93 protein-coding genes and 4 pseudogenes (1 of these 97 running past the window's edge) are annotated in these 115,343 nt (G+C 70.6%); 41 read left to right on the plus strand and 56 right to left on the minus strand.

Going from position 1 to position 115,343, the window contains the following annotated elements:
- From ACIBU0_RS13115 to ACIBU0_RS13135, 5 genes are all read left to right on the plus strand, one after another.
- A protein-coding gene (locus ACIBU0_RS13115) for a putative T7SS-secreted protein (RefSeq protein ID WP_398816170.1) crosses the window boundary here: on the plus strand, positions 1-675 show its 3' portion. The gene continues 525 nt to the left of window position 1, outside the view; only the last 675 of its 1,200 coding nucleotides appear in the window; its start codon lies off the left edge, out of view; it ends in the stop codon at positions 673-675.
- A gap of 98 nt (positions 676-773) precedes the next feature.
- Positions 774-1,298, plus strand: coding sequence for a hypothetical protein (locus ACIBU0_RS13120; RefSeq protein ID WP_398816172.1), 525 nt, complete (start codon positions 774-776; stop codon positions 1,296-1,298).
- A gap of 218 nt (positions 1,299-1,516) precedes the next feature.
- Positions 1,517-2,797, plus strand: a complete 1,281-nt coding sequence (locus ACIBU0_RS13125) for an HRDC domain-containing protein (protein ID WP_398816176.1) — start codon at positions 1,517-1,519, stop codon at positions 2,795-2,797.
- A gap of 246 nt (positions 2,798-3,043) precedes the next feature.
- Positions 3,044-4,261: a thiolase family protein gene (locus ACIBU0_RS13130; RefSeq protein WP_398816179.1), complete on the plus strand. Its 1,218-nt coding sequence runs from the start codon at positions 3,044-3,046 to the stop codon at positions 4,259-4,261.
- On the plus strand, positions 4,258-6,387 hold the full coding sequence (locus ACIBU0_RS13135) for a 3-hydroxyacyl-CoA dehydrogenase NAD-binding domain-containing protein (protein WP_398816182.1): 2,130 nt from the start codon (positions 4,258-4,260) through the stop codon (positions 6,385-6,387). Before ACIBU0_RS13130 ends, ACIBU0_RS13135 begins: the two co-directional genes overlap by 4 nt.
- A gap of 63 nt (positions 6,388-6,450) precedes the next feature.
- Here ACIBU0_RS13135 and ACIBU0_RS13140 read toward each other — a convergent pair whose 3' ends face one another.
- The 3 genes from ACIBU0_RS13140 to ACIBU0_RS13150 form a co-directional block, all read right to left on the minus strand.
- Positions 6,451-6,579: a hypothetical protein gene (locus tag ACIBU0_RS13140; protein WP_398816185.1), complete on the minus strand. Its 129-nt coding sequence runs from the start codon at positions 6,577-6,579 to the stop codon at positions 6,451-6,453.
- Between the two features lie 42 nt (positions 6,580-6,621).
- Entirely contained in the window at positions 6,622-7,638 is a 1,017-nt protein-coding gene (locus ACIBU0_RS13145; protein WP_398816188.1) for a hypothetical protein, read from the minus strand.
- 76 nt (positions 7,639-7,714) lie between these two features.
- Complete coding sequence (locus ACIBU0_RS13150) at positions 7,715-8,173, minus strand: hypothetical protein (RefSeq protein ID WP_398816191.1); 459 nt, start codon at positions 8,171-8,173, stop codon at positions 7,715-7,717.
- Positions 8,174-8,257: 84 nt separating this feature from the next.
- Here ACIBU0_RS13150 and ACIBU0_RS13155 point away from each other — a divergent pair, with 84 nt between their 5' ends.
- Together ACIBU0_RS13155 and ACIBU0_RS13160 are read left to right on the plus strand one after the other, a co-directional pair.
- The gene (locus ACIBU0_RS13155) at positions 8,258-9,154 is read left to right on the plus strand and encodes an NAD(P)-dependent oxidoreductase (protein WP_398816194.1); all 897 of its coding nucleotides are present in this window, start codon (positions 8,258-8,260) and stop codon (positions 9,152-9,154) included.
- A gap of 50 nt (positions 9,155-9,204) precedes the next feature.
- Complete coding sequence (locus ACIBU0_RS13160) at positions 9,205-9,576, plus strand: NTP pyrophosphohydrolase (RefSeq protein WP_398816197.1); 372 nt, start codon at positions 9,205-9,207, stop codon at positions 9,574-9,576.
- Between the two features lie 36 nt (positions 9,577-9,612).
- Here ACIBU0_RS13160 and ACIBU0_RS13165 read toward each other — a convergent pair whose 3' ends face one another.
- The 9 genes from ACIBU0_RS13165 to ngcE all read right to left on the minus strand — a co-directional run bounded on the left by ACIBU0_RS13165 (position 9,613) and on the right by ngcE (position 21,835).
- Positions 9,613-11,136, minus strand: a complete 1,524-nt coding sequence (locus ACIBU0_RS13165; RefSeq protein ID WP_398816200.1) for an amino acid permease — start codon at positions 11,134-11,136, stop codon at positions 9,613-9,615.
- A 166-nt stretch (positions 11,137-11,302) separates the two neighbouring features.
- On the minus strand, positions 11,303-13,231 hold the full coding sequence (gene dxs / locus ACIBU0_RS13170; protein WP_398816203.1) for a 1-deoxy-D-xylulose-5-phosphate synthase: 1,929 nt from the start codon (positions 13,229-13,231) through the stop codon (positions 11,303-11,305).
- A gap of 239 nt (positions 13,232-13,470) precedes the next feature.
- Entirely contained in the window at positions 13,471-14,793 is a 1,323-nt protein-coding gene (locus tag ACIBU0_RS13175; protein ID WP_398816206.1) for a sugar ABC transporter permease, read from the minus strand.
- Positions 14,790-15,581, minus strand: a complete 792-nt coding sequence (locus ACIBU0_RS13180; protein ID WP_398816906.1) for an ATP-binding cassette domain-containing protein — start codon at positions 15,579-15,581, stop codon at positions 14,790-14,792. The genes ACIBU0_RS13175 and ACIBU0_RS13180 overlap by 4 nt, the downstream gene beginning before the upstream one ends.
- A 228-nt stretch (positions 15,582-15,809) precedes the next feature.
- On the minus strand, positions 15,810-16,898 hold the full coding sequence (locus tag ACIBU0_RS13185; RefSeq protein WP_398816909.1) for a sugar ABC transporter substrate-binding protein: 1,089 nt from the start codon (positions 16,896-16,898) through the stop codon (positions 15,810-15,812).
- Positions 16,899-17,031: 133 nt separating this feature from the next.
- On the minus strand, positions 17,032-18,243 hold the full coding sequence (locus ACIBU0_RS13190; protein ID WP_398816912.1) for an ROK family transcriptional regulator: 1,212 nt from the start codon (positions 18,241-18,243) through the stop codon (positions 17,032-17,034).
- Between the two features lie 209 nt (positions 18,244-18,452).
- Positions 18,453-19,376 carry a carbohydrate ABC transporter permease gene (locus ACIBU0_RS13195; protein WP_398816209.1) on the minus strand — a complete coding sequence of 308 codons (924 nt, stop codon included), beginning with the start codon at positions 19,374-19,376 and terminating at the stop codon, positions 18,453-18,455.
- 3 nt (positions 19,377-19,379) lie between these two features.
- The gene (locus ACIBU0_RS13200) at positions 19,380-20,306 is read right to left on the minus strand and encodes a carbohydrate ABC transporter permease (RefSeq protein WP_398816212.1); all 927 of its coding nucleotides are present in this window, start codon (positions 20,304-20,306) and stop codon (positions 19,380-19,382) included.
- 59 nt (positions 20,307-20,365) lie between these two features.
- Positions 20,366-21,835, minus strand: a complete 1,470-nt coding sequence (gene ngcE, locus ACIBU0_RS13205; protein ID WP_398816214.1) for an N-acetylglucosamine/diacetylchitobiose ABC transporter substrate-binding protein — start codon at positions 21,833-21,835, stop codon at positions 20,366-20,368.
- 252 nt (positions 21,836-22,087) lie between these two features.
- Here ngcE and ACIBU0_RS13210 point away from each other — a divergent pair, with 252 nt between their 5' ends.
- From ACIBU0_RS13210 to ACIBU0_RS13230, 5 genes and pseudogenes are all read left to right on the plus strand, one after another.
- A complete protein-coding gene (locus ACIBU0_RS13210) occupies positions 22,088-22,255 on the plus strand; it encodes a hypothetical protein (RefSeq protein ID WP_398816217.1) in 168 nt (55 codons plus the stop codon).
- A pseudogene (locus ACIBU0_RS13215) lies at positions 22,207-22,377 on the plus strand (RNA-guided endonuclease TnpB family protein); the annotation flags it as partial. The gene ACIBU0_RS13210 and the pseudogene ACIBU0_RS13215, both read left to right, overlap by 49 nt.
- A 147-nt stretch (positions 22,378-22,524) precedes the next feature.
- A complete protein-coding gene (locus ACIBU0_RS13220) occupies positions 22,525-23,343 on the plus strand; it encodes a zinc ribbon domain-containing protein (protein ID WP_398816915.1) in 819 nt (272 codons plus the stop codon).
- A 292-nt stretch (positions 23,344-23,635) separates the two neighbouring features.
- The gene (locus ACIBU0_RS13225) at positions 23,636-27,400 is read left to right on the plus strand and encodes a GH92 family glycosyl hydrolase (RefSeq protein ID WP_398816219.1); all 3,765 of its coding nucleotides are present in this window, start codon (positions 23,636-23,638) and stop codon (positions 27,398-27,400) included.
- Positions 27,401-27,433: 33 nt separating this feature from the next.
- Positions 27,434-29,404, plus strand: a complete 1,971-nt coding sequence (locus ACIBU0_RS13230; RefSeq protein WP_398816222.1) for an alpha-glucuronidase — start codon at positions 27,434-27,436, stop codon at positions 29,402-29,404.
- Here the strand turns inward: ACIBU0_RS13230 and ACIBU0_RS13235 are convergent.
- From ACIBU0_RS13235 to ACIBU0_RS13255, 5 genes are read right to left on the minus strand one after another with little or no spacing between them, the layout of a single operon-like run.
- A complete protein-coding gene (locus ACIBU0_RS13235; protein WP_398816225.1) occupies positions 29,398-31,410 on the minus strand; it encodes a beta-galactosidase in 2,013 nt (670 codons plus the stop codon). The two genes, ACIBU0_RS13230 and ACIBU0_RS13235, sit on opposite strands and share 7 nt — an antisense overlap.
- Positions 31,407-32,090, minus strand: a complete 684-nt coding sequence (locus ACIBU0_RS13240; protein ID WP_398816228.1) for a hypothetical protein — start codon at positions 32,088-32,090, stop codon at positions 31,407-31,409. Before ACIBU0_RS13240 ends, ACIBU0_RS13235 begins: the two co-directional genes overlap by 4 nt.
- A gap of 40 nt (positions 32,091-32,130) precedes the next feature.
- Complete coding sequence (locus tag ACIBU0_RS13245) at positions 32,131-33,786, minus strand: extracellular solute-binding protein (RefSeq protein WP_398816231.1); 1,656 nt, start codon at positions 33,784-33,786, stop codon at positions 32,131-32,133.
- Between the two features lie 23 nt (positions 33,787-33,809).
- A complete protein-coding gene (locus tag ACIBU0_RS13250; protein ID WP_398816234.1) occupies positions 33,810-34,682 on the minus strand; it encodes a carbohydrate ABC transporter permease in 873 nt (290 codons plus the stop codon).
- The gene (locus tag ACIBU0_RS13255; RefSeq protein WP_398816237.1) at positions 34,676-35,668 is read right to left on the minus strand and encodes an ABC transporter permease; all 993 of its coding nucleotides are present in this window, start codon (positions 35,666-35,668) and stop codon (positions 34,676-34,678) included. Before ACIBU0_RS13255 ends, ACIBU0_RS13250 begins: the two co-directional genes overlap by 7 nt.
- 185 nt (positions 35,669-35,853) lie before the next feature.
- On the opposite strand from ACIBU0_RS13255, the gene ACIBU0_RS13260 reads away from it, so the two are divergent.
- Entirely contained in the window at positions 35,854-36,846 is a 993-nt protein-coding gene (locus tag ACIBU0_RS13260) for an acetylxylan esterase (RefSeq protein WP_398816240.1), read from the plus strand.
- Positions 36,847-36,857: 11 nt separating this feature from the next.
- Here ACIBU0_RS13260 and ACIBU0_RS13265 read toward each other — a convergent pair whose 3' ends face one another.
- From ACIBU0_RS13265 to acnA, 4 genes are all read right to left on the minus strand, one after another.
- Entirely contained in the window at positions 36,858-37,733 is an 876-nt protein-coding gene (locus tag ACIBU0_RS13265) for a transferase (protein WP_398816243.1), read from the minus strand.
- A complete protein-coding gene (locus tag ACIBU0_RS13270; RefSeq protein WP_398816246.1) occupies positions 37,730-38,995 on the minus strand; it encodes a glycosyltransferase family 4 protein in 1,266 nt (421 codons plus the stop codon). The genes ACIBU0_RS13265 and ACIBU0_RS13270 overlap by 4 nt, the downstream gene beginning before the upstream one ends.
- A 150-nt stretch (positions 38,996-39,145) precedes the next feature.
- On the minus strand, positions 39,146-40,234 hold the full coding sequence (locus ACIBU0_RS13275) for a lytic polysaccharide monooxygenase (protein ID WP_398816249.1): 1,089 nt from the start codon (positions 40,232-40,234) through the stop codon (positions 39,146-39,148).
- Between the two features lie 261 nt (positions 40,235-40,495).
- Positions 40,496-43,213 (minus strand): aconitate hydratase AcnA, encoded by a 2,718-nt coding sequence (gene acnA / locus ACIBU0_RS13280; RefSeq protein ID WP_398816252.1) that lies wholly within the window; start codon positions 43,211-43,213, stop codon positions 40,496-40,498.
- A gap of 402 nt (positions 43,214-43,615) precedes the next feature.
- On the opposite strand from acnA, the gene ACIBU0_RS13285 reads away from it, so the two are divergent.
- Both ACIBU0_RS13285 and ACIBU0_RS13290 read left to right on the plus strand, forming a co-directional pair.
- Positions 43,616-43,849 (plus strand): hypothetical protein, encoded by a 234-nt coding sequence (locus tag ACIBU0_RS13285; RefSeq protein WP_398816255.1) that lies wholly within the window; start codon positions 43,616-43,618, stop codon positions 43,847-43,849.
- Positions 43,850-44,151: 302 nt separating this feature from the next.
- On the plus strand, positions 44,152-44,463 hold the full coding sequence (locus tag ACIBU0_RS13290) for a hypothetical protein (RefSeq protein WP_398816918.1): 312 nt from the start codon (positions 44,152-44,154) through the stop codon (positions 44,461-44,463).
- On the opposite strand, the gene ACIBU0_RS13295 is transcribed toward ACIBU0_RS13290, so the two are convergent.
- The 3 genes from ACIBU0_RS13295 to ACIBU0_RS13305 are packed head-to-tail and all read right to left on the minus strand — an operon-like array spanning position 44,362 to position 46,478.
- Positions 44,362-45,027, minus strand: coding sequence for an NAD(P)-dependent oxidoreductase (locus tag ACIBU0_RS13295; protein ID WP_398816258.1), 666 nt, complete (start codon positions 45,025-45,027; stop codon positions 44,362-44,364). The genes ACIBU0_RS13290 and ACIBU0_RS13295 overlap by 102 nt on opposite strands.
- Before the next feature lie 36 nt (positions 45,028-45,063).
- Positions 45,064-45,708 (minus strand): FMN-dependent NADH-azoreductase, encoded by a 645-nt coding sequence (locus tag ACIBU0_RS13300; protein WP_398816261.1) that lies wholly within the window; start codon positions 45,706-45,708, stop codon positions 45,064-45,066.
- A gap of 56 nt (positions 45,709-45,764) precedes the next feature.
- Complete coding sequence (locus ACIBU0_RS13305) at positions 45,765-46,478, minus strand: DsbA family protein (RefSeq protein ID WP_398816264.1); 714 nt, start codon at positions 46,476-46,478, stop codon at positions 45,765-45,767.
- 120 nt (positions 46,479-46,598) lie between these two features.
- Here ACIBU0_RS13305 and ACIBU0_RS13310 point away from each other — a divergent pair, with 120 nt between their 5' ends.
- Positions 46,599-47,009: a helix-turn-helix domain-containing protein gene (locus ACIBU0_RS13310; RefSeq protein ID WP_359152436.1), complete on the plus strand. Its 411-nt coding sequence runs from the start codon at positions 46,599-46,601 to the stop codon at positions 47,007-47,009.
- A 54-nt stretch (positions 47,010-47,063) separates the two neighbouring features.
- Positions 47,064-47,207, plus strand: a pseudogene (locus ACIBU0_RS13315) (bifunctional 5,10-methylene-tetrahydrofolate dehydrogenase/5,10-methylene-tetrahydrofolate cyclohydrolase); the annotation flags it as partial.
- Between the two features lie 6 nt (positions 47,208-47,213).
- Here ACIBU0_RS13315 and ACIBU0_RS13320 read toward each other — a convergent pair.
- The gene (locus tag ACIBU0_RS13320; RefSeq protein WP_398816267.1) at positions 47,214-47,651 is read right to left on the minus strand and encodes a MarR family winged helix-turn-helix transcriptional regulator; all 438 of its coding nucleotides are present in this window, start codon (positions 47,649-47,651) and stop codon (positions 47,214-47,216) included.
- A gap of 125 nt (positions 47,652-47,776) precedes the next feature.
- Between ACIBU0_RS13320 and ACIBU0_RS13325 the strand changes: the two genes are divergently transcribed.
- The 9 genes from ACIBU0_RS13325 to ACIBU0_RS13365 all read left to right on the plus strand — a co-directional run bounded on the left by ACIBU0_RS13325 (position 47,777) and on the right by ACIBU0_RS13365 (position 56,416).
- Positions 47,777-48,694: a hypothetical protein gene (locus ACIBU0_RS13325; RefSeq protein WP_398816270.1), complete on the plus strand. Its 918-nt coding sequence runs from the start codon at positions 47,777-47,779 to the stop codon at positions 48,692-48,694.
- Positions 48,691-49,497, plus strand: coding sequence for an MBL fold metallo-hydrolase (locus ACIBU0_RS13330; RefSeq protein WP_398816273.1), 807 nt, complete (start codon positions 48,691-48,693; stop codon positions 49,495-49,497). The genes ACIBU0_RS13325 and ACIBU0_RS13330 overlap by 4 nt, the downstream gene beginning before the upstream one ends.
- 2 nt (positions 49,498-49,499) lie before the next feature.
- Positions 49,500-49,910, plus strand: coding sequence for a nuclear transport factor 2 family protein (locus ACIBU0_RS13335; protein WP_355402554.1), 411 nt, complete (start codon positions 49,500-49,502; stop codon positions 49,908-49,910).
- Between the two features lie 39 nt (positions 49,911-49,949).
- Positions 49,950-50,330 carry a nuclear transport factor 2 family protein gene (locus tag ACIBU0_RS13340; protein ID WP_398816277.1) on the plus strand — a complete coding sequence of 127 codons (381 nt, stop codon included), beginning with the start codon at positions 49,950-49,952 and terminating at the stop codon, positions 50,328-50,330.
- A 225-nt stretch (positions 50,331-50,555) separates the two neighbouring features.
- Positions 50,556-51,704, plus strand: coding sequence for an ABC transporter substrate-binding protein (locus tag ACIBU0_RS13345; protein ID WP_398816279.1), 1,149 nt, complete (start codon positions 50,556-50,558; stop codon positions 51,702-51,704).
- 823 nt (positions 51,705-52,527) lie between these two features.
- Positions 52,528-53,982 carry an argininosuccinate synthase gene (gene argG, locus ACIBU0_RS13350; protein ID WP_398816920.1) on the plus strand — a complete coding sequence of 485 codons (1,455 nt, stop codon included), beginning with the start codon at positions 52,528-52,530 and terminating at the stop codon, positions 53,980-53,982.
- A gap of 344 nt (positions 53,983-54,326) precedes the next feature.
- The gene (locus tag ACIBU0_RS13355) at positions 54,327-54,554 is read left to right on the plus strand and encodes a hypothetical protein (RefSeq protein WP_398816282.1); all 228 of its coding nucleotides are present in this window, start codon (positions 54,327-54,329) and stop codon (positions 54,552-54,554) included.
- A gap of 70 nt (positions 54,555-54,624) precedes the next feature.
- Positions 54,625-54,822, plus strand: a complete 198-nt coding sequence (locus tag ACIBU0_RS13360) for a DUF4236 domain-containing protein (protein ID WP_398816285.1) — start codon at positions 54,625-54,627, stop codon at positions 54,820-54,822.
- Positions 54,823-54,886: 64 nt separating this feature from the next.
- A complete protein-coding gene (locus ACIBU0_RS13365; RefSeq protein WP_398816288.1) occupies positions 54,887-56,416 on the plus strand; it encodes a helix-turn-helix domain-containing protein in 1,530 nt (509 codons plus the stop codon).
- Positions 56,417-56,631: 215 nt separating this feature from the next.
- Here ACIBU0_RS13365 and ACIBU0_RS13370 read toward each other — a convergent pair whose 3' ends face one another.
- The 3 genes from ACIBU0_RS13370 to ACIBU0_RS13380 all read right to left on the minus strand — a co-directional run bounded on the left by ACIBU0_RS13370 (position 56,632) and on the right by ACIBU0_RS13380 (position 59,683).
- On the minus strand, positions 56,632-57,201 hold the full coding sequence (locus tag ACIBU0_RS13370; RefSeq protein ID WP_398816290.1) for a TetR/AcrR family transcriptional regulator: 570 nt from the start codon (positions 57,199-57,201) through the stop codon (positions 56,632-56,634).
- A 68-nt stretch (positions 57,202-57,269) separates the two neighbouring features.
- Positions 57,270-58,556, minus strand: coding sequence for an SNG1 family protein (locus tag ACIBU0_RS13375; RefSeq protein WP_398816293.1), 1,287 nt, complete (start codon positions 58,554-58,556; stop codon positions 57,270-57,272).
- Entirely contained in the window at positions 58,553-59,683 is a 1,131-nt protein-coding gene (locus ACIBU0_RS13380; protein WP_398816296.1) for a 4Fe-4S binding protein, read from the minus strand. Before ACIBU0_RS13380 ends, ACIBU0_RS13375 begins: the two co-directional genes overlap by 4 nt.
- Positions 59,684-59,972: 289 nt before the next feature.
- Here ACIBU0_RS13380 and ACIBU0_RS13385 point away from each other — a divergent pair, with 289 nt between their 5' ends.
- Both ACIBU0_RS13385 and ACIBU0_RS13390 read left to right on the plus strand, forming a co-directional pair.
- Complete coding sequence (locus ACIBU0_RS13385; protein WP_398816298.1) at positions 59,973-60,674, plus strand: SDR family oxidoreductase; 702 nt, start codon at positions 59,973-59,975, stop codon at positions 60,672-60,674.
- Between the two features lie 31 nt (positions 60,675-60,705).
- Complete coding sequence (locus ACIBU0_RS13390; RefSeq protein ID WP_398816301.1) at positions 60,706-61,584, plus strand: alpha/beta fold hydrolase; 879 nt, start codon at positions 60,706-60,708, stop codon at positions 61,582-61,584.
- A gap of 138 nt (positions 61,585-61,722) precedes the next feature.
- On the opposite strand, the gene ACIBU0_RS13395 is transcribed toward ACIBU0_RS13390, so the two are convergent.
- From ACIBU0_RS13395 to ACIBU0_RS13470, 16 genes and pseudogenes are all read right to left on the minus strand, one after another.
- Entirely contained in the window at positions 61,723-62,937 is a 1,215-nt protein-coding gene (locus ACIBU0_RS13395; RefSeq protein ID WP_398816304.1) for a hypothetical protein, read from the minus strand.
- Complete coding sequence (locus tag ACIBU0_RS13400; RefSeq protein ID WP_398816307.1) at positions 62,930-63,187, minus strand: acyl carrier protein; 258 nt, start codon at positions 63,185-63,187, stop codon at positions 62,930-62,932. Before ACIBU0_RS13400 ends, ACIBU0_RS13395 begins: the two co-directional genes overlap by 8 nt.
- Before the next feature lie 31 nt (positions 63,188-63,218).
- Positions 63,219-64,076: a 3-hydroxyacyl-CoA dehydrogenase family protein gene (locus tag ACIBU0_RS13405; RefSeq protein WP_398816310.1), complete on the minus strand. Its 858-nt coding sequence runs from the start codon at positions 64,074-64,076 to the stop codon at positions 63,219-63,221.
- Positions 64,077-64,140: 64 nt separating this feature from the next.
- Positions 64,141-65,277, minus strand: a complete 1,137-nt coding sequence (locus ACIBU0_RS13410; RefSeq protein ID WP_398816312.1) for an acyl-CoA dehydrogenase family protein — start codon at positions 65,275-65,277, stop codon at positions 64,141-64,143.
- 73 nt (positions 65,278-65,350) lie between these two features.
- Positions 65,351-69,853: an amino acid adenylation domain-containing protein gene (locus tag ACIBU0_RS13415; RefSeq protein ID WP_398816315.1), complete on the minus strand. Its 4,503-nt coding sequence runs from the start codon at positions 69,851-69,853 to the stop codon at positions 65,351-65,353.
- A 36-nt stretch (positions 69,854-69,889) separates the two neighbouring features.
- A complete protein-coding gene (locus ACIBU0_RS13420; RefSeq protein WP_398816318.1) occupies positions 69,890-71,245 on the minus strand; it encodes a cytochrome P450 in 1,356 nt (451 codons plus the stop codon).
- Positions 71,242-71,475 carry an MbtH family protein gene (locus tag ACIBU0_RS13425; RefSeq protein WP_398816322.1) on the minus strand — a complete coding sequence of 78 codons (234 nt, stop codon included), beginning with the start codon at positions 71,473-71,475 and terminating at the stop codon, positions 71,242-71,244. The genes ACIBU0_RS13420 and ACIBU0_RS13425 overlap by 4 nt, the downstream gene beginning before the upstream one ends.
- Before the next feature lie 16 nt (positions 71,476-71,491).
- Positions 71,492-72,100 (minus strand): annotated as a pseudogene (locus tag ACIBU0_RS13430) (thioesterase II family protein); the annotation flags it as partial.
- Positions 72,101-72,112: 12 nt separating this feature from the next.
- The gene (locus ACIBU0_RS13435; RefSeq protein WP_398816325.1) at positions 72,113-72,268 is read right to left on the minus strand and encodes a hypothetical protein; all 156 of its coding nucleotides are present in this window, start codon (positions 72,266-72,268) and stop codon (positions 72,113-72,115) included.
- Positions 72,269-72,272: 4 nt separating this feature from the next.
- Positions 72,273-73,628 (minus strand): MFS transporter, encoded by a 1,356-nt coding sequence (locus tag ACIBU0_RS13440; protein ID WP_398816328.1) that lies wholly within the window; start codon positions 73,626-73,628, stop codon positions 72,273-72,275.
- A gap of 52 nt (positions 73,629-73,680) precedes the next feature.
- Entirely contained in the window at positions 73,681-74,646 is a 966-nt protein-coding gene (locus ACIBU0_RS13445) for a 3-oxoacyl-ACP synthase (RefSeq protein ID WP_398816331.1), read from the minus strand.
- Positions 74,646-78,206, minus strand: a complete 3,561-nt coding sequence (locus ACIBU0_RS13450; RefSeq protein WP_398816333.1) for a beta-ketoacyl synthase N-terminal-like domain-containing protein — start codon at positions 78,204-78,206, stop codon at positions 74,646-74,648. Before ACIBU0_RS13450 ends, ACIBU0_RS13445 begins: the two co-directional genes overlap by 1 nt.
- Complete coding sequence (locus tag ACIBU0_RS13455; protein WP_398816336.1) at positions 78,203-83,359, minus strand: amino acid adenylation domain-containing protein; 5,157 nt, start codon at positions 83,357-83,359, stop codon at positions 78,203-78,205. Before ACIBU0_RS13455 ends, ACIBU0_RS13450 begins: the two co-directional genes overlap by 4 nt.
- On the minus strand, positions 83,356-84,267 hold the full coding sequence (locus tag ACIBU0_RS13460; RefSeq protein WP_398816339.1) for a sugar phosphate isomerase/epimerase family protein: 912 nt from the start codon (positions 84,265-84,267) through the stop codon (positions 83,356-83,358). Before ACIBU0_RS13460 ends, ACIBU0_RS13455 begins: the two co-directional genes overlap by 4 nt.
- Positions 84,264-85,718 carry a condensation domain-containing protein gene (locus tag ACIBU0_RS13465; RefSeq protein ID WP_398816342.1) on the minus strand — a complete coding sequence of 485 codons (1,455 nt, stop codon included), beginning with the start codon at positions 85,716-85,718 and terminating at the stop codon, positions 84,264-84,266. The genes ACIBU0_RS13460 and ACIBU0_RS13465 overlap by 4 nt, the downstream gene beginning before the upstream one ends.
- Positions 85,715-87,463: a non-ribosomal peptide synthetase gene (locus tag ACIBU0_RS13470; RefSeq protein WP_398816345.1), complete on the minus strand. Its 1,749-nt coding sequence runs from the start codon at positions 87,461-87,463 to the stop codon at positions 85,715-85,717. Before ACIBU0_RS13470 ends, ACIBU0_RS13465 begins: the two co-directional genes overlap by 4 nt.
- A gap of 255 nt (positions 87,464-87,718) precedes the next feature.
- Here ACIBU0_RS13470 and ACIBU0_RS13475 point away from each other — a divergent pair, with 255 nt between their 5' ends.
- The 3 genes from ACIBU0_RS13475 to ACIBU0_RS13485 all read left to right on the plus strand — a co-directional run bounded on the left by ACIBU0_RS13475 (position 87,719) and on the right by ACIBU0_RS13485 (position 91,346).
- The gene (locus ACIBU0_RS13475) at positions 87,719-88,387 is read left to right on the plus strand and encodes a cobalamin B12-binding domain-containing protein (RefSeq protein ID WP_398816348.1); all 669 of its coding nucleotides are present in this window, start codon (positions 87,719-87,721) and stop codon (positions 88,385-88,387) included.
- Complete coding sequence (locus ACIBU0_RS13480; protein ID WP_398816351.1) at positions 88,387-89,727, plus strand: methylaspartate mutase; 1,341 nt, start codon at positions 88,387-88,389, stop codon at positions 89,725-89,727. The genes ACIBU0_RS13475 and ACIBU0_RS13480 overlap by 1 nt, the downstream gene beginning before the upstream one ends.
- Before the next feature lie 368 nt (positions 89,728-90,095).
- A complete protein-coding gene (locus ACIBU0_RS13485; RefSeq protein WP_398816353.1) occupies positions 90,096-91,346 on the plus strand; it encodes an ATP-binding protein in 1,251 nt (416 codons plus the stop codon).
- A gap of 25 nt (positions 91,347-91,371) precedes the next feature.
- On the opposite strand, the gene ACIBU0_RS13490 is transcribed toward ACIBU0_RS13485, so the two are convergent.
- Positions 91,372-91,902 carry a hypothetical protein gene (locus tag ACIBU0_RS13490; protein ID WP_398816355.1) on the minus strand — a complete coding sequence of 177 codons (531 nt, stop codon included), beginning with the start codon at positions 91,900-91,902 and terminating at the stop codon, positions 91,372-91,374.
- Positions 91,895-92,587, minus strand: a complete 693-nt coding sequence (locus ACIBU0_RS13495) for a M24 family metallopeptidase (protein ID WP_398816358.1) — start codon at positions 92,585-92,587, stop codon at positions 91,895-91,897. Before ACIBU0_RS13495 ends, ACIBU0_RS13490 begins: the two co-directional genes overlap by 8 nt.
- Before the next feature lie 178 nt (positions 92,588-92,765).
- Here ACIBU0_RS13495 and modA point away from each other — a divergent pair, with 178 nt between their 5' ends.
- Genes modA through ACIBU0_RS13510 form a run of 3 tightly spaced genes read left to right on the plus strand, consistent with a single transcriptional unit; the run spans position 92,766 to position 95,676 of the window.
- A complete protein-coding gene (gene modA / locus ACIBU0_RS13500) occupies positions 92,766-93,614 on the plus strand; it encodes a molybdate ABC transporter substrate-binding protein (protein WP_398816361.1) in 849 nt (282 codons plus the stop codon).
- Positions 93,611-94,504, plus strand: coding sequence for an ABC transporter permease (locus tag ACIBU0_RS13505; RefSeq protein ID WP_398816364.1), 894 nt, complete (start codon positions 93,611-93,613; stop codon positions 94,502-94,504). The genes modA and ACIBU0_RS13505 overlap by 4 nt, the downstream gene beginning before the upstream one ends.
- Positions 94,501-95,676 carry an ABC transporter ATP-binding protein gene (locus ACIBU0_RS13510; RefSeq protein ID WP_398816367.1) on the plus strand — a complete coding sequence of 392 codons (1,176 nt, stop codon included), beginning with the start codon at positions 94,501-94,503 and terminating at the stop codon, positions 95,674-95,676. The genes ACIBU0_RS13505 and ACIBU0_RS13510 overlap by 4 nt, the downstream gene beginning before the upstream one ends.
- Before the next feature lie 35 nt (positions 95,677-95,711).
- On the opposite strand, the gene ACIBU0_RS13515 is transcribed toward ACIBU0_RS13510, so the two are convergent.
- Positions 95,712-96,308: a TetR/AcrR family transcriptional regulator gene (locus ACIBU0_RS13515; protein ID WP_398816370.1), complete on the minus strand. Its 597-nt coding sequence runs from the start codon at positions 96,306-96,308 to the stop codon at positions 95,712-95,714.
- Positions 96,309-96,447: 139 nt separating this feature from the next.
- On the opposite strand from ACIBU0_RS13515, the gene ACIBU0_RS13520 reads away from it, so the two are divergent.
- On the plus strand, positions 96,448-97,362 hold the full coding sequence (locus ACIBU0_RS13520; RefSeq protein ID WP_398816373.1) for an NAD(P)-dependent oxidoreductase: 915 nt from the start codon (positions 96,448-96,450) through the stop codon (positions 97,360-97,362).
- 80 nt (positions 97,363-97,442) lie between these two features.
- On the opposite strand, the gene ACIBU0_RS13525 is transcribed toward ACIBU0_RS13520, so the two are convergent.
- Positions 97,443-97,886 (minus strand): DUF6299 family protein, encoded by a 444-nt coding sequence (locus ACIBU0_RS13525; protein ID WP_398816376.1) that lies wholly within the window; start codon positions 97,884-97,886, stop codon positions 97,443-97,445.
- A gap of 262 nt (positions 97,887-98,148) precedes the next feature.
- On the opposite strand from ACIBU0_RS13525, the pseudogene ACIBU0_RS13530 reads away from it, so the two are divergent.
- A pseudogene (locus ACIBU0_RS13530) lies at positions 98,149-98,344 on the plus strand (DUF5999 family protein).
- Between the two features lie 24 nt (positions 98,345-98,368).
- Here the strand turns inward: ACIBU0_RS13530 and ACIBU0_RS13535 are convergent.
- Entirely contained in the window at positions 98,369-98,767 is a 399-nt protein-coding gene (locus tag ACIBU0_RS13535; protein ID WP_398816379.1) for a RidA family protein, read from the minus strand.
- Positions 98,764-100,065 (minus strand): acyl-CoA dehydrogenase family protein, encoded by a 1,302-nt coding sequence (locus ACIBU0_RS13540; protein WP_398816382.1) that lies wholly within the window; start codon positions 100,063-100,065, stop codon positions 98,764-98,766. The genes ACIBU0_RS13535 and ACIBU0_RS13540 overlap by 4 nt, the downstream gene beginning before the upstream one ends.
- 199 nt (positions 100,066-100,264) lie before the next feature.
- Here ACIBU0_RS13540 and ACIBU0_RS13545 point away from each other — a divergent pair, with 199 nt between their 5' ends.
- Both ACIBU0_RS13545 and ACIBU0_RS13550 read left to right on the plus strand, forming a co-directional pair.
- Complete coding sequence (locus ACIBU0_RS13545) at positions 100,265-101,878, plus strand: AMP-binding protein (RefSeq protein ID WP_398816385.1); 1,614 nt, start codon at positions 100,265-100,267, stop codon at positions 101,876-101,878.
- Between the two features lie 15 nt (positions 101,879-101,893).
- A complete protein-coding gene (locus ACIBU0_RS13550; protein ID WP_398816388.1) occupies positions 101,894-102,706 on the plus strand; it encodes a PaaX family transcriptional regulator C-terminal domain-containing protein in 813 nt (270 codons plus the stop codon).
- Positions 102,707-102,737: 31 nt separating this feature from the next.
- Here the strand turns inward: ACIBU0_RS13550 and ACIBU0_RS13555 are convergent, their stop codons facing one another.
- Both ACIBU0_RS13555 and ACIBU0_RS13560 read right to left on the minus strand, forming a co-directional pair.
- Positions 102,738-105,110 carry a bifunctional salicylyl-CoA 5-hydroxylase/oxidoreductase gene (locus tag ACIBU0_RS13555; protein WP_398816391.1) on the minus strand — a complete coding sequence of 791 codons (2,373 nt, stop codon included), beginning with the start codon at positions 105,108-105,110 and terminating at the stop codon, positions 102,738-102,740.
- A complete protein-coding gene (locus tag ACIBU0_RS13560) occupies positions 105,110-105,937 on the minus strand; it encodes an enoyl-CoA hydratase family protein (RefSeq protein WP_398816394.1) in 828 nt (275 codons plus the stop codon). Before ACIBU0_RS13560 ends, ACIBU0_RS13555 begins: the two co-directional genes overlap by 1 nt.
- A 325-nt stretch (positions 105,938-106,262) precedes the next feature.
- On the opposite strand from ACIBU0_RS13560, the gene ACIBU0_RS13565 reads away from it, so the two are divergent.
- Positions 106,263-106,715, plus strand: a complete 453-nt coding sequence (locus ACIBU0_RS13565; protein WP_398816397.1) for an ATP-binding protein — start codon at positions 106,263-106,265, stop codon at positions 106,713-106,715.
- Between the two features lie 116 nt (positions 106,716-106,831).
- On the opposite strand, the gene argF is transcribed toward ACIBU0_RS13565, so the two are convergent.
- Positions 106,832-107,839 (minus strand): ornithine carbamoyltransferase, encoded by a 1,008-nt coding sequence (gene argF / locus ACIBU0_RS13570; RefSeq protein WP_398816400.1) that lies wholly within the window; start codon positions 107,837-107,839, stop codon positions 106,832-106,834.
- Between the two features lie 132 nt (positions 107,840-107,971).
- Positions 107,972-109,195: an arginine deiminase gene (locus tag ACIBU0_RS13575; RefSeq protein ID WP_398816403.1), complete on the minus strand. Its 1,224-nt coding sequence runs from the start codon at positions 109,193-109,195 to the stop codon at positions 107,972-107,974.
- Positions 109,196-109,316: 121 nt separating this feature from the next.
- Between ACIBU0_RS13575 and ACIBU0_RS13580 the strand changes: the two genes are divergently transcribed.
- Together ACIBU0_RS13580 and ACIBU0_RS13585 are read left to right on the plus strand one after the other, a co-directional pair.
- On the plus strand, positions 109,317-110,354 hold the full coding sequence (locus ACIBU0_RS13580; RefSeq protein ID WP_398816406.1) for an SPFH domain-containing protein: 1,038 nt from the start codon (positions 109,317-109,319) through the stop codon (positions 110,352-110,354).
- The gene (locus ACIBU0_RS13585) at positions 110,351-111,250 is read left to right on the plus strand and encodes a hypothetical protein (RefSeq protein ID WP_398816409.1); all 900 of its coding nucleotides are present in this window, start codon (positions 110,351-110,353) and stop codon (positions 111,248-111,250) included. The genes ACIBU0_RS13580 and ACIBU0_RS13585 overlap by 4 nt, the downstream gene beginning before the upstream one ends.
- Before the next feature lie 15 nt (positions 111,251-111,265).
- Here ACIBU0_RS13585 and ACIBU0_RS13590 read toward each other — a convergent pair whose 3' ends face one another.
- Together ACIBU0_RS13590 and ACIBU0_RS13595 are read right to left on the minus strand one after the other, a co-directional pair.
- Positions 111,266-113,815: a polynucleotide kinase-phosphatase gene (locus ACIBU0_RS13590; protein ID WP_398816412.1), complete on the minus strand. Its 2,550-nt coding sequence runs from the start codon at positions 113,813-113,815 to the stop codon at positions 111,266-111,268.
- Entirely contained in the window at positions 113,812-115,299 is a 1,488-nt protein-coding gene (locus tag ACIBU0_RS13595; RefSeq protein ID WP_398816416.1) for a 3' terminal RNA ribose 2'-O-methyltransferase Hen1, read from the minus strand. Before ACIBU0_RS13595 ends, ACIBU0_RS13590 begins: the two co-directional genes overlap by 4 nt.
- Positions 115,300-115,343 lie beyond the last annotated feature (44 nt).

Here is a 115,343-nt window from a genome sequence, read left to right on the forward strand (position 1 = left end):
CCACGGACCGTCAGGACGTGGGGCGACCACAAGAACATGACGCTGCAGGAAAGGGAAGCGCTGCGCGAGGGCAAGGGACCGGGCGTCACCGTGGCCGGCCCTTCCGTCTCGGCCGACGCCAAGGTGTGGGGCGCCGAGGCCAAGGGGCGCGGTGAGTTCGCGGGCGGCGAGGTCTCCGGCAAGGCCGGCGTCAACCTCCTCGGCGTCGATGCCTCCGCCGGGGTGGGACTCGTGGACGGGAACGCCACCGCACAGGCGTCCGGCAAGGCCTACCTCGCCCAGGCCACGGCCGAGGGCAAGTACGAGGCCGGTTATTTCGAGACCTCCGGCAAGGCAGAGGCGTACGCGGGCGCGGAGGCCGGCGTCAAGGGCTCGATCGGCACGGACGGCGCCCACGTCGGCGGTGAGGCCTTCGCCGGTGCCAAGGCCAGCGCGGAGGGGCATGCCTCCGTCGCGGGTGTCGGCGTCGGCGGCACGGCGGAGGCGTGGGCCGGTGCCGGCGCCGAGGCCCACTTCGACGCCGGCATGAAGGACGGCAAGTTCGTCATCGGCGGCGACCTGGGCGTCGCCGTCGGCGTCGGCGGCAAGCTCGGCGGTCAGATCGAGATCGACCCGGGCAAGGTCACCGACGCGGCCGGCGACGCGGTCGACGCGATCGGGGACTGGTTCGACTGACCAGCCGCCGGGCGGCCCCACCCGGGGCGGCCTGCCGTCGCCCCTTCCCTCTCGCTTCCCGTACCGTCGGAACCCGTACCGCAAGGAGTTGATCCACCATGCCGGGCACACTTCCGGTGCCGCTCGACGTCGAGCTCCCGCAGGGCTGGCAGTCGGCACCCCCGGACGAGGTCGGCGCCCCGCACGCCGCCTTCGTCGCCCTGCACATGGCCTCCCGGGGTCAGGGCTTCATGCCGAACATCACCGTCACCGGCCACACCCTGGAGGGCTCGTCGAGCCTGCACGGCCTCGCCGAGGAGTCGGTGCGGCGGCTGCGCGAGAACGTCGGCCCCGTCGACGTCGTCAAGCGCACCGAGGTGGGCACATCCCCGGCGCCGGGCCTCATCGACGCTCCGGGGATCGTGCAGAACCTGCGCATCCAGGCCACCGTCAACGGGCAGCCCATGGAGCTCGCGCAGAGCCAGTTCATCCTGGTGCTGGAGAACGAGCAGCGGCGCAGTGAGCGCGCCGAGATCGAGATCGCGCTGACGGCGAAGACGAGCCAGCTCAAGGACGTCCTGGAGGACTTCCAGGCCTTTGTTTCCACCCTCCGCCCGGCCACCACCTCCAGCCCGGAGGGTTAGAGCCCGTCCGACGGATCGGGGCGGCGCAAGGCGCCCCACCGGGCCTCCCGCCCTTGGCGACGTCGCCAGGGGCGGGATCCGCGGAGTCCGTCAAGGGCACACCTGGCCGAGAAGCACCGGTTTGCCGTCAGCAACGGCGAGAGGTGTTTCCGCAGGTCAGCGCCAACGTGTCCAGAACATGCAGGTCAGGCGCTCGCCCATGCAGATACCCTTGACATGTGACCGACGCCCAAGAAACCGCAGCAGACACTTCACTGCGAACCACCGGAGGCGCCCCTCCGGACGACGGCGGATCTTCTGTTACGGAGGCGCCGATCCCCTTGCTGGAGCCCCGCGAGGGCATTCCGGCCGTGATCGCCGACGAGGCCGCCCTCGCCGAGGTGATCGCCGCCTTCGCCGCGGGCTCGGGCCCCGTCGCCGTCGACGCCGAACGGGCGTCCGGCTACCGCTACGGCCAGCGCGCCTACCTGGTGCAGCTGCGCCGCGAGGGCGCGGGCTCCGCCCTGATCGACCCCGTGGCCTGCCCCGACCTGTCGGGACTCGGCGAGGCGCTGTCCGGTGTGGAGTGGGTGCTGCACGCCGCCACCCAGGACCTGCCCTGCCTCCGCGAGATAGGCATGGTGCCGACCCGGCTGTTCGACACCGAGCTGGCCGGGCGGCTCGCCGGGTTCCCCCGGGTCGGCCTCGGTGCGATGGTCGAGAGCGTGCTCGGGTTCGTCCTGGAGAAGGGGCACTCCGCCGTCGACTGGTCGACCCGGCCGCTGCCCGAGCCCTGGCTGCGGTATGCGGCGCTGGACGTCGAGCTCCTCATCGATCTGCGCGACGCGCTGGAGAAGGAGCTGGACCGGCAGGGGAAGCTGGAGTGGGCGCAGCAGGAGTTCGCCGCGATCGCGGCCGCGCCGCCGGCCGAACCGCGCAAGGATCCCTGGCGTCGGACGTCGGGGATGCACAAGGTGCGGCGGCGTCGACAGCTGGCCGTGGTGCGGGAGCTGTGGCAGACGCGGGACCGTATCGCCCAGAAGCGGGATGTGTCGCCGGGCAAGGTGCTGTCCGACGCGGCCATCGTGGAGGCCGCGCTCGCCGTGCCCGGGACCGTGCACGCCCTTGCCGCGCTGAATGGTTTCGGTCATCGGATGGGGCGGCGGCAGCTGGAGCAGTGGCAGGCCGCGGTGGATCGTGCGAAGGCTTTGGCCGAATCCCAGTTGCCGGCGCCCGGGCAGCCGGTGACGGGCCCTCCGCCGCCGCGTGCGTGGGCCGACAAGGATCCTGTGGCCGCGGCGCGGTTGTCTGCGGCTCGGGCCGCGGTTTCCGCGCTGGCCGAGCAGCTCAACATGCCTCAGGAGAATCTGATCACGCCGGATACGGTGCGGCGGGTCTGCTGGGAGCCGCCGAAGGCGGTGACTGCCGAGTCGGTTGCCGAGGCGCTGGCTGGTTACGGTGCCCGGGCTTGGCAGGTTGAGCAGGTCACGCCGGTTTTGGTTGCCGCGTTGTCCGCCTAGTCGCCGTAGGAGGTTCCTCTCGTACGGCGACTGCGGGTGCCTTCTGGCTGGTCGCGCAGTCGCCCGCGCCGCCGGACCGACGCGATCTCCGGTCAGAGGCCCGACGGCTCCCCGAAGGTGTGACCTTCGCCGCTCCCCTCGTCAGGACTGTGCAGCTACGTTACCCACAAGTAGCATGGGCCTGAGCGCGCGCTCAGCGCATGCGTGCCGCAGCAGTGCCATCCCGCACCCTGGAGGAGAGCCATCGTGCCTCGTACCGTCAGGGACGTCGTCTTCGTCGACGGCGTCCGCACCCCGTTCGGCAAGGCGGGCCCGAAGGGCATCTACCACGAGACCCGCGCCGACGACCTCGTCGTGAAGGCGATCCGGGAGCTGCTGCGCCGCAACCCCGGTCTCGACCCCAAGAAGATCGACGAGGTCGCCATCGCCGCGACCACGCAGATCGGCGACCAGGGCCTGACCCTCGGCCGCACGGCGGGCATCCTCGCCGGTCTGCCCCAGTCGGTCCCCGGCTACTCCATCGACCGCATGTGCGCCGGCGCCCTGACCGCCGTCACCACGGTCGCCGGTTCCATCGCCTTCGGTGCCTACGACGCCGTCATCGCCGGTGGTGTCGAGCACATGGGCCGCCACCCGATGGGCGAGGGCGTGGACCCGAACCCGCGGTTCGTCAGCGAGAAGCTGGTCGACGAGTCCGCCCTGTTCATGGGCATGACGGCGGAGAACCTGCACGACCGCTACCCGCACATCACCAAGCAGCGCGCCGACGAGTACGCCGTGCGCTCGCAGGAGAAGGCCGCCAAGGCGTACGCCAACGGCAAGATCCAGCAGGACCTGGTACCGATCTCGGTGCGCCGCACCAACCCCGAGGCGGGCGAGACGGGCTGGGGCCTGGTCACCGCCGACGAGCCGATGCGCCCGGGCACCACCCTGGAGAGCCTCGCCGGTCTCAAGACCCCGTTCCGCGTCCACGGCCGGGTCACCGCCGGTAACGCGGCCGGTCTGAACGACGGCGCCACCGCCTCGATCATCGCCTCCGAGGACTTCGCCCGCGAGAACAACCTCCCGGTGAAGATGCGCCTCGTCTCCTACGCCTTCGCGGGCGTGGAGCCGGAGGTCATGGGCTACGGCCCGATCCCGGCGACCGAGAAGGCCCTCGCCAAGGCCGGTCTGTCGATCGAGGACATCAACCTCTTCGAGATCAACGAGGCCTTCGCCGTCCAGGTCCTGGCCTTCCTGGACCACTACGGCATCGCCGACGACGACGAGCGCGTCAACCAGTACGGCGGCGCGATCGCCTTCGGCCACCCGCTGGCCTCCTCCGGCGTCCGTCTGATGACGCAGCTGGCCCGCCAGTTCGAGGAGCAGCCGAACGTCCGCTACGGCCTGACCACCATGTGCGTCGGCTTCGGCATGGGCGCGACGGTCATCTGGGAGAACCCGCACTTCGAGGGGGACAAGTGAGCACCACCGCCGAGCTTCTGAAGCAGGCCTCCGAACTGTTCCCGGACGAGGTCGTCACGAGTGCGCACGTACGCCACCTCGACCTGCCGTTCGGCGCCGGGCGCTTCGCCCTGATCACGCTGGACAACGGCTTCGACCACACCAAGCCGACCACCTTCGGCCCGGCCTCGCTGGCGAACCTGAACACCGCCATCGACCAGGTCGAGGCGGAGGCCGCGGCCGGCGACATCGTCGGCGTCGGCATCACCGGCAAGCCGTTCATCTTCGCGGTCGGCGCCGACCTCAAGGGCGTGGAGATCCTCAAGGAGTACGACCACGCGCTCGCCATCGGCAAGGGCGGCCACGAGGTCTTCAAGCGACTCGGCGGCCTCGCGGTCCCGACGTTCGCGTACTACAACGGTGCCGCGATGGGCGGTGGCGTCGAGGTCGGTCTGCACTGCAAGTACCGGACCGTCAGCAAGGCGCTCCCGGCGTTCTCGCTTCCCGAGGTGTTCCTCGGCCTGGTGCCCGGCTGGGGCGGCTGCACGATCCTGCCGAACCTGATCGGCGCCGACAAGGCCGTCCAGGTGATCATCGAGAACAGCCTCAACCAGAACAAGCAGCTCAAGGGCCGGCAGGTCTTCGACCTCGGTATCGCGGACGCGATCTTCGAGGGCGCGGACTTCCTGGAGCAGTCCCTGATCTGGACGGCTCAGGTCCTCAAGGGCGACGTCGAGGTCGAGCGCCCGGTGATCGACCGCGGTGAGGCCTGGGACCAGGCCGTCGCCAAGGGCCGCTTCATCGCCGACGGCAAGGTGCACGGCGCCGCTCCGGCCGCCTACCGTGCGCTGGACATCATCGCCGCCGCCAAGAACGGCGACCTGCAGCAGGGTTACGACGCCGAGGACAAGGCGCTCGCCGACCTGATCATGGGTGGCGAACTGCGTGCCGGCATCTACGCCTTCAACCTGGTGCAGAAGCGCGGCAAGCGTCCGGCGGGCGCCCCGGACAAGAACCTGGCGCGTCCCGTCACCAAGGTGGGCGTGGTCGGCGCGGGCCTGATGGCCTCGCAGCTCGCCCTGCTCTTCCTGCGCCGCCTGGAGGTGCCGGTCGTGCTGACCGACATCGACCAGGAGCGCGTCGACAAGGGTGTGGGCTACGTCCACGCCGAGATCGACAAGCTGCTCGGCAAGGGCCGTATCAACCAGGACAAGGCCAACCGCCTGAAGGCGCTGGTCAGCGGTGTCCTGGACAAGGCCGAGGGCTTCGCGGACGCGGACTTCGTCATCGAGGCCGTGTTCGAGGAGATCGGCGTCAAGCAGCAGGTGTTCGCGGAGGTGGAGGCGGTCGCCCCGGCGCACGCGATCTTCGCCACCAACACCTCCTCGCTGTCGGTCTCGGAGATGGCGTCGAAGCTCCAGCACCCCGAGCGGGTCGTCGGCTTCCACTTCTTCAACCCGGTGGCGGTCCTGCCGCTGCTGGAGATCGTCCGCGGCGAGAAGACGGACGACGCCTCGCTGGCCACGGCGTTCGCCGTCGCCAAGAAGCTGAAGAAGACCGCGGTGCTGACGAAGGACGCCCCGGCGTTCGTCGTGAACCGCATCCTGACCCGCTTCATGGGCGAGATCCAGAACGTCATCGACGAGGGCACGCCGGTCGAGGTCGCCGAGAAGGCCGTAGAGCCGCTCGGTCTGCCGATGTCCCCGCTGGTCCTGCTGGAGCTGGTCGGCCCCGCGATCGGCCTGCACGTCTCGGAGACCCTCAACCGGGCCTTCCCGGACCGCTTCACGGTCTCCCCGAACCTCGCGGCCGTCGTCAAGGCCGGCAAGCGCGGCTTCTACGTCTACGACTCCGGGAAGCCGGAGCTGGACCCCGAGGTCGCCGCGCTCCTGAAGCAGGGCGATGTCGTCCTGACCGAGGAGCAGGTCCGCGACCGCGTCCTGGACGCCGTGGCGCAGGAGATCGGCCTGATGCTGGACGAGGGCGTCGTCGCCGAGGCCCAGGACATCGACCTCTGCCTGATCACGGGCGCCGGCTGGCCCTTCCACCTGGGCGGCATCACGCCGTACCTGGACCGCGAGGGTGTCTCCGAGCGCGTGAACGGCAAGAAGTTCCTGGCGCCGGGCGTGGCGAGCGTCCCCGCGTAAGCGCTCCACTGTGAACGCCGGTGCCCTGCACGCCGACTGGTGTGCAGGGCACCGGCGTTTGTCTCATCCGGCGGTCGGGCGTACGTCCTCGACGTGGACGACGCGCAGGTCCGTGCCGTCCTGGTGGCGCTCGGCGCGGCCGTGGATGCCGACAGCCGGGTGCGACGGGTCGGCGGTGTCCACGACGGTCATCCTGGCGCACCGACCCCCGAAGGTCTTGCGCATCAGGCCCGCTCAGAGCTCCCGCCATGCCTCCAGCGCCAGCCCCGGCTCGTCCTTGCGCCGGGTGATCAGCAGCTGCCCCGTCGACGGCGACAACGTGGCCGCCACCACCCGCTCGTCCGCGTCCACCGCCAGCGCCACCACCGCGTCCGCCGCGAGCTGCGGGCCCGACTCGGTCCACCACGCGCCCGCCGACTCCTGCTCCGTCGGATATGCCGCGAAGGCGACACGGCCGCTCGCCGAGCGCTGGGCGAGCAACGTGCAGTCGTGTCCGTCGAGTTCGCAGCGGATCGCGGACACCGGGCCCGGGCCGGCGGACGGCACGAGGGTGACGGGCTTGGTGCCGGGGCGCCAGGCGCACAGGTCGCCCGAGTCGTCCGTGTAGAACAGGGTCGTGTGGTCCGCTGACGTGGCCAGGGCGCGGAGGGTGCCCGGGCGGACCGGGGTCTCCATCACCTCCTCCAGGACCGGGACACTGCCCGGTTTCTCCTGCCGCCAGTGCAGGATGGCGCCCGGTACGGCCGCGTACAGCCCGACGAGCCCGGACTCCCCCGTCACGGCGGCCAGTCGGTCGTCGACCTCACTGCCCTTGAGGTCGCGCCACGGGCCCCAGCCGCCCAGCTCCTTCTGCCCGCGCATGCTCACTCCGCCGCCCTTGTTGCGGACGAAGACATGCGCCCGCCCCTGCGCGTCGACCGTGACGGCGGGCGTGCCGGTGCGGTCGCCGGTCCTGTTCGGGTGGCCGATGGAGATCCAGTCCAGCGCGGCCAGGTGCGGCCGGAAGTGCGTGGAGTGCACCAGGCCCGCCTCGCCCGGCACGGTGGGGCGCCAGGCGGCCAGATGGGCGTAGGCGTCGGCCCCCTGGCCGACTGCGGGGCCGGGGCGCAGCTTCTGGTCGCCGCCGACCCGGCGCGGGGGTCCCCAGGGGCCGCCGGGTCCGAGTTCCGCCCGGCACAGGACGGCGTCGTCGGTCGGCAGATAGACGCTGAGGCGGCCGTCGCGGCCGCGGATGAGCCAGTCGCCGTTCACCGGATCACCATATGCGGGGCGGGTGCGCGGCCATCTCCCGGCCCCCTGTGCGGCTGTCCGGCGTCCGGCAGCCGGGTCAGACAGTGTCCGGCGGGAATCCGTGGTGGGCTCCCCCGCGGACGAGCACCCGCCAGGCTTCGATCTGCCCGGAGCAGTCGGGGAACGTCATGAGCCGGAAGCCGGGCTCCCAGCTCACAGTGAGCTCCCCCGCCTCGCCGACGGTCACACCGTCGACGCAGGGGCCAAGCTCACCGAGAATCGTGTTCAGCCTGGTCGCACGGGCGTCGTAGATCATGCGGAACGCATCGAAGGCCTGGGGTCCCGCCCCCTTCTGCGCATACCGCATGTCCGCGGAGCCCAGGAGGATCTTCCCGTGCCGCACGATCCGGAACGGGCACTGCATGTGGACCATGACCGTCTCGCCCTGGGGGCCGCCGAACTCGACGACGCCCATGTCCACCGCTCTGCCGACGGAGCGGACGACCGTACCGGTGAGGATCCGGGTGATCTCGTCCACATGGATCTCAGCAGCCACCGAACAGCCCCCCGCCTTCCTCAACGATGCGATGGTAGCCGTACCCCCTCAGCAAGGTACGTACGAGAACAGGAAGTCGACGTCATGACCGACAAGCTCACCGTGAGCGTCCTGGGCACCGGCATCATGGGCGCGGCGATGGCCCGCAACCTGGTCAGGGCCGGACACACCGTCCGCGCCTGGAACCGCACCCGCGCCAAGGCCGAGCCCCTGGCCGCCGACGGAGCGTTCGTGGCCGGCTCCCCCGCCGAGGCGGTGCAGGGCGCCGGCGTCGTCCTGACCATGCTGTACGACGGTCCGGCGGCGCTGGATGTCATGCGGAGGGCGGCGCCCGCGCTGCGCTCCGGTGCGGTGTGGGTGCAGTCGACGACCGCCGGCCTCGAGGGCATCGCCGACCTGGCCGTCTTCGCCCGCGAGCACGGCCTCGTCTTCTACGACGCCCCGGTCCTCGGCACCCGGCAGCCCGCCGAGGCCGGTCAGCTCACCGTGCTGGCGGCGGGGCCGATCGAGGGGCGGGCGACGGTGGCGCCGGTGTTCGACGCCGTCGGCGCCCGTACGGTGTGGACCGGCGAGGACGGCGCGGCGGGCACCGCGACCCGCCTGAAGCTGGTCGCCAACAGCTGGGTGCTCGCCGTGACGAACGCGGCCGGTGAGGTGCTGGCGCTGTCCAAGGCACTCGACGTGGATCCGCAGCGGTTCTTCGAGGTGATCGACGGCGGCCCGCTCGACATGGGGTATCTGCGGGCCAAGTCCGGGCTGGTGCTGAAGGACGGGTTGTCCCCGGCCCAGTTCGCGGTGGCCACGGCGGCGAAGGACGCACGGCTCATCGTGGAGGCGGGCGAGCGGTACGGCGTACGCCTGGATGTGGCCGAGGCGAGTGCGCAGCGCTTCGAGCGGGCGGCCGCTCAGGGGCACGCGGCGGAGGACATGGCGGCGGCGTACTTCGCGAGCTTCGACGAGAAGGGGACGGCCGAGGAGTGAGCCGTCCGGCCGGCTCGGCCTGCCACAGGACGCCGTGCGACCCTGGGCGCATGAACGAGGACGCCCCCCTGCTCGTGATCGTCGACGCCGCGAACGTGGTCGGGTCGGTGCCCGACGGGTGGTGGCGGGATCGGCGGGGGGCCGCGGAGCGGTTGCGGGACCGGCTGGCGGTGGACGGGGTGCCGGGGCGGGCGGGGCCCGTGGAGATCGTGCTCGTGGTGGAGGGGGCGGCTCGGGGCGTGGCGTCCGTGCCGGGCGTGCGGGTGGAGTCCGCTGCCGGGAGCGGGGACGACCACATGGTCGAGCTGGTGGAGCAGGCGGCCGGGCGGCCCAGTCTGGTGGTGACCGCGGATCGGGAACTGCGGCGCAGGGTGACGGAGTTGGGGGCGGACGTGGCGGGGCCGCGTACGGTTCGGCCGTAGTCGGCTGCCGTACGCGGCCCTGAGCGTCCTGGTCGGTTACGCGGTGTTCCCGGGCTCCCCCTTCTCCACGTCGGTCACGGTCGTCTCCTCGCGCTGTCCGAGACGGCTGTGGGAGCGGCCGTAGAGGAAGTACACGAAGAACCCCACGACCATCCAGATGCCGAACCGCACCCAGGTCTCGGCGGGCAGGTTGATCATCAGCCACAGCGAGGCGAGCACCGACAGGATCGGGATCACCGGCACCCACGGGGTGCGGAAGGCCCGGTGCAGGTCGGGGCGGGTCCTGCGGAGGATGATCACGCCGATGGCGACGACCACGAAGGCGAACAGGGTGCCGATGTTCACCAGCGCGGCGAGTTCGGTGAGGGGGGTGAAGCCGGCGAGGATCGCGATGATCACGCCGAGCAGGATGGTCGGGCGGTGCGGGGTCTTGAACCGCGGGTGGACGTGGGAGAAGAAGCGGGGCAGCAGCCCGTCGCGGCTCATCGCGAAGAACACACGGGTCTGGCCGAGGAGCAGGATCATGCAGACCGTCGTGAGGCCGACCGCGGCGCCGAAGCTGATGAAGCCCGCGTACCAGGGGTGCCCGGTGGCCTTGAAGGCGTCGGCGAGCGGGGCGTCCACGGACAGCCGGCTGTAGTGCTGCATACCGGTGACGACGATCGACACGGCGACGTACAGCGTGGTGCAGATGAGGAGGGAGCCGAGGATGCCGCGCGGCATGTCACGCTGCGGGTTCTTGGTCTCCTCGGCGGCCGTGGCCACCACGTCGAAGCCGATGAAGGCGAAGAACACGACCGAGGCGGCGGTGAAGATGCCCATCACGCCGAAGTTGGAGGGCGCCCAGCCGAACATCAACTGGATCAGTGGCGCCTGGAGACTGGATCCGGCGTCCACCTCCTGCGCCTTGGGGATGAACGGGTCGTAGTTGTCGCCGTCGATGAAGAAGGCGCCCGCGATGATCACGGTCAGGACGACGGTGACCTTGATGGCGACGACCAGGGAGGTGATCCGCGCGGACAGCTTCATGCCGAGCACGAGGATGCCGGTGAGAACGAGGACGAGCGCGGCGGCGAGGATGTCGAAGCCGAAGACGTCGGCGCCCTCTCTGCTGCCCAGCGAGGCGGGCATCTCCCAGCCCGCGTTGTCCATGAGCGACTGGATGTAGCCGGACCAGCCGACGGCCACCACCGCCGTACCGAGCGCGAACTCCAGGACCAGGTCCCAGCCGATGATCCAGGCGGGCAGTTCACCGAGGGAGGCGTACGAGAACGTGTACGCGGACCCGGCGACCGGGACCGTGGACGCGAACTCGGCGTAACAGAGCGCGGCCAGTGCACAGGCGACGCCGGCCGTGACGAACGCCAGGGCGACCGCGGGCCCGGCGTTGTTCTTCGCGACGGTGCCGGTGAGAACGAAGATGCCGGTGCCGATGATGACGCCGACACCGAAGACGGTCAGATCCAGCGCGGACAAGGACTTCTTGAGCGCGTGCTCTGGCTCCTCGGTGTCGAGGATGGACTGCTCGACTCTCTTCGTCCGGAAGAGGGTGCTGCTCACGGGCGTACCTCCCACGCTTGTCGTCCTCGACATGATCGAGAGGGGGCGTGGTACGCATGCCCCGGCGCGGGCGGATTCACACAGATGGGCCGGTTTCGCCACCAGCATGAGTGGCGCACCGGCCCATCCGGCCGTACAGCGGTGGTCAGTCCCGGCTGTCCTGCGGTCAGTCCCGGGCGGGCTCCACCGAGTCGACCTCGGCGGCCGCGCGGTCGAAGCGGCCGTCCAGCCTGGAGACCAGCCCGGTGACCTGGCGGGCGATGTCGGGGGCGGTGAGGCCGATCTCGGTCATGACCTCGGCGCGGGAGGCGTGGTCGAGGAAGCGCGGCGGGATGCCGAAGTCACGCAGCGGGACGTCGACGCCCGCGTCCCGCAGGGCCTGTGCGATCGCCGAGCCGACGCCGCCGACGCGGCTGTTGTCCTCGACGGTGACGACCACGCGGTGCCGCTCGGCGAGCGGGGCCATGGCCTCGTCGACGGGCTTGACCCAGCGCGGGTCGACGACGGTGGTGGAGATGCCCTGGTTGTCGAGGAGTTTCGCGATCTCCAGGCACATCGGCGCGAGGGCGCCCACGGAGACGAGGAGCACGTCCGGGGTGTCCGTGCCGGGCTCGCGCAGGACGTCCATGCCGCCCACCCGCCCCACGGCGGGTACGGCGGGGCCGACGGCGCCCTTGGAGAAGCGGACGACGGTCGGCGCGTCCGTGACCTCGACGGCCTCGCGCAGCTGCGCCCGCACCTGGTCGGCGTCGCGCGGGGCGGCCAGCCGCAGCCCGGGGACGACCTGGAGGATCGACATGTCCCACATGCCGTTGTGGGAGGCGCCGTCGGTGCCGGTGACGCCGGCGCGGTCGAGCACGAAGGTGACCCCGCACTTGTGCAGGGCCACGTCCATGAGGACCTGGTCGAAGGCGCGGTTGAGGAAGGTGGCGTAGACGGCGAAGACGGGGTGCACCCCGCCCGTCGCCAGGCCCGCCGCGGACACGGCGCCGTGCTGCTCGGCGATGCCGACGTCGTAGACCCGCTCGGGGAAGCGTTTGGCGAACTTGTCGAGGCCGACGGGCTGGAGCATCGCGGCCGTGATGGCGACGATGTCGTCCCGCTCCTCCCCCAGCTTGACCATCTCCTCGCCGAAGACGGAGGTCCAGTCGGCGCCGCTGGTGGCGATCGGCAGCCCGGTGTCGGGGTGGATCTTGCCGACGGCGTGGAAGCGGTCGGCCTCGTCCTGGAGGGCGGGCTGGTAGCCCCGGCCCTTCTCGGTGAGGCAGTGCACGATGACCGGCCCGCCGAACCGCTTGGCCCGCGCGAGCGCCGACTCCAGCGCATCGATGTCGTGCCCGTCGATCGGCCCGACGTACTTCAGCCCGAGGTCCTCGAACATGCCCTGCGGCGCGATGAAGTCCTTGAGGCCCTTCTTGGCGCCGTGGAGGGTCTCGTAGAGGGGCTTGCCGACGACGGGCGTGCGGTCGAGGATCTCCTTGGTGCGGGCGAGGAAGCGCTCGTAGCCGTCGGTCGTCCGCAGGGTCGCCAGGTGGTTGGCGAGACCGCCGATGGTGGGCGCGTACGACCTCTCGTTGTCGTTGACGACGATGACGAGCGGGCGGTCCTTGGCCTCGGCGATGTTGTTCAGCGCCTCCCAGGCCATGCCGCCGGTCAGCGCGCCGTCACCGATGACGGCGACGACATGGCTGTCGCGTTTGCGCAGCTGGTTGGCCTTGGCGAGGCCGTCGGCCCAGCCGAGAACCGTCGACGCATGGCTGTTCTCGATGACGTCGTGCTCGGACTCGGCCTGCGAGGGGTAGCCGGACAGGCCGCCCTTCATCTTCAGCCGCGAGAAGTCCTGACGCCCGGTGAGCAGCTTGTGCACGTAGGACTGGTGGCCCGTGTCCCACAGCACCTTGTCCCTGGGCGAGTCGAAGACCCGGTGCAGAGCGATGGTCAGCTCGACCACGCCGAGGTTGGGGCCGAGGTGGCCGCCGGTCTTGGAAACCGCGTCGACGAGGAAGGTCCGGATCTCCTCGGCCAGCTGGTCCAGCTCCTCAGGGCTGAGCCGGTCCAGATCGCGCGGTCCCGTGATGCGGGTCAGCAGCGGCACCCGTGCCTCCTTGCAGTAGAGCTGTTCGAGCTGTTGCCGGGCTCGTCGAGTCTAATGTTCCGCTCAGCCGGAAGGTTCCCGGCCCGGGGTTGGCACATCACACGATCGGCCCTACCCGATGACACCGGGTAGTACAACGCCGCGAAGGGGCGCGGGGAACTGCGCGACCGGCCACAACGGACCGGCACCCGCCAGCTCACCCACGCCCCGACGGCGCTCGGCGCTATCCGCGCTGCGCGCTACCCGCGCCCCGCGGCCTTCTGCGACTTACGGGACACGGAGTCGATGACCACCGCACCCAGCAGAACGCCACCAGTGATCATGTACTGGATCGACGTGTTCATGTTCAGCAGGTCGAGACCGGTCTGAATCGACTGGATCACCAGCATGCCCAGCAGCGCCGACCACACCGACCCACGCCCACCGAACAGCGACGTACCACCGATGACCGCGGCGGCGATCGCGAGCATCAGCGTGTTGCCGCCGCCGGCGCTGAGCGTGGCGCTCGCGGTCTGGCCGGCGAAGAACATGCCGCCGACCGCCGCGAACCCACCGGAGATCGCGAACACCGTGATCCGGATCAGCGGCACGTTGATACCCGCACGGCGGGCCGCCTCGATGCCGCCACCGACCGCGAAGATCTTGCGGCCGTAGGTCGTGCGACGCAGCACGAAGTCCACGATCACCAGCGCGGCGAGGAAGATCACCAGCGCGTTGGAGACACCGGCCGCGTCGTTCAGCACGGCCGCGGCGACGAAGGACGCCACCGCGAGCGCACCGACGCGCAGCAGGATCTCGCTGGTCGGCCGGAACGGCACGCCGGCGGCCTTGCGGCGCCGCTGGTCGTTGAGGTTGCCGACGAGGGTCAGTACGACCCCGAGGCCGGCCAGCAGGTACGCGCCGATGATGGCCTGGTCCATGAAGAACGAGCTCTGGCCGAGCAGGTGCACCGGACCCGATTCGGACGGGATGTTGATGGTGCCGCTGTCGCCCAGCAGCCACAGCATCAGACCGTTCCAGCCGAGGAAGCCGGCCAGGGTGACGACGAACGCCGGTACGCCGATCCTGGCGAAGAACCAGCCTTGCAGCGCGCCGACACCGATGCCGGTGAGGACCGCGAGGACCAGCGACAACCAGGCGTTCATGCCGTGGCTCACCACGAACACGGCGAACAGGGTGGAGGCCAGACCGCTGACGGAACCGACCGACAGGTCGATCTCGCCGAGCAGCAGCACGAACACCAGGCCGATGGCGAGCATGCCGGTGGCCGAGAGGAAGTAGCTGATGTTCGAGAGGTTGTCGGCGCTCAGGAAGCGGTCGTTCTGGAGCTGGAAGATCGTCCAGATGACGATCAGGCCGATCACCACCGGCAGCGAGCCCAGCTCACCGCCCTTGACCTTGCGCTTGAACTCGGTCCAGTAGCCCTTGAAGCCCTCTTCGCGGACCAGCAGCCGGGGGTCGACGACGGCGACCGGCGCAGCGGTGGGGTCGTCGGCGGGCGCGACGGTGGTCTGCGCCTCCGTCTCGGTGTCCGGCTTGGAAACCTTGGATGTGTCGCTCACTTTGCCGCCTCCGCGCCGCGACGCTCCGCACGACGGGTCACGGCGTTGTCCGTGGCACCCGTGATCGCGGAGATGATCTCTTCCTGACTGGTGTCCTTCACGGAGAAGAAACCGTTGTTCCTGCCCAGGCGCAGCACGGCGACGTTGTCGGCGACCGCCTTCACGTCTGCCATGTTGTGGCTGATGAGGATGACGGCGAGGTTGCGCTCGCGCAGCCGCTCGACCAGGTCGAGGACCTGGGCGGTCTGCTCGACACCGAGGGCGGCGGTGGGCTCGTCGAGGATGACGAGCTTGGGCTCGCCGATCAGGGCGCGCGCGATGGCGACGACCTGACGCTGACCGCCGGAGAGGCTCGCGATCGGGATGCGCACGCTCGGGATGCGGATGGAGAGCGTGCTCAGCAGCTCGCGGGCCTTCTGCTCCATCGAGACCTCGTCGATGACGCCGCGGTGCAGCAGTTCGCGTCCGAGGTAGAGGTTGCCGACCACGTCGAGGTTGTCGCACAGGGCGAGGTCCTGGTAGACCGTCGCGACGCCGAGTCCCTGGGCGTCGTGCGGCTTGTTGATGCTGACCTGGCTGCCGCCCCACTCGATGACGCCCTCATCGATGGGATGCACACCGGCGATCGTCTTGACCAGCGTGGACTTTCCGGCGCCGTTGTCGCCCACCAGGGCGACCACTTCTCCGGCGTGGACCTCCAGATCGACGTCGGTGAGGGCCTGCACCGCACCGAATCGCTTGGAGACTCCGCGCAACGCCAGCACGGGCGTAGCGGACACGTGAATCATCTCCTTCGCCGCCTGACCGGCGGGAATGCCGCGCTCGGGGTGGGGCGCGGCGGGTTGTGCTCGAAGCACGGATTTACAGGATGAACATGCGCGCGGCCGGTGCGTCCTGACAACGGCTGCGTCGGTCATGGTTGCGTCCGGCGCCCGTCCCGCAGCGGGGTTGGAAGGTGGGACGGGCGCCGGACAGGTTCGCTCGCCGCTGAAGCGGCGGGTCGCTGCGGACCGGACTTACTGCAGACCGGCCTTCTTGCACGCGGCGGCGTAGTCCGAGGTGCAGATCTGGGCGACGGTGTAGAGACCGTCCTTGACTACCGTGTCCTTGATGTTCTTCACGGTCACCGAGACCGGGGTCAGGAGCTTGGCCTGGACCTTGTCGCCGGAGCCGCTGGTCACCGAGGTGTCGGCCAGGGACTTGATGTCCTTGCCCTGCAGCAGGTTGACCGCGAGCTCGGCGGCGGTCTCGGCCTCGGGCTTGTAGGCCTTGTAGACCGTGGCGGACTGGGTACCGGCGACGATCCGCTGGATGGCCGCGAGCTCCGCGTCCTGGCCCGTCAGCGGGATGGTGCTGATGCCCGCACCCTTGAGGGTGTTGGCGATACCACCGGCCATGCCGTCGTTGGCGGCGTACACGCCCGCGATGTTCTTGGCGCCCAGCTGGGTGATGGCGGCGGACATCTTCTGCGCGGCGACGGTGTCCTTCCACAGACCCGACTGCTCGTAGGCGATGTCGACCTTGCCGTCGAGGACCTTGTGCGCGCCTTCCTTGAACTGCGCGGCGTTCGGGTCGGCGTCGTCACCGTTGATCATGACGACCTTCGACTTGGCGGTCGCCTTGGAGCCGAGGGCGTCGAGCAGGGCCTGACCCTGGAGCTCGCCGACCTTGACGTTGTCGAAGGAGACGTACGCGGAGACCGGGCCCTGGGCCAGCCGGTCGTACGCGACGACCTTGACGCCCTTGCTCACCGCGGAGGCGATGGAGGACTTGATGGCGGCGGAGTCCTGGGCGGAGACCACGATGACCTTGACACCCTTGGTGACCATGCTGCTCATCTGCTGAGCCTGCTTGGCCGGGTCGGCCGCGGCGTTGGCGTAGGAGACGGTGCAGTCGCCGCACAGCTCCTTGACCTTGTCCTCGAAGTACGGCTTGTCGAACTTCTCGTACCGCGCGGTGACGTTGTCGGGCAGGAGCAGACCGATCGACTTGCCGCCGGTGCCGGCGCTGCTGCCGCCGTCGTTGTCCTTGTCACCGGCCTTGCCACAGGCGGCCACCGAGACGGCGAGGGCCGAGATCGCCACGGACACGGCCGCACGACGCATGAGCGTGTTCACTTGAGAAACCTCCCTGACGAGGCCGCGACACTGCGGCCGAGGTGGCTGGAAGTCAACTCGGCCACACGTGCGACGTCAAGAAGTAAATCCTTAACGGGTTGGCAACGGTGCCAACCGTTCTCTAAGTGAAGGCAGCGGTGGCCATGGGCAGGGTGCCGGCGACACTTCCGTCCAAAAGTGCCGAATCCCCCATCTCGCTGAGCGCGAGGGCGAGTGCTCCGAGCACCTCCGCGCGACCACCAAGTGCCCCTGGGAGAACGGAGAGTTGACGCGCCGCGCTGGGGATGGCGTAGCGGCCCACGGACTCCCGGATGGGCCCGAGGACCAGCTCGCCGGCCTCGGCGAGATCACCGCCCAGAACCACGCGGCTCGGGTTCAGAAGATTGCAGAGGTTGGCGACTCCACTGCCGATATGGCGGCCGACGTCGGCGATCACCCGACGACAGCCCGGATCACCGTCCCTGGCCAGCCGTACGACGCCCTCCATGGTCAGATCGGTGCCGTGGCTGGGCTGGAGGAGCGGAAGCACATAGCGGGCGGCCGCGAAGGTCTCCAGGCAGCCCCGGTTTCCGCAGCGGCAGACAGGGCCGGACTCATCAAGAGTAATATGCCCGATTTCTCCCGCTGTGCCACCCGGGCCCCGATAGATCTTGCCGTTGATGACCAGACCGGCGCCGACACCGCTGGCCACCTTGATGTACGCCAGGTCCCTGACGCCCCGCCCGCTGCCCCAGACCAGCTCGCCCAAGGCGCCCAGGTTGGCGTCGTTGTCCACGTGCACGGGCACGCCGAGGCGGCCGCGCAGCTCCTCGGCGGGCTTGGTGCCGGTCCAGCCCGGCAGGATGGACATCGAGCCCAGGGTGCCGGACTCGACGTCGATGGGTCCGGGCACGCCGAGACCCACCCCGGCGATCTTGGACCGGTCGACGCCGGTCGCCGCGATCAGCCGGTTGACCAGCTCTTCGGCCCGGTCGAAGCCCTGGGCCGAGGAGGCGTCGACGTCCAGCGGCTCGGACTCCTCGGCCAGCACCTGATGGGCGAGGTTCCCGACCGCGACGCGCAAATGGGTGTGGCCGAAGTCCACCCCTATGACGATCCCGGCGTCGCCGCTCAGCGAGACGCTGCGGGCCCGGCGGCCGCCCGCCGACGTGGGCGTGACCTCGACCGTTCCGCCGTCCTTGAGCTCGCGCACGATGTTGGAGACCGTCGCGGCGGACAGACCCGTGGTCCTGGCGATCTCCGCCTGGGTGAGGGATCCGGCCAGCCGGACGGCCCGGACGACCCGCTCCAGGTTGGCTCGGTGCAGCGACGACTGCGACCCCGGAGTCTCCACGACGACCTCCTGCGCGCGGGACCGCTTCTGTGAGGCCCCGTTCGTGTCCAACTAGTGAACTCTAAGCTGAGCCGTTCGGGTTGGCTCCCGTCAAGAGGTTGAACCGGATCCGGGGATGTGTACGCGCACACGTAAGCCACCCCTGTGTGGGGTGGCTCACGGATGACGTGGGGTGACGTGGCGCTTACATCGGGGTCAACGGAGAGCGTTTACTTCAGCGCACCGGCCGTCAGGCCCGCCACCACCTGGCGCTGGAAGACGATGTAGGCCGCCAGCACCGGCAGCATCGCCATCACCAGGCCGGCGAAGAGGCCGGACCAGTCACCCTTGTAGCCCTGACTGACGGCCAGCTGCACCAAGCCCTGGGTGAGGACTCGCTTGTCCGGGTCGGTGTTGAGGACCGTGGGCAGCATGTACTGGTTCCACTGGCCCAGGAAGTTGAAGATGCCGACGCTGATCAAGCCCGGCTTGGCCATCGGCAGCATGATCTGGAAGAACGTGCGGGAGTGGGAGGCGCCGTCGACGAAGGCCGCTTCGGCCACCGATGTCGGCAGCGTGCGGAAGAACGCGGTCAGGAAGAACACCGTGAACGGTAGCGAATACGCGATGTAGACCAGGATCAGGCCGTGGATCGTGTTCAGCAGGCCCATGTTGTTCACGACGTAGAAGAGCGGGACCAGCGCGAGCATGATCGGGAAGCTCATGCCGCCGATGAACAGGAAGTAGATGAAGCGGTTGCCCGGGAAGTCGAAGCGGGCGAGGACGTACGCCGCCATCGAACCGAGCACCAGGGTGCCGACCAGCGAACCCCCCACCACCAGGATGGTGTTGAGGAAGTAGTCGCTCATGTTGGCCTGGGTCCAGGCCCGCGACCAGTTCGAGAAGTGCAGTTCGTCCGGCAGCGACCAGGGCGAGCCGAAGATGGACCTGTCGTCCTTGAAGGACGTCATCACCGCCCACAACAGCGGCATGACGACCATGAACGCCCAGATGACGAGGACGCCGTGGGAGAAGACGTTGAGGACGGTGCCCTCTTTCTTGTCCCTGTCCGGCTTTTTGACCGTTACGTCGATCTTGGTGACGGGCATACCGGACTCGGCCGGTACGGGAGCAGTGGTCTCGGTCGTCTTCATCTGTCAGAACTCCAGCCGCTCGCGCCGTCCCAGCCGCATCACGATCGCGGCGAAGGCCAGCGTGACGATGAGCAGGGCCACACCGATCGTGGTGGCGTAAGCGGCCTGCCCGTCACGGAACGCTTTCTGGTACACGTAAAGGACCATGACCGTGGTCGAGTAGTCGGGGCCGCCAGGCCCGGTCGTCATGATGTGTACGACCGCGAAGGACTCGGCGCCAAGGGCGAGGATGCCCATATAGACCCAGCCGGACTGCACGGTGTCCCACAGCAGTGGCAGGGTGATCCGGAAGAACGTGGTGGCGCGGCCGGCGCCGTCGAGCAGCGCGGCCTCGTACAGATCGGCCGGAATGGAGGCCATACCGGCGGAGAACAGGACCACGAAGAAGCCGACCGTGGACCAGACGATCACCGCCATCACGGCCCACAGGGCAAGGTTCGGGTCGCCCAGCCAGAGCGGCTGAACGCTGTCCAGTCCGATCCCGCTCAGGACCGAGTTGATCGCGCCACTGTCCGGGTTGTACGCGAACGCGAACAACAGCGCGACGATAGCGATCGACAGTACCTGCGGGAAGAAATAGACGATCTTGTAGAACGAGGAACCGCGGACACCGGTGATCGCCGGGCCGCCCTTTCTGCGCCGTCCGCCCACATTGATCATGAAGGCGAGGAAGAGCGCGAAACCAATCGTCACCAGCGGCAGCAACAACGCGAAAACCAGGCTGTGCTGCAACGACTTCCAGAAGATGTCGTCGTCGAGCATCCTCTCGTAATTGTCGAAGCCGACCATCTTGAACTCGGGGCTCAGTCCGGTCCAGTCCGTGAACGAGTAGTAGATGGACTGGATGAACGGCCAGACGACGAAGAGCGCGTACAGCCCCAGGGGCGCCGCGAGGAACCCCACGATGAACCGGTACTTGCCGTGCTGCATGTGCTATCGACCCCGATCTGCGCGCGGGTGCAGCCGCTGGTGACGGATCCGCACGGGACCTACTGGTGCTTGTAGTGCTTGATCGACGTATCCTTGGCGGCCTCGTCGGCGAAGCCCTGGATCTTCTTGATGGTTTCGGCCGGGGTGAGGCGGCCGGCCATCATCTCGCCGAGACAGGCCACACCGATCTTCTCCTTCTGCAGCTGTACGTACCAGTCCTGGAGCCGCGGATTCACCACGTTCTCGCCGGCCTTGTCCAGCGCCGCCACGCCGGACTTGAGACCCGGGGTGAGGGTGATGCCGTCGGTACCGCCGTTGTACGCAGTCAGCGACTTGACCTTGCTCGTGAAGTTCTTGGAGCTGGCCTCGCTCAGCATGATGCGCAGCTGCTCCATGCCGCCCGCGGTGTTCTTCGCCTTGGCGGGGACGATGAACGGCTCGCCGCCGGAGGCCCAGATCGTGCCGAAGGGCAGCTTGTCGGAGCTGTCGATCCCGGTCGGCGCGGAGACGGCGAGGTCGAAGTCCTTCGGGATGACCTTCGCCGACTCGTTCTCCACCCAGGAGCCGTTCGGGATGAACAGCGCCTTGCCCTGGGCCCACGCGGTCTGCGACTGGATGTGGTCCAGACCCGGGGTGCCCTTGAGGATGTAGCCCTTCTTGTAGAGCTCGTAGTAGGCATCGAAGCATGCCTTGACCGCCGGGTGCTTCCAGGCGTTCGGCTCCAGGTTGTCGATGGCGTCGAGGACCTCGACTCCGCCGACCTTGCCGATCATCGGGTAGAGCGAGAAGGGGAGGTAGTACGGGTACTTGCCTGCGTACGTCCAGCCCGCCATGCCCTTCTTCTTGGCCTTCTCGCAGACCGCGAGCATCTGATCCCAGGTCTCGGGGTACTGCTCGTCGAGCGAGTCCAGGGCCTTCTGCGAGTACCAGACGCCGTACACCGTGTAGGCGTAGTACAGGATCCAGACCGGGTCGCCGTCGAACTGGCCCATCTCCACGATGCCCGGGCGCAGCGTGTCGCGGACCTTCTTGTTCGGGTCGTCGTACGACGGGGCGTCCAGCAGCGGCGTGAGGTCGGCGAGCTGCTTCTTGCCGACGAGGACGCCCATGTCCATCTGCTCGGCACCGGAGTTGTCGATGAGGTCCGGCGGGGTGCCCTGGTTGAAGCGGGGCTGGAGCGTGGACTGGATCTTCTGGGTGGCGGAGAACTTGACGTCTACCTTGGGGTAGTTCTGCTCGTAGATCTTCACGGCGTCCTCGGCGTACTCCTTACCGAAGCCGCCGTCGAAGAGCACGAACTCCATCTGCGCGGTGTCATTGACGCCGAGCGGGTTCTTCGCGGTCTTCTTGCCTTCCTTGGCCTTGTCCCCGTTGTCGCTTCCCCCGCTGCTGGCGCATGCGGACAAGAAGCTCATCGTCGGCACGGAGATCAAGCCGAGCGCGGCCGACCTCTTGATCAGATCGCGCCGGCCGACACCTGCCACGCCGTGGTCGCCGGTGCCGTTGCTCTCGGTGTGAGTGGATCCCATCAGAACTCCTTCGAGGGGACTACCGGCCTTAGCCAGTGGAGGAAGCGAAGGCCCCTGGTAGCTGCCCGGTGCGGAGCCGAGACGGACCACTTCACACGTACGCGTGAAGTTTCAGGGACCACAGGCTTGACATGCAGGCGACGTGCGGATATTCGCCGCGAACTTGGGGCCAGGAAGACTCGCCGGTTCTCCGGCGGCGTGCAGGGCTTCGGACTGCACTGGGCGCGGTGCCCGAAGTACCGCCGTCCGGTCATGGGCGACCGAGTGGCGGTACGTCTGGAGGAGCCGATTCGGCACGAGGCTGACGAACGGGGGTGGGAGATCGTGGCGCTGGATGTGATGCCCGACCACGTGGGCCTGTTCGTCGGATACACGTCTCGAAGACCAGGGTCGGCCACGGACACCAGTCCGCACAGCTGAAGGAGATCCGGTCGTTCGACCGGGAATGCCAGGGCCGCTGGTCCTTCTCCTCCCAGCAGGCCACCCTCCGGCGGCTGGACAAGGCGTTCGCGGTGTTCTTCCCCCGCGTCAACAATGGCGAGGTATGTGCCCCGCTGTCGCTGAATGCACGTTTTGGCATGCGGTGGATTCCGTGCACGCCACGACCAAGGTCCCTGACGCCTGATCAGGAACTCGCCGCCAAGGCTGCCTACGAAAGCGGCCGGAAGACTGCCGACATCGCTGCCGACATGGGATGCGACCCGAAGACGATCACATCTGCGCTCAAGCGGCACGGAGTCACGTTGCGCCGATCCACTCCCTCCGAGGAAGGCAGACGCCGGATCAGCGTTGCGGCGAAGGCAGCGTGGGACGAAGGCAAGAAGCCTCCGATGCTGGGTCGCAAGCACTCCGAAGAGAGCCGAGAGCAGATGCGAGCGGCCCAAGGCGGAGAGAAGAACCCGGGGCGGCGGGGAGGAATCAAGAGGGTCAAGGCGAAGTCCGGTAAGGGCTACTGCTTGCACCGACTCGCGCCCGACCACCCTTCGCGGGCCGACACCGCAAGCAAGTACGTTGCGGAGCATCGTTGGGTGATGGAGGAGCACCTCGGTCGCCACCTCAACGACAACGAAGACGTACACCACCGCAACGGCATCAAGGACGACAACCGCATCGAGAACCTCAAGCTGGTCGCCCATGCCAACCACTTCGGCGAAGTCAGCCGTCCCCACTGCCTGGAGGCCATGGACGCCCGCAACACCTCCCGCGAGTGCCCCGAGTGCGGGCACACCAGCGCGGAGAACCGCATCACCCGGGCGAAGTTCGCGTGCGGCAAGTGCGGTTTCCTCGCGAATGCCGATCACGTCGGCGCGCCGAACGTCCGCAACAGGGCCGGGCTGGTCCTCTGTGAAGCTGCTCAGCCGGCGATCCAGGAAGCCCGCGCGTTTTCGCGTGGGTGGAGTCACGCTCAAGTCCTCGCCTTCTCCAGGACTCAGGCGGTGAACCGGATCCTCCCCGGCACCGCGGTCGGGTCAAGCTGGGTAGTGCAGGAAGTGCGGAGAATCATGTGAAGTGCCGACAGGTATAGTCCACTTCCCGCCAGCGGAGCAAGATCGAATGCAAGGTTGGCCGACGGTCTTTTCCGAGTTGAGACCTCACGGAAATATGAGCGACCTGTGTGCCGCTTGCCGGAAAAATCTGCGACATAGGCCCCGAATGGCAAAGCCAACACCCTTGACACAACACAGCACTTGAGCCACAACTGATCCTTGCGCATCGAAGTTGACAACGTTGTCCCGTGCGCAGGGAGGGTACCCGTTGAAGCAGCAGAGAGCTCGGCACAGATGGGGTACAGGGGCGGTCGTGTCGGCGGCCGCCTTCGCCTTGGCGGTCGCTGCACAGGGTGCGGCAGTCGCCCTGCCGGAGGCGCCCGACGCGGCCGACCAGGGGTTCGCGTCCTCGTTCGAGGCGGGCGATCCGGCACCCGACTGGCTCAACACCGTCGACACCGCCCCGGACGGCGGCAAGCGGGCCTCGGGTGTCGACGGCGGCTACAGCAGCGGCATTCCGGGCAATGTGACCGACCATGTCACGGACGTGCGGGCGAACGGCGAGAACACCGGCGGCGGGGAGGTGAAGGAGAACCTCGTCGACGGGGAGCCGAGCACGAAGTGGCTGGTCTTCGAGACCTCCGGATGGGTGGAGTTCGACCTGGACAAACCGGTCAGGGTAGCGAAATACGCCCTGACTTCGGCCAATGACTACGCCGAGCGCGACCCGCGGGACTGGACCCTGAAGGGCTCCACGGACGGCAAGGAGTGGAAGACCCTCGACACCCGCTCGGGCGAGACGTTCGCCGAACGGTTCCGGACACAGACGTACGACATCGCGGACCCGGCCGAATACCAGCACTTCCGGCTGGAGATCACCGGGAACAACGGCGCCTCAAGCATCCTGCAGCTCGCCGACGTCCAGTTCTCCACGGGCGGCAGCGAGGGCCCGGTTCCGCAGGACATGCTCTCCCTGGTCGACCGCGGCCCGAGCGGCTCGCCGACCGCCAAGGCGGGCGCCGGCTTCACCGGCAAGCGGGCACTGAAGTACGCCGGCCGGCACACGGCGGACGGGCGGGCGTACTCGTACAACAAGATCTACGACGTGAATGTGGCCGTCGGCCGCGACACCCGGCTGTCGTACCGCGTCTTCCCGTCGCTGGCGGACGGCGACCTCGACTACGACGCCACGAACGTCTCGGTCGACCTGGTCTTCACCGACGGCACCTCCCTGAGCGGCCTCGGCGCCACCGACCAGCACGGCTTCCCGCTGTCGCCGCGCGGGCAGGGCGCGGCCAAGGTCCTGTACGTCAACCAGTGGAACAACGTCGTCTCGCGGATCGGTTCGGTCGCGGCCGGGAAGACGGTCGACCGGATCCTGGTGGCGTACGACTCTCCCAAGGGCCCGGCGAGGTTCCGGGGCTGGCTGGACGACATCACGCTGCAGCGCGTCGCACCCGAACGGCCCAAGGCCCACCTCTCCGACTACGCGCTCACCACCCGCGGCACCCTCTCCAGCGGCGGCTTCTCGCGCGGCAACACCTTCCCGGCGACCGCCGTGCCGCACGGCTTCAACTTCTGGACGCCGGTGACGAACGCGGGGTCGCTGAGCTGGCTGTACGACTACGCCCGCGCGAACAACGACGACAACCTGCCGACGATCCAGGCGTTCAGCGCGAGCCACGAGCCCAGCCCCTGGATGGGCGACCGGCAGACCTTCCAGGTGATGCCGTCGGCCGCGTCCGGCACCCCGGACACGGGGCGTGAGGCGCGCGAGCTCGCCTTCCGGCACGAGAACGAGACCGCGCGGCCGTACTACTACGGGGTGCGGTTCGAGAACGGGCTCAAGGCGGAGATGACGCCCACCGATCACGCGGCGGTGCTGCGCTTCACCTATCCGGGTGACGACGCGAGCGTCGTCTTCGACAACGTGACGGACCAGGCCGGGCTCACGCTCGACCAGGACAACGGGATCGTCACCGGCTACTCGGACGTGAAGTCCGGGTTGTCGACGGGGGCGACACGGCTGTTCGTGTACGGCGAGTTCGACAAGTCCGTGACCGGGGGCTCCGTCAGTGGAGTGAAGGGCCACCTCCGCTTCGACGCCGGATCCGACCGGACCGTCTCCCTGCGCCTCGCCACCTCGCTCATCAGCATCGACCAGGCCAGGGACAACCTGCGCCAGGAGATCCCCGACGGCACCTCCTTCGACTCGGTGAAGTCGCGCGCCCAGCGCCAGTGGGACCGGCTCCTCGGCAAGGTGGAGGTCGAGGGCGCGACCCCGGACCAGCTGACCACGCTGTACTCCAGCCTGTACCGGCTGTACCTGTACCCCAACTCCGGCTTCGAGAAGGTGGGTTCGAAGTACCGGTACGCGTCGCCGTTCTCCCCGATGCCGAACCCCGACACGCCGACCCACACCGGCGCGAAGATCGTGGACGGCAAGGTGTACGTCAACAACGGCTTCTGGGACACCTACCGGACGACCTGGCCGGCGTACTCATTGCTGACGCCGGGTCAGGCGGGCGAGATGGTCGACGGCTTCGTGCAGCAGTACAAGGACGGCGGCTGGACCTCCCGCTGGTCCTCCCCCGGCTACGCGGACCTCATGACCGGCACCTCCTCGGACGTCGCCTTCGCCGACGCCTACGTCAAGGGCGTCGACTTCGACGCGAAGTCGGCGTACGACGCGGCCCTGAAGAACGCGACCGTCGTGCCCCCGTCGTCCGGCGTGGGCCGCAAGGGCATGGCGACCTCGCCCTTCCTCGGCTACACCAGCACCGAGACGCACGAGGGCCTGTCGTGGGCGCTGGAGGGCTACCTCAACGACTACGGCATCGCGCGGATGGGCCAGGCGCTGTACCGGGAGACGGGCGAGAAGCGCTACAAGGAGGAGTCGGCGTACTTCCTCAACCGCGCCCGGGACTACGTCAACCTCTTCGACGCCAAGGCCGGCTTCTTCCAGGGCCGCGACGAGAAGGGCGACTGGCGCGTCGAGTCCTCGAAGTACGACCCACGCGTGTGGGGCTACGACTACACCGAGACGAACGGTTACGGCTACGCCTTCACCGCCCCGCAGGACAGCCGGGGCCTGGCCAATCTCTACGGCGGCCGCGGCGGCCTCGCGGACAAGCTCGACGAGTACTTCGCCACCCCGGAGACGGCCTCTCCCGACTTCGTCGGCTCCTACGGCGGTGTCATCCACGAGATGACCGAGGCACGGGACGTCCGCATGGGCATGTACGGCCACTCCAACCAGGTCGCCCACCACGCCGTCTACATGTACGACGCGGCCGGTCAGCCCTGGAAGGCGCAGAGATACGTCCGCGAGGTGCTGTCGCGGCTGTACGTCGGCAGCGAGATCGGGCAGGGCTACCACGGCGACGAGGACAACGGCGAGCAGTCGGCCTGGTTCCTGTTCTCCGCGCTGGGCTTCTATCCGCTGGTGATGGGCAGTGGTGAGTACGCCATCGGGTCGCCGTTGTTCACGAAGGCGACGGTCCATCTGGAGAGCGGCAAGGACCTGGTGGTCAGGGCGCCGAGGAACAGCGCGCGCAATGTGTATGTGCAGGGGCTGAAGGTCAACGGTGTTCCGTGGAGGTCGACTTCACTCCCCCACGCGGTGATCGCCAAGGGCGGCGTCCTGGAGTTCGACATGGGGTCGCGGCCCTCGTCGTGGGGCACCGGCAAGAACGCAGCGCCCGTGTCGATCACGAAGGACGACGAGGTTCCGGTGCCGCGGGCGGATGTGCTGAAGGGTGAGGGTGCCCTGTTCGACAACACGTCGGCGACCCAGGCGAGCGTCACCTCACTGGATCTGCCGGCGTCCGGGCGCACCAAGGCCGTGCAGTACACCCTGACGTCACCGTCGGACCGAGCCCAGGCACCGGCCGGCTGGACGCTCCAGGGTTCGGACGACGGGACCACGTGGCACACGCTCGACAGGCGCTCGGGGCAGTCCTTCACCTGGGACCGCCAGACACGGGCGTTCACCGTGGGGTCCCCGGGTACGTACGGGAAGTACCGCCTGGTGTTCGACGGCGAGGCGGTGGTGTCGGAAGTCGAACTCCTCGCCTGAGCAAGGGCATGGGGAGAAGCATTGGGGGGTCTCATGCAGGGTGTCGATCCGGCCTGGCTGCCGGACGAGGCGTTCCGGCCGATCGGCACCCGGCGGACGCTGATCCGCGGTTCGGGTCCGCTGGTGGACACGGTCCACGGGGAAGTGGCCGAGGCCTGCGCACGGTTCGGGGGCCGCGTCGAGCGCGACGCGTCCCCCGGGCCGTACGACCTGGTGCTGGAGGTGACCGGCGCGGAGAGCGGCGACCGTGGTGGTGGCGAGGCGTTCACCATCGAGCGCGGTGCCGGCCGTACGACCGTCACCGCGTCCGGCGGTTCCGGACTGCTGTACGGCCTCTTCCACGTCGTACGGCTCGGGGACGCGGCGTTCCAGGGCTCGTACGGCCGGGAGGAGCAGCGGCCCGCGTCGGCGCTGCGCATGCTCGATCACTGGGACAACGTGGCCGTGCACCCGGTCATGGGCCAGGTGGAGCGCGGTTACGCCGGCGGGTCGCTGTTCTGGGCGGACGGGCGGGCGCGCGGTGAGCTGCTGGGGCGGGTGCGGGCGTACGGCAGGCTGCTGGCGGCCTGTGGGATCAATGCCGTGGCCGTGAACAACGTCAACGTGCACGCGGCCGAGGCACGTCTGCTGACCGACCGGATCGGGGAAGTCGCCGCGATCGCGGGCGCGTTGCGGCCGTACGGCATCCGCACGCATCTGTCGGTCACCTTCGCCGCGCCGATCGTGCTCGGCGGGCTGCCGACCGCCGACCCGCTGGACGAGGCGGTGCGGGCGTGGTGGGACGGGGTGACCGCGCGGGTGTACGAGGCGGTGCCCGACTTCGGCGGGTACGTCGTGAAGGCCGACTCGGAGGGACAGCCCGGGCCCTTCGCGTACGGCCGCAGCCACGCGGACGGTGCGAATGTGCTCGCCGCCGCGCTGGAGCCGTACGGCGGCACGGTCCACTGGCGGGCCTTCGTCTACGACCACCGCCAGGACTGGCGGGACCGGACGACGGACCGGGCGCGGGCCGCGTACGACCATTTCGTGCCGCTGGACGGGCAGTTCGCCCCGAATGCGATCCTCCAGGTCAAGCACGGGCCGATGGACTTCCAGGTGCGCGAGCCGGTCTCCCCGCTGATCGGCGCGATGCCGCGCACCCGGCTCGCGGTGGAGATGCAGGCCACGCAGGAGTACACGGGGCAGCAGCGGCATGTGTGCTGGCTCGGGCCGATGTGGAGCGAGGTGCTGCGGTTCCGGCCCGAAGAGGGCGCGTCGGTCGGCGAGTTGGCTCGTGGTGGTCTCGTCGCCGTGTCCAACGTGGGCGACGATCCGTTCTGGACCGGGCATCCGCTGGCCCAGGCGAACCTGTACACCTTCGGACGGCTGGCCTGGCGGCCGGACGCCGATCCGGGCCGGATCCTCGACGAGTGGATCCGGCTCAGCTTCGCACCCGGCCATCCGCGCCTGCACGAGGGGCTGCGCACGGTCCTGGACGGCTCGTGGCGGACGTACGAGAAGTACACCGCGCCGCTCGGGGTGGGCTGGATGGTGCAGCCCGGTCATCACTACGGGCCGAGCGTGGACGGCTACGAGTACAGCCCCTGGGGCACTTACCACTTCGCCGACCGGGACGGTGTCGGGGTCGACCGCAGCGTGGCGACCGGCACCGGGTACGCGGGGCAGTACGCCAAGCCGTGGGCCGAGGTGTACGAGTCGGTGTCCTCGTGCCCCGATGAGCTGCTGCTGTTCTTCCACCACGTGTCGTACGAGCACGTGCTCCGGAGCGGTAAGACGGTGATCCAGCACATATACGACACGCACTTCGAGGGCGTGGAGGAGGTGGAGGCGGCCAGGGCCGTGTGGGCCGAGCTGGCCGGTCTGATGGACCCGGCGCGCCACGCGCGGGTGGCGGAGCGGTTCGAGGAGCAGCTCCGCAGTGCCCGTGAGTGGCGCGATCAGGTCAACAGCTACTTCTTCCGCAAGTCGGGTGTGGCCGACGCACATGGGCGCCGGATCTACTGAAGGCGCAGGATCGCTGTGCCCAGCGGGTCGAGGGTCACGGGTTCGCCCTTCTCCAACCGCTTGCCGGTCAGCAGGTCGGTGGCGGTGGTGTGGGCGGTGAGGCGGGCGGGCTCGGGGGCGTGGTTGAGGAGGAAGAGGAGGCGGGTGCCGTCGGGGGTGACGCGGGCCGCGGTCTCCACGCCCGGATGGCCGGCGTACGGGCCGATCAGGTCATGGCGGGCCAGCACGCGCCGTACCACCTGGTCGACGCCTCCCTGGTCGAGGGCGGTGGCGACGTACCAGCCCTCTCCCGCGCCGAAGCGGTTGCGGGTCACGGCGGGGGTGCCCGCGTAGAAGTCGGAGCCGTACGTGGCGACCGGCTCGGCCCCCCGCGGCAGCACGATCTCGAAGACGAGCCGTCCCTGCGCCGCCAGTTCGGGGACCGGCTGGGCGAAGTCCGGCGGCCGGGAGTCCCATTCGTCGACGCGGACGCCCATGAGAGGGGCGAGCGGGCCGGGGACGTCGGTGGGCAAAGCGCGGTCGTGCTCGTCGACGCGGCCGGAGAGGAAGGTGGTGACGACCGTGCCGCCGCGTGCGGCCACCGCTTCGAGGCGCGCGGCGGTGTCGCCCTTGACCATGTGCAGTGCCGGCGCGAGGACCACGTCGTACGCCGTGAGGTCGGCGGTGACCGGGACGACGTCCACGTCGGCGCCTGCCTCGCGGGCGGCGCGGTAGTAGGCGTGGACCACCTCCTGGTACTTGACCGGCCGGGAGGGGCCGTCGGAGATCTCCAGGGCCCACCAGCTGTCCCAGTCGAAGAGGAGCGCGGTGCGGGCCGGTGTGCGCGCGCCGAGGGTCGCGTCACCCAGGGCCTCCAACTCCCCTCCCAGGCTGGCCACTTCGCGGAAGACGCGGGTGTCGTGGCGGCCCGCGTGGCCGATGACGGCGCCGTGGTACTTCTCGCAGGCGCCGCGCGAGGCCCGCATCTGGAAGTAGAGGGCGGCGTCGGCGCCGTGGGCGATGGCCTGGAAGGTGGCGAGGCGGAGTTCGCCGGGGCGGCGCAGGGGGTTGACGTCACGGCAGGCCGTCGTGGACGGGGTCTGTTCCATCAGCCAGAAGGGGGCGCCGCCCTTGAGGCCGCGCATCAGGTCGTGGGCGAGGGCGGGCCAGGTGGGCGGGGCGTCCAGGGGCGGGTAGCTGTCCCAGGAGGCGAAGTCGAGGTGGGGCGCCCAGCGGTGGTAGTCGAGGGGGCGAAACATGCCCATGAAGTTGGTGGTGACGGGTGTGTGCGGGTCATGGGCGCGGATCACCTCCTTCTCGGCCAGGAAGCAGCCGAGCAGGGCGTCGGTGGTGAACCGGAGGTAGTCGAGGGTGATGCCCTGGAAGGCGGTGTGGTCGGGGCCGCGCCAGTGCTCGGTGAGGGCGTTCGGGGGCTCGATCTCGGCCCAGTCGGTGTAGCGGTGGGACCAGAAGGCCGTCCACCAGGCGTCGTTGAGGGCGTCGAGGGTGCCGTACTTGTCCGTCAGCCAGGCGCGGAACGCCTCGGCGCACAGGTCGCAGTAACAGGCGCCGCCGTACTCGTTGTTGATGTGCCAGGCGAGCAGTGCCGGATGCTCCGCATAGCGTTCGGCGAGGCGGGCCGCCATGGCCGTGGCGTGGCCGCGGTACGCCGGTGAGCTGGGGCAGAAGTTGTGGCGCTGACCGTAGCGGTGGCGGCGGCCCTCGAAGTCGGTGCGGTTGACGTCCGGGTGTCGCCTGGCAAGCCAGGGTGGCAGGGCCGCGGTGCCGGTGGCCAGGCAGACCCGGCGGTGCTCGGCGGCGGCGCGGTCGAGGATGCGGTCGAGGAGCGTGAAGTCGTAGGTGTCCGGGGCGGGTTGGGTGAGGGACCAGGAGAAGACGCCAACGGTGAGGGTGTCGATGCGGGCCCGGGTGAACAGGCGGTGGTCCTCGTCCCACACCGGCTCCGGCCATTGCTCGGGGTTGTAGTCGCCGCCGTACGGGATCCTCGGGGTGCGCGGCGGGCTCATGCGGTGAACTCCTCCAGGGTCTCGGCGATCACCGGGCGGCTGCTGTGCAGCAGGGAGAGCAGCAGCGGGGCGGCCAGCAGGGCGGGCAGGGCCTCGGTCAGCAGGGCGGTCGAAGCGGCCGTCAGCACGAGCAGGGAGGCGGCGCCGAGGGTGGCGCGGCCGTGCCGGACCAGGAAGTACGCGGCGAGGCGGGCGGTGTCGCGGCTGCGGAACGCGAACAGCGAGGTGAGGACCAGCGCATGCGCGCCCCACAGCAGGGAGCCGGCGCCGATCGCGCCGAGCAGCACCGCCCACCAGCCGGGCAGGCCGGTGGCGGAGAAGTGGGTGAGAGTGAAGGCGATGACCGTCAGCCAGGCGAGCAGGGGCGCCCAGAGCTTCAGGGCCGGGAGGGCGTTGAGGCGCCAGCCCCGCGCGTAGGTGCGGGCCGGGTGCAGGTCCGTGAGATCGCGGCTGCGGTGGTGCAGGGCGTACAGGGCGGCGGACAGCGCCGGGCCGAGCGGGAGCAGGCATACGGCGGCCAGCGGCAGGTTGGCGGGGTCGGGGGCGAGGAGGAGCAGGCCGGCGAGGCCGGGGGCGGCGGCGAGGAGCAGCAGGGCCTCGACCGTGACCAGGGTGTGGATCAGACCGGCGGCACGGGAGAGGGCTCCGGTGCCGAAGTCGGCCGTACGCACGCTGCTCATGGCGCCTCCCGGCGGCTCTGTCCCCGGGCGGGGACGCGGCTCACCCGTTCTCCTTCTTGTACCGCTCGTACGCCTTGTTGTGCAGGTCGACGAACTGCTGCATGTTCTTGGCCTTCAACTCGGCCACGTAGGAGTCCCATTCGGACAGCGGGCGCTTGCCGAGGGCGAACTTGAGGGTGTTCTGGGTGACATGGTCCCTGAGCGGTGTCTCCCACAGGGCGGCCTGCTCCTGCTCGAAGGACTGCAGCGGGTGGGCCGGGGCGATGGGTGTCTGTTCACGCTGGGCCATGGCGTCCTGGAACTTCTTCTCGTCCGGGCTGAACATGGAGGAGACGAGTTCCCAGCTGCCGCCGTAGGCGAAGACGCCGTTGTAGAAGCCGTAGTCCTTCTGCATGTCCTTGGGGGCGTCCGGGTCGGAACCCATGAGGCTGATGCCGGGCTTGAGCTGGTACTGGCCTCCGGAGCGGGTGTAGGTGACGCCCTCGACGCCCCACCGCGCGAACCGCTGGCCCTCGTCCGAGTACCACAGCCAGTCCACGAACTGCATCATCGCGACGAAGCTGTCGCTCTTGAGCGCCTTGCCGGCGATCATGAGGCCGTTCTCCAGCCGGGCGCCGCCCAGCACCACGGGACCGGCGGGCCCCAGCGGCACCGGGATCATCTCGATCCGAGCGCCCTTGACCTGCTTTTGCAGGTTGTACCGGTATTCCTGCACCAGGACCTGCGGGTTGGCGCTGATCGCGAACGACTTCTCGCCCAGCAGCTTCTGCGCGGCCTCGTCGTCGGTCTGGGTGAAGCTCTCCGGGTCCACCAGCTTCTCGGCGACCAGCTTGCGCACGTACGCGATCATCTGTCGGAAGGCGTCGGTCGCCCCGGTGAAGACGAACTTCTGCCCGTCCGGGTCCCAGCTGATGTTGTCGTACGTCCATCCGGCCCGGACGCCGTAGGCCTGGCCGAGGTAGCTGAAGAGGGCGGCGGCCGGGTAGGGGGTGTTCTTGCTCCAGCGGTCGGAGAACGGGTAGCGGTCGGGGTACTCCTCCTTGATCGCCTTGAAGACCTCGTACACCTCGTCCCAGGTGCCGGGCCGGCTCAGGCCGAGCCGGTCGAGGACGTCCGTGCGCAGCGCCAGCGAGTAGCCGGATCTGACCTTCTCGTGCAGGCCGGGCAGCAGATAGAACTTGCCGTCGGACTGCCGTACGGAGTCGATCTCCGGCTCCAGCTTCCAGCGCTTGACCTTGTCCTGGAAGTTGGGCATCAGGTGCACATAGTCGCTGACCGGGAGGATCGCGCCCGACGACACGAACGGGACTTCCGAGGGGTGGTAGGTCTTGGGGATCAGGAACGGGGCGTCGCCCGAGCCGATGAGGACGCTGCGCTTCTTCTCGTAGTCGACCAGGGGAACGGCGACGGGCTCGAAGGTGACGCCGGTGCGCTTGGTGAGCTCCTTCCAGAACAGCCAGCCGTTCTTCATCGGGTAGACCGGGTTGTTGTTGTGCAGGACCGAGACGGACAGCGGCTTTGTCGCCTTGAACTGCTGGCCGACGCGGTACTCCTTCATCGCGCCGTCTCTCTTCTTCGACAGGTCCTTGGAGTCCCCGCCGTCGTCGCCGCTGCCGCAGCCGGTGAGGGAGGCGAGTCCGATGAAACCGGCGGCGGCCAGGATCTGACGCCGCGACAGCTGTCCTGCGTTCTCCACGGATGACACGGTTACTCCCTTGGTTAGCCCTTGCCCGCGCCGAGCATCACGCCCGAGACGAAGTAGCGCTGGACGAACGGGTAGACACAGAGGATCGGCAGCGAGGTCAGCACGATCGTGACCGCCTGGATGTTCGCGCCGACCTGGCTGAGCTGTGCGTCGGCGGCACCCGCGTTGCCGCCCGTGGTGGCGCCGGAGATGAGGTTGCGCAGATAGACCGTGACCGGCATCAGCTCGGACTTGTCCATGTACAGGAAGGCGCTGAACCAGGAGTTCCAGAAGGACACCGAGTAGAACAGCACCATCGTCGCGACGACCGCCTTCGACAGGGGCAGCACGATCCGCAGCAGAATGCCGTACGTGCTCAGCCCGTCGATCTGCGCGGCCTCCTCCAGTTCGGTCGGCAGACTCTCGAAGAAGGCCTTCATCACCAGCAGGTTGAACACGCTGATCGCGTTGGGCAGTGCGATGGCCCAGACGCTGTTCTTCAGGCCGAGGCTGGTGATCAGGACGTAGTTGGGGATCAGGCCGCCGGTGAAGAACATGGTGAAGACGGCCACCCCGACCAGCAGACCGCGTCCCTTGAGGTGCTTCTTGGACAGGACGTAGGCGTAACACGTGGTCAGGATCATGGCGACGGTGGTGGCGACCACCGTGTACAGCACGGTGTTTCCGTAGTTGCGCCAGAACATGGAGTCCTGGAACACGATCCTGTACGTGGTGAGGTTGAACCCCTCGGGCCACAGCGTCACTTCACCGGCCCGGATCTGCCGCTCCGCGCTGAACGAGCGGGCGATGATGTTGACGAAGGGGTACAGGGTGACGATCACGACCAGGGTGAGGATCACGCCGTTGACGCCCTGGAAGACGCGGTAGGAGCGGCTCGGCCTCACCACAGGCTCGTCCCCACTGTGCGGCGCGAGAGCTGGTTGGCGGACGTGATCAGCACCAGGCCGATGACCGCCTCGAAGAGACCGATGGCGGCGGCGTAGCTGAAGCTGTTGGACTCGACGCCCGCGCGGTAGAGGTACGTCGAGATCACGTCGGCGGTCGGATAGGTCAGCGGGTTGTACAGCAGCAGGACCTTCTCGAAGCCGACGGCCATGAAGGTGCCGACGTTGAGGATCAGCAGCGTGATCATGGTGGGCCGGATCCCGGGCAGGGTGACGTGCCAGATCTGCTGCCAGCGGTTGGCCCCGTCGATGCGGGCGGCCTCGTACAGGTCCTCGTCGATGGTGGTGAGCGCGGCCAGGTAGAGGATTGTGCCCCAGCCCGCGGTCTGCCAGATCTCCGAGCCGACGTAGACGGTGCGGAACCAGTCGGGTTCCTGGACGAAGCGGATCGGGTCGTGCCCGAACCACCCCAGGACGTGGTTGACGGGACCGTCCGTGGCGAGCATCTGCATCGTGATGCCCGCGACGATCACGATCGACAGGAAGTGCGGCAGATACGACACCGACTGCACGAACCGTTTCAGCGCACGCCGGCGCACCTCGTTGAGCAGCAGCGCGAGCACGATCGGGATCGGGAAGCAGAACACGAGCGTGAGTCCGCCGAGCCACAGGGTGTTGCGGAACACCTGCCAGAAGGTGGGGTCGTTGAGGAACATCTCGACATAGCGCAGCCCCACCCACTCCTCGCCGAAGATCGAACCGCCCGGCTCGAAGCGCCGGAAGGCGATCACGTTGCCGAGCATCGGCAGATAGCGGAAGACCAGGAAGAACAGCAGCGGCAGCACCGCCAGCGAGTACAACTGCCAGTCCCGGCGCAGCGCCCGTCGCCATCCCGTGCGTGCCGGAGACCGGCCGCGGCGGGGTGGAGTCTTCGTCGGCGGCGGGCCCTGTGTGCCGGGCGGTGGAGCCGACGTGGTGGAGGTGCTCATGCAGGTGGCCTCCCGGTGGCACCGAAAGTTTCGGAGTCGTACCGGCAACTTTGCGGCGAGGTTATGGGCGGGTGTAATGGCTGTCAATGGGACTGACAGGGAAGGCCAGTTGAGGATGGTGTGACTGAGACGAGCCCGGGACTACGAAACATTCTGTTGGATAGCCGCAACAATCGGAGGCAGCTGTGCCCGCGTTCGACCTGCCGCTGGAGGAGCTGAAGCGCTACCGCCCGGACCCGCACGAGCCCGCCGACTTCGACGAGTTCTGGCACGACACCCTCAAGGAGGCCGACCGGCCGGAGGTGTTGGTGGCGGCGCACCCGGTGGAGACCGGACTGCGGCTGACCGAGACCTGGGACGTGACCTTCCGGGGGTTCGCCGGCGACCCGGTGCGGGCCTGGTTCAGCCGACCGGCCGGGGTGCGCGAACCGTTGCCGGCGGTCGTCGAGTACGCCGGTTACGGCCGTGGCCGCGGCCTCCCGCACGAGCGGCTGACCTGGGTGAACGCCGGTTACGCGCATCTGCTGATGGACAACAGGGGCCAGGGCGACCAGTACGGCAACGGTGGCGCCACCCCCGACCCGCACGCCACGGCACCGGGCGGCCCGGGCCCCGCCGTACGCGGCCTGCTGTCACCGCGGGACCACCACTACCGCCGCCTGATCACGGACGCGGTCCGGGCGGTCACGGCGGTGCGCGCACTGCCGGGCGTGGACGGCACACGGGTCGCCGCCGTCGGCAACAGCCAGGGCGGCGGGCTCGCCCTGGCCGTCGCGGGCCTGGTTCCCGACCTCGCGGCGGCCTTGGTCACCGCCCCGTTCCTGTGCGGCATCCGGCGCGCACTGGACCTCACGGACGCGTCCCCGTACGGCGAGATCACCGCGTACCTCGCCGTGCACCGGGGCGCCGAGCGGGCCGCGTACGACACGCTCTCCTACCTGGAGGGGATCTCCTTCGCCCGACGCTCCCGGGCCCCGGCCCACTTCGGGGTCGGGCTGCGCGACACGGTGTGCCCGCCGAGCGGGGCGTACGGCGCCTTCAACCGCTATGCGGAGCTGTCGGGGGCCGCCCCGCGCAAGGAGATCCACGCCTACCCGTTCAACGGCCACGAAGGCGGCGACGCGGTGCATGTGCGCCGTCAACTGGACTGGCTCGCCGACGTGTTGCCCCCCTCCTGAGCCGGACGGCGTCACACCGGGCCGGCCTTCACCTCCACGGAGAGGTCGTTGTCGACCGTGTAGTAGGGGCGCACGACAGCACCGCCGACCGCTGCCGCCGGATAGACGAAGATCTCCTTGCGGTCCGCCACGTCGTCGAAGAGGCGGCCGATCCGGACCGGAGGGGCTTCCGCGGCGGGCCGGGGCTGCACGGAAAGGTCCCATACCCGGGTGCCGGTGCCCTGCTCCGCGGCCAGTTTCCCGTAGTCCACGGTGAAGGAGAACGACCGGCCGTCGCTCGCGTCCTGCGGCTGGAGGGTCCGTACGACGTCCTTCCCGCCCCGAAGACGCAGTCGTACGGCGGCTCCGTCGGCGAGCGTGGCGCCGTGCAGCCGCGCCCTGACCGTCATCGCCCCGTCCGTCACCTCGATGCCCTCGACCTCCGCGTGGGCGGTGCGCAGCCAGGCCCGCACCGCGAGGTAGCCGTCCTTGGTGGCGTACGGGATCCGCACGGCCACCGGAGACGGCCGGTCACGGGACTGTCCGTCGACGAGAGTCCGCAGATCACGCAGACCGGGGCGGATGCGCTGCCGCCCCGCTGCCGGTTCTCCTGCTTCTCCGGGCTCGGCGGATTCGGGCACGAGGTACACGTCCCAGCGGCCCTCGGCGAGTGCGGGCTGCGGCTCCAGAACGGCACGCAGATGGCCGCCGTCGACGGGTTCCAGGTCGAGGACGTGCAGGATCTTCTCGGGTTGCCCCTTCTTGGGGCGCAGCCGCAGCAACAACCGGGAGGACTGAAAGTCGACGGCCGCGGGTGGCCTGAGGGCGAAGGCGATCCGGCCGTCCGAGTCGATCGTGCAGTCGGCACGCAGGTGCGTGTCCCGCGTCGCACCGGGTTCTGTCGTCATCGCCGTCCCCTCCGTACGGTGTGCAGCGCGCGGGAGGCCAAGGTGTACGCGGTGTCGCGCGCCGCGAAGCCCTGGCTGACCAGGACGTTGCGTATTCGGCCGGCTTCAGGTGCGCGCGGTCTTCCGGTCCTGCGGGCCGTCATCGCCTCGTCCATCAGGCGCTCGGCGTGCTCCACGATCGGGAGCGGGGCGAACCGTCGCGCGTTCTCCAGGGCCGTACGGCCCATCCGCCGGCGCAGCTCGTCGTCGTGGATGAGCTCCAGAAGGGCGGCGCCCAGCGCGGCGCGGTCCCCGACCGGGACCAGGCGGCCGTCGACGCCGTCCTGGATGATCTCGCCGGGGCCGTGCGGGCAGTCGGTGCTCACGACCGGCAGGCCGCAGCGCATCGCCTCGACGATGGTCATTCCGAACGCCTCGAAGTCGGACGCGGACACGCCGATGGAGCCCTTGACCCACTCCGCCTCCATGGGGGCGGCCGCGCCCATCAGGAAGACGTTCTCGTGCAGGCCGAGGCGGTCGATGAGCCCCCGGAGCCGGGCGTGTTCCTCTCCGTTGCCGTAGATGCGCAGACGCCAGTCCGGGCGTTCGGCGGCCACCAGGGCGAACGCCTCGATGAGCACGTCGTACCGCTTCACCGGGGCCAGCCGTCCCGCCGCGACCACCACCTTCGCGGTGCCGTCCGAGGCGGGCAGCACCGGATCGGGGACGCTGTTCGGGAGTGCCTCCACCAGGACCCCGGGCAGCCGCATCCTGCGCCGGTAGGCGGCGGCGTCCCCCTCTGTCACGGTGGTGAGCACGTCGAGCCGGCGGTAGGCCCGGCGCAGGGCGCTGCGCAGCCGGGGCGGATGGTTGTCGAGGGAGAGGTGCTCCTGCCCGACGCGGAGGACGTGTTCCGGCGCCTGGAGCGCGAGGTGCACATTGAGTCCCGGCCGGGTGCCGATGACGACGTCGGCGTCGGTCGAGGCCAGGTACTCGCCGATCCGCTGGTCGGTCAGCTCGCTGTACTGGCGGTGGCGGTACTCGGCTTCGGGGAACACTCTCGCCGGTCTCAGATGCAGGGGATGTTCCTTCTCGTGCCGCATATCGACCAGTGGTCTCAAGGCGACTTTCGGGTCCAGGGTGAGGGTGGGGCGTTCCCGGTGCCGCAACGCCGAGACGATCTCCACCTCGTGCCGCTCGGCGAGCGCTTGGGCCAGGTTGAAGGTGGTGGTGATCGTGCCTCCGATCCCGTAGGCGTGGTGCAGCAGGAAAGAAATCTTCATGGCGGGCAAGACCGTGCTGATTACCCTTCGGTTGCCTGCTGTTATCAGTTTGTTTTCCAGTCAAATAGTCCTTCGGCCCGGAATGCCGACATGACGACGGACCCGGTGGGCGACGGCTCGACGCCCACCGGGCCGGCGCGGGTCGGCGGTTCAGCCCACCCGGCAGGGCAGGGTCGTCGTACTGTCGCCGCCGGAACCGGAGACGACGTAGCCGAATGTCGCGGTCTGACCGGGACTCAGCGAGCCGTTCCAGTCGGCGTTGTGGACCATCACGGCCTGGCCGTTGTAGGTCGGGTTCCCGCTCCACAGGCTCTCGACCTTCTGGCCGGCGGGGAGCGTCCAGTCGACCATCCAGCCGAGCATCGGGACGTTGCCCGTGTTGGTGACGGTCACCTCGGACTGGTAGCCGCCGGACCAACTGCCGGTCGTCCGGCGGGTGGCGGAGCACTCTCCGGGTACCGGGTCGGTCGGGTTGCCGGGCTCCTTGACGCCGGTCACCTCGCCGTTGCCGCCGTCGAAGACGACGTCGGAGCAGGAGTAGAAGGTTTCCTGACTGTCCGAGCGCTGCCAGACCATGTAGATGATGTGGCGGCCCGACTTGTTGTCAGGAAGCTTTCCTGTCCAGGAGTAGTTGGCCTCGACCGTGCCCGGGGAGCCGTGGAGCGGCGGGTGGTCGACGCTGAGGAAGGGCCGCTCCTCCATGTCGTCCCAGGTGAGGGTCCGGGTCGGGTCGAAGCCGTCCTTGGTGATGTAGACGTGGAACCAACCCGGGTGCGCGGCCCACGCGTTGTACGAGAAGTCGACCGTCGCACCGGAGGTGAGGTGGGTGAGCGGCCAGTCCTTGCTCGGGGTGTTGAAGCCGGTGAAGTTGGTGTTGCCGCCACTGCACAGCTGGCCGTCGGGCACGAAGCCGCGGGTGCGGCCGGCGCCGTCGGAGCGGAGCACCGAGAACCAGTTGTAGAACGGCGTTGTGCCGCTGACCTGTTGGGCCGCTCTGCAGGCCGGGTTGACCGGCTTGATCTCCCCGGTGTCGGTCAGCCCGTCCTGCCAGCACAGGAACGTGCGGCTGCCCGGCTTCATGGGAGTGCCGTGAGCTTCCGCCGGACCGCCGGCGCTCATGACGAGGGCGACGGCCGGGAGGGTGGCGAGCAGGGAGACCAGGACGAGGAAGAGGGCCCTGGCGCGAGTGGGGAAGGTTAATCGGCGGGGTGATGACGCCGATGGCTTTGTCAGGATCATGACAGGCAAGTCCGTTCCTTGAGGTACGGGCCACAGGGATGCGTGTGTGCGGAGGGGCGGGGTGAGGGCGCCTCCTCGGGCAGGTTCCGGTCCACCCGTGTGGGAGCGCTCCCACCCCACCTGTTGCGGAAGTTAGCGCCGTGAGGCGTGGTTGTAAACGCCTCTCGCGCTGTCAATGGGCACCGGCACCCGGCGCGGGCACGGCGAAGGGCCGCACCCCCGTCACCGGAGATGCGGCCCTGAACCGCCTTGCCGTACCGCTTACTTGCGGATCAGGCTGCGCAGCACGTACTGCATGATGCCGCCGTTGCGGTAGTAGTCGGCCTCGCCGGGCGTGTCGATGCGGACGACCGCGTCGAACTCGACGCCGGTGTCGGTGGTGACCTTCACCGTGCTCGGGGTGGTGCCCTCGTTCAGCTCGGTGATGCCCGTGATGGAGAAGGTCTCCTCACCGGTCAGGCCGAGCGAGTCGGCCGACTGGCCGGCCGGGAACTGCAGCGGCAGGACGCCCATGCCGATGAGGTTCGAGCGGTGGATGCGCTCGTACGACTCGGTGATGACGGCCTTGACGCCGAGGAGGGCCGTGCCCTTGGCCGCCCAGTCACGGGACGAGCCGGAGCCGTACTCCTTGCCGCCCAGGATGACCAGCGGGGTGCCGGCGGCCTGGTAGTTCTGCGAGGCGTCGTAGATGAAGGAGACCGGGCCGCCCTCCTGCGTGAAGTCACGCGTGTAGCCGCCCTCGGTGCCCGGCGCGATCTGGTTGCGCAGGCGGATGTTGGCGAACGTACCGCGGATCATGACCTCGTGGTTGCCGCGGCGGGAGCCGTAGCTGTTGAAGTCGCGGCGCTCGACGCCGTGCTCCGTGAGGTACTTGCCGGCCGGGGTGTCGGCCTTGATGGCACCGGCGGGCGAGATGTGGTCGGTGGTGACCGAGTCGCCGAGCTTGGCCAGGACGCGGGCGCCCGCGATGTCGGAGACCGGGGTGGTCTCCATCGTCATGCCCTCGAAGTACGGGGGCTTGCGGACGTACGTCGACTCGGCGTCCCACTCGAAGGTGTTGCCGGTCGGGATCGGCAGCGCCTGCCACTGGGCGTCGCCCGCGAAGACGTCGGAGTAGGACTTGGAGAACATGTCCTCGCCGATGGCGTTCGCCACGACGTCGTTGACCTCGGCCTCGGAGGGCCAGATGTCCTTCAGGAAGACCGGGTTGCCGTCCTGGTCGGTGCCCAGGGCGTCACGCGTGATGTCCACCTTCATGGAGCCCGCGAGGGCGTAGGCGACGACCAGCGGCGGGGAGGCCAGGTAGTTCATCTTGACGTCGGGGTTGATACGGCCCTCGAAGTTCCGGTTGCCGGAGAGGACCGAGGTGACCGCGAGGTCGTGGTCGTTGACGGCCTTGGAGACCTCCTCCGGCAGCGGGCCGGAGTTGCCGATGCAGGTGGTGCAGCCGTAGCCGACGAGGTTGAAGCCGACCTTGTCGAGGTACGGGGTCAGGCCCGCCTTGTCGAAGTAGTCGGTGACGACCTTCGAACCCGGGGCGAGGGTGGTCTTGACCCACGGCTTGCGGGTCAGGCCCTTCTCGACCGCCTTCTTGGCCACCAGGGCGGCGGCGACCATGACGTACGGGTTGGAGGTGTTGGTGCAGGACGTGATGGCCGCGACCGTCACCGCACCGTGGTCGATCTCGTACGTCGAGCCGTCGGGGGCGGTCACGGTGACCGGGTTGGACGGGGCGCCGTTCGGGGCGACGGCCGGGGCGTCGGAGGCCGGGAAGGACTCCTGGCCCGCCTCGTCGACGACGTCGACGTAGTTGCGGACGTCCAGCTTGAACTGCTCGGCGGCGTTCGCGAGGACGATGCGGTCCTGCGGGCGCTTCGGGCCGGCGATGGAGGGCACGACCGTCGACAGGTCGAGCTCCAGCTTCTCGGAGAAGTCCGGCTCGGCCTTCGGGTCCAGCCAGAGGCCCTGCTGCTTGGCGTACGCCTCGACGAGGGCGACCTGCTGGTCGGAGCGGCCGGTCAGGCGCAGGTAGTTCAGGGTCTCGTCGTCGATCGGGAAGATCGCGGCGGTGGAGCCGAACTCCGGCGACATGTTGCCGATGGTGGCGCGGTTGGCGAGGCTCGTGGCCGCCACACCCTCGCCGTAGAACTCGACGAACTTGCCGACGACGCCGTGCTTGCGGAGCATCTCGGTGATGGTCAGCACGAGGTCGGTGGCGGTGGTGCCCGGCTGCAGCTCACCGGTCAGCTTGAAGCCGACGACGCGCGGGATGAGCATGGAGACCGGCTGGCCGAGCATCGCGGCCTCGGCCTCGATGCCGCCGACGCCCCAGCCCAGCACACCGAGGCCGTTGACCATGGTGGTGTGGGAGTCGGTGCCGACGAGGGTGTCGGGGTAGGCCTGGCCGTTGCGGACCATGACGGTCCGGGCCAGGTGCTCGATGTTCACCTGGTGGACGATGCCGGTGCCGGGCGGGACGACCTTGAAGTCGTCGAACGCGGTCTGGCCCCAGCGCAGGAACTGGTAGCGCTCCTTGTTGCGGCCGTACTCCAGCTCGACGTTCTGCGCGAACGCCTCGTTGGTGCCGAACTTGTCGGCGATGACGGAGTGGTCGATGACCAGCTCGGCCGGGGAGAGCGGGTTGACCTTCGCCGGGTCGCCGCCGAGCTCCTTGACGGCCTCACGCATGGTGGCGAGGTCGACGACACAGGGCACGCCGGTGAAGTCCTGCATGATCACGCGGGCCGGCGTGAACTGGATCTCCTGCGACGGCTGGGCCTGGGAGTCCCAGGTGCCGAGGGCGCGGATGTGGTCGGCGGTGATGTTCGCGCCGTCCTCGGTACGGAGCAGGTTCTCGAGGAGAACCTTGAGGCTGTACGGAAGGCGGGCCGAGCCCTCCACCTTGTCCAGCCGGAAGATCTCGTAAGACTCGTCGCCCACCTGCAGCGTGCTGCGGGCGTCGAAGCTGTTCGCCGACACGACAGTCTCCTTCATTTTGGTGCGCTTACCACCGCATCCTGCCGCCACGCCGGCTTGGCCGATCCGCTAAGGTAAGGCTAAGTTAGGTAGGCCTTACTGCCAGACCCGATAACGGCGTGCGACTGCGGTGCGCCTCGGCAGATATCTCGATGTCGAGATAACTCTAGTACATGGGGCCGGGATGGTCATGCCCGGCCCCGCTGTCCGCTGTCATCCAATCGAGGCGTTTGACAGCGGACCCAGTCGTTTCGTCTTCCTTGCCAGCGAACCTAGTCGTACGAGGGGACGCGCTGGGGGGTGCTGGGTGGCCGTACCGGTCGGGGTGGATTTCGCGGAGCCGGGAGATGGCCTGGGACCACGCCCGCGAACAGGCCCCGGGCGGGACCGAGGACCAGGTCGCCGATGCCGCCGCTGCCCTGCTGCGGCGGGCACACGGCGGACCAACACCCGGAGGACCGTACGACGAAGCGGTCCCGGCGCGTCGCCGCGCAGACCCGGGTCACTACCGGCGACCGGCCGGTCCCCGATCCGCCCACCGCCGAAGCAGTCCAGGACGACCAGGCGGACACCGAGGCGGCGAAGGTCATCCCGCTGGGCCTGTTCGATCCGCTCGCGAACCCCTGGAGGCGTCCGTGACCATCTCCGAACCCGCAGCCCGGCCAGCCTCTCTGCGGGAGGCCGATGCCGAGGCCAACCGGCAGCTGACCACCCTGGAAGGGTGGCGGAAGTTCGCCGCTGGCCCTCCCCGTCCCCCACCCTGCTGACCCCAACTGAACTGGACCGCCTGTCCCCGGTCGAGCAGACGCCCATGACGAGGATCGGCTCGATCATCACGCCCGGATGCTGTGGTCGCCACCTCGTTCGTCGAGAAGACAGTGGTCTGCGGCCGACGGCTGGTCCTGCTCAACCGGCACGCGATCAGCGCCCGTCGCGGCCTGATGGTCTCGGGGCTGCCGGGCACGGGCAAGACCAGTGCTCTCACCCAGCTCGGGCTCGCTCACGAACTCCTCGACCGGGCCCGCCACCCAGACGTCGCCGACCGCATCCCGGTGCTCTACATCACCGTCCCACCCGCGGCGACCGCACGCATGATCGCGGCCGAATTCGCACGCTTTTTGGGTCTGCCAGTCCGGGCCAGATGGGGCGGGTCATCCTCGTGTGTTCCAGACGAGGGGGGCCTTGCGAATCCAGGTGTCCTTCTCCAGCGTCTCGAGGAGGAAGCGGGCGAGGTCGGCGCGGTTGATCCGTGACCCCGGCTTCTCGGTGCCGGCCACGGCGGCGCGCGGAGGGCCGCTCATCGGCTTGTCGGTGAGGGCGACGGCACGGGCCAGGGTCCAGTCGATGCCGGACGAGGCGCGGACGACCTGGTCGACGCCGGTGTGGTCCTCGAAGCCCGCCTTGATGTTCGACAGCTTGATGAACGCCTTGACCACCGGGTTGAGCCGGGCCCAGTCGTCGCCCGCGCCCTGCGTAGACGTCAGCACGATGCGGCGGATGCCCTGTTCGCCCATGACGGTGAGCGTGCGGCGGGCGGCGTCGGTCATGAACATCGGCGGGCTGACCGGCTTGGCCCAGGGGTTGTCGGAGGCGCGGGCGTTGTTCAGCACGCTGATCACCGCCTCGGTGCCTTCGGCGGCCCGGCGGATGTCGTCGATGTTCGCGGGGGTGCCCTGGATCAGCTCGACACCGACCGGTGCCTGCACCTTGTCGGGGTTGCGGACGAGGGCGCGGACGCGGTGGCCGCGCTGGGCCGCGTGCTCCAGGACGTGGGCGCCGGTGCGGCCGCTGCCGCCGAGGATCAGGAGGCTACTCATGGTGATCAAACGCCTTTCGGGCAGTTCAGGGGTGGATCAGGCGGCCGGCCGGCCGGTCAGGGCAGAGCCCAGGCGGCGGGCCTCGTCGTGCGCCTTCGTCATGGACGCCTCGTGCATCGGCAGCAGCGGGGCCATCATCGGCACGTACGGGGCCATGGTCAGGTCGGGCAGGACCGTCGTCAGGTCGAGGCCGAGGTTGGTCGGGTGGCCCAGGACGGTTTCCAGCGTCGGCACCAGGTGGTCCATGCCGTGCTTGGGGGCGCCGGGGCCGTAGCCGCCGCCGCGTGCGGAGATCACCGTGGCGGGGCGACCGAGGGTGGGAGGGGGTCCGTCGAAGCTCAGGGTGCGCCCGGCGACCATGATCTGGTCCAGCCATGCCTTGAACACGGACGGCATCGTGAGGTTGTACATCGGCACGGTGAACAGGTAGGCGTCGGCGCCGAGGAATTCCTCGATCAGCTCGTCCTGGACCGCCGCGGCCTTCGCCTGCTCCGGGGTGTGCTCGGCGGGGTCGGTGGTGCGGGCGGTGATGCCCGCCGCGCTGAGGTGCGGGGCGGGGGAGACGGCCAGGTCGCGGTGGACGACCGCACCCTTCCACTCGTCACGGAAGGACCGGGCGACCTGACGGGAGACGGATGCCTCGCCGAGCGAGGAGGCGTCGATGTGCAGCAGGTAGGACATGAAGAATTCGGCCTTTCAAGTCGATCAAGGGTGGGTCGGGGAGTGACCGGTGGAGGTCAGCTGCGGGCCGGTACGGCGCAGCCGTCGGGGCCGCAGACCGGAGCGTCGCCGTCGGTGCCGAGGGTGAGCGGGTGGGACTCGTCCCAGGCCGTGCGCAGCACGTCGAGAAGGCCGTCGCTGTCCTGGGCCCCTGCGATGCCGTACTTGCCGTCGACGACGATGAAGGGCGCGCCGGTGGCGCCCAGGCGCTGGGCGCGGGCGGCATCGTCGCGGACCTGCCGCCGGTAGCGGTGCTCGGTGAGCGCCCGGCGGGTGCCCTCGTGGTCCAGAGCGATCTCCTGGCCCAGGTCGAGCAGGTCGTCCATGCTGAAGACGGGGCGGGCCTGGCCGAAGTAGGCGCGGAAGATCGCGTCCCAGGCTTCGCGGTTCCTGCCCTCGGCGGAGGCGTGGGCGAGGAACTCGTGCGCCAGGTCCGTGTTGCCGACCAGGTTGTCCAGCACCCTGTAGGGGCGGAGTCCCTCGGCCTCGGCCAGCGCCTCGATCCGACGCGTGGATGCCTCGGCCCGGGAGCCGCCCATGCCGTGCCGGCGCAGCAGCGCGTCACGGACGCTGAACGTCTCACCCAGGGGGAAGGAGCTGCTCAGCGGGAACGAGTGGTGGACGACCTCCACCTCATTGCCGTGCTCGAACCGCTCCACAGCCCGGTCCAGACGGTGGCTGCCCAGTCCGCACCAGGGGCAGGTGACCTCGGCCCAGATCTCGATCTTCATGACGCGCGCCTCCGATGCCTGCGCTTGATTCCTACTTTTTGTTCGTAGCGCCATGATGGGCCAGTATGGAGGTCGATACAAAAGGCACATCGGTGTTCGTGCCGGAGAGGAATGTGCGTCATGGAGGTCACCGGCAGTTCGGGCGGCGCGGCGGCGGTGGGGCCCTGTGCCCGCATCCCCGCCGAGCACATGGAGTTCATCCGGCAGGTCCTCGACCGCGTCGGCGACAAGTGGAGCCTGCTGCTCATCGCGGTGGTGGAGGCCGGCCCGCTGCGCTACACCGACCTGCAGCGCCAGGTCCCGGGAATCTCCCAGCGGATGCTCACCCTCACGCTCCGCCAGCTCCGGGAGGACGGTCTGATCACCCGCACCGCCTACGCGGAGGTGCCACCGCGCGTCGAGTACTCCCTCACCCCGTTGGGGCGCGGCCTCCACGAGATCGTGACATCCCTGATCGGCTGGGCCGCCGACCACCACGACGAGATCCGCGCGCACCGGGCCCGCGCTGCGGCACCAGCAGCCCGGTCCTGACCGCAGGATCAGCGATCGGCTGTCGGCGCCGGGTGCAGCGCGGATGCCCGACGCATCGGCGAGGAGACATCAGGCAAGGCGGCAGGGCTTGCGCGGCGTGTCGGTGTGACGCCTTGCCCGGCAACGGTGCCGGTGGGTGAAGATCCGGCTTCGGTGACGTACGTACGGATCAAGCGGGCGCGTTGCGCGAAGGCGGGCAGGAACTTACGCGTTCGCGTCGCGGAGCGTGCGCAGGATTCGCTCAAGGTGGCGGCGGTCCTCGGCCGAGAGTGGTCCGGCGACGTGGTTGCGCAGGTGGGAGACGTGGGCGGTCAGTGCGTGGTCGAGCGCCTGACCGCCCTTGTCGGTCAGTACGGCGAGTGCGGCTCGTCGGTCGGCAGGATCGGGGTCTCGGCGGATGAGTCCTTCCTTTTCCATGCGGTCGGCGAGCCGGGTGAAGCCGCCCGAGCTGAAGGACACGGCCTCTGCCAGGTCCGTCATGCGGAGCTGGTGGCCGGGGGTGCGGCCCAGTCGCAGCAGCACTTCGAACCAGGTCTGCGGTATATCGAGATCGCGGTTCACCAGGGGCTTGATGCGGCTGTAGGCCTCCACGAAGAGACCGAAGAGTGTCACGTCGTCGTCGTTCAGCAGTTGCTCGTTCACTCCTCAAGGATGACAGAAGGGCATGAGCGGAAGAATCTGCCGTTGCAATATCTGTTGCAGCAGATATATTGTCTGCGACGGCAGATACTTCGCCGTGTCCACCCCACAGATGTGGAGTCCGCCCCATGGGAAAGCGCGTCCTGGCCGCCTTCGGCGTCGTAGCTCCCATGGACGGCGTCCTCGCGTCCGGCCTGTCTGCGGCGCCCACTTCGGCGGACGCCGCCACCTCCTCCTCCACCGCCGAACGGACCGGCTCAAGCAAGGAGGCCCAGTTGTGGGCGCCATACCGGCAGGCCGTGGCCGAAGGCGGCCGGCTCGTCGTCCTTACCGGTGGTGACAGGTCCGGGCAGGACGACTACCTCAAGAACGCGTTCGCGAAGACGTTCCCCAAGACGAAGGTCGACATCGTCGTCGACTTCAGCAAGAACCATGACGCCCGCGTCGACCATCAGGCCGCCGAGCACCACGTGATCGCCGACGTCGTCCACCTGCAGACCCTCGACGACTTCCTGCGCCGGAAGAAGGAAGGGTCACTGGAGAACTGCACACCGGTCGGCTGGAACACGGTCCACCCGCAGATCAAGGAGCTCACCGACACTTGCCGCTGGGTGGCCTGGCCGCAGACCGGCGTCTCTCCTCAAGAACGCTCCATACCAGGCCGCCGTCAAGCTGTACCTGAGCCGGCTGCTGTCCAGGGACGCGCAGGTGCACGCAATCGCGCTCGCCCGGACGTCGCCCCGCCCGCCGGCCGCAAGGGCATCTTCGACCACGCCACCATGAACCCGCTCGGCCTCGGCCAGTTCATGAGCGACCGCGCTGCCCTCGACCGTTACGAGGCCCGCCTCGGCCTCTGCATCGGCCATGTGCACGGCGCCAACTTGTCCGACCCGACGTCCTCAGACGCCACCCGATCGACCAGCGGGGCATCCAAGGCCGAACCCCTGCTCGACACGGGCTGCCCACCTCGATCCGGTTCACGTCGTACACCTCGCCGCGAGGCGATTCCCCCGACCCTCACCCTTCACCCGAGGAAGCACGCATGAGCACTCTCTCCTTCAAAGTCCTCGACCTCGACTTCCCGGCCGGCAGCAAGAACAAGACGGCCACCCTCGTCACCGGTGAGAGCGAGGCGCTGCTGGTGGACGCCGCGTTCACCCGGGCCGACGGCCACCGCCTGGCCGCCGAGATCCTCGACTCCGGCAAGACCCTCACCACCGTCTTCGTCTCCCACGGCGACCCCGACTTCTACTTCGGCGCCGAGGCGATCGCCGATGCCTTCCCCGAGGCGAAGTTCGTCGCCACCCCGATCGTCATCGAGCACATCGCCCACTCCTACGAGGGCAAGCTCAAGGCCTGGGCCGCGCTCGGCCCGAACCTCCCCACCCGCCTGGTCGACCTGGAGCCGCTGACCGGCGACCTCACCCTGGAGGGCCACCGCTTCGAGCTCAAGGGCGGCCCGGCCGGCCTGCCCGACCGCCACTACCTCTGGCAGGCCGAGCACCGCGCCCTGCTCGGCGGGGTCCTGCTCTTCCAGCAGGAGCACGTCTGGGTCGCCGACACCCCCACCCCCGACGACCGCGCCGCCTGGATCGACCTGCTCGACGAGATGGCCGCCCTCGACCCGGTACTGGTCGTCCCCGGCCACCGCCTCCCCGGCACCGCGGCCGACGCCTCCGCCATCACCGCCACCCGCGACTACCTGATCGCCTTCGAGGAGGAACTCGGCAAGGCCGCCGACGGTGCCGCGCTGAACGAAGCCCTGGTCAAGCGCTTCCCGGACAACGGCATGCTGATCGCCGCCCAGATCGGCTCGAAGGTCGCCAAGGGCGAGATGAAGTGGGGCTGACCATGAGCGAGTTCGCCACCTCGACCGCGCCCGCCGACGTCGTCCGCCGCCAGTACCTGGCCTCGGCCGCCGGCGACCTGGACGCCCTGCGTGCCACCCTCGCCCCGGACGTGGAGTGGACGGAGATGGCCGGCTTCCCGCTGGCCGGGACCTATCGCACGCCCGAGGGCGTCACCTCGAACGTCATGGAGAAGCTCGGCCAGGACTGGGACGGCTGGGCCGCCCACGACGACACCTACGTCGTCGACGGCGAGAACGTCGTCGTCCTCGCCCGCTACACCGCCGTCAACAAGGCCACGAGCAAGCCGATCGACGTCCGCGTCGCTCACCACTTTGTCGTACGCGGCGGCCTGATCGTCCGCTTCGAGCAGTTCGTGGACACGGCGCTCGTCCGCGACGCCATGACCGACTGAGCCGTACCGCACCCATCCCTCCCCAGGCAGGAGACACGTATGTCCGCCGCTGACAACAAGGCGCTCGTGATCGCCTTCTACGAGCAGGCCTTCAACGACTACCAGCCCGAGGCGGCCGCCGCCGCGCACCTCGGTGAGCGCTACACCCAGCACAACCCCGAGGCGCAGGACGGCCCGCAGGCCTTCGTCGGCTATGTGCACTGGCTGCGCGGGCAGTTCCCCGACCTGCGCCTGGACATCAAGCGGGCCGTCGCCGAAGGCGATTTGGTGGTCACCCACAGCAATCTGCACCTCAAGCCGGGCGACCGGGGCATGGCCGTCGCGGACTTCTGGCGCGTCGTCGACGGGAAGATCGTCGAGCACTGGGACGTGATCCAGGAAGTGCCGGAGAAGAGCGCCAACGACAACACCATGTTCTGACGTCCGTCCGGCAGAGCACATCACTCGCGCACCGCGCGGGTGATGTGCTGCTCCACCGCCCTACCAAAGCGGATTTCAACCGAATGGTCGGACTCAGGTTCCACCTTCTTGAGCGCGCCTTCCATCCCCTGGATGACGCGCAACCGGGTTCGCCCGCATGCGAATGAGTACCGCCCCCGGCGCGATCCCTGTCCCCCCACCCCCGTAAAGGAAGGTTTCACCGGTATGTCCATCCTCCCCAGCAGGCGACGTATCCTCGCGACAGGTGCTGGTGCCGCTCTCGGCGCCGGAGTGTTCGGCGCCTCAACGGCCTCCGCCTCCGCCTCGGCCTCGGCCTCGGCGTCCTCGCACGCGGCCGGCCCCGAGGAGACCCGCTCGCTCGACGAGCTCTACCAAGCCGCCCTCGCGGAGGGCGGAAAGCTAGTGATCTACGCGGGCGGTGACATCTCCACGCAGGCGGACGGCCTGCGTACCGGCTTCAAGAACCGCTTTCCCGGCATCGATCTGACGGTTGTCGTCGACTACAGCAAGTACCACGACGTCCGGGTGGACAACCAGTTCGCCACCGACACCCTCATACCCGATGTCGTACAGCTGCAGACCGTCCAGGACTTCGTGCGCTGGAAGGAGCAAGGGCGTCTGCTCGCTTACAAGCCGGCCGGATTCTCGAAGGTGTACGCCCCCTTCAAGGACTCGCATGGCGCCTGGGTCGCCGTGCAGGTGAGTGCCTTCAGCTTCATGTACGGTCCGGCGGCGGTCGGTTCGGACGTGCCCACGAGCCCGCTCGACCTCGTCGACGCCAAGTGGAAGGGGCGGATCGCCTCCTCCTATCCGCACGACGACGACGCGGTCCTCTACCTCTACACGCTCTATGTGCAGAAGTACGGATGGGACTGGCTGGCACGACTGGCCGCCCAGGACCCGCAGTTCGCCCGCGGCAGCTTCAGTCCCAGGGAGGCCGTCACCAATGGACAGAAGGCCATCGGCATCGGTGGCTCCGGCGCGCCCCTGGCCTCCGGGCCCGTCAAGTGGGTGCTCCCCGACGGGGCGACGCCGTTCATGTCCTGGGGGCAGCGGGCCGCGATCCTGAAGCAGGCCAAGAACTCCACCGCTGCCAAGCTCTACCTCAACTGGCGGTTGTCCACCGGAGAACAGCAGGCCGCCACCAACGGCTGGTCGGTCCGCACGGACGTCACTCCGCCCACGGGCCTGAAGCCCGTCTGGCAGTACCCGAACGGGAACCTCGACGGGTTCCCCCGCTTCATGGCCGACCGCGCCGCGATCGAGCGCTGGAAGCAGACGTTCGCTCTCTACTTCGGAGAGGTCGAGGGAGACCCGACGCCGGGCTCGCTCGGACTGCATCCGGGCGCCTGACCGCCGACCGGCGCCGCCGGCCCCGCACTCCCCGCGCGATGGGCCGACGGCCCGGCAGTTCCTGGCCGTCATACAGACGACGGACAGAATCAGCGACTCCGGCCCTGTCGGTGCTCCTGCCCAGCACTCCAGTCGGGTCTCATGATCTATCCGGTGAGTTGGTCGGCGGATCGTCGCTGGTAGTGACAGCGTCGGGCTGCGGCCTGGTGGTCTCTGCGCCGGTTGGACCAGTGCGGCAGCCTGGCTGTGGAGGTGACCGGAGTGGTGAGGACGGCGGCGAGAAGGTGGCGGATCTCCGGGACGGTCGGTGGGACGGGTGTATCGGTGCGGCATGGCGAGTGTGATGTGGCGGTGCCGTGAGGTCCAGTGTCTGACCTGGTAGTGGTCGAGTCCGGCCTGGCTCTTGGCGGCCTGTTGGCGTTCCTCGACGCTGCTGCGGATGCCCCGGCCGGACCTGACCGGCCTGTTCGGCCAGCCGCCGACAGTTCTCCGCTCGGCGGCCGGACAGCAGTCCCAGCACATAGGCGCGGGCGGTCGCCCAGGGGCGGCCCGCCCGAACCGACCCGCGAGGTGGGCCATCACCTGGTCGAACATCGCCCGCCAGCGGGCAGGGTCTACGCCATGGCCCGCGGCCACCGCACGATCTCCAGGAGTCCACAACCCCCGATGATCACGCGGTGGCCGTACCCGTTCCCGACCGGAGCCACCGCAAGATCGCGAAGTCGGACTGGAGTACTCACGTCGTCACGCGAGCCACCACGGCAATCGCGGGCTTCCATGGGGGCCCTTTGCATGATCATGCGTCATCATGCATACTCTTCCTATGTCCAAGGTCCTCACCTCCCTGCCCACCGGCGAGCGCGTCGGCATCGCCTTCTCCGGCGGTCTCGACACCTCGGTCGCGGTCGCCTGGATGCGCGACAAGGGCGCCGTCCCGTGCACCTACACCGCCGACATCGGCCAGTACGACGAACCCGACATCGCCTCGGTGCCCGGCCGCGCCAAGACCTACGGCGCCGAGGTCGCGCGCCTGGTCGACTGCCGGGCGGCACTGGTCGAGGAGGGGCTGGCCGCGCTGACGTGCGGCGCGTTCCACATCCGTTCGGGCGGACGCGCCTACTTCAACACCACGCCGCTCGGCCGCGCCGTCACCGGCACGCTGCTGGTGCGGGCGATGCTGGAGGACAACGTCCAGATCTGGGGCGACGGCTCGACCTTCAAGGGCAACGACATCGAGCGGTTCTACCGCTACGGCCTGCTCGCCAACCCGAACCTGCGGATCTACAAGCCGTGGCTCGACGCGAAGTTCGTCACCGAGCTCGGCGGCCGCAAGGAGATGTCGGAGTGGCTGGTCGCCCACGACCTGCCGTACCGGGACTCGACGGAGAAGGCGTACTCCACCGACGCCAACATCTGGGGCGCCACCCACGAGGCCAAGACCCTGGAGCACCTGGACACCGGCATCGAGACCGTCGAGCCCATCATGGGCGTCCGGTTCTGGGACCCGTCGGTCGAGATCGCCCCCGAGGACGTGACGATCGGCTTCGAGCAGGGGCGCCCGGTGACGATCAACGGCAAGGAGTTCGCTTCCGCCGTCGACCTGGTGATGGAGGCGAACGCCATCGGCGGCCGCCACGGCCTGGGCATGTCCGACCAGATCGAGAACCGGATCATCGAGGCCAAGAGCCGCGGCATCTACGAGGCCCCGGGCATGGCCCTGCTGCACGCGGCCTACGAGCGCCTCGTGAACGCCATCCACAACGAGGACACCCTCGCCCAGTACCACAACGAGGGCCGGCGCCTCGGTCGCCTCATGTACGAGGGCCGCTGGCTGGACCCGCAGGCGCTGATGATCCGCGAGTCGCTGCAGCGCTGGGTCGGCGCGGCCATCACCGGCGAGGTCACCCTCCGCCTGCGGCGCGGCGAGGACTACTCGATCCTCGACACGACGGGCCCGGCGTTCTCGTACCACCCGGACAAGCTGTCCATGGAGCGCACCGAGGACTCGGCGTTCGGCCCGGTGGACCGGATCGGCCAGCTCACCATGCGCAACCTCGACATCGCCGACTCCCGCGCCAAGCTGGAGCAGTACGCGGGCCTCGGCCTGATCGGCACCGGCAGCCCCACCATCGGCGCCTCCCAGGCCGCCGCCACGGGCCTGATCGGCACCATGCCGGAGCTCCCCGAGGGCGGCGCCGAGGCCATCGCCTCCCGCGGCGAGGTCTCGGAGGAGGACGCGCTGCTGGACCGCGCCGCGATGGAGTCCGGCACGGACTGAGCACCACGAGGGCATGGACCACCGGAAGGGGCCGACTCGACGCTGTGGGCGTCGAGTCGGCCGCTTTCGTCCTGGCCCAGTGCCGGCCGCCCCGCGCGGTTAGGCTCACCGGGTGATCATCTGGCCGAACGGAACCTTCGGCACAGGGAAGACGACCACCGCGAGAGTTGGTCGGCCTCGTTCCCAGAGCGACACTCTTCGACCCGGAGCAGGTCGGGCTACATGCTGCAACACGTCGAGAGCTTCCCCCACGTGAGCGACTTCCGGCACTGGCCGCCGTGGCGCCACCTGGTGGTGGAAACCGCCGCGCAACGGAAAAGGCCGGGATCCCGGTCCACCACTTCGTGTTGCACGCCGACCGGGACACCCTCGTCCGGCGCATCGAGAACGACAGCGAGACCAACGCCCGCCGGGGCGACGCCCCGAGCCGGTGGCGGCTCGACCACCTGGCCGCCTACCAGGACGCCCTGCCCTGGCTCGGCCGGGAGGGCAAGGTCGTCGACACCGCCCGGCTGTCCCCTCCACAGGTCGCCCAGCACATCGCCGATGCCGTCTCCGCCGCCTCCGCGTGACGAGGTGCCATCGATCGGCCAAGTCGGGGTACTCGAAGGGGACGTACCGTGACCTCGGAGGGAGGCGATCGTGCCTCTTACGTTTCGTAAGAGTTTTCGGATTCTTCCGGGAGTGCGGCTGAACATCAACCGGCACTCCTGGTCTCTCACCACCGGCGGCCGGCACGGGCCGCGACACACCCACAGCAGCACAGGACGTCATACGACATCGACGGATTTGCCCGGACCTTTCGGGTGGCGTCGTACCCGTACGACCAGGCGGCGTTGACGAGCCGTCACCCGAATGGCCCCCTTGGGATGTACCATCTCATATCTGAGATAACCTCAACCTCATGGCAGACGACTACCTCGTACGCATCGGCAAGCTCATCCGTGACGCCCGGCAACACCGTGGCTGGACACAGACGCAGCTCGCCGAGGCGCTCGGCACCTCCCAGAGCGCCGTGAATCGCATCGAGCGCGGCAACCAGAACATCAGCCTTGAGATGATCGCCCGTATCGGCGAGGCCCTGGACAGCGAGATCGTGTCTCTCGGGTACGCCGGTCCGATGCATCTGAGGGTCGTCGGCGGACGCCGGCTGTCCGGTTCCATCGACGTCAAGACCAGCAAGAACGCCTGCGTGGCCCTGCTGTGCGCCTCGCTGCTCAACAAGGGGCGCACGGTGCTGCGCCGGGTCGCCCGCATCGAGGAGGTCTACCGCCTGCTCGAGGTGCTCAACTCCATCGGCGTACGCACCCGTTGGATCAACGACGGCACCGACCTGGAGATCGTGCCGCCGGCCGAGCTGAACATGGCGGCGATCGACGCCGAGGCGGCCGTACGGACACGGTCCATCATCATGTTCCTCGGCCCGCTGCTGCACCGTATGGACCGCTTCAAGTTGCCCTACGCGGGCGGCTGTGACCTCGGCACGCGGACCATCGAGCCGCACATGATCGCGCTGCGCCGGTTCGGGCTGGACGTCGCGGCGACGGAGGGCCAGTACCACGCCACGGTCGACCGGTCCGTCCGCGCCGACCGTCCGATCGTGCTGACCGAGCGCGGCGACACGGTGACCGAGAACGCGCTGCTGGCCGCCGCGCGGCACGACGGCGTCACGGTCATCCGCAACGCCTCCTCCAACTACATGGTCCAGGACCTGAGTTTCTTCCTGGAGGCGCTCGGCGTCCGCGTCGAGGGCATCGGCACCACCACCCTCACCGTGCACGGTGTGCCGACCATCGACGTCGACGTCGACTACTCGCCGTCCGAGGACCCGGTGGAGGCGATGAGCCTGCTGGCCGCCGCTGTCGTCACCGAGTCGGAGCTGACGGTGTGCCGGGTGCCGATCGAGTTCCTGGAGATCGAGCTGGCGGTCCTGGAGGAGATGGGGCTCGACCACGACCGTACGCCCGAGTACTTCGCGGACAACGGCCGTACGCGACTGGTGGACCTCACCGTCCGGCCCTCCAAGCTGGAGGCACCGATCGACAAGATCCACCCGATGCCGTTCCCGGGCCTGAACATCGACAACGTCCCGTTCTTCGCGGCCATCGCCGCCGTCGCCTCCGGCAAGACCCTCATCCACGACTGGGTCTACGACAACCGCGCGATCTACCTGACCGACCTCAACCGCCTCGGCGGCCGGCTCCAGCTCCTGGACCCCCACCGCGTCCTGGTCGAGGGCCCCACCCGCTGGCGCGCCGCCGAGATGATGTGCCCGCCCGCCCTGCGGCCGGCCGTGGTCGTCCTGCTGGCGATGATGGCGGCGGAGGGGACGTCCGTCCTGCGGAACGTGTATGTCATCAACCGGGGTTACGAGGACCTCGCCGAGCGGCTGAACTCGATCGGGGCGCAGATCGAGATCTTCCGGGACATCTGATACGACGGTGCCGCCGCACCCGGTCCAGCCTGCTGCTCAGCGGGTACGGGAAGGGCGCGGCGGCCGAACGTCACCGTGGCGGCCGCCGGGGCGCGGGGCGACGATGCCGACGCGACCGCGAGCTTCCTCGCCTGCGGCATGCTCGGCGACACTCTTGCGGCTATGGGGCTGCCCCGAACGCGGGGCGGTAGGAAGCGTTCCGGAGGGACGGATCGTCAGCGCACGCCCGCCGCGTCGAGCAGGGTGATCACCGTGGGCGCGATGAGTCCCGCCAATCGGTCCGCGCCGATGCCCGCGCGGGCGCTGCCACCGTCGAAGACCAGACTGAGCTGCCGGGCCAGCAGACCGGGATCGCTCGCCCCGCCCCGCTCGGCCTCGGCGCGGAAGAAGGCGGTCAGGTTCTCCTTGACCTGATGGGCGACCCGGCTCGCGGGGTGACTCTGGTCCTTGAGCTCGATCTGCGCGGCCAGGAAGGGGCAGCCGTAGAACTCGGGCCCACCCGACTGCGCTTCCACCTGCTCGAAGACGTGCAGAATCCGCTCCCGGGGGGAACGGCCGTCGTCCGCCGCGGGCAGCAGGGCCGACACGTAGGCGGAGGTGCGCCGCTCCAGACTCGCCGCGAGCAGTTCGTCCTTGCTGTCGAACAGCTGGTACATGGAGCGCTTCGAAACTCCCGCCGCCTTGCACAGCGCCTCGACGCCGATGCCTACGCCGTCCCGGTAGGTGAGCGTGGCCGCCGCCTCCAGCAGCCGCTCCCTGGAGCTTGGTTTCGCTTCGGTGGTCATACCGCGAGGTTAACCCAAAGGGAAGTAAATGAAAACCGATCGGTTTCCAGGGTGGAGGGTGGCCTGCGCTATGCCGGGGCCGCCGTCTTCTCGGGCGTCGCCTCAACCGGGATGCGGTGCAGCCCCTTGCGGTCGTACCACCTCAGTACGCCGAAGCCGAACAGTGCGGCGGCCACGAGGGCGGCCGCCATCATGCCCCAGCCCCGGGTCAGACCGGCGTCGCCCTGGGCGTCGTAGTAGAGGATCGAGCGGATGCCCCCGGTGATCTGCCGCAGCGGCTCGAACTCGGCGAGGAAGCGGTAGAAGCCGGGCAGCGCCTCAAGGGGGGTGGTGGCCCCGGCGGTCGGCACCGCCATCCCGATGAAGACCAGCGTGACCACGAGCATGCCGGGCGTGCCGAAGACCGCGAGGAGGCTGAGCGCGCCGATCCCGGCGACCGCGACGGCGCACACCGAGTACAGCCACAGCAGCGGCAGATGAGAGGCGTCCATGCCCATGATGCCGACCGCGCCCATCATGACCACGGTGCCCATCAGCAGGGACAGTCCGGCCATGAGGGTGCTGCCGATGGCGAGGGTCTGCACCCTGGTCGCCCGGATCAGCGGGCGGTGCAGGCGCAGTGGGCCCATGTCGTTGTGGGTGTAGCCGAGGGCGTGGTCGACCTGGCCGCTGATGACGTTGGCGGACAGCATGCCGACGACCACGAGGGTGAGTGCGTAGTAGAACGCCGTCAGCCCCAGGCCGCTGTGCGAGTCGAGGGGGTGGCCGTCCTTCACCGTGACGGCGGCCGGGTCGGCGAGCAGGACGCGTGCCGCGGCGGGCAGCTTCGCCTGCGCGGTGCCGGTCCGGGCGGTCAGCTCCTTGCCCACCTGCAGCGAGGCGTTCTCGGCCGCCTGCGTCGTCGCCGTCCGGGCCAGGCCGGAGCCGAGGCTCCCGGCGGACTGGTTGGTGAGGACCGTCAGCGTGGGGCGGACCGGGGCCCCCGTGGTCGCGGTGCCGGTCAGTGCGATGACGGAGGCGGTGAAGTCGGCGGGCACGACGAGCGCGCCGAACAGCTTGCCCTTGCCGAGTTCCTCCGTCAGCTCCTTCTCGTCCATCACCTTCCAGTCGATCTTGTCTCCGCCCGAGGTGGCCTTCTTGATCGACTCGGTGATCCGCGCCCCCAGGTTGACCCGCCCCACTCCTTCGTCCGCGTTGACCAGGCCGACGGGCAGCTTGGTCAGGTGATCGACCGGATCGATGTTGGCGCCGACATAGAACACGGCGAACAGCAGCGCGAGTACGCCTGTGATGACGCCGTTGGCGATCCACAGAGGTTTGGCGCGCAGGACGCGGAAGGGGGGAATGCCGCTCATGACGCGCGCTTCTCTCGCTCGGTGGACGCGGAACGCTGTGCCGGGGGCTGCCAGCCGCCGGTGACTTCCTTGACGGGCTTGTGGGGGAATCGGCGCCGGGCGTACTCCTGCGCGTGGGAGCCCGGCAGGACGTAGAGCGTCTCCTTCTTGTCCTGGAGCGGGCGCAGCACGGTGTCCATGAACGACTTGCGGTCGTCCAGGTACGGGCCGAGGACGTCCTCGCCGGCGGGGCAGACGGCAAGGCAGTAGCCGGACTTGTAGCCGGGGGGTGAGGACAGGCTCTGCCACATGGAGGCGTTCTCGGAATCCGTGACCCGGGAGCGGTAGTCGGCTGCGTCCTCACTGTCGGCCACGGTCTGCGCCCAGTCGGTGAACCCGCTCATGAATTCGCGGTAGTTGTGCGTGGTGCAGGCCAGCGCGTCGAACGCGCCGTCCTTGGCGATGGCGCCGACCGGGCAGGCCGCGACGCACAACTTGCAGTCGATGCAGGGGTTGTAGTCCAGCGCCTGCCCGTACTCGCTCACCTCCGCGTCCACCAGCACGGTGACCAGCAGGACGAAGCTGCCGAACTTCGGGTGGATGACGTTGCGGTGCAGGCCCATCACGCCGAGCCCGGCGGCCACCGCGACCGTCTTGTGCGCCACCACCCAGATCCGCTCATGAGGGAAGCGGTCCATCTCCTGGGGGAAGCCGACGGACGGATTGAGTGCGCGATATCCGGCGTCCTGGAGTGCCTGGGTGACGCTGCGCGCGGCGTGGTTGGCCTGCTCGTCGGTCTGGTGGAACTCCTGGTTGGCCACGCTGCGGGCCGGGGAGCGGCAGTTGTCGCGGTTCATCCGGACCGCCATCGAGATGAGGGTGCGGGTGCCGGGCAGCGCGGACTGCGCGTACGCGCGCTCGCCGGCCAGGTCGGGGTGGTCCAGGCTCACCGCGGCCGCGTCGTCCGCACCGGCAGCCAGGCACAGCTCGCGCAGCCAGGCCGCGTCGATCACCGCCGGCGGACTTGCCGCGTCGCCGGCTGCGCGCCGGGCGAGTACGGCCTGTACCGACGGGTGGGCGGCCAGCTTCGCCGGAAGCCGGGGAGTCGGGGCCGTCGGGTGCCCCTCGGGGTCGCGCGCGGCAGTCATCCGTGCTCCTGGTGATTCGGGTCGGGATTCACCCGCCTCCACGGCGAGAAACCGATCAGTTTCACCACCGTAAACCGATCGGTTTCCGCACGCAAGCCCGAGTCACCGGCGGAACGCGGACGGGAGCCGTGAACTGTGCGACCTCACCTTCGGGGTGCGGCGACCGCGGACACGGCCGCCGGACCCAGGCGGGCACTCAAGCACTCCGCGGCCACCGGGCTTGCGCTCGGAAACCGATCGGTTTACCTTGATGGAAACCGATCGGTTTCCGATTCTTGTGGAGTCTGTCATGACCGCTTTGAAGGACGCAAACGTCTTCGTCACCGGCGGCAGCCGGGGCATCGGCAAGGCGCTGGTGGAAGAGCTGTACGCGCGCGGTGCCGCCAAGGTCTACGCCACGGCCCGCGACCCGCGCACGGTGACGCACCCCGACGCGGTCCCGGTGGCGCTGGAGGTCACCGACCCGGCCGCCGTGGCGGCGGCCGCCGCACAGGCGCAGGACGTCACCGTGCTGATCAACAACGCGGGCGCCGCGGTCGGCGCCTCCTACCTCGGCTCCCCCGTCGACGACATACGCAAGGAGTTCGAGACCAACTTCTACGGCCCCCTGCTGCTCACCCGCGCCTTCGTACCGGTCATCGAGCGCAACGGCGGCGGCCACATCCTCAACGTGCACTCCGTGCTCTCCTGGCTGGCCCTCGGCGGCTCCTACAGCGCTTCCAAGGCCGCCCTGTGGTCGCAGTCCAACTCCCTGCGCCTGGAGCTTCAGCCCCGCGGCATCGCCGTCACCGGACTGCACGTCGGATACGTCGACACGGACCTGGCGGCGGGCGTCGACGCACCCAAGTCCGACCCTCGTGACGTCGCCGCCCTCGCCCTCGACGGCGTCGAGACGGGCGCGTACGAGGTGCTCGCCGACGACATCACGCGCCAGGTCAAGGCGGGCCTGGCCGGCGACCTGGCCGGGCTGTACGAGCAGTTGGCCAAGTAGGACAGGGAAGACAGAACAGGGAGACGGCGAGATGCCCAGCCAGGAGTCACGTCCCACGATTCACATCCCGGGGACCACCACGCACACCATCGCCCCTCGCGCGGGACGTGTCGGCCGCGAGGGAACGCTGCGCTACCTCAAGGCCGGCAGCGGTGCCCCGCTGGTCCTGCTGCACACCGTGCGCACCCAGGCCGAGCACTTCCGTCTCCTCATCCCGTTGATCGCGGAGCAGTACACCGTGTACGCCCTCGATCTGCCGGGGATGGGCTACTCCGAGATCGTGCCCGGGGCGTCGTACGACGAGCCGGCCATGCGCGCGGGCGTCGAGCGGCTCCTCAACGAACTCGACCTGCACGACGTGACGTTGCTCGGGGAGTCCATGGGGGCGGTGCTCGCCCTGACCGCCGCGGCCGATCTGCCGGAGCGGGTACGGCGCGTGGTCGCGGTGAACGCCTACGACTTCCGCGGCGGGATCGCCCGCTCCAGCCTCCTCGCCCGCGTCGTGGTCAGTGGTGTCCTGGCTCCCGGAGTGGGCCCGGTGATCGCCGGTGTGGAACCAAAGCCCGCCCTCCGCAAGATCCTTCAGGGCGGACTCGGCGACAAAAGCGCGCTGCACGAGGACTACGTGGACGAACTCCTCCAGGTGGGCGGCCGTCCCGGCTACCCGGCCGTCGCCCGGGGCGTGTACCGGAACCTGCCTGGCCTCATCGCGGCCCGCTCGCGTTACCCCGAGGTCAAGGCCCCCGTCCACCTCGTCTACGGGGAGAAGGACTGGTCCCGGCCCTCGGACCGGGCGGCCAACAAGCAGCTGCTGCCGGCCGCCGACTTCACGCAGGTGCCGAGGGCCGGCCACTTCATCGCCCTGGAACGGCCCGACGTACTGGCCGACCTGTTGAACGCGGTGGCGTGACCGCCCAGGACCATGTGGCCGCACCTGAGGAGCGGTCCGAGTGCGGATGAGAGCCCATCTGCCCGGGCGGTCACGCAAAGAACGGCGGGAGCGTCGGCCGGGCTGATCGCCGACGGTGCGCCGCGCCGCGCCGCACGGTCACCGGCCCCGCGGTGAGAGCTTCGCCCCACCGAGCCGCTCGCGCACCCGGTCCGGCCAGGCTGTCGGATCGGCGCCGTGCTGACACAGGAAGGCGAACATCACCCGTTCGAGGCCGAAGCCGACGCAGCCGCTGTGGGCGGTGGCGCCGTCCGCTTCGCGGATGTCGAAGCGCTCGGTGAAGAACGTGTCGTGGAAGTTGAAGGAGGCGGCCGCGATGGTCCGGTCGAGGCCGGTTTTGAGCCTCAGTTCGTACTTCAGCTCCAGGAGGCGCTGGGATACGGTCTTCGCGATCCCGTCCTCGGCGGAGAAGAACGGGTCGTTGGCCACCTCGGCGTGGCCTTCGAGGCCAAGGTCGGTGATGAGCTCGAAGGCCAGGTCCATGAAGCGGCGGCGGGATTCGGTCACGAAGTCGCGGGATCCCATGAACACGATCTCGCGGATCGTGAAGTCCCACAGGCGCTCCAGCGTCGTCGCGTAGCGCGATTCGAAGCGGAAGGACTTCCCCTTGGCGGTCACGACCCGGTCTCCCGAGCCGGGGAGCTGTGTCCCCTCGTGCTGGCTGAAGGTGTGGAAGCACATCGTGGGCGGGAGGCAGTAGTCGACGTTGTCGCAGTCGGCCAGGATGTCGGCCGACACCCGACGGCGCGCGACGTAGGACTCACGGAACGCTCCGTAGGTGCGTGAGTCGCTGTGCAGCCTCGTCACGAACATCAGGAACTGCGGGAAGGACGCGAAGTAGTCGCACTTCTCGAGGACACGGGTGGGTATCAGGGTCGGATACCGGAACTCCACGGCGCCGAACTCCCCGACGACGAGGTCCCGGATCAGGTCGTCCAGGCAGTCCATGAGGGCGAGCAGGTTGCCGCCGATGCCGATCTGGCCCTCGCCGAGCGAGCACACCTCTCCCGCGGCGACCAGGTCGTCGAAGACCTCGGGCCGCGCCGGGCGCCGAACACCCGACTCCCAGATGACCTTCCTCCGGAGCACCCCGTGCGGCAGGACCTCGGATTCGACGACCGCGGCCGCACGCGCCGCGAGCTCATCCACGTCGACCGCGGTGTCGGTCTTCACTTCGATCGACGTGATCAGCCCGTCCCGCTCCACCAGCGCGAAGTCGGAGATCCGTGCGTCCACGAAGTAGACCCGGCGGGCGATCTCCGGTGCGAGCGCCGCCGGCAAGGGCGTCGGCAGGATCAGGTTCGCCTCAGGCATGGCGTACGGCACCGGTCTTCGCCAGCACCAGATCCGCGATCGCCGAGATCGACCGGAAGCGGTCGATGTCCAGGTCTTCGGGCGTCACCGTCACCTGGAACTCCCCCTCGATGAACACGACGAGCTGCATGGCGAAGAGGGAATTGACGATGCCGGCCGCGAAGATGTCCTCCTCGTCGGCCAGGACGTGCTCGCCCATGTGCGGGGCGAGGAAGGTGCGGATGCGGTCGATGACGTCGTTGCGCGACATTCGGGCCTCCTTGCGGGACGGATCGGGCGACTCAGCGTGCGTACTCGTAGAACCCTCGGCCGCTTTTCACGCCCAGCAGCCCGGCGTGGACCATCTTCTGGAGCAGCGGAGCCGGTCGGTACTTGGGATCCCGGTAGCTCTCGAAGAGCACCGTCAGAGAATTGAGGATGGTGTCCAGGCCGATCAGGTCGCCCGTCTCCAGCGGCCCCATCTTGTGACCGAAGCAGCCCTTGAAGATCCGGTCCACGTCCTTCGCCGAGGCGACCTGGTCCTGGACGCAGAACACGGCCTCGTTCACGGTCAGCATCAGGACCCGGTTGGTGATGAAGCCCGGCAGGTCGGCCACCACCACGCCCTCCTTGCCGATCCTGTCCAGCAGTTCCAGGCCCGCGGCCATGGTCTGTTCGGAGGTGTGGAATCCCCTGATCACCTCCACCATGGGCATCAGCGGGACCGGATTCATGAAGTGCATTCCCAGCACCCGGTCCTGACGTCCGGTCACGGCGGCGACCCTGGTGATCGAGATCGCCGAGGTGTTGACCGCGAACAGGACGTCCGGCTTGCAGATCTGGTCGAGACGGAGGTAGACGTCGCGCTTGACGTCCCAGTCCTCGGTGACGTTCTCGAGGACGAAGTCCGCGCGTTCCAGCAGTTCCAGGCCGGTGTCGAAGGTGATGCGGTCGAGTACGGCGGCCGGGTCGGCGACCACCTCGCGCTTGGTGTAGAACCGCTGGAGGCGCTGGAGTTCGGCGATCGACTTGCGAGCGTCGGCGAGCTGCGCTTCCGAGATGTCCGTCAGGACGACGTCGAAGCCGTGCTCGGCGAAGGTGTGCGCGACGCCGCGCCCGATGGTCCCGGCGCCGACGACGCCGATCGTTCGAATGTCCATGCGGTTTTGGTCATCCCCTGTCATGATGTCGGGCTCCCTTCTTCACGCGGCATCGCACTCGGCATCACACGCCCGCCCCGGTCGCAGCGGCGCCCAGGACGGACTGGAGGAGCTGACTGGTGCCCTCGATGATCTCCATGACCTTCGCGTCCCGCAGGTAGCGCTGGACCGCCGCCTCACTCCCGATGCCGGCGGCGCCGTGGATCTGCACGGCGTCCGCGGCCGCCCGCATCGCCGCCCTGGACGCGAAGTACTTCGCCGCCAGGGTCTGGTTGATGGCTTCGGGGTCGCGGGCCGCGCGCGCCAGGCCGGCGCGGTGGCAGAGCAGCCGCGCCGCCGTGGTGTCGACGTGCATGTCCGTGAGCATCGCCTGGACGAGCTGGTGGTCCCGGATCGGCCCGCCGCCCTGCGAGCGCCGGCCGGCGTAGGCCGAGGAATCCTCGGCGCAGGCGCGCGCCAGACCGACCGAGCCCCAGGCGGTGCTGTACCGCCCGACGTCCAAGGCGGACGACGCGACGAAGGTCAGACCGGTCCCCGGCCGGCCGACCAGGTTCGCGGCCGGGATCCGGCAGTCGGTGAACGTCAGCTCCGCCAGCAGTGAGCCGCGCAGTCCCAGCAGGTCGCCGATCGGGCTGATGTCCAAGCCCGGGGCATCACGCTCCACCAGGAAGGCGGTGTGCTTCCCGTCGTACTGCGCGAACACCAGGAACACGTCGGCGATCGCGCCGAAGCTGATCCATTTCTTGCGGCCGCGCAGCACGATCCCGTCCCCGGCCGGCTCCGCCGTGGTCTCGATGCTCTTGGCGTCGCTGCCGATCCCGGGCTCGGTGAGCGCGAACGCCGCGATCACCTCGCCGGCGGCTATCGGTCCGAGCCAGCGAGCGCGCTGGGCGTCGGTGCCCCAGCGCCACACGGAGTGCGCCACCATGTCCGACACGGCGACGAAGTTGCGGACGTTCTGGCAGGCCCAGCCGATCTCTTCGGTGAACAGTCCGTACTCCACCGGACCCAGGGCCGGGTCGCCGCCAGGACCCGGGATCATCGCGGACAGCAGTCCCTCGGCCGCCAACGCCTTGACGACGTCGCGGGACATGGACTGCCGGGCGTCCGCCTCCGCCGCCCGCGGTCGGATCGCGTCGGCGGCGAACGCGTGGAACCGCTTCCGCCCTGCGGATTGTTCAGTGGTGAGCAGATTCCTCATCGAATCGAACCCCTGACATCCCGGGTTTCTTCGTTCTCTGACGTGGTGACGTGACGGTGCGAGTCAGGACTGTTCATGCGTGCCCCCGGCACAGGTCGGCGAGATGATCGAGGAAGGAGTCGACGAGGTCGTGCGCGACGGCGGCGGACAGGACCGACGTGTGGTACTGGAACATGCCGCGGACCCCGGCCTCGCCGTAGTGCACGACGAGCGCCGCGTCGAACTTGGGCTGCGGCAGCCGGATCACGTACTCCGCGCAGTCCAGGCCCGGCAGGTCCAGCGGGGTCACGGAGTCCATGCTCAGATACAGCTGCGGGAACTGGCGCGGCCGCGGCCGCACGTCCTGGAGCAGTCGGTTCGCCACCGCCGAGAACGGGATGTCCTGGTCCGTGACCGAGCCCACGAGGCGTTTGGCGGTCGCCATGAGCGCGTCGGCGTCGGCGGCTTCGGGGTCGGCCGCTCCCTCACCGCGCATCAAGACGGTGTTCAGCAGGCAGGACACCACGCGCTCCTCGTCCTCGGCGGTGTGCCCGGCGACCACACAACCCATCAGGAACTCGCGCAGGCCCAGCACTTCCCCGACGGCGCGCTGATAGGCGGTGGCCAGCACCGCCGGCTCGGTCACCCGGGCCGCCCGCGCCGCCGCGCGCAGGCCGGGCAGCCGGCCGCGGCGGTCGGAGATGACGACGACCTCGGCCCGCCCGGCGCCGTCGACCCGGGCGCCCAGCGGCACCGGGTCGAGGTCGGCGTAGCGGTCGGCCAGGGCGGCGGCCCGGCCCTCGACCTCGGGGTCGGCGGCGTGCGCGAGATGGCGGCGGTGCACCTCGGCCAGGCTCACCCCCGGCTCCCGGGGTCCGCGGGCCGGATCGGCGAAGTGCGCGACGACGTCGCCGAGCAGGACGCGCAAGGAGAACCCGTCCATCACCAGGTGGTGCCAGACGAAGAGCAGCAGGTGCCGCTCGGCGCTCACGGTGATCAGCACGCAGCGGAACAGCGGTCCGTCGGGCACCTGGACCCCGGCCTCGATCTGCTCCTCGACCAGGGCGGCGAGACCGACCGGGTCCGGCGGGCTGTCGCAGAGCACGTGCTCGACCCTGATGGTGTGCCGGCCCGGCAGCAGTGCCGGGACGCCACCGCCGACGGCCAGCGCCGCGCCGGTGCCCGGATGGTCGGCCAGCGCGCGTTCCACGGCCCGCCCGAGGTCGGCGCTGTCCACCGGTCCCCGGATCTCGTAGCCGATGTGCTCCCGGTACAGCGTCGGGTCGCCGGTGATCTGCTGCTGGGTCCAGATCGCCCGCTGCATCGGCGTCAGTGGCACGCCGTCCTCGGACCCGGCGGACCGCACCGCGTCGGACGGGTCGGCGACCAGCGCCAGCAGGGCGTCGTGGTGGTGACCCCACAAGCGGGTCAGCGCGGCCTGGTCCCAGACGCCTGCGTCGCCGGTCAGGTCGAGCCGCAGCTCGCGGGAGGCCGCGTCGGCGATCACCTCGACCAGCAGCGGTTGGCTGGACTTGTCCCACATGCGGGAATCGCCGACCCGCAGGCCGGTGTCGGCGAGCCGGTTGCGGACATGGAAGTGGACGTAGTTGAGGACGGTGTCGAACAGCGGCCGCCCAGCCATCTGGCGCAGTGCGGGATACGGGTAGCGCCGGTGCGGGAGGATCGCCGTCTCGGCCTCGAAGAGCGTGCGGGCCAGCGCGGCCCAGCTCGGCGCGTCCAGGTCCGCGTCCATCGGCATGACGTTGAGGAACAGGCCCATCAGCCGATCGCTGTCGGTGGTCTCCGGACGGCCGTTGAGCACGATCCCGGTCACGGGACGCGCGGTGTCCCGATGGGCGCCGAGCGCCGCCAGGTGGGCGGCCAGCACCAGGGACTTCACCGGCAGGCGGAGTTCGGCCGCGACCGCTTCCAGCCGGGAGCGCAGGCCGGCGGGCAGATCCGCGCCGACCCGGACCCGCTCGACGCTGCGCCAGTGCGGCTGCGCCGGCGGCGGGGAGTCCGATCCGATCCGCGCCAAGCGCCCGCGCCAGAACGCGCGGCTGTCCTCCGACTCCATGGCGGCGGCCTGGAGCCGGGCGAACTCGGCATGCCGTCCGCCGTCCGCCCACGCGGGTCGCTGGGGCGGCGGGGCGCCCTCGCGGGCGCGGGCATAGGCGGCGAGCAGGTCGACCAGGAAGACGGACTCGCTCCAGCCGTCGATGATCGCGTGGTGGAAGCCGTAGACGAGCCAGAAGGACGCGTCGTCGACCGCTGCCGCGTACACCCGCATCATCGGGCCGGCCTCGACGTCGAAGGGCCGGCCCGCCTCGGCGGCCAGCTCCTCCAGCGCCGCGGTGAGCGTCGGGCCGCCGCGGTCGCGCCAGTCGAGCACGGTCAGCGGCAGCCGCGGTTCGCGTTCGACGAGCTGGCGCGGACCGGCCGGGTCGGCCAGATCCAGGCGGGTGCGCAGCGTCGGATGCGCCGCGGCGACGTGGTGCAGCGCGGTCCGCAGCGCCTCCGGATCCAGGGCGGTCTCGACGCGGTGCGCGGCCACGTCGTGGTAGAGCGACTGGTCCGGGCTGCCGGCGGCCTCATAGACCAAGCCGAGCTGCAGGAGGGTCGCGGGATAGCTGCATTCGACGTCGGCGGGCAGGTCGGCGGACGGCTCGACGGCCGATGCGGAGGCGGCGGAGGCGGCATCGGTGGAGGCGGCGGAGGCGGACGCGCCGTCAGAGGCGATGTTTTCGCGCCCGGCGCCGTCAACGGTCGTGTCATCGGAGGCGCTGCCGCTCGCCGGGCCCGTGCCGCCGGCACCGCCCGAGCCCGGGCACAGGTCCCTGACAGTCGGCGTGGCGAACATGTCGGTCAGCGAGATCTCCAGACCGCGGACCTCGGCGTCCGCGATCGCCCTGATCGCCAGGATGGAATCGCCGCCCAGGCCGAAGAAGTCGTCGTCCAGCCCGACCTCGGGCACGTCCAGGACCTCGGCCCAGATCTCGGCGAGCAGCCGCTGATCCGCCGTCGGACCGGAGGCGGGCGCGACGGGAGCGGCGGCCGGCCCCGGCGTGGCGCCTCCGGCCAGGGCGGCCCGGTCGATCTTCCCCGAAGGGCTCAGCGGCAACGCGTCCATCAGCGCGACCTTGGCCGGGACCTGGTGCGCGGGCAGGACGTCTGCCAGCAGCGTCCTGATCCGCTCCACCGTCAGCCCGCTTCCGGATCGCGGCACGGCGAACGCCGACAGGCGCTTGACGCCGTCCGCGTCGGAGACCACCACGACCGCGGCGTCTGCGATGTCGGCCAGAGACAGCAGCGCGTGCTCGGTCTCCCGCGGCTCCACCCGGAAGCCGCGGATCTTGACCTGGTCGTCCTGGCGGCCGAGGAACTCGACGGTCCCGTCGGGCGACAGCCGGCCCAGGTCACCGGAGCGGTACATCCGGGCGCCCGGCGGAGCCGGCTCCGGCTCGGGCAGGAAGCTGCGCGCGGTCTGGCCGGGCCGGCCCAGGTAGCCGCGGGACACGCCGTCGCCGGCGATCCAGATGGCGCCGACCTCGCCGGGCCCGACCGGCCGCAGCCGGTCGTCCAGCAGGTGGATCCGGACGTTCCGCAGCGGGGTGCCGATCGGGACCGAGCCGCCGTCGGCGGGCGCGGTGCGGACCTGGTGGGTCAGCGCGAACGTGGTCGTCTCGGTGGGGCCGTACCCGTTGACCAGCCTCGGTCCACCGGTCAGGGCCGCGTACTCCAGGAACCGGGCCCCGCGCGCCGGGGACAGCACATCGCCGCCGACGACCAGCTCGGCGAGGCCGTCGAAGACGTCGGTCCGGCCGCGGACCAGCTCGTGGAACAGCGCCGGGGTCAGGAACAGGGTGCTGACATCGAACTCCTTGATCGTCGCGCCGAGTTCGTCGACGGCCCGGTAGCTCGGAGCGGCGACCACGAGCCGGGCGCCGTGCAGCAGCGCACCCCAGATCTCGAACGTCGAGGCGTCGAAGGCCGTCGGCGACATCTGCAGCACGGTCCTGTCCGGGCCGAAGGCGACGTAGTCCTGGTCCAGCACCAGGTTCAGCACGCCCCGGTGGGTGACGACGACACCCTTGGGCCGCCCCGTCGAACCGGAGGTGTACATGACGTATGCGGCCGACAGCGGCCCGGCGGCTCCGGTGGCGAGGGCCGGCGGCGCCGACGCCGCGACCGGCGGCGGGTCGTCGACCGCGGCCGTGGCCGGCCCGGCCAACGCCGGGTCGCGCCGGAGCCCGTCGGAGGTGAGGACCAGCGACGCGCCGCTGTCCGCCAACAGAAGGCGTACACGCTCGGCCGGGTACTCCGGCGAGACCGGCACGTACGTCCCGCCGGCCTTCAGTACCGCCAGCATCGCGACGATCAGGTCGACCGAGCGCGGAAGGTACAGCGCGATCCGGGTCTCCGGCGCCAGGTCGTGGCCGAATGACGCCGCCAGCGCCTCGGCCCGCCGCTGCAGCTCGACGTACGTGACGGACTCGGCGCGGTCCTGGAGCGCGACGCGGTCGGCGTGCGCGGCGGCGACCGCGTCGAAGCGGGCGGTGATCGTCGTCGGGTGGGCCTGTATGTCCGGGATGTCCATGGGCAACCTTCGCAAGGCTCGATGGCGACAGCGCGCTCAGCCGGCTCGGCCGACGGCGGATCGCAGGGCTTCGACGCTGGGCGTCAGGCGGACCGGCAGTGCGGAATACCCGGCGACGAAGGCGGAGTACACCGGCTGCGGCGGACCGTCGGGAGTGATCTGGTCGACGGCATGGCGCATGCCCTCCAGCACCGCCGTCACCTCGATCCGGGCCAGGTGCGCGCCCAGACAGAAGTGCGGCCCGAACCCGAACGTCAGGTGCCGGTTGGGGCGGCGCGCCGGATCGAAGCGCCCGGGGTCGGCGAACTCGCGCTCGTCCCGGTTCGCCGACCGCGGCCACAGGGTGACGACGTCTCCGGACCGGATGCGCCGGCCGTGCAGGTCGATGTCGGCGACCGCGGTGCGCGCCAGGTGGACCACCGGCGTGGTCCAGCGCAGGACCTCCTCGACCGTGGACCCGATCTCGATCTCGCCGTCCCGCACCCCTTCCCACAGCGCCGGGTCGGCCGCCAGCGCGGCGACCCCGCCGACGATCGACAGCCGGGTCGTCACGTCGCCGCCGAGGATGAGGCTGTAGCAGTTGAGGACGAGTTCGTCGCGGGTCAGCGGGACGCCGTCCAGCGACCCCTCGGCCAGCACCCGCAGCATGGCGCTCGGGTCGTTGCGGGCCAGCCGCGAGAAGTACAGGAGGATCTCGGCCTGCGCCAGCCGCGACGCGTCCTGCACCGGAGTGGCCAGGTCCGAGCCGAGCGCCGCGGTGGTCCGTTCGCCCACGTACTCCCGGTCCGTCTCCGGGACCCCGAGCAGGTCGCAGATCGCCGCCAGGGGAATCTTCGCGGCGATGTCCGCCGCCACGTCGCAGTGTCCCTCCCCTGCGGCCCGGACCCACAGGTCACGGGCGACCCGGCGGATCCGCTCGGCGAGCGACTCCAGTGCGGCCGGCATGAACTCGGACTTCATCAGACCGCGCAGCGCGGTGTGGTGCGGCGGATCGCTGACCACGAGCATGCGGCCGCCGCCGGGATCGCCCCCGTCCAGCACGGTCTCCAGCATGTTGCCGCGCGCCGAGGACAGCCGGGTCGTGTCCCGGGCCAGGGCCGCGACGTCGGCGTGCCGGCCGGCCACCCAGAAGCCCCGCCCGCCGGCGGCGGGCGGCTCGTGCCAGGCCAGCGGACGGTCCCGGCGCAGCTCGGCGAAGTAGGGGTCGAGCTCGCCGGTGACGAAGGCCCGCGGCCGGGTCAGGTCGGGCCCGACGCCGGTTCCGGCTCCCGCGGCGGATACGACAGCCGCGGCCGAACCGGACTCGCCGGTCGCGGCAACCCGGTCTGCGCCGGCCGTCTCTCCCGCCTCGGCGGACCCGCCCGCCCCGGCCGCCCCGTGTGCGATGGTCATACGGTCCCCGTGGTTGCTGTCCGCGCGGCCGCGATCGCCTCCCGGACGGACCGCGGCCGGATGTCCGGCCAGTGCTCCTCGACCCAGCGCTCGCAGGCGTCGACGCCGCCGGCGAACCCCGCCTCCCGCCAGCCGGCCGGGGCGGGGAAGTCCTCGGGGACGATCGCGTGCTGTTCCTCGTCGTTGACCAGGACCCGCATCCGCTGAGCGTCGGTCGGTGTGTCGGTCATCGTTCTGCTCCCGTCGTCAAGTCGGTAGGCCGGCGAGGATCCCGCGCAGGCCGACCGGGCCCCGCTGCTGGAGGAAGTGGCCGCCGGGCAGCGAGACGGCCTGGAAGGGGCCCGTGGTCCAAGTGGCCCACGCCGCCGATTCGGCCGCGCTCACCTGCCGGTCGCCGATGCCGTGCACCGCGAGCACCGGACAGCGGACGCGGTGCGGCTTGGCGTGCGCGACGTGGTCGTCACCGATCGCGAGATCCGCTCGCACGATCGGCAGCAGGGCCTCGCGCAGCGCCGGATGCTCGAACACCTCCAGGTCGGCGCCGCCGAGCTCGTGGAGCCTGGCGAGCAGGTGATCGTCCGACTGCTGGTGCCACCGGTCCCGGCCGGGCCGGCCGACGGCCGCACCCGGCGGACCGCCGGCGTCGCCCAGCGCCCGTACCGACACCACGACCAGCGCCCGAGGTGTGATCCCGGCCGCTTCCAGGGCCGCGGTGAACGCGTGGGCCACGTAGCCGCCCAGGCTCTGTCCCAACACCAGCGGCGGTCGTCCGTCGTCGACGGCGAGGAAGTCGGCGAACGCGGCGGCGGCCAGGTCGGCCACCGAGGCGGCGAACGGCTCCCGCGAGCGCGATCCGCGGCCCGGGTACTACATGACCAGCGGCCGCCACTCGGGTTCGAGTTCGGCGATCCACTCCCGCATCGAGTGCGCCGCGCCGCCGGCGAAGGGGAACAGCAGCACGCGGGGCTGGTCCGGCGCGGCCACCTCGTCCGGACTCCACCAATTCGCGGTGATCATCACCATCGGGTCAGCCCCCCGCCTCTGCGCCGCGCGGCCCGCCCAGCCGCCGCAGCGGCCCCCACGTGACCGCCGCGAGCAGCAGCAGTGCGGCCCCGCTGACCACGAACGGCGTCCAGACCTCGGTCTGCCCGGCGACCAGGCCGGCGCAGACCGCGCCCAGCGGCGCGCCTCCGGTGCCGATCAGCCGGTACACACCGTTGATGCGGCCGATGACCTCGCGCGCGACCGTCGTCTGACGGAACGCGACGGTGAGCGCCTGGTACACCACCGCGGCCAGGTTGAGGGCGAAGAAGCCTGCCACCCCCGCCACCGGGTTGTGCACCAGGCCCATGAGCAGGCAGGCCGCGCCGAGCGCGACCAGCGCCGCGGACACCACCGGGAACGTCCCGAACCGCTCCCGCAGCCGGGACGCGGCCAGCCCGCCGATCAGCCCGCCGAGCGCGGCGACGGCGAGGAAGAACCCGTACGCCGTCTTGCCCAGGCCCAGGACTTCCAGGACGTAGAGCACAAGGATCGCGCTGACTCCCGCGAAGAAGAAGTTGAGCCATCCCAGCATCACGGCCAGCAGCATGAGCAGCCGGTCGCCGCGCAGGTAGCGGAATCCGTCCCGGACCATCTCGCCCCAGCCCGGCGGCTTCGGGGCCGAGCCGGTGCCGGTGCCGGCGGCCGATGTCGGCGCGGACTTCGCGGCGGAGGCGGACAGCGAGTGCACGGTCAGCAGGACCATGACACCGATCGCGAACGACGCGGCGTCCAGGAGGAACGGCAGCGCCGCGGACACCGCGAACAACAGGCCGCCCAGGGGCTGCCCGACGGTGTCCAGGAAGATCAGTTGCACGGCCTGGAGCCGGCCGTTGGCCGACGTCAGCCTCGCCTCGGGCACCACCTCCGGCAGGTAGGCCTGCGCGGTGATGCCGAACACCGTTTCGCCGACGCCCAGCAGGAAGGCGGCCACGTACAGCACGGCCAGGTCGGCGGACTCGGTCCAGACGAGGAGGGCGACCAGCCCGACGATCACCGCGCGCCCCACGTCCAGCCACACCATCAGGCTCCGGCGCGGCCAGCGGTCGGCGGCCACCCCGGCCAGCGGCGACAGCAGCATCGGCACGGTGCCGGCCACCGTGACCAGCGCGAGCAGCGCAGGATCGGTGGTGTAGGTGACCGCCAGCAGCGGTAGCGCGGTGGCCCGCAGGCCGTCGCCCAGCGCTGACACGCCCGCCGCCGCGATCAGGCGGTTTGCGCCGTCCCGGCCGCGGGCCCCTTCCGGCACGGCACGACGCTCGGCGTCAGCCGGGGCGGCCTCGGCTTCGGCGACGTCCGGGGTGTCCGCGGGCGAGCCCGCCGCGTCGTCCACGTTGCTCACCGCGTCCTCCTCCGCAGTCTCCGGACCGTCACTGGGACTGCACCTGGCCGCATCAGACCTCCCACAAGGTCACGGCCCAGGCCGCCACCTGACTGTTGTTCAGCACCAGCACGAGGTCGCCGCGCGCCAGGTCGCCGCCCGCGAGCAGATCGCGCAGGTTGAGCACCACGTCCATGGCCCCGAGGTGGCCGTAACGGCGCAGGTTCTCGCGGCAGACGTCGTGGATGTCCAGGGAGAGCAGACTCTCGTAGAAGTCGAAGGCTCCCGCCGTGACGTTCTGCATCAGGGTCGCCGCGACCCGGTCGGCGTCGACGCCGGCATCGACGAGGACCTGGTCGACCAGCCGCTTGAGCCTGTCCCGGCTGTGCAGCGCGAGCTTGAACCGGTACTCGTCGACGTCGTCGCAGACCTCGCGCCACTCGTAGGCCGGGCCGGCCTTGTAGTCCACCCGGAACAGGTCATGGAACTGCCCGTCCATCTCGGCGCGGTGCGCCCGCAGCACCGGGCGCCCGCCGGGCACGAGCGTCATCGCGCACGCGCCGTCGCCGACGACGGTGACCGGGAACCGGACCCGGTCCGGTCCGGTCGGGCGGCTGGCGTGCGCGATCATCACCGACGATCGGGAGGGGTCGGCGCGCAGCAGGTCGGCGCCCAGTGCCCAGGCCGCACTGGACCCGACACAGCCCAGGCCGTCGACCGTGAAGCCGAAGGCGCGGCGCAGTCCCGCGGCGGACTGGACGGCGGCGACGTCGGATCCCAGCAGCACGTCCGGCGACCGCGGTGCGGCCAGCACCAGCACGTCCGGATCGGCGCCGGTGTCCGCGACCAGCGTCCGGACCGCCCGGGCGGCCAGGATCCGGGCCTCCTCGTCCAGCACGCCGACGGTCTGGATACCCGAGCGCTCCACGAACTCCCGCTGACCGCTGTCCAGTTGCTCGGCCTCGGCCAGCTCGGCGGGGGTGACGAAGCGGTCCGGCAGCAGAACGCCGATATCGCCGATGCCGATGGGGGTGTCCATCACACGACCTTCCTTCCGAGCGCTGCGCCGACGGTGTGGCGCGGGGAATCCCCGTGCCCTTCGACGCCCGCCAGCAACTCCCGGTACATCCCGCCCTCGGTGCCGGCCAGCCACCGGATGCTGCGGGCCAGCGCCGGGCCGTCCACGGCGGAGCTCAGTCCGCTTCGGGTCAGCCAGCCCCGCCACGCCTCCGCCTCGACCCGGACCACGTCGCCCAGTTCCTCGTCGAAGCCGAGCAGCGCGACCGGGGCGATCGCGTCGTCGCCGGCGTCCAGTGCCCGCTCGCGGACCAGTTGCTGCCACCGTGCCGGCGGAAGCGGCGCGGTCGGCAGCCCGGCTGCGGACAACGCCGCGAAGAGGCCGCGTATGGACAGCGGCTCGTGGTGGACCAGGTGCTGGGCCCGGCCCACGGCGCCGGGCTCGGTCAGCCCGGCCACGATCGCCTTGGCCACCACGTCCACCGGGGCCGAGTACAGCAGCCGGTCGTCGGCCGGGTGCGCGCCCACGGCCAGGCCGGCGACGATCAGCCGCCACGTCATGTCCTTGGGATTGCAGGCACCGCTGCGCGAGTCGCCGAGGATCAGCCCCGGTCGCCAGATCCGGACCCGCATCCCGTCCCGTTCGGCGCGCTCGGCCAGCCGCTCGCTGACCCATTTGCCGGTGCCGTACCCGCCGGCCCGGTCGGCCAGCGGCTGCGCGCGGGTCTCGGCGATCGGCAGGTCGGGGCCGGTCGGCGAGCACGCCGCCAGCGAGGAGACGTAGCCGAAGTCCTGGACCCCGTTCTCCCGGGCCCACCGCAGCAGGTCGGCGGTGGCCAACGCGTTCTCGGCGCGCAACGTCCGGTAGGTCTCGGTGAAGACGACGCTCGCCGCGCAGTGCAGGATCTGGCCGACGGCGCGCCCGAGTCCACCGCCGGGCCCGCTGCCCGGCCCGTCCAGCGCCCGCCGGAGGTCGGTCAGGTCGCCGGGCACCATCCGGACCCGCTCGGGGTCCGGCGCGGGCAGACCGTAGCCGGCGGCTGCGGCTCGGACCCGCTCCCAGGCGTGTGCCTCGTCACGGGCGCGCACCAGGCAGCGGATGTCGTCGTGGCCTGCGAGCTGCGCCTCGTGCAGAAGAAATGCGCCGACGTAGCCGGTCGCGCCGGTCAGCAGCACCGCGCGGCGCGGACCCGGCCGGGGCGGGCGCGCCGTGCCCAGCGGCAGGTCGAGGTCGTCGTCGATCAGTGCGCCCTCGGCGTCGGCGGAGCCGTAGGCGGCGGAGCCGAGCCCGCGCGAGCGGAGTACGGAGGCGATGCGACGCACCGTCGTCCGGGTGCCGCCGACGCGGTGCAGGTTCACCTGGAAGCCGTCGTGGCGCTGCGCGATCTCCAGCGCCATCCGGGTCGCGGTGAGGGAGGTCCCGCCGAGAGCGGAGAACTCGTCCGTCACACCGACCGGGGCGAAGCCGAACATCTCCTGCCACAGCCCGACCAGATCGGCTTCGACATCGTCGGACGCGGGCACGGCCGATGCCAGGTGCTCGGGGCGGGTTCCGACCGCCGCGGCCGGGGCGCCGCCTTCGACGGAACCGCCGGGCACGGTCGCCCCGCCGGCGGCGAAGACGTGCCGGATGCGGTCGAGCGCCCAGAACCGCCGCCTTTGGAACGGATAGGTCGGCAGCGGCACACGCCGGGCACCGGCCGCAGCCGGTGTCGACGTCGACCAGTCCACGTCGACGCCGTCGAGCCATGCGGCGGTCAGGGCCACGTCGACGAGGCCGGCGATCTCGTCGTCGTCCGCGTCGGTCGCCGACTGGACGACGTGGCGGTGCGCGGCGGCCGCACCGGGGCCGACGACGATCACGAACTCGCGCTCGGAAGGCGGCATCTGCTCGGCCGCCGCGTCCGCGACGGTCACCGCACACCCCAGCGCCCGGGCCACCGCGTCGGCGATCAGCGTCGGCCCGGTGCCGTCGCCGGTCCGGACGACCAGGGCCGAACGCGGCTCGACGAGCGCGGTCCGCGCCGCGGGCGGCCGGGGGACGCGGAGCGCGGCGATCAGTGCCGACCGGTCGCCGCTCACCACCCGGCGATGCTCGAAGTGCCGCCGCCCCACGCGCAGGGTGTGCGCGACATCCCGCAGCCGGTGCCGGCCGGCCGCCAACTCGTCCGCCAGTTCGCGGGATGCCGCGTCCAGGGCGGCCCGGGTGCGCGCGGAAAGGATCAGCCGAACCGGTGGCTCGACCGTATCGGCCGCGCCCGACGGGTCGGTCCGGACCGCCTCCGGTGCCGGCTCCAGCACCACGGCGACGTTGGTCCCGCCCTGCCCCATCGAGTGGACCAGTACGGCCCTGTCGCCGGCGGCGTTCCGCCGGGCCACGGTGTCCAGGACGAACGGGCTCTCGGCCAGCAGGCCCGGATCGCGAGGGGTGCGCAGATGCGGAAGCGGCGGGATGTCGCCGGTCTGCACGATGCCCAGGGCCTTGATCATGCCGACGATCCCGGCCGCCGAGCCGCAGTGGCCGATGTTCGCCTTCACCGAGCCCAGGCCGCAGAATCCGGTGCGCGCGGTGGTCCGGCGCAGCCCGCGGGTCAGGCCGAGGAGTTCCACCTGGTCGCCCAGCGGCGTGCCGGAGCCGTGCGCCTCGACGTAGATCAGGCGGTCGGCCGGGACGTCGGCGGTGTGCAGCGCGGTCGACACCACGTCGGCCACCCCGGCCGGACTGGGCGCCGTGAACCCCGGCCGGTCGGGGCCGTCGTTGTTGACCGCGCTGCCCTTGACGACGGCGAGGACGGGGTCGCCGTCGGCGAGCGCGTCCGCCAGGCGCCGGAGCACGACGACGCCCACCGCCGCGCCGGCTGTGGTGCCGGTCGAGGCTGCGTCGAAGCTGCGGCACTGGCCGTCGTCCGACATGATCCCGGCCGGGTCGCGCCGGTGGCCGTCGGGCGGGTGCACCGTCGAGGTGCCGCCGGCCAGCGCCAGGTCGCAGTCCCCGGCGAGCAGCGCGTTCACCGCCTGGTGCACCGCGGTCAGCGACGACGAGCAGGCCGTCTGGACCGAGATCGCCGGGCCGCGCAGACCGAGGCGGTAGGCGACGACCGCGGGGAGGAAGTCGGGGAGGCTGCCACGGCGGATGTCCCCGTCGGAGAAGGCCGAGAACCCGGTCTCCCGCGCCCGCGCGAGGTACTGGGCCATCGCGTAGGTGCTGAAACTCGCCCCGGCGTAGACGCCGGTGACCAGCCGCTCGCGGCTCCGGCCGGCGTGCCCGGCCGCCTCCAGCGCCTCCCAGCAGGCTTCGAGGAACAGCCGTTGCTGGGGATCGGTGACCTCGGCCTCGGCCGGGGTGATGCCGAAGAAGTCGGCCGCGAACAGGTCGTAGCCGGGCAGCGGCGTACCGAACCGGATGTAGTCCGGCGCGGCGATCATGTCCTCGCTCACTCCGGCCGTACGGAGTTCCTCGTCATCGAGTTCCCGGACGGAGACCCGTCCGTCCTGGACGTTCTGCCAGAACTCCGCCGGCTGCCAGGCGTCCGGGAACCGGCCCGCGACGCCGATCACGGCGATGTCGGTTTGTGACGTCATCCCTCACGCACCCCGTTGTCTTGGCTTGTCCCCGCTCGCGCCCGGCTCCGCCGGGCCGCCAGGCCGTCGCGCCGCCCCGTCGTGGCGGGTCGCCCACCCTCGGCCCGAAGGTCGCCCCGGGCCAGCAGGGCGGCCTGCGCCCGCACGGTGACGTGCGAGAACAGGTCGCCGACGGCCACGTCCCGGGCGCCCAGTCCGCGAAGTCGCTCCAGGAGCGCGATGAGCAGCAGCGAGTTGCCGCCGGCCTCGAAGAACGGCTGGTCGAGCCCGACGTCCGGCCGGTCGAGCAGTGCACACCAGATGGCGCGGATCTTTTGCTCCGGGCCGGATGCGCCGGCGGCCGGACCGGATGCGCCGATGGCCGGACCAGAGGCCCCGGCGGCCGGTACGGATGCGCCTGGCGGGACAGAGGCCCGATGCTCCACGCCGGGCACCGCGCCCGGTTCTCCGGCCAGCAGGGCCCGCAGTGCCGCCCGGTCCGCCTTGCCGGTCCGGGCCAGCGGAATCGCCGGGACGGGAACCAGGAGTTCGGGAACCAGGTGGCCGGGTTGTGCCGAGCGCAGCCGGTCGAGCACGTGCCGGCCGGCTGCGGCGTCGGGCCCTCCGTCCGCACCGGCGGCCGCCCCGCCCGCGGACCGGCCGCCGTCGAGCACGGCGAAGGCGACCAGCCGGCCCTCGTGGCCCAGCACTTCGGCCTGCCGTACCTCGGGCAGGGCCAGCAGCGCGGCGCGGACCTCGCCCGGCTCGACCCGGAAGCCCCGGATCTTGACCTGGTCGTCCATGCGTCCGTGCAGGCGGATGGTGCCATCGGCCGACCGGACCGCCACGTCGCCGGTCCGGTACATGGGCCCGGCCCCGGCGTCGGCGGCAAGGAGGCGGTAGGCGCGCGCCGTCTCGGCGGGGCGGCGCAGGTAGCCGGCCGTCACCTGCGGGCCGCCCATCCAGAGCATCCCGGCTTCGCCGTCCGGCACGGGACGCAGGTCCTCGTCCAGGACCAGGACCCTGACGTTCGGCAGCGGCCGGCCCACCGGCGGCGCCTCGGGGACGCCCGGGTCCAGCACGTGGGTGACGGCGCCGATCGTGGTCTCGGTCGGGCCGTAGTGGTTGATCGTCAGCGTGCCCGGCGGGCGCGCCGCGGCCAGCGCCCCGGCCAGAGTGGCGGTGATCGGCTCGCCGCCGAGCACCAGCACGTCGACAGCGCGCAGTGCGGCGCCGAACGGGGTGTCGAGCAGCCGCGCCGCGTGCGAGGGCGTGAACTTGACGACCTCGATCCGGTGCCGACGGACCAGGTCGGCCAGCAGACGGCCGTCGAGGCACTCGGCGTCATCGGCGATGACCGTGGACCCGCCGGTGGCGATCGGGGCGAGGACCACGGTGCCGGAGAAGTCGGTGTCGGCGGTGCTGGCCAGCAGGTGCCGGGTGCCGACCAGGCGCGGGTACGTCCCGTGCATGGCGGCGATGTACGAGGTCAGATTTCCGTGGGTGACCACGACGCCCTTGGGATGGCCGGTGGTGCCCGAGGTGAACAGGACCGCGGCCGGATCCGCTCCGGTGACCGGCGGCGGCGCGGTCGCCGGCCCGCTCAGGCCGGTGATGTCGACGGCCGCCAGGTCGTCCACGGCGGCGCGGGCGCCGTCGTCGACGAGGACCACGCGGGCCCGGACCTCCCGGGCGATGTACGCCAGCCGGGGCTGCGGGACGTCGGCGGAGACCGGCGTGTAGGCGGCCCCGGCGCGCAGCACGCCCAGCCAGCCGGCCACCATCCCGGGGCCGCGGGCGGCGACGACCGGTACCACGTCGCCGGGACCGATCCCGGCCGCCCGCAGCCGCGTGGCCACGCCCCAGGCCCAGGCGTCGAGCTCGGCGCGGGTGAGTTCGGTGTCGCGGTGGATCAGCGTGTCGTCCGGGGCTCCGGGCAGCGCGCCGAGCGCCACCGGCAGGGCCGGGCCGGTCTCGGGAAGCCCGAGCCCTGCGGTCGGGGTGGTGACCAGGTCGGTCAGCGCACGGCCGAGGTCCGCGGCGATCCGGGCGCCGGTGGCGGCGTCGAACAGCGCGGTCACGTAGTCCACAGCGAGATCCAGCCCGGCGCCTGTGGTCCGGGCGTCGACGACGAGTTCGTACTTGGCCCGCGCGAACCCGGTGGGCAGCCAGCGGGCCGCGACGCCGGCGCCGAGGTCCATCGGCGGCAGGACGCCGTCGGACAGCGAGATCTCGACCGGGGTCAGCGGCGGCCGGCTCAGGTCCCGCTCCGGTTGGAGCCGGGCCACCACGTCGTCGAACGGCACGTCGGCGTGCCGGTACGCGGTCAGCGCCGAGGTCCGCACGCGGTCGAGGACGTCGGTCCAGGTCCGGGCGCCCCTCAGGTCCGCCCGGATGGCCAGGGTGTTGACCAGCATCCCGATCGCCTCGGCGCGGTCCGCGTCCTCCCGGCCGGCCCACGGCGAGGTGAGGAGGAAGTCGCGTTGTCCGGAGCGGCGGGCCAGGGCGACCGCCACCGCCGCCGCCAGCACCATGAACACGCTCACGTCGTGCTCGGCGGCGAAGTCCGTGATCCGGGCCGCCACCGCGGTGTCCAGCGGCACCGGACAGGAGGCGGCGGCGGTGTCGGCGGTCTGCGGCCGAAGCCGGTCGTGCGGCAGCAGCACGTCGGTCGGCGCGCCGCGCAGCGACGCGACCAGGTCGTCGGTGCGCTCCCGGGTCGTCGCGGGCGGCGCCGGCAGCCGGGTCGGGGGCAGCGCCGCGTCCGGAGCGCCGGATCGACGGGCCCGGTACGTCGTGGCGATCTCCCCGAGCAGCAAGCGGAGCGACACCCCGTCCACGGCGATGTGGTGCGCGCACAGCACCAGGAGTGTCCGGGCGCCGTGGGTGATCACCTCGGCCCGGACCGGCGCCTGGTCACGGAGGTCGAACGGGTCGCCGCACAGGGCGTCGACGTGAGCGGCGAGCGCCGCGTCATCCAGGCCGGCGGCATCCAGGCGGCCGACGTCGGGCGGGGGCCCGAGCCGGCCTTCGACGCCGCGGCCGTCGGCGGCCAGACGGAAGCGGGCGCGCAGCATGGGATGCCGTTCCAGCACCCGCCGCACCACCAAGCACAGCGTCTGCGGATCCACCGGCCCGGTCAGCTCCAGCACGCCGGGAACCAGGTACGCGGTCCGGTAGGAGGGAACCTGGTTGAGGATCCAGAGCCGTCGCTGGGCGCTGTCGGCCGGGAACGTGTCGTCGGCTCTGTCGGAGTGTCCGGCGTCCGGCGGAGCGGCTGGGGACGATGCGGTTCCCGATGCCGCGGCTTCCGGGGACGGGCACGGGGACGCCGCGGCGGCCAGTGCCTTGGCGAGCCCGCCGACCGTCGGGTCGGCGAGGAAGTCGCGCAGCGCCAGCGTGGGGCGGTCCGGGGTCTGAGCCTCGGTGATCATCCGTGCGGCGATCATCGACGTGCCGCCGAGGGCGAAGAAGTCGGCGTCCGCCGCGAAGTCGGCGGTCTCCTCGTCCCGGCCCAGGGCCCGGGCGAAGAGGCGCACGGACAGATCGTGGTCGGCGGAGCGGTCCGCGGGGTTCGGTCCGTTCTCGTCCGCCGCGGCGGCCGGCTTCCGCCACGGGGCCGAGCGCAGCGCGGCGACGTCGAGCTTCCCGTGCGCGGAGCGGGGCATGGTCGCGACGACCCGGACCGACGTGGGGACGACGGCCGCGGGCAGCCATCGGCGCAGGGCGGTGCGGACCTGCCCGGCGGTCGGCGGGGCGGACTCGTCGACCTCGACGTAGCCGACGAGCCGGTCGCGGTCGGCCTCGCGATCGGCGAGCACCGCCGCACTCCGCACGCCCGGCACGGCCTCCAGGAGCGCCTGTACCTCGCCGAGCTCGACGCGGTTCCCGTTCACCTTGACCTGCTGGTCGGCCCGGCCGCGGTATTCGAGTCCGCCGTCCGGCCGCAGGACGGCCAGGTCGCGCGTGGCGAACATGCGGGCGCCGGGGATCTCGGACCAGGGGTCGGGGAGAAAGCGCCGCGCTGTCAGGGAGGGATTTCCGAAGTATCCGCCGGCGACTCCGGCGCCGGCGATGTAGAGCTCGCCGACCGCTCCGTCCGGCACCGGTTCCAGGTTCGGGCCGAGCAGGTAGACCCGGGTGTTCGGGACCGGCGTCCCGATGCCGGGCAGCTCCGGATCGGTGTCCGGGTCGGCGGTGTGCGTCGTGGTGATCGCCGGGGCCTCGGTGACGCCCCAGACGTTGGTGACCCGACAGCCGAGCTTGGCGCGGGCCTCGCGGACCCGGGCGCCGGTGAGCACCTCGCCGCCCATGACGACGTGCCGCACCCGGCCGGTGCCGGGGGCGACGTCGGCCAGCGCGGCGTGCACGGCGCTGGGGGTCCCGAACATCGCGCTCACGCCGGGCTCGGCGGTCAGCAGCGGAGCCAGCAGTGCCGGGTCGCGGCGCTGCGCGTCGGTCGCCAGGATCAGGTCCGCGCCGGACACCAGCGCCGCGGCGACGTCGGCGTTGCCGGCGTCGAAGGACACGGAGGCAGCCGACAGGATGCGGTCGCCGCGCTCGAACGGGAACAGCCAGCACCAGCGCAGCGCCGCCTGGAGCAGGGTCCCGTGATCGATGACCACGCCCTTGGGCCGGCCGGTGCTGCCGGAGGTGTAGAGGACGCACGCCGGGTCGCTCTCGGCCAGTTCGGGGCCGGCGGCCGACGCGCCGGCCGGTCCGGTGTCCGCGCCGGGCTCCGGGCCCGCGGACGGAACCGGCATCGGCAGATCGTCGATGCCGAGCACGGTCACGCTGGAGTCGAAGGCCGCCGTCGGCGCGCCCGGAGAGGCGTCGACCAGCGCCACCCGCGCCTTGCTGTCGGCGGCCAGGTAGGCGACGCGCTCGTCCGGCAGGTCGATGTCGATCGGCAGGTAGGCGGCCCCGGCGCGGAGCACGCCGAGCCAGCCGGCGACCATGGCGGCGCCCCGGCCGGATGCGACCGGCACGATGTCGCCGCGGTCGACGCCGGCACCTCGCAGGGCGTCGGCGACCTCCCGGGCCCAGGCGTCGATCCGGCTGTAGGGCGTGAACCGGCCGCCGCAGGTGACGCCCGCGCTCGCCGGGGCGGTCGCCAGCTGCGTGTCGACCAGGTCGAGCAGTTCGGTGCGGGAATCCGGTGCGCCTGGTGTCACAGACCCGTCCCGCCGTCGGCCGGATCCAGGGGCACACCGAACAGCCGACGGGTGGCGCCCACCGACGCGGCCACCTTCTCGTAGGCGTTCTCCGGGTCGGCGAACGGGCCGACCACTACCGCGACCAGCGCGTCGTCGGACTGCCGGGCGTTGGTCACCTCGGCGGCGAAGGCCGCCATGTCGCTCACGCCGGTGCCGGGCGGCAGGTGCTCGTGCCAGCGGCCGTTGGAGTCGGAGAAGTTGACGGTGTCCAGTCGGCCCTTCAGGAGCCTGATTCCACTCGGGTGGACCGCGCGGACCACGAGGTGGGACGTGTCGACGTTCGCCGACAGTACCGGCGAGGCCACATCGTCCAGCAACTGCACCAGGGTGTACGTGTCGTTGACGTACGCGTTCTCCAGCGCTTCCGGCTCGACGCTCACCATGATCGAGTGCTGCTCCGCGTAGTCGCACAGACGGCGCAGGTTCTCGACGACCAGCTGCCACTGCAGCTCGTTCGACCAGTTGCCCTTCCAGATCCACTCGCCCAGCAGGACCTTCACCCGGCGCGCGCCGACGCCCCGGGCGAAGTCCACCTGGGCCTTGGCCCATTCCAGGTTGAAGTCGCGGACCGCGTCGCGGGGGTCGGCCAGCCCGAAGGCGGGACAGGCGACCAGGTTGATCGGGATGCCGGCCTTGTCGGCGTCGTCGCGCAGCTGGTGGATCCTCTCCTCGGGGAGGTCATACGCCTCCACGACGACGCTGAGCCACTCCGCGCCGGCCTGCGCAGCCGCGCGCCACGCGTCGACGCCGGTGTACGGCGAGCCCAGGTACGCCTGGTCGACGACCAGGCCCACGCTGGCCTTCCAGGGCTCGGCATTCACCTCGGGGGCTGTCCCGGCACTCTGGTCGACGGTCTGCTCGGTCATCCGCGTCCTTTCTTCCCCGTGGTCGCCACGCGGCCACGGACCATGGTCACGAGATCCAGCTGCGGCCCGATCAGCGTTCCCTGTGATCCGCCGCCGGGGCGGGGGGACAGCGGCAGCCGGGACACCGGGAGACCCGGGTCGGCCAGGGCGGCAGCCAACAGAGTGGTGAAGTCGTCATGCAGCGCCGCGACCGTCTGCCGCGGACAGACGGCCGGGTCGAACTCGATCACCCCGGCCGGCCGGCCGTTGCCCGCGGCGACCAGCACGGTGAGGTCGAACGCCGCCCTGCCGAGCGGAGGAACGGGCAACTCGCGCCACGGGCCCACGGATTCGGCCGGCCCGGCCGGCAGCACGCTGAACGCCAGCTGCGTCAGCGGCCGGCCGACACGGCTCACCGAAAGTCCCCGGACCAGGCGGTCGAACGGCGTCGACTGGCACCGCATGCCCTCGGTGAACTCCTGGCGGACCACGGCGCAGAGCTCTGCGAAACTCGCGGACGCCCGGACCCGGCAGCGCAGCGGCACCGTGTTCAGGAAGTAGCCGACGGTCCGGTCCAGCTCGGCGCCGGAGCGCTGGGTCAACGTGGTGCCGATCAGGAACCGCTCCTGACCGGACCAGCGCCGCACCGTCTCCTGGAAGGCCGCGAGCGCCAGGAGGAACGGCGTCACCCGCAGCTCCCGGGCCCGTCGCGGCAGCAGTTCGCCGACGCTCTCGGGGAACATCAGGTCGAGCAGCCCGCGCTCGCTGTCCGGTCCGGTCTGCGGGGCGTCGCCGGGCGGCGGCGCGCCGAGCCGCAGCTGGTTCGGGTAACCGCGCAGGTCCGCGATCCGCTCCCGCTCCGTCCGGCGCGCCCGATCGGTGTCGAGCGCTTCCCTCTCCCAGGCCGCGAAGTCCGCGAACTGGAGGGGGACCTCGGGAAGCCGGACGTCGGTCCCGGCCTCGACGGCGTCGTAGGCCGTGACCAGGTCCTCGACCAGAACCGCCAGGGACCACTGGTCGATGGCGATGTGGTGGACACAGAGCAGTACCGCGTCGCCGGAGGCCAGTCCCTGCCACACCACGCAACGCAGCGGCGGTGCGTCCTCCAGATCGAAGGCCGCGGCGGACCGGTCCCGGGCATCGCCCAGCACGAAACGCTCGGCATCAGGGTGATCGTGCACATCGACCACCTCGACGTCGATCGGGCCGGGATCCCCGATCCGCTGCACCGGCCCGCCGTCCCGCACGGGGAACGTGGTCCGGAGCATCTCGTGACGCGCCGCGACCGCGGTCAGGGCGGCACGGAGGATGCCGACGTCAATGCCCTGCGGTCGCTGTATCACCGTAGGTATGTGATAGGTCGTCGCCTCCGGATCGGCGGCCCGCAGGAACCACAGCGACTCCTGGGCCGACGACAGCGGCGCCGTCCTGGCCGCGCGACGCGTCGGCGCCGCCCCGAACTCGCCCCTCACTGTGCGGCGTCGGTCGGGTCGAGGAGGCTTCGGCTCAGGTCTCTGAGACTGTCCGCGAACAGGATCTCGGCGGGGTTCAGCAGCACGTCGGACATCAGCGCCTTGCGCAGCCGGCTTGCCGCCTGCAGCGCCAGGATGGAGGTGCCGCCGAGATCGAGGAAGTTGTCCTCGGGCTTGACCTGCGGGAGGTGAAGCACGCCGGCCACGACCTCGCACAGGCGGGCGCAGATTTCTGATTCCGGCTCGGCGAAGTCTGTCGCGACGCCGGCCGGGGTCGCGACCGCGGACTCCGCCAGGCCGGCCAGCAGCCCGGTCCGGTCCACCTTCCCGTTGGAGTTGATCGGAAGCGTGGGCAACAGCTGCCACCGGTGGGGGACCATGTACTCGGGCAGGGTCTGACTCAAAGCCTTGACGAGACCGGCGAGCAGACCGGTGGGATCGGCCTCGGCCGTGGGGGCCGCGAAGCCCACCAGGTGCGCCTCCGGTCCCTCGCCCACCCGCTCCACCACCACGGCCGCCACCAGACCGGTGCGCAGCGCGGCCGCCTCGATCTCGCCCAGTTCCACCCGGAAGCCGCGCACCTTGACCTGGCGGTCCACGCGGCCCACGAAGTCGAACGTGCCGTCCGGGAGCAGCCGCCCCAGGTCACCGGTCCGGTACGTTCTCTCGCCGTCCGGCAGGACGACGAAGCGCTCCGCCGTCAGCTCGGGCAGGCCGAGGTAGCCCAGTGCGACCTGGGGCCCGCCGATGCAGATCTCGCCGACCTCGCCGGACGGCACCGGTCGCAGGTCCGCGTCACGCAGCGACAGTGTCGTCGACTGGACCGCCTTGCCGATCGGGACCCGGCGAGCGTCGCGCAGTTCCTCGCCCCGGCACACGTGCGAACTGGCGAAGGTGGCCGTCTCGGTCGGACCGTAGACGTGCACGAGTTCGTGCGGCGGCTGCGCCGCGCAGATCGCGCGCAGTGCGCCCGGGTCCACGACGTCGCCGCCGAAGATCACCGTCCGCACCGAGGCGAAGGCGCCGGGATTCTCCCGGACGATCATCTCCAGCAGCGCCGTGGTCAGGAACAGCATGTCGATCCGCTCCCCGGTCAGCACGGCGGCCCAGTCCGTGATCGGGATGTCGACGGCGTCCGGCAGGACCACCGCGGTCCCGCCGCCGGCCAGGGTGGTCCAGACCTCGAAAAGGATGATGTCGAACGCCGGGTTCCCCAGACACGCGACCCGCAGGCCCGGTTCGAAGCGGATGTAGTTCGGTGCGGTGGCGAACCGCTCGACGGCACGGTGCGGAATCATGACGCCCTTCGGCCGGCCCGTCGAACCCGAGGTGAAGCCGATGTAGAAGACGGATTCCGGGTCGGAGGCGGGGTCCGGGAGCGGGGTGCCCGGGTCACGGTCGGGCAGACCGGTGACCACCGGTGCCGGTGTCGTCGGCAGAGCGGGGACCGGATTCGGCGCGGCCAGGATCACGGCGGGTTCGGCATCGGCGAGGATGCCGTCCACCCGCTCGGGCGGGGCCATCGGCTCCAGCGGTATGTAGGCGGCCCCAGCACGGATCACGCCGAGCACCGCGACCACGAAATCGACCGAGCGTCCCAGGGCCAGCGCGACGCGATCGCCGGCACCGATCCCGCGGCCGGCCAGATCGGCGGCCAGCCACCCGGACCGCTCCCAGAGTTCGGCATAGCTGAGCGTCGCGCCCGCGGTGTCACAGACCGCCGAGGCGTCGGGGTGGGCAGCCACCCGCTCCTGGATCAGAGTACTGATTCCACGCGGAAACCAGAGGTTTCCGGACAGGTCAGAAGCATGATCAGAAGTCATCGTTACCACTCCCCCGTGCTGTGGGCCGACTCCGGCAACGCCAAGCAGTTCCCCGAGGGCGTCGAGATCAGTGATTCATCGCCAGGATCCTGATCCGACGTCCGCCGTGAAGACGATGAGGTCGAATGCGCGGTTGTTGTCCGTCCGACTGCCCCGCCTCCTGCGAACATCCGAGTCGTGTGGTTCACGATCATGCTCACCCCCGGCCGGGCGGCACCAGGAAACTCGGGCGGCAAAGTCAGCCGGCCGAAAGGCCGGCTTCCCGCCCGCGCCGCGTCGAACGTGCCTGTCAGTTGCCGTGGTTCATGCCTGGTTCAGGCAATCCGGCAGCGTGCATCATCGGGCTCCATGGGGAACGAATCGCCGCCGACGCGACTGCTCGCCAGGCCGTCGGCACCGTCGGGACCCGTGCAGGAACCGACCGGGCGGAAGCAGCTGAACGTGGTCGTGTCGGGTACTGAGTCCGATGCGCACACCTGGAACCTGGTCTTCCTGCAGCTCCTGCTCGAGGAATCGGGGCATCACGTCCACAACCTCGGTCCGTGCGTTCCCGCGACGGTCCTCGCGGAGGAGTGCTCACGGCTCCGTCCCGACCTGCTCGTCCTCGGGACCGTCAACGGTCACGGGACGGAGGACGCGTTGACAGCCATCAAGCATCTGCGGGCACCGGGCGCGCCGGCCGGGATGCCTGTCGTCATCGGCGGCAAACTCAGCACCTCCGACCGAGGACGACAGGATGCCGAGCGCCTTCTGTCCGCCGGGTTCGACGCGGTGTACCCCGACAACCCGGGTGCGATCAGAGAATTCACTTCCTTCGTCTGCGCGCTGGCCGCCGGGAGTTCGTGATGGCCCGCGCCGACCGGCCGTCCGCCCCGCCTTCGCCTTCCTTCGGCGCGTACGTCGCGGCTGCACACGCCGCCGGTCGGCTCGTGGTCCAGCCGAGAATGGGACTCAGCGATCCGGCCGGGATGCGGGCCGGGCTGATGGCTACGAAGTCTGCGGCAGCGACGACAGCGGGCACGATCACCGTCGACAGCTACACCCGGCTGGGCCAGCACGAAGCCGCACGGAAGGCGCTGGCGAACGGCGCCCCGCTCAACGGATACCCGATCGTGCTGCGCGGACCGGCGACGACGGAGTCGGTCCTGCGAGGCGTCATGGGCCCGGATTTCCCGGTCCAGGTCCGCCACGGCGCACCCGACCCGCGTGCGATCGTGTCCGCGCTGATCGCCGCCGGGCTCGACGCGACCGAGGGCGGTCCGGTCTCCTACTGTCTGCCGTACAGCAGGACGCCACTCGACGCCTCGATCACGGCGTGGTCAGCAGCCTGCCGGGAGCTTGCCGCAACGACCGGGACCGGTCGAAGGCCGCATCTGGAGACCTTCGGCGGCTGCATGCTCGGCCAGCTGTGTCCGCCGAGCATGCTGGTGGCGCTCAGCGTCCTGGAGGCGTGCTTCTTCCGCCACCACGGCATCACCGATGTCTCGTTGAGCTACGCCCAGCAGACGAGCCCTGACCAGGACATCGAGGCCGTCAACGCTCTGGCGCGCATCGCCGAAGAGCGTCTGGGCGACATCGATCGGCACATAGTGGTGTATGCGTACATGGGCGTCTACCCGCAGACGGCGACCGGTGCGCGCCTGCTGCTGCGTGAGGCGGTCCGGCTGGCGGTGCGGACCGGATCGGCGCGACTCATCGTCAAGACGGCCTCGGAAGCATCGCGGATCCCCACGGTCGCCGAGAACGTCCACGCACTCGAAATCGCCGCGGCCTTCGCCGAGGACCTGCGGCACGACGCGGTGAGCCACGGCGCCGCCGTGCCCGCCGAGGGCACCGTCGAGCGGGAGGCACGGGCCTTGGTGGACGCGGTGCTGGAGCTTGATCCCGATGTCGGCCGGGCACTGCTCACCGCATTCCGTCGCGGATACCTGGACGTCCCGTTCTGCCTGCATCCTGACAACGCCGGGCGTACACGCGCGGCCATCGACTCCGACGGTCGCCTGCGCTGGACCGCTCTGGGCGCCCTTCCGATCAGCGATATCGCCGACATCAACGGTGCTCGCCCCATGCATTCCACGGAACTCATGACCGCACTCACCTATGTGCGGCGCCGATACGACCAGGAATCGCCGCGAGACGCGTCTCGCGGCGATTCTCCGCCGTCATCACGAAATGTGGCTTCATGACTGAGGTTTTCTCGGTGCTCTGATGCGTGCCGACTCACCGCCATGAGATCCGATGTGATCAACATCATACGGGGACCCGCCCCCGCCATCCGGTCGTTGATTACCGAATGAAGTCATCCCTGACAGGGGGATGTCGAGGGGCGGGCGGGTTGACGCCCGGCTCTGCCGACGCCATGTGATCAAGGTCCCACCGAGGGTTGACGCCTGAGGCACAGACAGGAAGCCTTGGTAGCACGCTTGTTCGTGACCAGTTCATTGCGAAGTGACTTACGGGGGCCTGTGAGTACTTCTGATTCTCGATGCTGGATGGATTGCTGCGCGATTTGGTGTCTGCTCGATCTCAGGACTTGGGACCGAGGGTGTGCACGATGAGACAGGGCAACAATCTCGGGGGATTACTCGCCCGGCAACGTATGGATGCGGGTTGGTCCCAGGAGGAACTCGCTGATCGCTCCGGAGTGAGCGTACGAACTGTCCGGAACATAGAGACCGGTGCGGTGCAGTCGCCCCGGAACTCGTCGCTGTCGCTCGTGGTGGCGGCTTTCCAGGAGGCGGGGCTCTTCGAGGCCGAGTATGTGCTTCGGGATTTCACCGACAGGAACGGGACAGAAAGGTCTGCAGCCCTTTCCGGTCGACCGGCAGGGGTGTCGACGTCGAACGGCGTGCGTCCCGGAGACGGTCACGACTGGCTGGTGGGGCGGAAGAACGACATCTCCCGCACGTGCGACAGTCTGCATCGAGGCCGGTGGACCACCTTGGTCGGACCTGGGGGCGTCGGCAAGACGAAGCTGGCGTTCGCCGTCGCGGACCGTGTGCGAAGTCAGTTCGCAGGAGGCGTCTCGATCGTCCGTCTCGGAGAGACGTCCGAGGACCACGACGAGACGGCCATCCGGCACGCGGTCTGCGCGGCCTTGCCGGCCGAGGAATCGCGAGGCGAGGGTTCCGCAGCGATGCGGCGGCTGGTGGTCATCGACAACATCGAACATCTGCAGACGCCCGCGGTCCGGGCGTGCCAGCGGCTGCTGGCGGAGTTTCCCGATCTATGGATCTTGATCACTTCTCGGCATGCCGTGGCCGCAGCCGGGGTGAAGACCGTGGAGGTTCGGCCGCTGTCCGCGGTCGATGCCGAGCAGCTGTTCCTCTACCGCGCGCAGGCCGCATGCTCGGACCTGGACCTGACCGGCCGCGGGTCCGCCGTCACGGAGATCTGCCGCAAGCTGGACGGAATGCCTTTCGCGCTGGAGGTGGCGGCGCTGCGGCTGCGCTCTTTATCGATCGACACATTGCTCGAGGCGCCGGTTCGCCAGATCGTCACCCAGCCGAGCGTTGCCGGCCTTCCTCATCAGCGAACCCTCGTCGAGAGCGTCACCTGGAGCTACGGGATGCTCGGGGAGGAGGAGCGCCGCCTTCTCCACTGGCTGTCCGCGTCCCTCGAAGCCTTCACGATCAAGGATCTCCTCGGCCGTCCGGACCGGGAGGCCGTCGCCGACGACGTGCCGCATCTGGTCGACATCATCTCCGACCTCGTCGATCGATCCATGCTCCAGGTCGGCCGCGGATCGGAGTACCGCTACTCCATGCTGGGGCACATCCGTGAAGTGATCGGCATGCTCCAGTGATGGGGAAGTTCATTCGAGGGAGGCGTCATCCCTTCCTCTCCGGGTTCACCGCGTCGAAGATGAGCACCTTCCGCTCCAGGTCGGCAAGGAACGTCGCCGTGTAGCGGTCCCCGGTGACGGCACGGGTGAAGTCGGCGCTCGTCTGCCACCGGGCGCCGGCCGGCACCTGTGCGCGCAGGCCGCCGGGGAGTTCCGGCTGTCGTGACGTGTCCTGCCAGGCGTAGTCCTTCCGCAGCCGGGCCGCGTCGGCGTCGGTGAGCCGGACGATGCCGGACATCCGCACGTCCGTGGGACCGGGCACCGAAGTCCGGTCGGTGCCGCCGAGCGCTTCGCCCTTCCAGAGCGTGGAGGAGAAGTCTCCGAACTCCGGGAAGCGTGCCCGCACCGGCTCCTCGTCCTGCCGGAGACCGGGGGACGCAGAAGCAGCCGCCGCGGTCGCCCGGGGTGCCTCGCTCCGGGCGGTGTGCACGGACTGTGCCTGCTCGGCGCAGCCGCTCAGCATGAGCGTGACCACGGCCGCGGCCGCCGCGGCGAGGGAGGCGGGACCGTCAGCCAAGGGTGAGCAGCTCCTCGTAGAAGCCACCGAACTGCCGTTCCCGGTCGACGAGATGGATCTCCAGGATCCAGTGGCAGCGGCGTCCGGCCTTGTCGGTGCGCCGCATCGGGGTGTCGTTGGCGGGTGCGATGTACGACTCCACGTCGGCGCCGTCGATCCACTCGTGCGGGAACTCCCCGACCAGGTGCCCGGCGTGCCAGCCGCCGAGTTCCCAGCCGGCGTCGGCGGCCAGCCGCTCGACCTCGGCGTACAGCCGCTTGCCGGTGATGTCGGGATCGCTCTCGAAGAACCGCCTGCCGGCGGCGAAGATCTTCGGCAGGTCGTCCCGCAGCCGGTGCTTGACCGGGTCGTCGCCGAGGACGAAGGTCCGGCCGAAGTCGGCCTCGTACTCCTCGAAGATCGGCCCGAAGTCGGCGAACACGATGTCCTCCGCGCCGATCACCCGGTCCGGCGGGTTCTCGCGGTACGGCATCAGCGTGTTCGGCCCCGAGCGCACGATCCGCTTGTGCCAGTGCCGGGTGGTGCCGAACAGCTCGTTCGCCAGATCCCGGATCCGGTCGCTGACCGCCCGCTCCCCCTCCCCCGGGGCGACGAGGCCGCGCTCCTCGATCTCCGCGAAGAGCCGCTCGGCCTTCGCCTGAGCGTCCAACAGCCGTGCCGCGCGCGTGGGTTCGTCATCCGCCATGGACTCGAAGGTAGGTCGCGAGATCGTTGCGCGGCAACCGGGATTACGGAGCTCCCGTACGAACGCATATACCAGCCATCGCAACCTCTGTGCGGGCTCATGCGAAGCGACAAGGGACTTTCACCTCGCATGTGCGGCACTATGCTCAGCGTATGCGTCCATGAGGAGGAGTAGATCCGTGACAACCTGTTCCGTGCGCCGGGCCCGTCCCACCCGTCGCACCCGCCGCCTGCTGCAGGTGACCGGCGCGAGTGCCGCCGCGCTGCTGGCCCTGAGCGCCTGCTCCTCCTCCGACGACTCCTCGTCCGCCGGATCGGGCTCCTCCGCATCGGCGTCCGTGTCCCCGAAGCTGTCCGGCACGGTCACCGTCTTCGCCGCCGCGTCGCTCAAGGAGAGCTTCGAGAAGCTGGGCCGGCAGTTCGAGCGGGAGCACCCGGGCACGAAGGTGACCTTCAGCTTCGGCGGCAGCGACGCGCTGGCCGCGAGCATCACCGGCGGGGCTCCGGCGGACGTGTTCGCCTCCGCCAGCCCCAAGACGATGAAGATCGTCACCGACGCCGGGGACGCTTCCGGTACGCCCGCCGCCTTCGTCCGCAACCGGCTGGAGATCGCCACCCTGCCGGGCAACCCGGACAAGATCTCCTCCCTGAAGGACCTCACCAAGTCCGGCCTGAAGGTCGTCCTGTGCGACAAGGAGGTGCCGTGCGGCGCCGCCGCGCAGAAGGCCCTCGACGCCGGCGGACTGAAGCTCACGCCGGTGTCGTACGAACAGGACGTCAAGGCCGCCCTGACCAAGGTCGAGCTGAAGGAGGCGGACGCCGCGGTCGTCTACCAGACCGATGTCGAGGCCGCGGGTGACAAGGTGGAGGGCGTGGAGTTCCCCGAGTCCGCCGACGCCGTCAACGACTATCCGATCACCCTGCTCAAGGACGCGCCCAACGCGGAGGCCGCCGAGGCGTTCATCGCGCTGGTGCGGTCCGCGGAGGGCCGGCAGGTCCTGACCGAGGCCGGGTTCCTCAAGCCATGACCCCGCTGGACGAGTCCGGTGCCGCGGCCGACACCCTGAGGGGCGGGCCGCGGCGCCGGCACGGCCGGGCCACGGGGTGGTGCCGCCGGCCGCCGGCCCTGTCGCGTCGGCGCAGCCCCGTGCCCCTGCCGTTGCTCCTGCCGGCACTCGTGGGCCTGGCGTTCCTGATCGTGCCGCTGATCGCCCTGCTCGTCCGCACCCCCTGGCACAGCCTGCCGGACCAGCTGACCAGCCCCGAGGTGTGGCAGGCCCTGCGGCTGTCCCTGCTGTGCGCGACGGCGGCCACCGCGGTGAGCCTGGTGATCGGCGTGCCGCTGGCCTGGCTGCTGGCCCGCGTCGAGTTCCCCGGGCGCGGGCTCGTAAGGGCCCTGGTCACGCTGCCGCTCGTGCTGCCCCCGGTGGTCGGGGGTGTGGCGCTGCTGATGGCGCTCGGCCGGGGCGGGGTCGTCGGGAAGTGGCTGGACGCGTGGTTCGGGGTCACCCTGCCCTTCACCACCGCGGGGGTCGTGGTCGCGGAGGCGTTCGTCGCCATGCCGTTCCTCGTCATCAGCGTCGAGGGCACGCTGCGGGCCGCCGACCCGCGCTACGAGGAGGCCGCGACCACGCTGGGCGCCTCCCGCTTCACCGCGTTCCGCCGGGTCACGCTGCCGCTGATCGCGCCGGGCGTCGCCGCGGGCGCGGTCCTCGCCTGGGCACGGGCGCTCGGCGAGTTCGGCGCGACGATCACCTTCGCGGGCAATTTTCCCGGCCGTACGCAGACCATGCCCCTGTCCGTCTACCTCGCCCTGCAGAGCGACCCGGAGGCGGCCATCGCCCTCAGCCTCGTCCTGCTGACCGTCTCGATCGCGGTCCTCGCGGGGCTGCGCGACCGCTGGATGACTGCCTCATGACCGATATCGACAAGATCGGCGAGATCGGCGAGATCGACAAGGCCGTGCACGACGCCGAGACGGAGGCCGGTGCCGGTGCCGGTGCCGAGGCCGACATCGTCACCGTCACCGACGCCGCCTCACGTTCCGCCGACGAGGGGCTGGATGCCCGTCTCGTGGTCGACCGGGGCCGCTTCCGCCTCGACGTGGAGCTGAAGGCCGCCCCCGGTGACGTCGTCGCGCTGCTCGGCCCCAACGGCGCCGGCAAGACCACGGCACTTCGCGCGCTGGCCGGCCTCGTCCCGCTGACGGACGGCCATCTGCGGCTGGACGGCGCGGAGTTGGACCGTACGCCACCGGAGTCGCGCCCGGTCGGCGTCGTCTTCCAGGACTACCTGCTCTTCCCCCACCTCACCGCCTTGGACAACGTCGCCTTCGGCCCCCGCTGCCACGGCGCCACCAAGAAGGAGGCACGGGCGCGGGCCGCCGAGTGGCTGCGGCGGATGGACCTCGCCGAGCACGCGGACGCCAAGCCCCGTCACCTCTCCGGCGGTCAGGCCCAGCGCGTCGCCCTCGCCCGCGCCCTGGCCACCCACCCGCGGCTGCTGCTCCTCGACGAGCCCCTGGCCGCACTCGACGCGCGCACCCGCCTCGATGTCCGTGCCCAACTCCGGCGTCACCTGGCCGACTTCGAGGCGGTCGCGGTGCTCGTCACGCACGACCCGCTCGACGCCATGGTCCTGGCGGACCGCCTGGTCGTCATCGAGGACGGCCATGTGGTGCAGGAAGGCACACCGGCCCACATCGCCCGCCACCCGCGGACGGACTACATCGCGCATCTCGTGGGCCTGAACCTCTACAAGGGCGAGGCCGAAGGACACACCGTACGACTCGACACGGGCCCCGCGATCACCACCACCGAGGACCTCACCGGACCGGTCTTCGTCACCTTCCCGCCGACCGCGGTGACCCTCTACCGCGACCGTCCGACCGGCGCCAGCGCGCGCAACCTCTGGCGCTGCGAGGTGGCCGGCCTGGAAACCCACGGCGACCAGATCCGCGCGGCCCTCACCGGTGCGTTCCCACTCACCGCCGACCTCACCACGGTCGCCGCCGCCGAACTCGGCCTCCATCCGGGCGCCGGGGTCTGGGCGGCGGTGAAGGCGGCACAGACGCACGCCTATCCGGCCTGACGCACGCGTATCCGGCCGGACGCGGACGGGGCCCGTCAGCCCTCCTTGCTCACCGCCGCGTCGAGGAGCGGCCCCAGCTCCCGCGCGACGGTCGTCAGGGCACGGACGTCACGCTCGGCGCGGGCGATCAGGATGGCCCCTTCCAACGTGCTGATCATGAGCGTGGCGAGGGCGTCGGCCCGTTCCTCGGGCACGCCCATGTCGGCCAGGGCGCGCGCCACCGGGCCGGTCCAGGTGGCGAACGCGGCCGCGGCGGCCTCGCGCGTGGAGGCGGTGGACCCCGCCCAGTCCACGGTGGCGGCCGCCACCGGGCAGCCGCCCGCGAACCCTGCGGCCTCGTACTCGTCGGTCCACTGCCGCACCATCCGGTCGAACAGCCCGCTGGGCGTCGGCTCGGGCAGCGCGGCGAGGAAGCGGGCGACGCGGTTGCCCGCGTAGCGTCCCGCCCAGCCCACCGCCTCGTTGACCAGCTGTTCCTTGCCGCCGGGGAAGTAGTGCTGGAGCGAACCGCGCGGCGCGCCGGCGTGGGCGGCGACCTCGCGCATCCCGGTGGAGGCGACCCCGTCGCGCCGGATGAGCTGAGCCGCGCTGAAGACCATCCGCTCGCGCGGCCCTCGTTCGGACACCGCCATCCCCTCTTCCCTTGTCGTGAACGTTGCGGCCTCGTCAGCGTTCCGGCCTGGAATCCACCCTATGACCGCCGTCATAGCGGCGACTACTATGACCGCTGTCATAGTCGGTCCGGCGGCTCGGAAGCGGTGGTGGTGCCCCATGTCCACGGGTTCAGCGGTGCCTCAGGTCTGTGGGTTCATCGGCCTCGGGGTCATGGGGCAGCCGATGGCGCTCAACCTCGCCCGCGCCGGGACGCCGCTCGTCGTGTGGAACCGCACTCCCGGCCGCTGCGCGCCCGTGCGCGCCGCCGGAGCCGAGGTCGCGGCGAGCGCCGCCGAGGTCTTCGACCGGGCCGGCACCGTGATCCTCATGCTGGCCGACGAGGCCGCCGTCGATGCGGTGCTGGGGCGCGGCACCCCGGACTTCGCCGTGCGGGTCGCCGGTCACACGGTCGTCCACATGGGCACGACCTCGGCCGAGTACTCGAACGGCCTCCAGGACGACGTCCGGGCGGCGGGCGGGAGGTACGTCGAGGCCCCGGTCTCCGGCTCCCGCGTTCCGGCCGAGCGGGGCGAACTGGTGGGGATGCTGGCGGGCGACGACGCCGCCGTGGCGGCCGTACGGCCGCTGCTCGCGCCCCTGTGCCGGGAGACGTTCGGCTGTGGTCCGGTGCCGGGCGCGCTGCTGATGAAGTTCTCGGTGAACCTGTTCCTGATCACTCTGGTCACCGGGCTGACCGAGGCGTTCCACTTCGCCGGCCGGCACGGACTCGACCAGCACCTGCTCCGGGACGTCCTGGACGCGGGCCCGATGGCCAGCGCCGTCTCCCGCGCCAAGGGATCCAAGCTGCTGGCCCGCGACTTCGGCGTCCAGGCGGCCGCCGGGGACGTGCTGAAGAACAACCGGCTGATCGCCGAGGCCGCCCGCAAGGCCGGTGTGGCCTCCCCGGTCCTCGACGTCTGCCACACCCTCTTCCAGGAGACCGTGGCACACGGTCACGGCGGCGAGGACATGGTTGCCGTGCTGCGGGCGCTGGAGGCCCGGACCGACGGCGATCCGGAGGAGCGTGCATGAGCCGGACGATCGGCAGCGCCCCTGCCGGTCGGAAAGGGGGAGGGGCGCGCACCGTCCGAGTCATGCGGTAGGGGGCTCCGTCACGCCTTCGACAGAGTGATGTCCTCCTTCATCAGCGCGTGGAAGCGGGGCAGGGGCAGGATGCCGACGGGGTGGAGTTCCACGATGGTGGCCTCGACGTCCGCCTTGCCGTGCTTGAGGGTGGTCGGGGAGGGCCTGCTCGTGTTCTCCCAGCGGTGCAGCTTGCCGTCGCACACGGCAGGGGTGCCGCCGATGGAGTACCGGTAGTTCTCGGACGGCTGCCCGATGGAGGAGCTCACGTACACCGGACCCACGTTGTCGACGCAGCGGTAGGTGCCGGACAGGGTGACGGTGCCGTCCGCGGCCATGGTGCCCACGGAGTCGATGGTCACGGTCTCCTTCGGGTCGGCGAGCGCCGTGGAGTCGGCGGGGGCCGAGGGTGCGGCGACCAGCAGGAGCAGGGCGGCGCAGGCAGCGGTGGCGAGAGCGGGGCGCAGGGGCATGGGATGACCTCCCGAGTGAGCGGAGTGGGGCCTTCCACTCGTACCCGGCGGGTGTGCCCGCGGACGTGACCGTCACCCACTCGGTGGCGAGTCCGCTTCGACCTTCGTGGATCGGTCAGCGTGTTGTCCGCGTGTTGTCACGGTTCACGACCGGCCGTTCCGATGCCCGCGGCGGAGCCGCATATCGACACTGCGAGGCGGGAGCATGGTCTACCCATATGGACGAACCACACGGCTCGTCCACCCGATATGGAGGTGCGCCATGTGTTCCCACCAGCCTTCGTGCCCTTCCTCCGACAGCCACGCCCCCCCATGTGGTCTCCGCACACCCCGAGCAGGGCTGGAGCCTGCTCTGCGACGGCGCGATCGTCTTCGACGACAGCGGTGAGCTGCTGCCCGACGGCCGCGTCGTCGCGCCGCACCGGGTGCCGGCCGAGCGGCTCGCGATGGCCGCGTGAGCGGGACCCGCGCATGAGCGGGAGCTACGGCAGCACGGCGAATCCGTCGAGCTCCACCAGCGCCTGTTCGTCCCAGAGGCGTACGACTTCGACGACCGCCATCGCGGGGTAGTCACGCCCCGCCGACCGCCGCCAGACGCGGCCGAGTTCAGCCGCCTGGGCGCGGTACGCGGCGACGTCGGTGGCGTAGACGGTGACGCGGGCGAGGTGGGCGGGGGTTCCTCCGGCTGCGGCGAGTGCGGCCAGCAGATTGGTCAGGGCCCGTTCGAACTGCTCGGGCAGGGTGTCGCCGGTGACCTTGCCGTCCGTGTCGAGGGCGGTCTGGCCGGCCAGGAAGACGATCCGTGAGCCGGTGGCGACGACCGCGTGGGAGAAGCCGGTGGGCGGGGACAGGTCGGGCGGGTTGACGCGCTCGGTGCTCACTGGCCGGCCTCCATGGTCGCGTACAACTCCTTGGCGATGATGCCGCGTTGGACCTCACTGGCGCCCTCGTAGACGCGCGGGGCGCGGACCTCGCGGTAGAGGTGTTCGAGCAGGTGACCGCGGCGCAGGGCACGGGCACCGTGCAGCTGGACCGCCGTGTCGACCACGTACTGCGCGGTCTCGGTGGCGAGCAGTTTCGCCATCGCGGCGCGCTTCGGGACGTCCGGGGCGCCTTCGTCGTACGCCGTCGCCGCCGCGTACACCATGAGACGGGCCGCCTCCGTGCGCAGGGCCATCTCGGCGACCTGGTGCGCGACCGCCTGGAGGTCCTTCAACTTGCCGCCGAACGCGTCCCGTTCGGCCGTGTGGGCGAGGGTGGCGTCCAGGGCCGCCCGGGCCATACCGACGGCGAAGGCGCCGACGCTGGGCCGGAAGAGGTTGAGGGTGCCCATCGCGACCCGGAAGCCGCGGTCGGGCTCGCCGAGCACGTCGTCGGCGGTGACGGGGACGCCGTCGAAGACGAGGGTGCCGATGGGGTGCGGGGACAGCATGTCGAGGCCCGCTCCGGTAAGGCCCGGGCGGTCGGCCGGGACCAGGAACGCGGTGATACCCCGTGCGCCGGCGCCGGGGGTGGTGCGGGCGAAGACGGTGTAGAAGTCGGCCTCGGGGGCGTTGGAGATCCAGCACTTCTCACCGGTGAGCCGCCAGCGGGTGGGGCCGTCGGGCGTGGCGTGCAGCGTCTGCCGGGTGCTGGTGGTTGGCCGGCTGCGGGCCGGTGGGGGCTTGTCGCGCCCCGCGGCGGAGCCGCTGGTCGACACTGCCCCGCGCCCCTTCAGGGGCGCGTCAGTGCCCCCTGTTTCGACAGCTCCAAGCCCGCCGCTCCGAGGCCGCTCCGGTTCCGCCCGAAGTTCCAGCGCCGCCGCGTCCGACCCGGCCCCCGGTTCACTCAGCGCGAAAGCCGCGACCGCGCTCCCGTCGGCCACCCTGGGCAGCCAGCGCTCCCGCTGGGCCGGGGTGCCGGACGCGTGGACCGGATGGGCGCCCAAGCCCTGCAACGCGAGTGCGGTCTCCGCCTCCGTGCAGGCGTACGCGAGGGATTCGCGCATCAGGCAGAGATCGACGGCGCCGGAGGTGAACAGCCGCTCCAGCAACCCCAGTCGACCGAGCTCGGCGAGCAGCGGGCGGTTCACATGCCCCGGTTCACCCTTCTCCGCGAGCGGGCGCAGGCGTTCGGCGGCCAGGGTGCGCAGCTCGGCACACCAGGCGGTTTGCGGCGGATCGAGTGAGAATGCGGGCATTGCCGACCTCCCGGCGGAGCCGTCCGCGACGGACGCTCCCGACGACCTGCTCGACGGACCTCTTCGCCCGACCTCTCCGACGATATCGCGCACCATTGACTGTCGTCACCAACACGATACGCTCCCTGTGCGAGCCCACCACCACGCCCAGCAGCACGACGCCCACAAGGCAGCCCACACGGCAAGGGGGCGAACCGCCATGGCCGGTCTGCACCGCTCCGCCCACGTCGACAGCTTCGCCCGCGAGCATCTGCCACCGCCCGACCAGTGGCCCGAGCTCCGCTTCGACCTGCCGGGGCTGCGCTACCCCGAACGGCTCAACGCCGCCGCCGAACTGCTCGCCGGCCCCGACGACGAGCGGCCCGTGTTCCACACACCGTCCGGAACCACATGGACGTACGGCACACTGCGCGCCCGCGTCGACCGGCTCGCACATGTGCTCACCGACCACCTCGGCGTCGTCCCGGGCAACCGGGTGCTGCTGCGCGGCCCGACCACGCCCTGGCTGGCCGCCTGCTGGCTGGCGGTACTGAAGGCGGGCGCGGTGGCCGTCACCGTGCTGGCCCAGCAGCGCCCGCACGAGCTGCGGACCATGTGCGAGATCGCCCGGGTGCGGCACGCGCTGTGCGACGTCCGCGCCGTGGACGACCTCACCAAGGCCGAGATACCCGGGCTGCGCATCACCACGTACGGCGGTGACGCCCCCGACGACCTGCTGCGCCGCCCGGCGCCCGACGCGCCGTATCCCGCCGCCGACACCGCGGCCGACGACGTCGCCCTCATCGCCTTCACCTCCGGCACCACCGGACGGCCCAAGGGCTGTATGCACTTCCACCGGGATGTGCTCGCGATAGCGGACACCTTCTCGGAACATGTGCTGCGCCCCCGTGTGGGCGACGTCTTCGCCGGCAGTCCCCCGCTCGGGTTCACCTTCGGACTGGGCGGGCTCGTCATCTTCCCGATGCGGGCCGGCGCCAGCGCCCTGCTGCTCGAACAGGCCGGACCCAAGCAGCTGCTGCCCGCGATCGCCGCACACCGGGTGTCCGTGCTGTTCACCGCGCCGACGGCCTACCGCACGATGCTCGACGAACTCGACTCGCACGACATCACCTCCCTGCGCCGCTGCGTCTCCGCGGGCGAGAACCTGCCCGCCGCCACCTGGCAGGCCTGGCACGAGCGGACCGGGCTGCGCATCATCAACGGCATCGGCGCCACCGAGCTGCTGCACATCTTCATCTCCGCGGCCGACGAGCACATCAGGCCGGGCACGACGGGAGTGCCGGTGCCGGGGTGGCACGCGCGCGTGGTCGACGAGGAGGGCCGGGAGAGGCCCGACGGGGAGCCGGGGCTGTTGGCCGTGCGCGGGCCGGTCGGCTGCCGCTATCTCGCCGATCCCCGCCAGCGCGAGTACGTGCGCGACGGCTGGAACGTCACCGGCGACACCTACGTCCGGGAGAGTGACGGCTACTTCCGCTATGTCGCCCGCGCGGACGACATGATCATCTCGGCCGGTTACAACATCGCGGGCCCGGAGGTCGAGGAGGCGCTGCTGCGCCACCCGGACGTACTGGAGACAGCGGTGGTGGGGCGGCCCGACGAGGCGCGCGGGCAGGTCGTGGTGGCATACGCGGTGCTCAGGGAGGGTGCGCGACGGGACGCGGAGGCGCTGCGCTCGTTCGTCAAGGCGGAGCTGGCGCCGTACAAGTGCCCGCGTGAGATCGTCTTCCTGGACGCGCTGCCGCGCACCGCGACCGGCAAGCTCCAGCGGTTCCGGCTGCGCGACGGTGGTGACCCGCAGGGTGACCAGCAGTGATCCGTACGACCTAAGATGATCAACGTGTCCGACCAGCATGCACCACGGTCTCTCATCGTCACGCTCTACGGCGCCTACGGCCGCCACATGCCCGGCCCGGTGCCGGTCGCCGAGCTGATCAGACTGCTGGCCGCGGTCGGCGTGGACGCCCCGTCGGTCCGTTCGTCGGTGTCCCGGCTGAAGCGGCGCGGGCTGCTGCTTCCGGCCCGTACGGCACAGGGCGCGGCGGGGTACGAACTGTCACCGGACGCCCGCCAGTTGCTCGACGACGGCGACCGGCGCATCTACACGACCGCGCCGCCCGAGGACGAGGGCTGGGTGCTCGCGGTGTTCTCGGTGCCGGAGTCGGAGCGGCAGAAGCGGCATGTGCTGCGCTCCCGGCTGGCCGGACTCGGCTTCGGCACGGCGGCTCCCGGTGTGTGGATCGCGCCGGCGCGGCTCTACGAGGAGGCCCGGCACACCCTGCAGCGGCTGCGGCTGGACGAGTACGTCGACTTCTTCCGCGGCGAGCACCTGGGCTTCGCGGCGACCGCGGAGGCCGTCGCCCGCTGGTGGGACCTGGCCGCGATCGCCAAGGAGCACGAGGAGTTCCTCGACCGGCACGCGCGCGTACTGCAGGACTGGGAGCGCCGGAAGGACACTCCGCCCGAGGAGGCGTACCGCGACTACCTCCTCGCCCTCGACTCCTGGCGCCACCTCCCGTACACCGACCCCGGCCTGCCCGCCCGGCTGCTGCCCGAGGACTGGCCGGGCGCGCGCTCGGCGGCCGTCTTCCGGGAACTGCACGCACGCCTGCGGGACGCGGGGGCCGTGTTCGTGGGCCTGTGACCGGGCGCACCGAGGACCACTCACCCCATCCTCAGCCGAGCGTCAGGCGGGGCTTGGGGGCGTCCGTGCGGCCGGTCTGCGGGCGGCGACTGCCCGCCCGGTACGGCGCCGGCCAGACGACGCCCGGCCCCTGGTAGCCCTGCTCGGCCGCCGCGTGCAGCGTCCAGTGGGGGTCGTAGAGATGGGGGCGGGCGAGGGCGCACAGGTCCGTACGGCCCGCAAGGATCAGGGAGTTGACGTCGTCCCAGGAGGAGATCGCACCGACGGCGATCACCGGCAGGCCGGCGGTGTGCCGGATCCGGTCGGCGTACGGCGTCTGGTACGACCGCCCGAACTCCGGCTGCTCGTCGGCCACGACCTGCCCGGTCGACACGTCGATCGCGTCGGCGCCGTGGGCTGCGAAGGCGCGGGCGATCTCGACGGCATCTTCGGCTCTGGTGCCGCCCTCGGCCCAGTCGGTGGCGGAGATCCGGACGGTCATGGGCCGCTCCTCGGGCCATACGCCGCGTACGGCGTCGAAGACCTCCAGCGGGAAGCGGAGCCGTCGGTCGAGGGAGCCGCCGTAGGCGTCCGTGCGGAGGTTGGTGAGCGGTGAGAGGAAGCTGGAGAGCAGGTAGCCGTGCGCGCAGTGCAGTTCGAGGAGGTCGAAGCCGGCGCGGGTGGCCCGCCAGGCCGCGGCCGTGAACTGTTCGCGGATGTCGGTGAGCTGGGCGCGGGTGAGCTCGCGCGGGGTCTGGCTGTACGGCTTGTACGGGATCGGGGACGGGGCCACGAGCGGCCAGTTGCCGTCGTCCAGGGGCTCGTCGATGCCCTCCCACATCAGCTTCGTCGAGCCCTTGCGTCCGCTGTGGCCGAGCTGCACGCCGATCGCGGTGCCGGGTGCCTGGGTGTGCACGAACCGGACGATCCGCTTCCAGGCCTCGGCCTGCCTGCCCGTGTAGAGGCCCGCGCAGCCGGGGGTGATCCGCCCCTCCGGGCTGACGCACACCATCTCGGTCATGACCAGGCCGGCGCCGCCGAGGGCGCGGGCGCCGAGGTGGACGAGGTGGAAGTCGCCGGGCACTCCGTCGGTGGCCGAGTACATGTCCATCGGGGACACGACGACGCGGTTGCGCAGGGTGAGGCCGCGCAGGCGGAACGGGGTGAACATCGGGGGCGTGCCGGGCGGGCAGCCGAAGGCTCGCTCCACGGCCTCGGTGAAGTGGGCGTCGCGCAGGCGCAGGTTGTCGTGGGTGACGCGGCGGCTGCGGGTGAGCAGGTTGAAGGCGAACTGGCGGGGCGGCTGGTCGAGGTAGAGACCGAGGTTCTCGAACCACTCCAGGCTGGCGCGGGCGGCACGCTGCGTGGAGGCGACGACCGGCTTGCGCTCTTCCTCGTACGCCCGCAACGCGCCCCCGAGGTCCGGCCGTTCCTCCAGGCAGGCGGCGAGGGCGAGGGCGTCCTCGACGGCGAGCTTGGTGCCGGAGCCGATGGAGAAGTGGGCGGTGTGGGCGGCGTCGCCGAGCAGGACGATGTTGTCGTGCGACCAGCGTTCGTTGACGACCGTGCGGAAGGTGGTCCAGGCCGACTTGTTGGACTTCAGGGGCCGTCCGCGGAGCGCTTCCGCGAAGATCTTGGCGCAGCGCTCGACCGACTCCTGCGGGGCGACTTCGTCGAACCCGGCCGCGTGCCACACCTCCTCGCGCATCTCGATGATGACGGTGGAGGCGTCGGCCGCGTAGGGGTAGCCGTGCAGTTGCATCACGCCGTGCTCGGTCTCGGCGATCTCGAAGCGGAAGGCGTCGAAGGCGAAGTCGGCGGCCAGCCAGATGTAGCGGCAGTGGTGTTCGGCCACATGGGGGCGGAACACATGGGCGTAGGCCTCGCGGGTGGTGCTGTGCACACCGTCGGCCGCGATGACGAGGTCGTATGTCTCGGCGAGCCAGGCGGGGTACGGGGCTTCGGAGCGGAAGCGGAGTTCTACGCCGAGGGTGTGGCAGCGGTCGTGGAGGATTTCCAGGAGGCGTTTCCTGCCGAGTGCGGCAAAGCCGTGTCCTCCGGAGGTCTGGCGGGTGCTTCGGTGGACGATGTCGATGTCGTCCCAGCGGGTGAAGTGGTCTTGGAGCGCCGCGTAGACGACTGGGTCGGCGTGTTCGATGCCGCCGAGGGTTTCGTCGGAGAGGACCACTCCGAAGCCGAAGGTGTCGTCGGGGGCGTTGCGTTCCCAGACGGTTACTTCGCGGGACGGGTCGAGGCGTTTCAGCAACGCTGCTGCGTAGAGGCCGCCGGGGCCGCCGCCGATGATTGCGACGCGTAGGGGGTGGCTGGTCATCGTCGGCGGCTGCGGGTTTGTGGGGGCTGGTCGCGCCCGCGCGGCGGTAGCCGCAGATTCAACCCCGCCCCGCGCCCCTGAGGTCGGCCCCATCACCGTCCCCTCCATTTGGGAGGGCGCTTCTCCGTGAAGGCCGCGTGGAACTCCGCGTAGTCCTCGCCGTTCATCAGGAGGGCCTGCGTCGCGGCGTCCATTTCCACCGCCGCCGCCAGTGGCATGTCCAGCTCGGCCGTCAGCAGGGCCTTCGTCTGGGCGTACGCCAGGGCCGGGCCGTCGGCCAGGCGGCGGGCGAGTGCTCCCGCGGCCTCATCCGCCCTCCCCTCGTCCGTCAGCTCGCTGATCAGGCCGATGCGCTCCGCCTCCGGAGCGCGCACCGGCTCGCCCAGCATCAGCAGGCGGGTGGCGTGGCCGAGGCCCACGACCCTCGGCAGGAGATAGGCCGCGCCCATGTCACCGCCCGACAGGCCGACGCGCGTGAAGAGGAAGGCGAAACGGGCGGTGGGGTCGGCGATCCGGAAGTCGGCCGCGAGGGCCAGGACCGCCCCTGCCCCCGCCGCCACCCCGTGCACGGCCGCGATGACCGGGAACGGGCACTCGCGTACGGCTCGCACGACCTGCCCGGTCATCCGGTTGAAGTCGAGGAGCTGGGCGGTGTCCATGGCCAGGGTCGCGCCGATGATCTCGTCGACGTCACCGCCGGAGCAGAAGCCGCGCCCCTCGCCGGCCAGCACCAGGGCCCGTACCGCCTTCTCCCGGGACAGTTCGGCCAGCAGATCGCGCAGGTCGGCGTAGGCGCCGAAGGTGAGCGCGTTGAGTTTCTCGGGGCGGGCGAGGGTGACGGTGGCGACCCCGTCGGTGTGCTCGACCCGCAGATGCTTCCACTCGGAGGTGCGGGCGGCGGAGCCGGTGAAGGGACTCATGACGTGCGGCCTCCTCGGGCGGACGGCGGGCACCGGTGCACTGAGCTCTCCCCTTCGAGCTCTACCTTCGAAGCTATCACCCAACTTTGACTGTCGTCACGAGCACGCAATAAGCCATCCGGGTGTGACCATGTGATCCGGCCCCGTCACATCCGTCACGGCTCGTCGACACCCGCGTAACGGCGGGATCAGCCGCGCGAGGCCGGCCGTTCATCCGGGTAAGCCGCTCAGCAGTCGGGGCCGAAGGTCCCGAACGGTGCCCGCCGGACGTCGCTGCGGGGTGGCGCCGTACCATTCATAAGGTTGAAAGCAGGACAGCCTGCTCATGAACGGACCCGCCTTGCACGATCGCTCCGCCGCCTCCGCCTCCTGGCGCATCGCACTGCCGCACACCGCCGCGGCCGTGCCCGTCGCACGGGCGCTGATCCGTACGGCGCTGGCCGAGCTGGAGCACGCCGCCGACAGCGACACCGCGGAGCTGCTCACGGCGGAACTGGTCGCGAACGCCGTGGAGCACACCGCGGGCGACGGCCCCATAGAGCTGGTGGTGGAGCTGCTGCCGTCCGGCTGCCAGGTGGAGGTCCACGACCCGGACCCGGCACCGCCGGGCAACCTCACCCGACCGGCCGAGGGTGAGCCGGATCCTTGGCAGGAGCACGGACGGGGCCTGCTCCTGATCCGCGCCTTGAGCTCGTCCTGCGGCCACCGTCCGACGGACTCGGGCAAGGCGGTCTGGTTCCGCCTGCCGACCGTACCGGCTCAACGCCGCCCGCTGTGATGCCCTAAGGGGCGCGGGGCTGTTTTGAATTTGCGGCTACCGCCGCGTGGGCGCGACCAGCCACACACGACCAGCAGCCGGCAGCCGACTTACACCCCTACGGCGCTCCTCCGGACTCAAGCCAACGTGGCCACCAGCACGGCCTTGATCGTGTGCATCCGATTCTCCGCCTCGTCGAAGACCACCGAGTGCTCCGACTCGAACACCTCGTCGGTCACCTCCAGCGACTCCAGACCATGGCTCTCAAAAATCTCGCGCCCCACCTTCGTGCCGAGGTCATGGAAAGCCGGCAGACAGTGCAGAAACTTGACGTCCGGATTCCCCGTGGCACGCAGCACGTCCATCGTCACGGCGTAAGAGCCGAGCGCGGCGATCCGCTCGTCCCAGACCTCCTTCGGCTCCCCCATGGAGACCCACACGTCGGTGGCGACGAAGTCCGCGCCCGCCACGCCCTCCTCGACCGCCTCCGTGAGGGTGATCCGCGCCCCGCTGGTCTCGGCGAGCTCCCGGGCCCGGTCGACGATCTCCTGGGCGGGCCAGTAGGTCTTCGGGGCGACGATCCGTACGTCCATGCCGAGCAGCGCGCCGGTCACCAGGTAGGAGTTGCCCATGTTGAAGCGGGCGTCGCCCAGGTAGGCGAAGGCGATCTCCTTGAGCGGCTTGCGGCTGTGCTCGGTCATCGTCAGCACGTCGGCCAGCATCTGGGTGGGGTGCCAGTCGTCGGTCAGGCCGTTGTAGACGGGCACGCCCGCGTACTGCGCCAGCTCCTCCACCTTCTGCTGGCTGTCCCCGCGGTACTCGATCCCGTCGTACATCCGCCCGAGCACGCGCGCGGTGTCCTTCACGGACTCCTTGTGCCCGATCTGCGAGCCCGAGGGGTCCAGGTAGGTCGTCGAGGCGCCCTGGTCGGCGGCCGCGACCTCGAACGCGCAGCGCGTACGCGTCGAGGTCTTCGCGAAGATCAGCGCGATGTTCTTGCCCCGCAGGTACTGCGTCTCGGTCCCGGCCTTCTTGGCGGCCTTCAGTTCGGCGGCCAGCTCGACCAGCCCGCGGAACTCCTGCTCGGTGAAGTCGAGCTCCTTGAGGAAGTGGCGGCCGGCGAGGGCGGTCGGGACAGTCGCCATGGGGGCGCTCCAGAGGTACGGGAACAGGGACTATGGAAGTCTATACGACGTTCAGCATTTCTATACGGCCACCCGTTCGACCGGGGACGGCTCAGCTCCGCCGCCCGTTCGACCCCGGACGGCCTCACCTCCCTACACGGCCTCCCGTTCGACCGGACAGCTCATGCACCGCGGCCCGCCCCTCCCCCGCCCCAGCTCGCTGCCCGGAATCTCGATCACCTCGATGCCCTGCTTGCGCAGGTGCGTGTTGGTGGTGGAGTTCCGCTCGTAGGCGATGACGACACCGGGTTCGACGGCCAGCACGTTGCAGCCGTCGTCCCACTGCTCGCGCTCGGCCGCGTGGACGTCCTGGGTCGCGGTCAGCACGCGGATCTCGCTCAGCCCGAGGGCGGCGGCGATCGCGCGGTGCATGTGCTCCGGCGGATGGTCGGTGACCTTCAGCTCCTTGTCGCCGGCGCCCGGTTCGATGGTGTACGAACGGAGCATGCCGAGCCCGGCGTACTGGGTGAAGACGTCGCCGTCGACCATCGTCATCACGGTGTCCAGATGCATCAGGGCACGTCGCTTGGGCATGTCGAGGGCCACGATCGTCTGCGCCGACCCGGCGGCGAACAGCTTGTGGGCGAGCATCTCGACGGCCTGGGGGGTGGTCCGCTCGCTCATGCCGATCAGCACCGCCCCGTTGCCGATGACCAGGACGTCGCCGCCCTCGATGGTGGAGGGGTAGTCCGCCTGGCCCTCGGACCAGAAGTGGAACGTTTCGTCGCGGAACAGCGGATGGTGCCGGTAGATCGCCTCGAAGTGCACGGTCTCGCGCTGCCGGGCCGGCCAGCGCATCGCGTTGACGGAGACGCCGTCATAGATCCAGGCGGAGGTGTCCCGGGTGAAGAGGTGGTTGGGCAGGGGCGCGAGGAGGAAGTCGTCGAGCTCCATGACATGGAAGCGCACGGAGGTCGGCTCGGGGTGCGCCTCCAGGAACTCCCGCTTGGTCATGCCGCCGACGAGGGCCTCGGCCAGCTCACGCGCGGGCAGGCCCTCGAAGGCGGCACGGAGGTGGTCGGTGGCGAGCACCCCGTACTCCTTCTCGTCGAAGACCCGGTCCAGGACGAGCTTCCTGGCCGCCGGGATCTCCAGGGCCTCGGTGAGCAGGTCGCCGAAGAGGTGGACGGCGACACCACGGTCGCGCAGCACATCGGCGAACCCGTCGTGCTCGGCGCGCGCCCGGCGCACCCACAGCACGTCGTCGAAGAGCAGCGCGTCCTTGTTGCTGGGGGTGAGCCTCTTGAGCTCGAGATCCGGCCGGTGCAGGATGACGCGGCGCAGCCGCCCGGCCTCGGAGTCGACATGGAATGCCATGTCTCCATCCTGACCATCGGGAGCCGCGTTCACCCCCTACTTGCCCCCCTCTTGTTTTCGTCCCCTTGACGACAAGCAGGCCTCACCATTATCGTCTACATGACGAAAAAGAGGGGGTTCCATGGCCGACATCACCCGGCGCCTCGGCTGGCGCCATCTGCGCGGCGCGCCCACGGCCCACATCCGCCACCACCGCGGCGGAAAGCTGCTGCACGACGGCCCCGGGCTCAGCTTCTGGTTCCGGGCGCTGACCGCCGCGCTCTCCGAAGTCCCGGTCGACGACCGGGAGTTGGCGATGACCTTCCATGCCCGTACGTCCGACTTCCAGGACGTGGCCGTCCAGGCGACGGTCACCTACCGGATCAGCGACCCGGCGGTCGCCGCGACCCGCCTGGACTTCTCCATCGACCCGGACACGGGCGCGTGGCGGGGCACCCCGCTGGAGCAGCTGGGGACGCTCCTGACGGAAACGGCCCAGCAGCACGCCCTGGACGTCCTGGCCCGTACGCCGCTGTCCGCGGCCCTGGTCGACGGAGTCGCGGCGGTGCGCGAGCGGGTCGCGGCGGGCCTGGCCGCCGAGCCCCGCCTCCCGGCGACCGGCATCGAGGTCGTGGCCGTACGCGTCGTGGCGCTGCGCCCGGAACCGGAGGTGGAGCGGGCGCTGCGCACCCCGGCGCGCGAGCAGATCCAGCAGGAGGCGGACCGGGCGACGTACGAGCGGCGTGCGGTGGCCGTCGAGCGGGAGCGGACCATCGCCGAGAACGAACTCGCCAGTCAGATCGAACTCGCCCGCCGCGAGGAGCAGTTGGTGGACCAGCGGGGGACGAACGCGCGGCGGGAGGCGGAGGAGCACGCGGCGGCCGACGCGGTCAGGGCCGAGGCGGAGGCGGCACGGACCGTACGGCTCGCCGAGGCCGAGGCCACCCGTTCCGTACGGCTGGCCCGGGCGGAGGCCGAGGGGGCCCGTGAGGTCGGTGAAGCGCGGGCGCAGGCGCAGGCGGCCTGGCTGCGGGTGCACGCGGAGGTGGACGTGGCCACCCTGCACGCCCTCACCGGGACACGGCTGGCGGAGAACCTGCCGAGGATCGACAGCGTGACGGTGTCGCCGGACGTGCTGACGGGGTTGCTCGCCAGGCTCGGCACCCAGGAGCAGGCGTGAGCCTCGCTCCCCGGGTCGTCCTCGTCCATCGCACCACGGAGTACGAGGAGCTGGTGGCCCGGCACGGCACGCACGGCCAGGCCGCCTTCTTCCTCTCCTCCCGCGGCAGGGACATCGAGGAGGTCGCCGAACGCCACCGTCGTGCCCGCCGGGCGCTCGCGGAAGTCGCCTCGGCCGTGCCGATGACATGGCGTCAGGCGCAGGTCGAGCGAGCCGACCTGGACCGCTTCCTGTTCGCGCCGGAGGACCTCGTGGTCGTCGTCGGCCAGGACGGACTGGTCGCGAACGTGGCCAAGTACCTCACCGGCCAGCCGGTGCTGGGCATCGACACCGACCCCGGCCGCAACCCGGGCGTCCTGGTGCGCCACCGCCCCGAAGACGCCGGAAAGTTGTTCGTGTCCACGCAATCCGGAAAGGGCGACGTCGACGAACTCACCATGGTCGAGGCCGTCGCCGACGACACCCAGCGGCTCGTCGCACTGAACGAGATCTATCTGGGCGCCGTCGGACACCAGACGGCCCGTTATCGCCTGGGCCTCGAGGACGACGGGGGTGTCGTCGAGGCCCAGGCCTCGTCCGGGGTGCTGGTCGGCACCGGGACGGGGGCGACCGGATGGATCCGGTCGGTGTGGCAGGAACGGGGCACGCACCTGCGGTTGCCCGCCCCGACGGAGGACCGCCTGCTGTGGTACGTCCGCGAGGCCTGGCCGTCCCCGGCCACCGGTACGTCACTGGTGGCCGGGGAACTCGCCGCCGCGAGCCGTCTCCACCTCACCGTCGAGTCCGAGCGGCTCGTCGCCTTCGGGGACGGGATGGAGACGGACGCGGTGGAACTGACCTGGGGCCAGACGGTCCGGGTGGGCGTGTGCCGGGAGCGGCTCCGCCTGGTCGGCTGAGCCCGAGGTCCCGGATCACAGCCGCGGGTCCACCGGCTCCGACTCCAGCGCCAGCACCCCGAACACCGCCTCGTGCACCCGCCACAGCGGCTCGCCCTCCGCCAGCCGGTCCAGGGCCTCCAGCCCCAGCGCGTACTCGCGGACGGCGAGGGAGCGCTTGTGGTTGAGGAACCGCTGCCGCAGCCGAGCGAGGTTGTCAGGCCGCGTGTACTCCGGACCGTAGACGATCCGCAGGTACTCGCGACCCCGGCACTTGATACCGGGCTGCACGAGGCGCCCCGCTTCACTGCGTACGACCGCACCGAGCGGCTTGACGACCATGCCCTCGCCGCCGCGGCCGGTCATCTCCAGCCACCAGTCGATGCCGGCCCGGACCGACTCCGGGTCGCCGGTGTCGACGTACAGGCGCCGCGTGGTCTGCAGCAGGCCGGTGCTGTCGTGCTCGACCAGCCGGTCGAGGAGCGCGAGCTGCTCGTCGTGCGGCAGCGCGGCGAGGCTGCGTCCCTGGACCGCCAGGACCTGGAACGGGGCCAGGCGTACGCCGTCCAGCCCGTCCGTGGTCCAGCAGTAGCGGCGGTACGCCTCCGTGAACGCGGCCGCGTCGGACGCCCGGTCCCGCTGGCGTGCCAGCAGGTCCGTCACGTCGACGCCGCGCGCCGCCGCGCCCTCCAGCGCGGCCAGCGCACCCGGGAACGCCGCCCCGGAGGCGGCGCCGACCGCCGCGTACTGGCTGCGCAGCAGCCCGGACGCCTTCAGCGACCACGGCATCAGCTCGGCGTCGAGCAGCAGCCAGTCCGTCTCGAGCTCGTCCCAGAGGCCGGCCTCGCCGATCGAGGTCCGCAGGCGGTCGAGGATCGCCTCGGTCACCGACTCGTCGTCGAAGAACGGGCGGCCGGTGCGGGTGTAGAGCGACCCGGTGGGCCCGTCCACGCCGAACCGCTTCCTCGCGGCCTCGGCGTCCCGGCACACCAGCGCCACGGCCCGCGACCCCATGTGCTTCTCCTCGCACACGACCCGCGCGACCCCGTCCTCCTTGTACTGCGCGAAGGCCTCCGCCGGGTGCTCCAGATAGCCGTCGATGTGACTGGTGGCCGTCGGCGCCATGGTCGGCGGGAGGTACGGCAGCAGCCGCGGGTCGACCGCGAAGCGGCTCATGACCTCAAGTGCCGCCGCCGCGTTCTCCTCACGGACGGACACCCGGCCGGCGTGCCGGGTCTCCACGACCCTGCGCCCGTGCACGTCCGCCAGGTCGAGCGGCCGCCCGTCGTGCCCGCCGGGCGCCTCCGTCCGCAGCGGCTTCGTCGGCTCGTACCAGACCTGCTCGGCCGGTACGTCGACCAGCTCCCGCTCCGGCCAGCGCAGCGCGGTCAGCTTGCCGCCGAAGACGGCGCCGGTGTCCAGGCAGATCGTGTTGTTCAGCCACGTGGCCTCGGGAACCGGAGTGTGGCCGTACACCACGGCCGCCCGGCCCCGGTAGTCCTCGGCCCACGGGTAGCGCACCGGCAGCCCGAACTCGTCGGTCTCCCCGGTGGTGTCGCCGTACAGCGCGTGCGAGCGCACCCGCCCCGACGTACGGCCGTGGTACTTCTCCGGCAGACCGGCGTGGCAGACGACCAGCCGGCCGCCGTCCAGGACGTAGTGGCTGACGAGCCCGTCGATGAACTCCCGTACCTCCTGCTTGAACTCCTCGCTCTCGCCCTCCATCTGCTCGACGGTCTCGGCGAGTCCGTGCGTGTGCTGGACCTTGCGGCCCTTGAGATAGCGGCCGTACTTGTTCTCGTGGTTGCCCGGCACGCACAGCGCGTTGCCCGACTTGACCATCGCCATCACGCGGCGCAGCACGCCCGGGCTGTCCGGGCCGCGGTCGACGAGGTCGCCGACGAAGACGGCGGTACGGCCGTCCGGGTGCACACCGTCGACATAGCCCAGCTTGCCGAGCAGCGCCTCCAGTTCGGACGCGCAGCCGTGGATGTCGCCGACGATGTCGAAGGGCCCGGTGAGGTGGGTCAGGTCGTTGAACCGCTTCTCGGTGACGACGGTGGCGTTCTCGATGTCCTCCACGCCCCGCAGGACGTGCACCTTGCGGAAGCCCTCGCGCTCCAGGTGCCGCAGGGAACGGCGCAGTTCACGGGTGTGCCGCTGGATGACGCGGCGCGGCATGTCGGCCCGGTCGGTGCGGGCCGCGTTGCGCTCGGCGCACACGTCCTCCGGCACGTCGAGCACGATGGCTATCGGCAGCACGTCGTACTTCTTCGCGAGGTCGATCAGCTGGCGGCGGGAGTCCTGCTGCACGCTGGTGGCGTCGACGACCGTACGGCGGCCGGCGGCCAGGCGCTTGCCCGCGATGTAGTGCAGGACGTCGAAGGCGTCCTTCGTCGCGCTCTGGTCGTTCTCGTCGTCGGAGACCAGGCCGCGGCAGAAGTCGGAGGAGATGACCTCGGTGGGTTTGAAGTGCCGGCGGGCGAAGGTGGACTTGCCGGAGCCGGAGGCGCCGACGAGCACGACGAGGGAGAGGTCGGTGACGGGCAGGACACGCCCGTTCGGTGCCTGGGTGATCTCGCTCATGCGGCCTTCGCCTCCTTCTTCTCGTCGTTGACGGTGATCGCGGCTGTGTTCATCTCGAGCACGGCCATCTGCGTGGGTGGCCCCACCTCGGGGTCGTCCGGTCCCACCGGTACGAACTCCACGCCGTACCCGTGCCGTTCGGCGACCGCCGCCGCCCACGCGCGGAACTCCTCGCGCGTCCACTCGAACCGGTGGTCGCCGTGCCGGACGTGGCCGGCCGGGAGGGACTCCCAGCGGACGTTGTACTCCACGTTCGGGGTCGTCACGAGGACGGTCCTCGGGCGGGCGGAGCCGAACACCGCGTACTCCAGGGCGGGCAGCCGGGGCAGGTCGAGGTGTTCGACGACCTCGCTGAGCACGGCGGCGTCGTAGCCCTTGAGCCGGCTGTCGGTGTAGGCGAGTGAGCCCTGGAAGAGCTTCACGCGCGAGGCCTGCCGCTCCCCCATCCGGTCCAGCTTCAGCCGCCGTCCTGCGATGGTGAGCGCCCGCATCGACACGTCCACGCCGACGATCTCGGTGAACACCGGGTCCTTGAGGAGGGCCTGCACCAACTGGCCCTGCCCGCACCCGAGGTCGAGCACGCGGGCGGCACCGGACGTCTTGAGCGCGGCGACGATCGCGTCCCGGCGCTGCACGGCGAGCGGGGTCGGCTTCTCGTCGGCCTCGCTCTCGTCCTCGACGGCGTTGTCGATGTCCTCGACCTCGCTGTCGTCGGCCTCCGCGAGCCGCACCAGCTCCAGCCGCTCCATCGCCTCACGGGTCAGCGACCAGCGCCGCGACAGGTACCGGCTGGTGATCAGCTTCTGCTCCGGGTGGTCCGGCAGCCAGCCCTCGCCGGCCCGCAGCAGCTTGTCGACCTCGTCGGGGGCGACCCAGTAGTGCTTGGCGTCGTCGAGCACGGGGAGCAGGACGTAGAGGTGACGCAGGGCCTCGGCGAGGGTCAGCGCCTCCGACTCCAGGACGAGACGGACGTACCGCGAGTCGCCCCACTCGGGGAACTGCACGTCCAGCGGCACGGGCTCGGCGGTCACCGCCCAGCCGAGCGGCTCGAACAGCCGCCGGACCAGCTCCGGGCCGCCCCGGGCGGGCAGCGCCGGCACCTCGATGCGCAGCGGCAGCGGCTGGGCGGCGCGCTCGGGGCGGGCGTTGCACACACCCCGCATCGCGCTGGAGAAGACGCCGCTGAGGGCGACCGCGAGCAGCGAGGAGGCCGCGTACGGCCGGTCGTTGACGTACTGCGCGAGTGCCGCGTCGGGTGCGCCGCCCCGGCCCTTGCCCTTGCCGCGCCGGACCAGCGCCACCGCGTCGACCTCCAGCAACAGCGCCGCCGTGCAGCGCTCGGCATCCGCCTCGGGGTAGAGGACGTGCGCGGTGCCGTAGGAGGTGGAGAACGCCTGCGCCTTCTCGGGGTGCTTGTGCAGCAGGAAGCCGAGATCGGTGGCGGGGCGGTCCGGGGTGCCGGTGGTAGTGATCGTCAGGAACACGGTGGGCTGGCCTTTGGATAGGGTCTGAGCTGCGCATGTGCGCC

It is taken from the genome of Streptomyces sp. NPDC049627 (assembly GCF_044465645.1).
In the GTDB taxonomy this organism is placed as follows: Bacteria; Actinomycetota; Actinomycetes; order Streptomycetales; family Streptomycetaceae; genus Streptomyces.

Bases quoted from the DNA above. Each gene is read 5' to 3' on its own strand.
- ACIBU0_RS13485 (WP_398816353.1), top strand. From the start codon at position 90,096: ATGAGACAGGGCAACAATCTCGGGGGATTACTCGCCCGGCAACGTATG.
- ACIBU0_RS13540 (WP_398816382.1), bottom strand. From the start codon at position 100,065: ATGCCCGCATTCTCACTCGATCCGCCGCAAACCGCCTGGTGTGCCGAG.
- ACIBU0_RS13380 (WP_398816296.1), bottom strand. From the start codon at position 59,683: ATGACTGCCGCGCGCGACCCCGAGGGGCACCCGACGGCCCCGACTCCC.
- ACIBU0_RS13420 (WP_398816318.1), bottom strand. From the start codon at position 71,245: ATGACCATCGCACACGGGGCGGCCGGGGCGGGCGGGTCCGCCGAGGCG.
- ACIBU0_RS13590 (WP_398816412.1), bottom strand. From the start codon at position 113,815: ATGAGCGAGATCACCCAGGCACCGAACGGGCGTGTCCTGCCCGTCACC.
- ACIBU0_RS13290 (WP_398816918.1), top strand. From the start codon at position 44,152: ATGGTCTCGGGGCTGCCGGGCACGGGCAAGACCAGTGCTCTCACCCAG.
- ACIBU0_RS13195 (WP_398816209.1), bottom strand. From the start codon at position 19,376: ATGAAGACGACCGAGACCACTGCTCCCGTACCGGCCGAGTCCGGTATG.
- argF (WP_398816400.1), bottom strand. From the start codon at position 107,839: ATGGCGACTGTCCCGACCGCCCTCGCCGGCCGCCACTTCCTCAAGGAG.
- ACIBU0_RS13345 (WP_398816279.1), top strand. From the start codon at position 50,556: ATGTCCATCCTCCCCAGCAGGCGACGTATCCTCGCGACAGGTGCTGGT.
- ACIBU0_RS13385 (WP_398816298.1), top strand. From the start codon at position 59,973: ATGACCGCTTTGAAGGACGCAAACGTCTTCGTCACCGGCGGCAGCCGG.
- ACIBU0_RS13395 (WP_398816304.1), bottom strand. From the start codon at position 62,937: ATGCCTGAGGCGAACCTGATCCTGCCGACGCCCTTGCCGGCGGCGCTC.
- ACIBU0_RS13235 (WP_398816225.1), bottom strand. From the start codon at position 31,410: ATGAGCCCGCCGCGCACCCCGAGGATCCCGTACGGCGGCGACTACAAC.
- ACIBU0_RS13265 (WP_398816243.1), bottom strand. From the start codon at position 37,733: ATGACGACAGAACCCGGTGCGACGCGGGACACGCACCTGCGTGCCGAC.
- ACIBU0_RS13275 (WP_398816249.1), bottom strand. From the start codon at position 40,234: ATGATCCTGACAAAGCCATCGGCGTCATCACCCCGCCGATTAACCTTC.
- ACIBU0_RS13545 (WP_398816385.1), top strand. From the start codon at position 100,265: ATGGCCGGTCTGCACCGCTCCGCCCACGTCGACAGCTTCGCCCGCGAG.
- ACIBU0_RS13390 (WP_398816301.1), top strand. From the start codon at position 60,706: ATGCCCAGCCAGGAGTCACGTCCCACGATTCACATCCCGGGGACCACC.
- ACIBU0_RS13240 (WP_398816228.1), bottom strand. From the start codon at position 32,090: ATGAGCAGCGTGCGTACGGCCGACTTCGGCACCGGAGCCCTCTCCCGT.
- ACIBU0_RS13555 (WP_398816391.1), bottom strand. From the start codon at position 105,110: ATGGGGCCGACCTCAGGGGCGCGGGGCGGGGTTGAATCTGCGGCTACC.
- ACIBU0_RS13140 (WP_398816185.1), bottom strand. From the start codon at position 6,579: ATGACCGTCGTGGACACCGCCGACCCGTCGCACCCGGCTGTCGGCATC.
- ACIBU0_RS13330 (WP_398816273.1), top strand. From the start codon at position 48,691: ATGAGCACTCTCTCCTTCAAAGTCCTCGACCTCGACTTCCCGGCCGGC.
- ACIBU0_RS13210 (WP_398816217.1), top strand. From the start codon at position 22,088: ATGGGCGACCGAGTGGCGGTACGTCTGGAGGAGCCGATTCGGCACGAG.
- ACIBU0_RS13510 (WP_398816367.1), top strand. From the start codon at position 94,501: ATGACCGATATCGACAAGATCGGCGAGATCGGCGAGATCGACAAGGCC.
- ACIBU0_RS13180 (WP_398816906.1), bottom strand. From the start codon at position 15,581: ATGATTCACGTGTCCGCTACGCCCGTGCTGGCGTTGCGCGGAGTCTCC.
- ACIBU0_RS13495 (WP_398816358.1), bottom strand. From the start codon at position 92,587: ATGGCGGATGACGAACCCACGCGCGCGGCACGGCTGTTGGACGCTCAG.
- ACIBU0_RS13310 (WP_359152436.1), top strand. From the start codon at position 46,599: ATGGAGGTCACCGGCAGTTCGGGCGGCGCGGCGGCGGTGGGGCCCTGT.
- ACIBU0_RS13515 (WP_398816370.1), bottom strand. From the start codon at position 96,308: ATGGCGGTGTCCGAACGAGGGCCGCGCGAGCGGATGGTCTTCAGCGCG.
- ACIBU0_RS13340 (WP_398816277.1), top strand. From the start codon at position 49,950: ATGTCCGCCGCTGACAACAAGGCGCTCGTGATCGCCTTCTACGAGCAG.
- ACIBU0_RS13285 (WP_398816255.1), top strand. From the start codon at position 43,616: ATGCCGCCGCTGCCCTGCTGCGGCGGGCACACGGCGGACCAACACCCG.
- ACIBU0_RS13375 (WP_398816293.1), bottom strand. From the start codon at position 58,556: ATGAGCGGCATTCCCCCCTTCCGCGTCCTGCGCGCCAAACCTCTGTGG.
- ACIBU0_RS13335 (WP_355402554.1), top strand. From the start codon at position 49,500: ATGAGCGAGTTCGCCACCTCGACCGCGCCCGCCGACGTCGTCCGCCGC.
- ACIBU0_RS13200 (WP_398816212.1), bottom strand. From the start codon at position 20,306: ATGCAGCACGGCAAGTACCGGTTCATCGTGGGGTTCCTCGCGGCGCCC.
- ACIBU0_RS13160 (WP_398816197.1), top strand. From the start codon at position 9,205: ATGAACGAGGACGCCCCCCTGCTCGTGATCGTCGACGCCGCGAACGTG.
- ACIBU0_RS13560 (WP_398816394.1), bottom strand. From the start codon at position 105,937: ATGAGTCCCTTCACCGGCTCCGCCGCCCGCACCTCCGAGTGGAAGCAT.
- ACIBU0_RS13550 (WP_398816388.1), top strand. From the start codon at position 101,894: ATGATCAACGTGTCCGACCAGCATGCACCACGGTCTCTCATCGTCACG.
- argG (WP_398816920.1), top strand. From the start codon at position 52,528: ATGTCCAAGGTCCTCACCTCCCTGCCCACCGGCGAGCGCGTCGGCATC.
- ACIBU0_RS13300 (WP_398816261.1), bottom strand. From the start codon at position 45,708: ATGTCCTACCTGCTGCACATCGACGCCTCCTCGCTCGGCGAGGCATCC.
- ACIBU0_RS13410 (WP_398816312.1), bottom strand. From the start codon at position 65,277: ATGAGGAATCTGCTCACCACTGAACAATCCGCAGGGCGGAAGCGGTTC.
- ACIBU0_RS13325 (WP_398816270.1), top strand. From the start codon at position 47,777: ATGGGAAAGCGCGTCCTGGCCGCCTTCGGCGTCGTAGCTCCCATGGAC.
- ACIBU0_RS13405 (WP_398816310.1), bottom strand. From the start codon at position 64,076: ATGGACATTCGAACGATCGGCGTCGTCGGCGCCGGGACCATCGGGCGC.
- ACIBU0_RS13450 (WP_398816333.1), bottom strand. From the start codon at position 78,206: ATGACGTCACAAACCGACATCGCCGTGATCGGCGTCGCGGGCCGGTTC.
- ACIBU0_RS13155 (WP_398816194.1), top strand. From the start codon at position 8,258: ATGACCGACAAGCTCACCGTGAGCGTCCTGGGCACCGGCATCATGGGC.
- ACIBU0_RS13305 (WP_398816264.1), bottom strand. From the start codon at position 46,478: ATGAAGATCGAGATCTGGGCCGAGGTCACCTGCCCCTGGTGCGGACTG.
- ACIBU0_RS13370 (WP_398816290.1), bottom strand. From the start codon at position 57,201: ATGACCACCGAAGCGAAACCAAGCTCCAGGGAGCGGCTGCTGGAGGCG.
- ACIBU0_RS13120 (WP_398816172.1), top strand. From the start codon at position 774: ATGCCGGGCACACTTCCGGTGCCGCTCGACGTCGAGCTCCCGCAGGGC.
- ACIBU0_RS13425 (WP_398816322.1), bottom strand. From the start codon at position 71,475: ATGACCGACACACCGACCGACGCTCAGCGGATGCGGGTCCTGGTCAAC.
- ACIBU0_RS13460 (WP_398816339.1), bottom strand. From the start codon at position 84,267: ATGACCGAGCAGACCGTCGACCAGAGTGCCGGGACAGCCCCCGAGGTG.
- ACIBU0_RS13415 (WP_398816315.1), bottom strand. From the start codon at position 69,853: ATGGACATCCCGGACATACAGGCCCACCCGACGACGATCACCGCCCGC.
- ngcE (WP_398816214.1), bottom strand. From the start codon at position 21,835: ATGGGATCCACTCACACCGAGAGCAACGGCACCGGCGACCACGGCGTG.
- ACIBU0_RS13575 (WP_398816403.1), bottom strand. From the start codon at position 109,195: ATGGCATTCCATGTCGACTCCGAGGCCGGGCGGCTGCGCCGCGTCATC.
- ACIBU0_RS13230 (WP_398816222.1), top strand. From the start codon at position 27,434: ATGCAGGGTGTCGATCCGGCCTGGCTGCCGGACGAGGCGTTCCGGCCG.
- ACIBU0_RS13565 (WP_398816397.1), top strand. From the start codon at position 106,263: ATGAACGGACCCGCCTTGCACGATCGCTCCGCCGCCTCCGCCTCCTGG.
- ACIBU0_RS13270 (WP_398816246.1), bottom strand. From the start codon at position 38,995: ATGAAGATTTCTTTCCTGCTGCACCACGCCTACGGGATCGGAGGCACG.
- ACIBU0_RS13295 (WP_398816258.1), bottom strand. From the start codon at position 45,027: ATGAGTAGCCTCCTGATCCTCGGCGGCAGCGGCCGCACCGGCGCCCAC.
- ACIBU0_RS13435 (WP_398816325.1), bottom strand. From the start codon at position 72,268: ATGGTGATGATCACCGCGAATTGGTGGAGTCCGGACGAGGTGGCCGCG.
- ACIBU0_RS13185 (WP_398816909.1), bottom strand. From the start codon at position 16,898: ATGCGTCGTGCGGCCGTGTCCGTGGCGATCTCGGCCCTCGCCGTCTCG.
- ACIBU0_RS13520 (WP_398816373.1), top strand. From the start codon at position 96,448: ATGTCCACGGGTTCAGCGGTGCCTCAGGTCTGTGGGTTCATCGGCCTC.
- ACIBU0_RS13255 (WP_398816237.1), bottom strand. From the start codon at position 35,668: ATGAGCACCTCCACCACGTCGGCTCCACCGCCCGGCACACAGGGCCCG.
- ACIBU0_RS13505 (WP_398816364.1), top strand. From the start codon at position 93,611: ATGACCCCGCTGGACGAGTCCGGTGCCGCGGCCGACACCCTGAGGGGC.
- ACIBU0_RS13580 (WP_398816406.1), top strand. From the start codon at position 109,317: ATGGCCGACATCACCCGGCGCCTCGGCTGGCGCCATCTGCGCGGCGCG.
- ACIBU0_RS13400 (WP_398816307.1), bottom strand. From the start codon at position 63,187: ATGTCGCGCAACGACGTCATCGACCGCATCCGCACCTTCCTCGCCCCG.
- ACIBU0_RS13525 (WP_398816376.1), bottom strand. From the start codon at position 97,886: ATGCCCCTGCGCCCCGCTCTCGCCACCGCTGCCTGCGCCGCCCTGCTC.
- ACIBU0_RS13220 (WP_398816915.1), top strand. From the start codon at position 22,525: ATGGGATGCGACCCGAAGACGATCACATCTGCGCTCAAGCGGCACGGA.
- ACIBU0_RS13365 (WP_398816288.1), top strand. From the start codon at position 54,887: ATGGCAGACGACTACCTCGTACGCATCGGCAAGCTCATCCGTGACGCC.
- ACIBU0_RS13445 (WP_398816331.1), bottom strand. From the start codon at position 74,646: ATGGACACCCCCATCGGCATCGGCGATATCGGCGTTCTGCTGCCGGAC.
- ACIBU0_RS13480 (WP_398816351.1), top strand. From the start codon at position 88,387: ATGGCCCGCGCCGACCGGCCGTCCGCCCCGCCTTCGCCTTCCTTCGGC.